Source organism: Bacillus sp. NMTD17 (assembly GCF_002998735.1).
Lineage (GTDB): Bacteria > Bacillota > Bacilli > Bacillales > Bacillaceae > Bacillus.
Genome location: NZ_PVRH01000003.1, coordinates 285753 through 401095 on the forward strand (window position 1 = coordinate 285753; position 115343 = coordinate 401095).

At 41.2% G+C, this 115343-nt stretch carries 130 protein-coding genes, 2 other RNA genes and 1 riboswitch (2 of these 133 cut by a window edge); of the genes, 99 read left to right on the forward strand and 33 right to left on the reverse strand.

All coding sequences use genetic code 11. From position 1 onward, the window contains the following. The 15 genes from mgsA to C6347_RS11220 form a co-directional block, all read left to right on the forward strand. A protein-coding gene (gene mgsA / locus C6347_RS11150) for a methylglyoxal synthase (RefSeq protein ID WP_060596732.1) crosses the window boundary here: on the forward strand, positions 1-402 show its 3' portion. 18 nt of this gene lie to the left of the window's left edge; 402 of the gene's 420 nt are visible here — the last part of the coding sequence; its start codon lies beyond the left edge, outside the window; its stop codon occupies positions 400-402. After that, positions 389-1093: a bacillithiol biosynthesis deacetylase BshB1 gene (gene bshB1 / locus C6347_RS11155; RefSeq protein ID WP_034661049.1), complete on the forward strand. Its 705-nt coding sequence runs from the start codon at positions 389-391 to the stop codon at positions 1091-1093. Before mgsA ends, bshB1 begins: the two co-directional genes overlap by 14 nt. Positions 1094-1095: 2 nt before the next feature. Continuing rightward, positions 1096-2241, forward strand: a complete 1146-nt coding sequence (gene bshA, locus C6347_RS11160; RefSeq protein WP_066030734.1) for an N-acetyl-alpha-D-glucosaminyl L-malate synthase BshA — start codon at positions 1096-1098, stop codon at positions 2239-2241. Beyond that, a complete protein-coding gene (locus tag C6347_RS11165; RefSeq protein WP_066030735.1) occupies positions 2234-3436 on the forward strand; it encodes a CCA tRNA nucleotidyltransferase in 1203 nt (400 codons plus the stop codon). Before bshA ends, C6347_RS11165 begins: the two co-directional genes overlap by 8 nt. Then, positions 3409-4392: a biotin--[acetyl-CoA-carboxylase] ligase gene (locus C6347_RS11170; protein ID WP_060596729.1), complete on the forward strand. Its 984-nt coding sequence runs from the start codon at positions 3409-3411 to the stop codon at positions 4390-4392. The genes C6347_RS11165 and C6347_RS11170 overlap by 28 nt, the downstream gene beginning before the upstream one ends. Before the next feature lie 197 nt (positions 4393-4589). After that, positions 4590-5429 (forward strand): 3-methyl-2-oxobutanoate hydroxymethyltransferase, encoded by an 840-nt coding sequence (gene panB, locus C6347_RS11175; protein WP_060596728.1) that lies wholly within the window; start codon positions 4590-4592, stop codon positions 5427-5429. Further along, positions 5426-6292, forward strand: coding sequence for a pantoate--beta-alanine ligase (gene panC, locus C6347_RS11180; protein WP_060596727.1), 867 nt, complete (start codon positions 5426-5428; stop codon positions 6290-6292). The genes panB and panC overlap by 4 nt, the downstream gene beginning before the upstream one ends. After that, on the forward strand, positions 6285-6668 hold the full coding sequence (gene panD, locus C6347_RS11185; RefSeq protein ID WP_024422780.1) for an aspartate 1-decarboxylase: 384 nt from the start codon (positions 6285-6287) through the stop codon (positions 6666-6668). The genes panC and panD overlap by 8 nt, the downstream gene beginning before the upstream one ends. A gap of 113 nt (positions 6669-6781) precedes the next feature. After that, a complete protein-coding gene (dinG, locus tag C6347_RS11190) occupies positions 6782-9574 on the forward strand; it encodes an ATP-dependent DNA helicase DinG (RefSeq protein WP_106071645.1) in 2793 nt (930 codons plus the stop codon). Positions 9575-9706: 132 nt separating this feature from the next. Next, complete coding sequence (locus tag C6347_RS11195) at positions 9707-9877, forward strand: YpmA family protein (RefSeq protein ID WP_008344594.1); 171 nt, start codon at positions 9707-9709, stop codon at positions 9875-9877. Positions 9878-9889: 12 nt separating this feature from the next. Beyond that, the gene (gene tseB, locus C6347_RS11200; RefSeq protein WP_060596725.1) at positions 9890-10375 is read left to right on the forward strand and encodes a cell wall elongation/penicillin-binding protein regulator TseB; all 486 of its coding nucleotides are present in this window, start codon (positions 9890-9892) and stop codon (positions 10373-10375) included. A 115-nt stretch (positions 10376-10490) separates the two neighbouring features. After that, positions 10491-11783: an asparagine--tRNA ligase gene (asnS, locus tag C6347_RS11205; protein WP_095285348.1), complete on the forward strand. Its 1293-nt coding sequence runs from the start codon at positions 10491-10493 to the stop codon at positions 11781-11783. A gap of 98 nt (positions 11784-11881) precedes the next feature. Continuing rightward, positions 11882-12586 (forward strand): DnaD domain-containing protein, encoded by a 705-nt coding sequence (locus C6347_RS11210; protein WP_106071646.1) that lies wholly within the window; start codon positions 11882-11884, stop codon positions 12584-12586. Positions 12587-12603: 17 nt separating this feature from the next. Further along, positions 12604-13266, forward strand: coding sequence for an endonuclease III (gene nth, locus C6347_RS11215; protein WP_034661035.1), 663 nt, complete (start codon positions 12604-12606; stop codon positions 13264-13266). Next, positions 13263-13772, forward strand: coding sequence for a YpoC family protein (locus C6347_RS11220; protein WP_034661033.1), 510 nt, complete (start codon positions 13263-13265; stop codon positions 13770-13772). The genes nth and C6347_RS11220 overlap by 4 nt, the downstream gene beginning before the upstream one ends. 35 nt (positions 13773-13807) lie before the next feature. Here the strand turns inward: C6347_RS11220 and C6347_RS11225 are convergent, their stop codons facing one another. Together C6347_RS11225 and recU are read right to left on the reverse strand one after the other, a co-directional pair. After that, positions 13808-16522 carry a PBP1A family penicillin-binding protein gene (locus tag C6347_RS11225; protein ID WP_106071647.1) on the reverse strand — a complete coding sequence of 905 codons (2715 nt, stop codon included), beginning with the start codon at positions 16520-16522 and terminating at the stop codon, positions 13808-13810. A 43-nt stretch (positions 16523-16565) separates the two neighbouring features. After that, the gene (gene recU, locus C6347_RS11230; protein ID WP_060596723.1) at positions 16566-17177 is read right to left on the reverse strand and encodes a Holliday junction resolvase RecU; all 612 of its coding nucleotides are present in this window, start codon (positions 17175-17177) and stop codon (positions 16566-16568) included. A gap of 46 nt (positions 17178-17223) precedes the next feature. Here recU and C6347_RS11235 point away from each other — a divergent pair, with 46 nt between their 5' ends. Continuing rightward, entirely contained in the window at positions 17224-18180 is a 957-nt protein-coding gene (locus C6347_RS11235; RefSeq protein WP_060596722.1) for a DUF2515 domain-containing protein, read from the forward strand. A 23-nt stretch (positions 18181-18203) separates the two neighbouring features. Here C6347_RS11235 and sspM read toward each other — a convergent pair whose 3' ends face one another. Then, positions 18204-18308: an acid-soluble spore protein SspM gene (sspM, locus tag C6347_RS11240; RefSeq protein WP_066030739.1), complete on the reverse strand. Its 105-nt coding sequence runs from the start codon at positions 18306-18308 to the stop codon at positions 18204-18206. Between the two features lie 196 nt (positions 18309-18504). Here sspM and C6347_RS11245 point away from each other — a divergent pair, with 196 nt between their 5' ends. The 3 genes from C6347_RS11245 to C6347_RS11255 all read left to right on the forward strand — a co-directional run bounded on the left by C6347_RS11245 (position 18505) and on the right by C6347_RS11255 (position 19728). After that, positions 18505-18738: a DUF5446 family protein gene (locus tag C6347_RS11245; RefSeq protein WP_223250487.1), complete on the forward strand. Its 234-nt coding sequence runs from the start codon at positions 18505-18507 to the stop codon at positions 18736-18738. Positions 18739-18796: 58 nt separating this feature from the next. After that, a complete protein-coding gene (locus tag C6347_RS11250) occupies positions 18797-19168 on the forward strand; it encodes a YppE family protein (RefSeq protein WP_106071648.1) in 372 nt (123 codons plus the stop codon). Positions 19169-19275: 107 nt separating this feature from the next. Next, the gene (locus C6347_RS11255) at positions 19276-19728 is read left to right on the forward strand and encodes a YppG family protein (protein ID WP_060596720.1); all 453 of its coding nucleotides are present in this window, start codon (positions 19276-19278) and stop codon (positions 19726-19728) included. 20 nt (positions 19729-19748) lie between these two features. Here C6347_RS11255 and C6347_RS11260 read toward each other — a convergent pair whose 3' ends face one another. Then, on the reverse strand, positions 19749-20168 hold the full coding sequence (locus tag C6347_RS11260) for an Hsp20/alpha crystallin family protein (protein WP_060596719.1): 420 nt from the start codon (positions 20166-20168) through the stop codon (positions 19749-19751). A 167-nt stretch (positions 20169-20335) separates the two neighbouring features. Between C6347_RS11260 and C6347_RS11265 the strand changes: the two genes are divergently transcribed. Then, on the forward strand, positions 20336-20842 hold the full coding sequence (locus tag C6347_RS11265) for a PTS sugar transporter subunit IIA (protein ID WP_060596718.1): 507 nt from the start codon (positions 20336-20338) through the stop codon (positions 20840-20842). Positions 20843-20896: 54 nt separating this feature from the next. On the opposite strand, the gene C6347_RS11270 is transcribed toward C6347_RS11265, so the two are convergent. After that, entirely contained in the window at positions 20897-22015 is a 1119-nt protein-coding gene (locus tag C6347_RS11270; protein WP_223250492.1) for an NADH-dependent flavin oxidoreductase, read from the reverse strand. Positions 22016-22175: 160 nt separating this feature from the next. Between C6347_RS11270 and C6347_RS11275 the strand changes: the two genes are divergently transcribed. The 18 genes from C6347_RS11275 to C6347_RS11365 all read left to right on the forward strand — a co-directional run bounded on the left by C6347_RS11275 (position 22176) and on the right by C6347_RS11365 (position 42545). Next, positions 22176-24422, forward strand: a complete 2247-nt coding sequence (locus C6347_RS11275) for a DEAD/DEAH box helicase (RefSeq protein ID WP_106071649.1) — start codon at positions 22176-22178, stop codon at positions 24420-24422. Positions 24423-24446: 24 nt separating this feature from the next. Next, positions 24447-25694, forward strand: coding sequence for a ribonuclease H-like domain-containing protein (locus tag C6347_RS11280; protein WP_106071650.1), 1248 nt, complete (start codon positions 24447-24449; stop codon positions 25692-25694). Positions 25695-26009: 315 nt separating this feature from the next. Continuing rightward, the gene (gene cotD / locus C6347_RS11285) at positions 26010-26246 is read left to right on the forward strand and encodes a spore coat protein CotD (protein ID WP_080984739.1); all 237 of its coding nucleotides are present in this window, start codon (positions 26010-26012) and stop codon (positions 26244-26246) included. Between the two features lie 49 nt (positions 26247-26295). After that, positions 26296-26838: an SLOG family protein gene (locus C6347_RS11290; protein WP_060596714.1), complete on the forward strand. Its 543-nt coding sequence runs from the start codon at positions 26296-26298 to the stop codon at positions 26836-26838. A 75-nt stretch (positions 26839-26913) separates the two neighbouring features. Beyond that, positions 26914-27219, forward strand: coding sequence for a cell division regulator GpsB (gpsB, locus tag C6347_RS11295; RefSeq protein ID WP_012010336.1), 306 nt, complete (start codon positions 26914-26916; stop codon positions 27217-27219). Between the two features lie 61 nt (positions 27220-27280). Next, an RNA gene (gene rnpB / locus C6347_RS11300) (RNase P RNA component class B) lies at positions 27281-27664 on the forward strand. A gap of 108 nt (positions 27665-27772) precedes the next feature. Continuing rightward, positions 27773-28927 (forward strand): THUMP domain-containing class I SAM-dependent RNA methyltransferase, encoded by a 1155-nt coding sequence (locus tag C6347_RS11305; protein ID WP_106071651.1) that lies wholly within the window; start codon positions 27773-27775, stop codon positions 28925-28927. A 106-nt stretch (positions 28928-29033) separates the two neighbouring features. Next, positions 29034-29231, forward strand: coding sequence for a hypothetical protein (locus C6347_RS11310; protein ID WP_034661010.1), 198 nt, complete (start codon positions 29034-29036; stop codon positions 29229-29231). A gap of 74 nt (positions 29232-29305) precedes the next feature. Beyond that, a complete protein-coding gene (locus C6347_RS11315; RefSeq protein ID WP_066030744.1) occupies positions 29306-31243 on the forward strand; it encodes an ATP-dependent DNA helicase in 1938 nt (645 codons plus the stop codon). 127 nt (positions 31244-31370) lie between these two features. After that, positions 31371-32876: a carboxypeptidase M32 gene (locus tag C6347_RS11320; protein ID WP_034661008.1), complete on the forward strand. Its 1506-nt coding sequence runs from the start codon at positions 31371-31373 to the stop codon at positions 32874-32876. Between the two features lie 136 nt (positions 32877-33012). Continuing rightward, positions 33013-33112: riboswitch (purine riboswitch) on the forward strand. Between the two features lie 118 nt (positions 33113-33230). Then, on the forward strand, positions 33231-33815 hold the full coding sequence (gene xpt / locus C6347_RS11325; RefSeq protein WP_106071688.1) for a xanthine phosphoribosyltransferase: 585 nt from the start codon (positions 33231-33233) through the stop codon (positions 33813-33815). Further along, the gene (gene pbuX, locus C6347_RS11330; protein WP_066030745.1) at positions 33812-35131 is read left to right on the forward strand and encodes a xanthine permease PbuX; all 1320 of its coding nucleotides are present in this window, start codon (positions 33812-33814) and stop codon (positions 35129-35131) included. Before xpt ends, pbuX begins: the two co-directional genes overlap by 4 nt. Before the next feature lie 434 nt (positions 35132-35565). After that, entirely contained in the window at positions 35566-36666 is a 1101-nt protein-coding gene (locus tag C6347_RS11340; RefSeq protein ID WP_106071652.1) for a type III polyketide synthase, read from the forward strand. Further along, positions 36663-37172, forward strand: a complete 510-nt coding sequence (locus C6347_RS11345) for an isoprenylcysteine carboxyl methyltransferase family protein (protein WP_060596709.1) — start codon at positions 36663-36665, stop codon at positions 37170-37172. The genes C6347_RS11340 and C6347_RS11345 overlap by 4 nt, the downstream gene beginning before the upstream one ends. An 85-nt stretch (positions 37173-37257) precedes the next feature. Next, positions 37258-37344: a Fur-regulated basic protein FbpC gene (locus C6347_RS11350; protein ID WP_223256532.1), complete on the forward strand. Its 87-nt coding sequence runs from the start codon at positions 37258-37260 to the stop codon at positions 37342-37344. Positions 37345-37477: 133 nt separating this feature from the next. Next, positions 37478-41077 (forward strand): dynamin GTPase, encoded by a 3600-nt coding sequence (gene dynA, locus C6347_RS11355; protein WP_106071653.1) that lies wholly within the window; start codon positions 37478-37480, stop codon positions 41075-41077. 41 nt (positions 41078-41118) lie between these two features. Then, the gene (locus C6347_RS11360) at positions 41119-41382 is read left to right on the forward strand and encodes a YpbS family protein (protein WP_034661003.1); all 264 of its coding nucleotides are present in this window, start codon (positions 41119-41121) and stop codon (positions 41380-41382) included. Between the two features lie 275 nt (positions 41383-41657). After that, positions 41658-42545: a 5'-3' exonuclease gene (locus C6347_RS11365; RefSeq protein WP_060596707.1), complete on the forward strand. Its 888-nt coding sequence runs from the start codon at positions 41658-41660 to the stop codon at positions 42543-42545. Between the two features lie 16 nt (positions 42546-42561). On the opposite strand, the gene C6347_RS11370 is transcribed toward C6347_RS11365, so the two are convergent. The 3 genes from C6347_RS11370 to C6347_RS11380 are packed head-to-tail and all read right to left on the reverse strand — an operon-like array spanning position 42562 to position 43818. Beyond that, positions 42562-42687, reverse strand: a complete 126-nt coding sequence (locus C6347_RS11370; protein ID WP_003215584.1) for a hypothetical protein — start codon at positions 42685-42687, stop codon at positions 42562-42564. A gap of 44 nt (positions 42688-42731) precedes the next feature. Further along, on the reverse strand, positions 42732-43127 hold the full coding sequence (locus C6347_RS11375; protein WP_034660999.1) for a reverse transcriptase-like protein: 396 nt from the start codon (positions 43125-43127) through the stop codon (positions 42732-42734). A gap of 1 nt (position 43128) precedes the next feature. Then, positions 43129-43818 (reverse strand): queuosine precursor transporter, encoded by a 690-nt coding sequence (locus C6347_RS11380; RefSeq protein ID WP_060596706.1) that lies wholly within the window; start codon positions 43816-43818, stop codon positions 43129-43131. A 94-nt stretch (positions 43819-43912) separates the two neighbouring features. On the opposite strand from C6347_RS11380, the gene C6347_RS11385 reads away from it, so the two are divergent. From C6347_RS11385 to C6347_RS11395, 3 genes are all read left to right on the forward strand, one after another. Beyond that, positions 43913-44584, forward strand: coding sequence for a ribonuclease H family protein (locus C6347_RS11385; RefSeq protein WP_106048303.1), 672 nt, complete (start codon positions 43913-43915; stop codon positions 44582-44584). Position 44585: 1 nt separating this feature from the next. Next, positions 44586-44768 (forward strand): zinc-finger domain-containing protein, encoded by a 183-nt coding sequence (locus C6347_RS11390; RefSeq protein ID WP_003215998.1) that lies wholly within the window; start codon positions 44586-44588, stop codon positions 44766-44768. A gap of 169 nt (positions 44769-44937) precedes the next feature. After that, the gene (locus tag C6347_RS11395) at positions 44938-45120 is read left to right on the forward strand and encodes a hypothetical protein (protein ID WP_003215507.1); all 183 of its coding nucleotides are present in this window, start codon (positions 44938-44940) and stop codon (positions 45118-45120) included. Positions 45121-45171: 51 nt separating this feature from the next. Here C6347_RS11395 and cspD read toward each other — a convergent pair whose 3' ends face one another. After that, positions 45172-45372 (reverse strand): cold-shock protein CspD, encoded by a 201-nt coding sequence (gene cspD / locus C6347_RS11400; protein ID WP_003215784.1) that lies wholly within the window; start codon positions 45370-45372, stop codon positions 45172-45174. 259 nt (positions 45373-45631) lie between these two features. On the opposite strand from cspD, the gene C6347_RS11405 reads away from it, so the two are divergent. Beyond that, complete coding sequence (locus C6347_RS11405) at positions 45632-46333, forward strand: AIM24 family protein (RefSeq protein WP_034660996.1); 702 nt, start codon at positions 45632-45634, stop codon at positions 46331-46333. Positions 46334-46366: 33 nt separating this feature from the next. On the opposite strand, the gene C6347_RS11410 is transcribed toward C6347_RS11405, so the two are convergent. Further along, a complete protein-coding gene (locus tag C6347_RS11410) occupies positions 46367-47518 on the reverse strand; it encodes a diglucosyl diacylglycerol synthase (protein WP_095285307.1) in 1152 nt (383 codons plus the stop codon). A 228-nt stretch (positions 47519-47746) separates the two neighbouring features. Then, complete coding sequence (gene metA, locus C6347_RS11415) at positions 47747-48655, reverse strand: homoserine O-acetyltransferase MetA (RefSeq protein ID WP_034660994.1); 909 nt, start codon at positions 48653-48655, stop codon at positions 47747-47749. Positions 48656-48793: 138 nt separating this feature from the next. On the opposite strand from metA, the gene C6347_RS11420 reads away from it, so the two are divergent. From C6347_RS11420 to C6347_RS11475, 12 genes are all read left to right on the forward strand, one after another. Beyond that, positions 48794-50476: a formate--tetrahydrofolate ligase gene (locus tag C6347_RS11420; RefSeq protein ID WP_034660993.1), complete on the forward strand. Its 1683-nt coding sequence runs from the start codon at positions 48794-48796 to the stop codon at positions 50474-50476. A gap of 74 nt (positions 50477-50550) precedes the next feature. Further along, positions 50551-51033: a glutathione peroxidase gene (locus C6347_RS11425; protein ID WP_003216059.1), complete on the forward strand. Its 483-nt coding sequence runs from the start codon at positions 50551-50553 to the stop codon at positions 51031-51033. Positions 51034-51046: 13 nt separating this feature from the next. Beyond that, the gene (locus tag C6347_RS11430) at positions 51047-51658 is read left to right on the forward strand and encodes an HD domain-containing protein (RefSeq protein WP_060596589.1); all 612 of its coding nucleotides are present in this window, start codon (positions 51047-51049) and stop codon (positions 51656-51658) included. 30 nt (positions 51659-51688) lie between these two features. After that, complete coding sequence (locus C6347_RS11435) at positions 51689-52825, forward strand: conserved virulence factor C family protein (RefSeq protein ID WP_034660989.1); 1137 nt, start codon at positions 51689-51691, stop codon at positions 52823-52825. A 307-nt stretch (positions 52826-53132) separates the two neighbouring features. Then, the gene (ilvD, locus tag C6347_RS11440; protein ID WP_012010311.1) at positions 53133-54809 is read left to right on the forward strand and encodes a dihydroxy-acid dehydratase; all 1677 of its coding nucleotides are present in this window, start codon (positions 53133-53135) and stop codon (positions 54807-54809) included. An 82-nt stretch (positions 54810-54891) separates the two neighbouring features. Continuing rightward, positions 54892-55326 carry a BrxA/BrxB family bacilliredoxin gene (locus C6347_RS11445; protein WP_034660988.1) on the forward strand — a complete coding sequence of 145 codons (435 nt, stop codon included), beginning with the start codon at positions 54892-54894 and terminating at the stop codon, positions 55324-55326. A 66-nt stretch (positions 55327-55392) separates the two neighbouring features. Next, complete coding sequence (locus C6347_RS11450; protein WP_106037323.1) at positions 55393-56181, forward strand: class I SAM-dependent methyltransferase; 789 nt, start codon at positions 55393-55395, stop codon at positions 56179-56181. A 434-nt stretch (positions 56182-56615) separates the two neighbouring features. Beyond that, positions 56616-57233, forward strand: a complete 618-nt coding sequence (locus C6347_RS11455; protein WP_060596585.1) for a YpjP family protein — start codon at positions 56616-56618, stop codon at positions 57231-57233. 18 nt (positions 57234-57251) lie between these two features. Next, entirely contained in the window at positions 57252-57779 is a 528-nt protein-coding gene (locus tag C6347_RS11460; protein WP_034660983.1) for a phosphatidylglycerophosphatase A family protein, read from the forward strand. Positions 57780-57882: 103 nt separating this feature from the next. Then, a complete protein-coding gene (locus C6347_RS11465; protein ID WP_066030754.1) occupies positions 57883-58677 on the forward strand; it encodes a thymidylate synthase in 795 nt (264 codons plus the stop codon). Continuing rightward, positions 58674-59159, forward strand: coding sequence for a type 3 dihydrofolate reductase (gene folA, locus C6347_RS11470; protein WP_060596580.1), 486 nt, complete (start codon positions 58674-58676; stop codon positions 59157-59159). Before C6347_RS11465 ends, folA begins: the two co-directional genes overlap by 4 nt. Before the next feature lie 19 nt (positions 59160-59178). Further along, positions 59179-59802 carry a lysophospholipid acyltransferase family protein gene (locus C6347_RS11475; protein ID WP_106071654.1) on the forward strand — a complete coding sequence of 208 codons (624 nt, stop codon included), beginning with the start codon at positions 59179-59181 and terminating at the stop codon, positions 59800-59802. 35 nt (positions 59803-59837) lie between these two features. On the opposite strand, the gene trhA is transcribed toward C6347_RS11475, so the two are convergent. Together trhA and C6347_RS11485 are read right to left on the reverse strand one after the other, a co-directional pair. Beyond that, complete coding sequence (gene trhA / locus C6347_RS11480) at positions 59838-60476, reverse strand: PAQR family membrane homeostasis protein TrhA (RefSeq protein ID WP_060596575.1); 639 nt, start codon at positions 60474-60476, stop codon at positions 59838-59840. A 14-nt stretch (positions 60477-60490) separates the two neighbouring features. Next, entirely contained in the window at positions 60491-61459 is a 969-nt protein-coding gene (locus tag C6347_RS11485; protein WP_060596573.1) for a sigma 54-interacting transcriptional regulator, read from the reverse strand. Positions 61460-61640: 181 nt separating this feature from the next. Between C6347_RS11485 and ilvA the strand changes: the two genes are divergently transcribed. The 7 genes from ilvA (at position 61641) to ypmT (ending at position 66468) form a co-directional block, all read left to right on the forward strand. Further along, entirely contained in the window at positions 61641-62909 is a 1269-nt protein-coding gene (gene ilvA, locus C6347_RS11490) for a threonine ammonia-lyase IlvA (protein WP_060596699.1), read from the forward strand. A 36-nt stretch (positions 62910-62945) separates the two neighbouring features. Then, positions 62946-63197 carry a YpmP family protein gene (locus C6347_RS11495; RefSeq protein WP_034660976.1) on the forward strand — a complete coding sequence of 84 codons (252 nt, stop codon included), beginning with the start codon at positions 62946-62948 and terminating at the stop codon, positions 63195-63197. Positions 63198-63384: 187 nt separating this feature from the next. Continuing rightward, positions 63385-64227, forward strand: a complete 843-nt coding sequence (locus tag C6347_RS11500) for a DegV family protein (RefSeq protein WP_034660975.1) — start codon at positions 63385-63387, stop codon at positions 64225-64227. A gap of 23 nt (positions 64228-64250) precedes the next feature. Next, a complete protein-coding gene (locus C6347_RS11505) occupies positions 64251-64841 on the forward strand; it encodes an SCO family protein (protein ID WP_060596571.1) in 591 nt (196 codons plus the stop codon). Between the two features lie 69 nt (positions 64842-64910). After that, entirely contained in the window at positions 64911-65672 is a 762-nt protein-coding gene (locus tag C6347_RS11510; protein ID WP_223250486.1) for an SGNH/GDSL hydrolase family protein, read from the forward strand. A 9-nt stretch (positions 65673-65681) separates the two neighbouring features. After that, the gene (locus C6347_RS11515) at positions 65682-66248 is read left to right on the forward strand and encodes a YpmS family protein (protein WP_034660973.1); all 567 of its coding nucleotides are present in this window, start codon (positions 65682-65684) and stop codon (positions 66246-66248) included. A 22-nt stretch (positions 66249-66270) separates the two neighbouring features. Further along, positions 66271-66468 carry a protein YpmT gene (ypmT, locus tag C6347_RS11520; protein WP_034660972.1) on the forward strand — a complete coding sequence of 66 codons (198 nt, stop codon included), beginning with the start codon at positions 66271-66273 and terminating at the stop codon, positions 66466-66468. Between the two features lie 31 nt (positions 66469-66499). Here ypmT and C6347_RS11525 read toward each other — a convergent pair whose 3' ends face one another. The 3 genes from C6347_RS11525 to C6347_RS11535 all read right to left on the reverse strand — a co-directional run bounded on the left by C6347_RS11525 (position 66500) and on the right by C6347_RS11535 (position 68032). After that, positions 66500-67216, reverse strand: a complete 717-nt coding sequence (locus C6347_RS11525; RefSeq protein WP_223251475.1) for a DUF4397 domain-containing protein — start codon at positions 67214-67216, stop codon at positions 66500-66502. A 69-nt stretch (positions 67217-67285) separates the two neighbouring features. Further along, complete coding sequence (locus tag C6347_RS11530) at positions 67286-67546, reverse strand: hypothetical protein (protein WP_034660970.1); 261 nt, start codon at positions 67544-67546, stop codon at positions 67286-67288. 54 nt (positions 67547-67600) lie between these two features. Then, positions 67601-68032: a MarR family transcriptional regulator gene (locus tag C6347_RS11535; protein WP_034660968.1), complete on the reverse strand. Its 432-nt coding sequence runs from the start codon at positions 68030-68032 to the stop codon at positions 67601-67603. Between the two features lie 137 nt (positions 68033-68169). On the opposite strand from C6347_RS11535, the gene msrA reads away from it, so the two are divergent. Together msrA and msrB are read left to right on the forward strand one after the other, a co-directional pair. After that, on the forward strand, positions 68170-68706 hold the full coding sequence (gene msrA, locus C6347_RS11540) for a peptide-methionine (S)-S-oxide reductase MsrA (protein ID WP_034660967.1): 537 nt from the start codon (positions 68170-68172) through the stop codon (positions 68704-68706). Next, entirely contained in the window at positions 68703-69134 is a 432-nt protein-coding gene (msrB, locus tag C6347_RS11545) for a peptide-methionine (R)-S-oxide reductase MsrB (RefSeq protein ID WP_060596568.1), read from the forward strand. Before msrA ends, msrB begins: the two co-directional genes overlap by 4 nt. Positions 69135-69185: 51 nt before the next feature. Here the strand turns inward: msrB and C6347_RS11550 are convergent, their stop codons facing one another. Further along, positions 69186-70214 (reverse strand): SDR family NAD(P)-dependent oxidoreductase, encoded by a 1029-nt coding sequence (locus C6347_RS11550; protein WP_034660963.1) that lies wholly within the window; start codon positions 70212-70214, stop codon positions 69186-69188. Between the two features lie 242 nt (positions 70215-70456). Between C6347_RS11550 and C6347_RS11555 the strand changes: the two genes are divergently transcribed. Beyond that, the gene (locus C6347_RS11555) at positions 70457-71179 is read left to right on the forward strand and encodes an acylneuraminate cytidylyltransferase family protein (protein WP_066030758.1); all 723 of its coding nucleotides are present in this window, start codon (positions 70457-70459) and stop codon (positions 71177-71179) included. Between the two features lie 28 nt (positions 71180-71207). On the opposite strand, the gene C6347_RS11560 is transcribed toward C6347_RS11555, so the two are convergent. Continuing rightward, positions 71208-72170, reverse strand: coding sequence for a CgeB family protein (locus C6347_RS11560; protein WP_060596564.1), 963 nt, complete (start codon positions 72168-72170; stop codon positions 71208-71210). A 15-nt stretch (positions 72171-72185) separates the two neighbouring features. Then, entirely contained in the window at positions 72186-72587 is a 402-nt protein-coding gene (locus C6347_RS11565) for a hypothetical protein (RefSeq protein ID WP_034660958.1), read from the reverse strand. A 207-nt stretch (positions 72588-72794) separates the two neighbouring features. On the opposite strand from C6347_RS11565, the gene cgeC reads away from it, so the two are divergent. From cgeC to C6347_RS11600, 7 genes are all read left to right on the forward strand, one after another. Then, a complete protein-coding gene (cgeC, locus tag C6347_RS11570) occupies positions 72795-73115 on the forward strand; it encodes a spore maturation protein CgeC (RefSeq protein WP_034660957.1) in 321 nt (106 codons plus the stop codon). A 17-nt stretch (positions 73116-73132) separates the two neighbouring features. Beyond that, positions 73133-74428: a glycosyltransferase family 2 protein gene (locus tag C6347_RS11575; protein ID WP_106071655.1), complete on the forward strand. Its 1296-nt coding sequence runs from the start codon at positions 73133-73135 to the stop codon at positions 74426-74428. Between the two features lie 158 nt (positions 74429-74586). Continuing rightward, a complete protein-coding gene (locus C6347_RS11580) occupies positions 74587-75963 on the forward strand; it encodes a sigma-54 interaction domain-containing protein (RefSeq protein ID WP_106047928.1) in 1377 nt (458 codons plus the stop codon). Positions 75964-76080: 117 nt separating this feature from the next. Then, a complete protein-coding gene (gene kamA, locus C6347_RS11585; protein ID WP_034660953.1) occupies positions 76081-77481 on the forward strand; it encodes a lysine 2,3-aminomutase in 1401 nt (466 codons plus the stop codon). Next, positions 77478-77765 carry a YokU family protein gene (locus C6347_RS11590; protein WP_034660952.1) on the forward strand — a complete coding sequence of 96 codons (288 nt, stop codon included), beginning with the start codon at positions 77478-77480 and terminating at the stop codon, positions 77763-77765. Before kamA ends, C6347_RS11590 begins: the two co-directional genes overlap by 4 nt. Before the next feature lie 79 nt (positions 77766-77844). Next, a complete protein-coding gene (locus C6347_RS11595) occupies positions 77845-78069 on the forward strand; it encodes a YozE family protein (protein WP_003215834.1) in 225 nt (74 codons plus the stop codon). 145 nt (positions 78070-78214) lie between these two features. Then, positions 78215-78895, forward strand: coding sequence for a hypothetical protein (locus C6347_RS11600; RefSeq protein ID WP_012010279.1), 681 nt, complete (start codon positions 78215-78217; stop codon positions 78893-78895). Here the strand turns inward: C6347_RS11600 and C6347_RS19445 are convergent. Beyond that, on the reverse strand, positions 78892-79026 hold the full coding sequence (locus C6347_RS19445; RefSeq protein WP_258182067.1) for a hypothetical protein: 135 nt from the start codon (positions 79024-79026) through the stop codon (positions 78892-78894). The two genes, C6347_RS11600 and C6347_RS19445, sit on opposite strands and share 4 nt — an antisense overlap. 119 nt (positions 79027-79145) lie before the next feature. Here C6347_RS19445 and C6347_RS11605 point away from each other — a divergent pair, with 119 nt between their 5' ends. From C6347_RS11605 to C6347_RS11625, 5 genes are all read left to right on the forward strand, one after another. Continuing rightward, positions 79146-79316, forward strand: a complete 171-nt coding sequence (locus C6347_RS11605; protein ID WP_066030762.1) for a YozD family protein — start codon at positions 79146-79148, stop codon at positions 79314-79316. Positions 79317-79366: 50 nt separating this feature from the next. Then, positions 79367-79975 carry a phosphatase PAP2 family protein gene (locus C6347_RS11610; RefSeq protein WP_034660950.1) on the forward strand — a complete coding sequence of 203 codons (609 nt, stop codon included), beginning with the start codon at positions 79367-79369 and terminating at the stop codon, positions 79973-79975. 54 nt (positions 79976-80029) lie between these two features. After that, on the forward strand, positions 80030-80347 hold the full coding sequence (locus C6347_RS11615; RefSeq protein WP_034660949.1) for a YodL domain-containing protein: 318 nt from the start codon (positions 80030-80032) through the stop codon (positions 80345-80347). Between the two features lie 112 nt (positions 80348-80459). Next, positions 80460-81155, forward strand: a complete 696-nt coding sequence (gene deoD, locus C6347_RS11620) for a purine-nucleoside phosphorylase (RefSeq protein ID WP_060596559.1) — start codon at positions 80460-80462, stop codon at positions 81153-81155. A 68-nt stretch (positions 81156-81223) separates the two neighbouring features. Then, positions 81224-82054 carry a M15 family metallopeptidase gene (locus C6347_RS11625; protein WP_060596558.1) on the forward strand — a complete coding sequence of 277 codons (831 nt, stop codon included), beginning with the start codon at positions 81224-81226 and terminating at the stop codon, positions 82052-82054. 46 nt (positions 82055-82100) lie between these two features. Here C6347_RS11625 and C6347_RS11630 read toward each other — a convergent pair whose 3' ends face one another. Together C6347_RS11630 and C6347_RS11635 are read right to left on the reverse strand one after the other, a co-directional pair. Next, positions 82101-82352, reverse strand: a complete 252-nt coding sequence (locus tag C6347_RS11630) for a hypothetical protein (RefSeq protein ID WP_003216113.1) — start codon at positions 82350-82352, stop codon at positions 82101-82103. 92 nt (positions 82353-82444) lie between these two features. Beyond that, on the reverse strand, positions 82445-83143 hold the full coding sequence (locus C6347_RS11635; RefSeq protein ID WP_034660947.1) for a class I SAM-dependent methyltransferase: 699 nt from the start codon (positions 83141-83143) through the stop codon (positions 82445-82447). 151 nt (positions 83144-83294) lie between these two features. On the opposite strand from C6347_RS11635, the gene C6347_RS11640 reads away from it, so the two are divergent. Beyond that, positions 83295-84680 carry a S41 family peptidase gene (locus tag C6347_RS11640; RefSeq protein ID WP_034660946.1) on the forward strand — a complete coding sequence of 462 codons (1386 nt, stop codon included), beginning with the start codon at positions 83295-83297 and terminating at the stop codon, positions 84678-84680. Positions 84681-84721: 41 nt separating this feature from the next. Here the strand turns inward: C6347_RS11640 and C6347_RS11645 are convergent, their stop codons facing one another. The 3 genes from C6347_RS11645 to C6347_RS11655 form a co-directional block, all read right to left on the reverse strand. After that, positions 84722-86215 (reverse strand): sodium:solute symporter family protein, encoded by a 1494-nt coding sequence (locus C6347_RS11645; protein WP_034660944.1) that lies wholly within the window; start codon positions 86213-86215, stop codon positions 84722-84724. Beyond that, positions 86215-86418, reverse strand: a complete 204-nt coding sequence (locus C6347_RS11650; protein WP_034660942.1) for a DUF3311 domain-containing protein — start codon at positions 86416-86418, stop codon at positions 86215-86217. The genes C6347_RS11645 and C6347_RS11650 overlap by 1 nt, the downstream gene beginning before the upstream one ends. A gap of 236 nt (positions 86419-86654) precedes the next feature. Further along, a complete protein-coding gene (locus tag C6347_RS11655; protein ID WP_034660941.1) occupies positions 86655-87272 on the reverse strand; it encodes a nitroreductase family protein in 618 nt (205 codons plus the stop codon). Positions 87273-87411: 139 nt separating this feature from the next. Here C6347_RS11655 and C6347_RS11660 point away from each other — a divergent pair, with 139 nt between their 5' ends. Further along, positions 87412-87744, forward strand: a complete 333-nt coding sequence (locus C6347_RS11660) for a winged helix-turn-helix transcriptional regulator (RefSeq protein WP_034660940.1) — start codon at positions 87412-87414, stop codon at positions 87742-87744. Positions 87745-87819: 75 nt separating this feature from the next. Next, complete coding sequence (locus C6347_RS11665; RefSeq protein WP_034660939.1) at positions 87820-88035, forward strand: hypothetical protein; 216 nt, start codon at positions 87820-87822, stop codon at positions 88033-88035. A gap of 40 nt (positions 88036-88075) precedes the next feature. Here the strand turns inward: C6347_RS11665 and C6347_RS11670 are convergent, their stop codons facing one another. Beyond that, complete coding sequence (locus C6347_RS11670; RefSeq protein ID WP_060596556.1) at positions 88076-88549, reverse strand: Hsp20/alpha crystallin family protein; 474 nt, start codon at positions 88547-88549, stop codon at positions 88076-88078. A 95-nt stretch (positions 88550-88644) separates the two neighbouring features. Here C6347_RS11670 and rarD point away from each other — a divergent pair, with 95 nt between their 5' ends. From rarD to bshB2, 4 genes are all read left to right on the forward strand, one after another. Beyond that, positions 88645-89550: an EamA family transporter RarD gene (rarD, locus tag C6347_RS11675; protein WP_106071656.1), complete on the forward strand. Its 906-nt coding sequence runs from the start codon at positions 88645-88647 to the stop codon at positions 89548-89550. Positions 89551-89628: 78 nt separating this feature from the next. Beyond that, the gene (locus C6347_RS11680) at positions 89629-89910 is read left to right on the forward strand and encodes a hypothetical protein (protein ID WP_034660935.1); all 282 of its coding nucleotides are present in this window, start codon (positions 89629-89631) and stop codon (positions 89908-89910) included. Next, the gene (locus C6347_RS11685; protein ID WP_034660934.1) at positions 89907-90257 is read left to right on the forward strand and encodes a YojF family protein; all 351 of its coding nucleotides are present in this window, start codon (positions 89907-89909) and stop codon (positions 90255-90257) included. The genes C6347_RS11680 and C6347_RS11685 overlap by 4 nt, the downstream gene beginning before the upstream one ends. Positions 90258-90275: 18 nt before the next feature. After that, positions 90276-90941, forward strand: coding sequence for a bacillithiol biosynthesis deacetylase BshB2 (bshB2, locus tag C6347_RS11690; protein ID WP_034660932.1), 666 nt, complete (start codon positions 90276-90278; stop codon positions 90939-90941). Positions 90942-90987: 46 nt separating this feature from the next. On the opposite strand, the gene C6347_RS11695 is transcribed toward bshB2, so the two are convergent. Together C6347_RS11695 and C6347_RS19450 are read right to left on the reverse strand one after the other, a co-directional pair. Beyond that, a complete protein-coding gene (locus tag C6347_RS11695) occupies positions 90988-92349 on the reverse strand; it encodes an MATE family efflux transporter (protein ID WP_106037314.1) in 1362 nt (453 codons plus the stop codon). A gap of 58 nt (positions 92350-92407) precedes the next feature. Next, positions 92408-92533 (reverse strand): hypothetical protein, encoded by a 126-nt coding sequence (locus C6347_RS19450; RefSeq protein WP_003215647.1) that lies wholly within the window; start codon positions 92531-92533, stop codon positions 92408-92410. A 77-nt stretch (positions 92534-92610) separates the two neighbouring features. On the opposite strand from C6347_RS19450, the gene cdaS reads away from it, so the two are divergent. The 7 genes from cdaS (at position 92611) to odhB (ending at position 102830) form a co-directional block, all read left to right on the forward strand. After that, positions 92611-93237 carry a sporulation-specific diadenylate cyclase CdaS gene (gene cdaS / locus C6347_RS11700; RefSeq protein ID WP_106071657.1) on the forward strand — a complete coding sequence of 209 codons (627 nt, stop codon included), beginning with the start codon at positions 92611-92613 and terminating at the stop codon, positions 93235-93237. 404 nt (positions 93238-93641) lie between these two features. Beyond that, positions 93642-94949 (forward strand): C40 family peptidase, encoded by a 1308-nt coding sequence (locus tag C6347_RS11705; RefSeq protein WP_066030765.1) that lies wholly within the window; start codon positions 93642-93644, stop codon positions 94947-94949. A 76-nt stretch (positions 94950-95025) separates the two neighbouring features. After that, complete coding sequence (locus C6347_RS11710) at positions 95026-95604, forward strand: superoxide dismutase family protein (protein WP_060596552.1); 579 nt, start codon at positions 95026-95028, stop codon at positions 95602-95604. Between the two features lie 89 nt (positions 95605-95693). Further along, positions 95694-96572: an ATP-binding protein gene (locus tag C6347_RS11715; RefSeq protein ID WP_060596551.1), complete on the forward strand. Its 879-nt coding sequence runs from the start codon at positions 95694-95696 to the stop codon at positions 96570-96572. 11 nt (positions 96573-96583) lie between these two features. After that, a complete protein-coding gene (locus C6347_RS11720) occupies positions 96584-98500 on the forward strand; it encodes a vWA domain-containing protein (protein WP_106071658.1) in 1917 nt (638 codons plus the stop codon). 224 nt (positions 98501-98724) lie between these two features. Then, the gene (sucA, locus tag C6347_RS11725; RefSeq protein WP_106037312.1) at positions 98725-101559 is read left to right on the forward strand and encodes a 2-oxoglutarate dehydrogenase E1 component; all 2835 of its coding nucleotides are present in this window, start codon (positions 98725-98727) and stop codon (positions 101557-101559) included. Positions 101560-101573: 14 nt separating this feature from the next. Then, positions 101574-102830, forward strand: a complete 1257-nt coding sequence (odhB, locus tag C6347_RS11730) for a 2-oxoglutarate dehydrogenase complex dihydrolipoyllysine-residue succinyltransferase (protein ID WP_034660924.1) — start codon at positions 101574-101576, stop codon at positions 102828-102830. 26 nt (positions 102831-102856) lie between these two features. Here the strand turns inward: odhB and C6347_RS11735 are convergent, their stop codons facing one another. From C6347_RS11735 to C6347_RS11750, 4 genes are all read right to left on the reverse strand, one after another. Next, the gene (locus C6347_RS11735; protein ID WP_060596548.1) at positions 102857-103816 is read right to left on the reverse strand and encodes a bile acid:sodium symporter family protein; all 960 of its coding nucleotides are present in this window, start codon (positions 103814-103816) and stop codon (positions 102857-102859) included. A gap of 158 nt (positions 103817-103974) precedes the next feature. Next, complete coding sequence (locus C6347_RS11740; protein ID WP_106071659.1) at positions 103975-104796, reverse strand: superoxide dismutase; 822 nt, start codon at positions 104794-104796, stop codon at positions 103975-103977. Continuing rightward, a complete protein-coding gene (locus C6347_RS11745; protein ID WP_106039172.1) occupies positions 104789-106663 on the reverse strand; it encodes a terpene cyclase/mutase family protein in 1875 nt (624 codons plus the stop codon). Before C6347_RS11745 ends, C6347_RS11740 begins: the two co-directional genes overlap by 8 nt. 103 nt (positions 106664-106766) lie before the next feature. Further along, on the reverse strand, positions 106767-108251 hold the full coding sequence (locus C6347_RS11750) for an aldehyde dehydrogenase family protein (protein WP_060596545.1): 1485 nt from the start codon (positions 108249-108251) through the stop codon (positions 106767-106769). Between the two features lie 213 nt (positions 108252-108464). On the opposite strand from C6347_RS11750, the gene C6347_RS11755 reads away from it, so the two are divergent. From C6347_RS11755 to C6347_RS11790, 8 genes are all read left to right on the forward strand, one after another. Beyond that, the gene (locus C6347_RS11755; RefSeq protein WP_012010250.1) at positions 108465-108677 is read left to right on the forward strand and encodes a DUF6501 family protein; all 213 of its coding nucleotides are present in this window, start codon (positions 108465-108467) and stop codon (positions 108675-108677) included. Between the two features lie 49 nt (positions 108678-108726). Further along, positions 108727-108864, forward strand: coding sequence for a DUF4025 domain-containing protein (locus C6347_RS11760; protein WP_223249850.1), 138 nt, complete (start codon positions 108727-108729; stop codon positions 108862-108864). A 448-nt stretch (positions 108865-109312) separates the two neighbouring features. Then, on the forward strand, positions 109313-109651 hold the full coding sequence (locus tag C6347_RS11765; protein ID WP_024422682.1) for a PH domain-containing protein: 339 nt from the start codon (positions 109313-109315) through the stop codon (positions 109649-109651). 172 nt (positions 109652-109823) lie between these two features. After that, positions 109824-110471: an SDR family oxidoreductase gene (locus C6347_RS11770; protein WP_106061629.1), complete on the forward strand. Its 648-nt coding sequence runs from the start codon at positions 109824-109826 to the stop codon at positions 110469-110471. Positions 110472-110562: 91 nt separating this feature from the next. Further along, positions 110563-111063 carry a TraR/DksA family transcriptional regulator gene (locus C6347_RS11775; protein WP_066030771.1) on the forward strand — a complete coding sequence of 167 codons (501 nt, stop codon included), beginning with the start codon at positions 110563-110565 and terminating at the stop codon, positions 111061-111063. A gap of 132 nt (positions 111064-111195) precedes the next feature. Beyond that, a non-coding RNA gene (gene ssrS / locus C6347_RS11780) (6S RNA) lies at positions 111196-111381 on the forward strand. Between the two features lie 133 nt (positions 111382-111514). Then, positions 111515-113296, forward strand: coding sequence for a DNA helicase RecQ (gene recQ, locus C6347_RS11785; RefSeq protein ID WP_106071660.1), 1782 nt, complete (start codon positions 111515-111517; stop codon positions 113294-113296). Positions 113297-113552: 256 nt separating this feature from the next. Beyond that, complete coding sequence (locus tag C6347_RS11790; protein WP_060596542.1) at positions 113553-114344, forward strand: LysM peptidoglycan-binding and 3D domain-containing protein; 792 nt, start codon at positions 113553-113555, stop codon at positions 114342-114344. 153 nt (positions 114345-114497) lie between these two features. On the opposite strand, the gene C6347_RS11795 is transcribed toward C6347_RS11790, so the two are convergent. After that, positions 114498-115010, reverse strand: a complete 513-nt coding sequence (locus C6347_RS11795; RefSeq protein ID WP_060596695.1) for a GNAT family protein — start codon at positions 115008-115010, stop codon at positions 114498-114500. Positions 115011-115208: 198 nt separating this feature from the next. On the opposite strand from C6347_RS11795, the gene C6347_RS11800 reads away from it, so the two are divergent. Beyond that, positions 115209-115343, forward strand: partial view of a DUF420 domain-containing protein gene (locus tag C6347_RS11800; RefSeq protein ID WP_003215636.1) — the start only. Its footprint extends 405 nt past the window's final position; 135 of the gene's 540 nt are visible here — the first part of the coding sequence; the start codon lies at positions 115209-115211; the stop codon falls past the right edge of the window.

The window sequence follows — 115343 nt, forward strand, 5'->3', positions numbered from 1 at the left end:
GCTCACGATAAGAAAAAAAGTGACATGATCCAATTTGCCATTGCGTACCGTGATATATTGGCAGATCATACACTTTACGCAACAGGGACAACAGGTTTGAGAGTGAAAGAAGCGACGGGGCTTCCCATTCATCGTTTCCAGTCAGGACCACTTGGAGGAGATCAGCAGATTGGTGCTTTAATTGCTGATAATGCAATGGATCTTGTGCTCTTTTTTAGAGACCCGCTTACCGCGCAGCCGCATGAACCGGATGTATCTGCACTCATTCGGCTTTGTGATGTGTATACCATTCCACTAGCCACCAATATGGGGACCGCTGAAATTTTAGTCAGGAATTTAAATAAAGGCACGTTTGATTTTCGAGATGTAGTAAAAAACGGAGGAACAAATGAAACGACTTGATATCCTTGCATTCGGTGCCCACAGCGATGATGTTGAGATCGGTATGGGCGGAACGATTGCAAAATACGTAAAAAAAGGGGCGCGTGTCGGGATTTGCGACTTGACCCAGGCCGAATTATCTTCGAATGGAACGGTAGAGAGCCGTAAAGAGGAAGCAAAAGCTGCTGCCGCCATTTTAGGTGTGTCAACGCGAATCCAGCTCACACTGCCAGACAGAGGACTTTATCTAAATGACGAAGCGATGAAGGACATTGCAGGCGTGATTCGAACATACAAGCCAAAACTGATTTTTGCTCCGCATCACCAAGATCGGCATCCAGATCATGGTCATGCGGGCTCACTTGTAGAAGAGGCTGCTTTTTCGGCAGGTATACATAAATTTGAAGATTCATACAAGCAGCCAGCGCATAAAATAAGTCAGATGTATTATTACATGATTAACGGTCATCATCGCCCAGATTTTGTGATTGATATTTCTGAGGAAATGCACCAAAAGATTGATAGCTTGCATGCGTATAAAAGCCAATTTGTTAAATCGGCGAATTCAGTTGAGACACCTCTTGTGAACGGTTATATTGATTTTGTCAAAATGAGAGAGTCTATGTATGGAAGGGAAGTCAATAAAGCTTATGCAGAAGGGTTTATCACAAAGAAACCACTTTTGATAGATGACGACTTACTTGGGGGGTAATTATGAAAAAACTGAAGGTCGGAATCACTTGTTATCCAAGTGTCGGCGGCTCGGGCATTATTGCTACGGAACTTGGAAAACGTTTAGCTGAAAAAGGGCACGATGTTCATTTCATTACCTCAAGTATTCCGTTTAGGCTCAATAAAGTGTATCCGAATATTTATTTTCATGAGGTGGATGTCAATCAATATGCTGTTTTTCAATATCCGCCTTATGACCTTGCATTAGCAAGTAAATTGGCAGAAGTCGCAAAACGAGAGAAGCTTGATATTATTCACGCGCATTATGCGGTTCCGCACGCCGTCTGTGCGTTCTTAGCGAAGCAGATGACGGGACATTCTGTGAAAGTCGTCACGACGCTTCACGGGACGGATATTACGGTATTAGGCTATGATCCATCACTAAAGGAAGTCATTCGATTTGCGATCGAATCATCAGACCGGGTAACGGCGGTGTCGCATTCATTAGCTGCGCAGACGTATGACCTTATCAAACCAAATAAAAAGATCGAGACGATCCATAATTTTGTCGATGAACGGGTGTATTTGCGCGAAGATCACGAAGTGCTAAAGACACATTATGGTCTTTTACCGGACGATAAGGTCGTCATCCATGTATCAAATTTTCGAAAGGTCAAACGGGTGCATGATGTCGTTCATGTGTTTAAAAAGATCTCAGAACAGGTGCAGGCAAAGCTGCTGCTCATCGGTGATGGTCCTGAAAAATCGGTCGTATGCGAACTCGTGAAAAAACTGGGGCTGACAGACCGCGTGTTATTTTTAGGAAAGCAAGAGAAAGTAGAAGAGCTGTATTCCATCAGTGATTTGAAGCTGCTTCTTTCTGAGAAAGAGAGCTTCGGACTTGTGCTTCTTGAGGCGATGGCATGCGGTGTCCCATGTATTGGGACTGATGTTGGCGGGATTCCAGAGGTCATTACACATGGAGAAACAGGTTTCCTTGTCCCGCTCGGCGATATAGACGCGGCAGCTAAACACGCAGTCTCTATACTCAAAGACAAAGCGCTTCATGAACAAGTGTCTGCGTCGGCCCAGTCTAGTGTTCAGGCCCATTTCTCTTCTGAAAAAATTGTGAGTGAATATGAAGAGCTTTACCTAGAATTGATCGAAGGTGATGATGAACATGAATGAACCATTCACACATGCGATCCCTATTTTACATACACTGCACGAACATGGGCATCAGGCTTACTTTGTCGGCGGAGCAGTGAGAGATGTCCTTTTAGGCAGGGAAATCGGCGATATCGATATAGCAACAGATGCAACGCCTGATACGGTCGAATCCTTATTTGAAAAAACAGTTGATGTTGGCAAAGAGCATGGCACTGTCATCGTGTTACATGATGGGGTCAGCTATGAGGTGACGACGTTTCGAACTGAATCAGAATATGAAGATTTTCGCAGACCGAAAGAAGTGGCGTTTATCACATCATTGAAGGAAGATCTTTTAAGAAGAGATTTAACGATCAATGCGATGGCCATGGATATAAATGGGGAGATCATTGACCATGTAGGGGGCAAACAGGATATTGAGCGGAAACGAATTCAAACCGTAGGAGATCCTGCGTGCCGCTTTCAGGAAGACGCGCTTCGTATGATGAGAGCGGTCCGTTTTTTAAGCCAGCTTGGCTTTGAGCTCGCTGCAGAAACGGCTGAAGCGATGAAAAAAGATAAGCACCTGCTTGCCAACATATCAGTTGAACGCAAAAAGATTGAAATGGAGAAGCTTTTAAAAGGCCGTTATTGTGAGCGGGCGATTAAGGTGCTCATTTCTACCAAATTGTATGAAGAATTGCCGGGTCTCAAAAAGGATGGTCTGCAAGAATCCTTTCAATCATTTCCGTATTATTTACTGGATGGACTAGAAGAAGTATGGGGGGCTGTTATCCATTTGCTTGGCTTAGATGAAGCGGAGGCTGTGCTCTTCTTAAAAGAATGGAAGCTGTCAACAAAGCTTTTGAAAGACGCGATGGCTATTAGCCAATACGTCGATTGTGACTGGGATGCGGAGAAGATGTTTGAGGCTGGTGAACACGTGCTCTTATCTAGTTTGAAGATCTCACAGCTAAAACACGAGCGCCGCATTTTCTTTGACGAGCTTGAGGCAGCGAAGCGTTCTTATGATGCCCTTCCGATTAAAACGCTTCAAGACCTCGCTGTTTCAGGAAAAGATTTAATGGCCTTTCGGCAAAAGACATCAGGAAAATGGATCGCAGAAGAGCTCGATTTGGTGAAAAAAGCCGTTCTGCAAAATCATTTGGAAAACCGAAAAAAAGCCATAGAGGAGTGGCTTACAGCATGCGATCAGCAATTAGAAAACGATTAATCGAACTATTTACAGCATCAAGTGAGGACTTTGTCTCAAGTCAGCAAATATGTGATGAGCTTGGCTGTTCTCGAACGGCTGTCTGGAAGCATATAGAGGGCCTCAGAAAAGAGGGCTATGAGGTAGAAGCCGTCAGAAGAAAGGGATATCGCCTGCTTCGTAAACCGGACAAAATTAGTGAGGATGAAATTCTGTTTGGTCTAGAAACAGAGAGCTTTGGCAGGCACATTTATTTTCAGAAAGAAGTCGCCTCCACACAGCTGATTGCCCATGATCTTGTAAATGAAGGTGCGCCCCACGGTACGCTCGTTGTCAGTGATCATCAGACAAACGGGAAAGGCCGCCTTCAAAGAACGTGGCATTCACCAAATGGGACAGGCATCTGGATGAGTCTCGTTCTACGGCCTGAAATTCCGCTGCACAAAGCGCCGCAGATGACGCTTTTAGCATCTGTAGCCATCGCAGAAGCCATTGCAGAGCAAACAGGACTCAGTCCATCCATTAAATGGCCAAACGATATTTTGTTAAACGGGAAAAAGGTCGTTGGCATTCTAACCGAATTAAAAGCAGAGGCGGACCAGGTTCATGCGGTGATAATTGGTCCAGGCATTAATGTGAACCAAACGGCTGATGACTTTCCGGATGAACTAAAGGATGTCGCCACAAGCCTGCGAATGGAACTGAATGAAAAAGTGGACCGTGCTGCGCTCATACAACAGATCATGTCCACCTTTGAAAAAAGGTATGACGATTATATGAAGCATGGATTTACACCGATTAAACAATTATGGGAATCGTATGCGATGACGATCGGTCAGCATATTGTTGCCCGCACCGTCAATGGGCAATACACTGGAAAAGCGCTCGGAATCAATGAAGAAGGTGTTTTATTGCTTGAAACGGAGGAAGGTATTCAAAAAATCTACTCCGCAGACATCGAGATAAAGTCAACTTAAGTGGAACACCCGGCACATTTTTGATATACTTCGTGTGGGCAGTATCTGAAAAAGAGCTGTACCTGTAGAAACAAAAATTTGATAAATTTCTGCCTTGATCCTAAGGGACTTGGACAGAGGGATGATTCGCCGCGCATGAGAAATCAAAACATGTGATGTGAGGCAAGCCATCTCCTCTCCAGAATGAGGAGGAACAAATGAAGACAAAGCTAGATTTTTTCAAAATGAAAGAACAAAACGAACCGATTGTGATGCTGACAGCATACGACTATCCATCTGCAAAGCAAGCAGAAAAAGCGGAAGTCGACATGATCTTAGTTGGTGATTCACTTGGGATGGTTGTACTTGGACTCGATTCGACAGTCCAAGTCACGATGGATGATATGATTCATCACACAAAAGCAGTGAAAAGAGGCGCAAAAGACACATTTATTGTGACGGATATGCCATTTATGTCTTACCATTATTCATTAGCAGAAACATTGAAAAACGCAGCACGCATCATGCAAGAAAGCGGAGCGGATGCCTTAAAGCTAGAAGGCGGAGATGGCGTATTTGAATCCATTCAAGCTCTCACAAGAGGCGGGATTCCTGTCGTCAGTCATTTAGGCCTCACCCCTCAGTCAGTTGGAGTACTTGGCGGATATAAAGTGCAAGGAAAAGACCACGAAAGTGCGCAGAAATTGATTGAAGACAGCTTAAAATGTGAGGAAGCTGGTGCGATTGCACTTGTGCTTGAATGCGTACCTGGTGAACTGACAAAACGAATTACCGACATGCTGAAAATTCCTGTCATCGGGATTGGTGCAGGAGCTGAGGCAGACGGACAAGTTCTCGTTTACCATGATGTGGTAGGATACGGGGTGTCTAGAACACCTAAGTTTGTGAAACAATACGCGCAAATTGATACTGTACTAGAAGAAGCGCTTATTCAATATACGAAAGAAGTAAAAGCACACACATTTCCAGAAGACAAGCATACATTTCATATCAAAGAAGAAGTCCTTGATGGTTTATATGGGGGTATGAAAAAATGAACGTTGTCACCCATATTCACGAGCTGAAGGAATTGATCAAGCAGCATCGAGAAAAACAGCATTCCATTGGCTTTGTCCCAACGATGGGCTTTCTTCATGAAGGACATCTGACGCTCGCGAAAGAAGCAAGGGATCAAAATGACATTGTGGTAATGAGTATTTTTGTCAATCCTTTGCAATTTGGACCGAACGAAGACTTTGAATCCTATCCAAGGGATATGGAAAGAGATCAGCGCCTTGCAGAAGAAGCAGGTGTGGATATTTTATTTACACCTGATGTGAAAGAAATGTATCCAAATGAGCCATCTATCACGATGACGGTTCAAAAGCGGACTGATGTCTTATGCGGGAAAAAACGTCCAGGACATTTCGACGGCGTTGTTACTGTGCTTACAAAGCTATTTCATCTTGTAGCACCAACAAATGTATACTTTGGTCTAAAGGATGCACAGCAAGTCGCTGTGATCGATGCGATGATCAAGGATTTCTTCTTTGATCTTCACCTTGTATCTGTGCCGACAGTTAGAGAAGAAAACGGTTTAGCGAAAAGTTCAAGAAATGTGTACTTATCTGAAAAAGAAAGACAAGAAGCACCTGCTTTGTACCGCGCATTGAAAAAAGGACAGTCAGCGGTTGAAAAAGGTGAACGTGACGTCAGTCGTATTTATCAGTTGGTAGAAGAGGAAATTCTTCAAACGAGCGGGGAAATCGATTATATTGAGATCTACTCCTATCCAGAGCTTGAGCCGCTTCAGCAGTTGGCAGGTCAGGTCATCATTGCGATTGCGGTGAAATTCTCACGGGCAAGACTGATTGATAATGTGATATTCCATGTTCCTGAAAGCGGTGAAAAACATGTATAGAACCTTTATGACCTCTAAACTTCATAAAGCGACGGTAACAGAAGCAAACTTACATTATGTAGGAAGTATCACCATTGACGAAGATTTACTTGATGCGGCAGGCATGATGGCAAATGAGAAAGTACAGATTGTCAATAATCACAATGGCGCGAGACTTGAAACATATATTATTCCTGGTGAAAGAAAGAGCGGTGTCATTTGTCTAAATGGCGCGGCAGCAAGATTGGTTCAGCCGGGGGATGAAGTGATTATTATCGCTTATGGGATGCTCTCAGAAGAAGAAGCAAAGACACATACACCAAAAGTGGTCGTATTAAATAAACAAAATCAAATTGAACAAATGATTGGGCAAGAGCCTGCGAGAACGATTTTATAACGCATGCTGCAAGGAAACAGAACAGTTTTAAGAAAAGAAGCTGTTCTGTTTCAGCTATTTTGCCCAGAGCGTGTTTCACTTCGAGTGAAACGAGGAATTGAGGTGTCCATTTTATGGCCGATCAAAGGTTTGTTGTCGTTGATATTGAAACCACCGGAAATTCACCCAAAAAGGGTGATAAAATCATTCAAATTGCTGCGGTGGTCATTGAAAATGGACAAATTGTCGAACGGTATTCAAAATATGTGAACCCGGGAAAAGCGATCCCTGGATTTATTGAACAGCTGACAGGTATTCAGCAGCACATGGTTAACGATGCAGTGTTTTTTGAGGACATTGCCCAAGAGGTGTATGATCTTATTCAAGGCGCTTATTTTGTTGCGCACAATGTTCATTTTGACTTGAATTTTTTAAATGATGAACTAAAAGCATGCGGGAAAAATGAGCTGGATGTGCTAGCGATTGATACAGTTGAGATTTCTAGAATTCTTTATCCAGAGCTTGAAGGTTATAAGCTCACTGAATTAAGTGAAGAGCTCATGCTTCCACATGACCACCCGCACCGGGCGGATAGTGATGCGGAAGTTACTGCCATGTTATTTTTAACCTTATTACATCAATTAACACATACACCGCCAAATGTGCTAAAGCAGCTGCGCAGATTATCCTCTTATCTCTTAAGCGATATAGGACTTTTAATACAGCAGCTTGAAACGAGTCGTGCTAGCCGTGAAGATTCTTTGGTAGAAGTGGGCTCTTTTGCTGTAAAAGATGTCACCAATCCTGAAACGGATACGACAGATTCAGTAGGGGAAGACGATAAACAGCTGTTTGAGGAGATCAAAAAGAAGCTTCCCCAAACAGTGGAAGGCTATGAAGTAAGAGAAGGTCAGCTCACGATGATGAATAAAGTGAGAGATGTGTTTCATGAAAGGGCCTATGCTTTAATTGAAGCGGCACCAGGTATTGGAAAAACGCTGGCATACCTCATACCAGCTGTACTGGAGGCAAAGAAATCAGGAAAACCTGTCATTATTAGTACATATTCCATTCTTTTGCAGCAGCAAATGCTTCAGCGCGATGTGCCGATTTTAAATCAATTGCTTCCGTTTGAGCCAGCTGCCTGTGTATTCAAAGGACGGGCGCATTATATTTGCTTAGATAAGTTTGAGCATGTGCTGCATGAGGAAGATGATAACTATGATGTGGTCTTAACGAAGGCGCAAATATTAATGTGGCTTCTTGTCACAGAAACGGGTGATTTATCTGAACTGAATTTACCGTCAGGAGCTGCCAATATAAAAGACCGTATTTCGTGTGTGCACATGCCGTTTACATCAAAAAAGCGCCGCTTTAAAGAATACTGCTTTTATGAACGTGCCAAAAAAAGGGCCAAAACAGCCAATTTAATTTTAACAAATCATCGCCTGCTCTTATCACAAACGGAAGCATCGTCTATCTTTCAGCATGCAGACGTATATGTGATTGACGAGGCTCATCAATTTGAGAAAACAGCCAATGAAACACTAGGAGATAGTGCGTCGTATATCCAGCTTCATGCGAAATTAACGCAGCTTGGCTCCTTACAGGGCGGTCTTTTAAACAAGCTGAAAAAGAGATTTCACGGTGCAGGTTTACAGACGGACACCTTTATCGAAATGGATGAGTATCTTCATCAGCTTCAAATGGAAAGTGACGCCTTCTTTAGTACCGTTCATTCTTTTGTCAAAAGGACAAAACCAAAAGCAGACATCAATCGTCTCATTCATAGAGTACGTCATCATTCGAAGCATGCGCAGTGGAAACGGATTAAAGAGACGGCAAGTAAGCTTTGTTCCTTGTTAATTGCTTGTGAAAAGTTGTATGAGCAGCAAAAAAGCGAGCTTCTTCAAAAAAGTGATCAGCTGACAGAACACTTTGCCTTTGAAGCAGAGGAATACGATCAAGTGATGTCGTTTATGCATACATTTTGCAGTACGCTGTACCGGTTTATTTTTGAACCGAAAAATGATGAAACGGTTTGGATTGAGATTGATGCAAAGGGTGCCAAAAATGCTGTCTTTATGCATGCACAGCCGCTAGATACTGGAGAGCTTTTAGCGGACCGATTTTTTATGAACAAAAAAAGTGTTGTTCTCACATCAGGAACACTCACAATCAATGGGCGCTTTGATTATTGCTTAGAACGATTTGGTCTGCAGGATTTTTATCCGCATCTTGTACAGATTGAGTCACCGTTTGAACTTGAAAAACAGCTCAAGGTGATTGTACCAGCTGATATGCCGCCGATTACGAACCGTGATGAGCGCGACTATGTAAAGCAAGCAGCACGGTACATTAAGGTGATGGAAAAGCAGCATCAAGCGAAGATATTGGTGTTGTTTAATTCACATGAGATGTTAAAAGCAGTGTATGAAGAGCTGAAAACAGAAGGGATGCAAGCCGCCCTTTTTGCTCAAGGTCTGACGGGCGGGAGCCCTGTTAAATTAACGAAAATGTTCAAATTAGCAAAACATGCGATTTTACTTGGTACGGGTAGTTTTTGGGAAGGTGTCGATTTTCCTGGATCAGAGCTGACAACAGTCATTATGGCACGTCTCCCGTTCAGGCCGCCTGATTCACCGCTCATTGAAGCAAAATGTGAGGCCGCTAAAAAACAGGGGAAGAACCCGTTTAAAGCCGTTGCTCTCCCAGAAGCTGTGCTAACCTTTAAACAAGGTGCAGGACGCTTGCTGCGCTCTGAAAAAGACATAGGTACATTGCTGATTCTAGACCGCCGAGTGAAAACCGCTTCATATGGAAAGCTATTTTTAGAATCACTCCCTCATGCGCCAGTCCACGAGATGTCAAAAGAATCACTTGAGGCGTATATAGAGAAGCTCAACAACGAAAAGCCGCTGTCATAAGCGGCCTTTAGCTGGTGTGGGTTTGGAGTTAATTTATCGTAACGGCTTTTTGTGTTCCGTTGTAAAAATAGTATCGGTTCCCGCGCCGAAAAGTATGACTAACAATATTTACGTACCGAGGAGGAATTAGAAGTGGAAAGTAAAATAGAGGTACTTTCAACTGTTCAAATTAAGCATTCAGAGGACCTGTATAAAATTGTTGACTTATTGAACAGAACGCTTAAAAGAGAAGATCTCATGTTTGGATTAGCATTAGATCAAGAAGATCAAAATCAAGCGATATTTACGATATATCGCACATAGGGGAAGCTTGACATGAAAAAAATAGTCTGGATCATTTCATCCGTTGTGGCTCTCGTTTTGCTCATTGGCATCATCAGTTTTACGTGGATTTATCAGATTGCCATGGGACAAAAAGAACAAGGTCATGAGGCGGCGATTGAACGAGCAAAAAAACAAGCAAACATCGTACAAGTGGAGCAAGTGGAAACCTTTGTCGGGAAAGAAAAACAATTTATTGTTGAAGGGAAAAACAAACAAAATGAAACAACCTATGTTTGGGTACCTGCCAGCAATAAAGAAAAAGTGATCGCAAAAAAAGCAAAAGAAGGCATTACCTCAAATCAAGCAGTACAAGCCGTTCAAAAGGAGAACACTGTATCTAAGCTAAAGGACGTTCAATTAGCAAGAGAAGGTGACGTACTCCTTTGGGAAGTGACGTACTTAAATGAGAACAATCAATACAGCTTCAGCTATGTCGACTTCTCGACAGGACATGTGGAAAAAAATGTAACGCCGTAGTTTCTCCTGTCTTGCGTTGACCATGCTGATTTAGAACGGTTATAATAAAATGTATGAAAAAAGATTCACACCTGTCGAAAAGGTGAGCTTCTTTCTGGCTTTGGAGGGAATTATGTTGAAAACAACGATTAATCAAGTGTTCAAACATGTCGATGAAGATGTAACCATCGGCGCATGGATTGCCAATAAACGTTCAAGCGGTAAAATTGCATTCTTGCAGCTGCGTGACGGGACAGGCTTTATTCAAGGAGTCGTAGTAAAAGCAGAAGTGGAAGAGGAAGTCTTTAAGCTTGCGAAATCAGTCACTCAAGAAACATCTGTCTATGTGACAGGACAAGTGACAAAAGACGAGCGTTCACCTCTTGGTTTTGAATTGCAAGTGAAATCCATTGAAGTGATTCACGAAGCAACTGACTATCCAATTACACCAAAAGAGCATGGAACAGAATTCTTAATGGATCACCGTCATTTATGGCTTCGTTCTAAAAAGCAGCATGCCATTATGAAAATTCGTAACGAAATTATTCGTGCTACATATGAATTCTTCCATCAAGAAGGTTTCGTGAAAGTAGATCCGCCAATTTTAACTGGAAGTGCACCTGAGGGCACAACGGAGCTGTTTGCGACGAAATATTTTGATGAAGATGCGTACCTTTCTCAAAGTGGACAGCTTTACATGGAAGCTGCGGCAATGGCACTCGGAAAAGTATTCTCATTTGGCCCAACATTTAGAGCTGAAAAATCTAAAACAAAACGTCATTTAATTGAGTTTTGGATGATCGAGCCTGAGATGGCTTTTGTCGAATTTAATGAAAACCTTGAGTATCAAGAACATTATGTGACTCATGTTGTTCAAAGTGTACTTGAAAACTGTAAAGTTGAACTGCATACACTTGGCCGTGATACAGCAAAATTAGAAAACATCAAAGCACCATTCCCGCGCATCACTTACGATGAAGCGATTAAATTCTTGCAGGAAAAAGGCTTTGACGATATTGAATGGGGAGATGACTTCGGTGCGCCTCACGAAACAGCGATCGCTGAAAGCTACGATAAACCAGTGTTTATCACTCATTACCCAACATCATTAAAACCATTTTACATGCAGCCTGCACCGGATCGTGATGATGTCGTCCTTTGTGCAGACTTGATTGCACCAGAAGGTTACGGAGAGATCATTGGCGGTTCTGAGCGTGTGCATGATCTAGAGCTGCTTGAAGCAAGATTGAAAGAACATGGGCTAGATCAAGAAACTTACAAATGGTACACAGAATTAAGACAATATGGTTCTGTACCGCATTCAGGTTTTGGTCTTGGACTTGAACGTACAGTTGCTTGGATTAGTGGAGCGCCGCATGTGCGTGAAACCATTCCTTTCCCAAGATTATTAAACCGTTTATATCCTTAAGACGTGAAAGCCTCCAACATATGGAGGCTTTTTCAAACGTTTTTTGAAGGGGCACGTGAAATAAAACGTGATATACTTAAACTGAAGAGGTGTATCCGATGAATAGGCAGCAATTTATTAATATGCAGCAAATGGGTTCGACCAGTTTGCCTAATTTGCTGATTGCTCATTATGAGCAGTTAGGACTGAATGAATCACAAATGATGGTGATGCTCAAGATTAAAATGAATGAAGAACAAGGTGTTTTCTTTCAAACATTTGAAGAGCTGTCCCATGGCATGACCATTTCAGCTGAAGAGTGTGCGTATATGGTTCAGCATTTAATTCAAAAGGGATTTATTTCGATTCAGCCGTTTGAGGACGGGTCTGGTATTCAGCATGACCGCTACTCAGTTGAGCCTTTATGGGGCGTACTGTATGACTTTTTAGAAGCAAAACAAGCAAAGGAAGGTCAAAAACTTCATGTGCAGGCTGAAAAGTCTTTATATGCTCTATTTGAAGATGAATTTGGCAGACCGCTGTCTCCTCTTGAAGGAGAAACACTCTCGATCTGGTTGGATCAAGACCATCATGATGCTGAAATGATTCGCCTAGCGTTAAGAGAAGCGGTTTTATCAGGAAAATTAAATTTCCGTTATATCGACCGAATTCTGTTTGAGTGGAAAAAGAAAGGGCTGAAAACAGCGGAAGAAGCAAAAGAGCATAGCCAGCATTTCCGTTCTCAGCAAAAAGCGCCACCTTCAAAAGAAGAGACGTCAACATATAAACGACAAGTTCCTTTTTATAATTGGCTGGAACAATAACCAATAAAGGAGAAGTCATGTTATCAAAAAAACAAATCAATGAATGTTTAGATATTATAGGAGATATGTTTCCAGAGGCTGAGTGTGAGCTTGTTCATTCCAATCCATTTGAACTTGTGATCGCTGTGGCACTCTCTGCGCAGTGTACAGACGTGCTTGTCAACAAAGTCACCAAAACGTTATTTCAAAAATATCAAACACCAGAAGACTATTTAAGTGTACCGCTTGAAGAATTGCAGCAAGATATTCGTTCGATTGGCCTTTATCGCAATAAAGCTAAAAACATTCAAAAGTTGAGCAAAATGCTGATTGAAGAATATGGCGGTGAAGTACCAAAGGATCGGGACGAGCTTGTGAAGCTTCCTGGGGTGGGCCGGAAAACAGCAAATGTCGTCGTATCTGTCGCTTTTGGAGTGCCGGCCATTGCTGTAGATACACACGTAGAACGAGTTAGTAAGCGTCTTGGGATTTGCCGGTGGAAGGATTCTGTTCTTGAAGTAGAGCAAACCTTAATGAAAAAGGTGCCAGAAGAAGATTGGTCTGTGACGCATCACCGCCTAATCTTTTTTGGCAGATATCACTGCAAGGCGCAGCGGCCGCAGTGCGAGTCCTGTCCGCTTCTTGATATGTGTAGAGAAGGGCAGAAGAGGCTGAAAAAAGGATTGGTGAAGCTGGCATGAGCGGGGCAGCTGTTTTTACCTCATATGTCGAAAAGCTAAAAGGGAAAAAGGTAGAGATGAAAGGCGATCGAGTAGACATACTTAGAGATAATCCACTCGCATATGATCTATCATCAGAACTTTTAACAGATGAGCTTCCATGGCAGAAAACAGAAGAATTTGTTCCTGTGATGTTCGAACTGTGGAATGAATTAAAAGAAAAAATGCTTCCTCGTTTTCAAACAAGAAAGTCCCGGTGTGAAGAAGATGATATGCTGCAAGGTATTGTCAGTATGATTGCGATGTTTTACTGGATCAAAGGGGAGAGACTTCAAACGCTTGAATGGGAACATATCAAGCAAGAGACTTTTCCTGTAGCTCCAATTAATTGGACAGAACGTTTAGAGTTCATTTTGCTAAAACCAACTCAATATCATTGCTTTATTCAACTGGACGAGCTATACACGGAACTAAAAAAGCAGTATGGAAAACATGAAGCACTTAAAAAGATCAGACAAAACCGTTAAAAAAAGCACTTGCCATATGGGCAAGTGCTTTTTCATTATTCATTTTCTTTTCGACTAGGAGAATTTGATTGCGAATTTGAGCTTTGAGAGTTTGTTTTCGCATCATCTTTCTTTTTATCTTTATTGTCAGTTTGTGAGTTCCCATTTGTACTGTCTGAGCCATCATCGGAAGAACCATTATTTCCATTTTCCGTATTTCCGCCTTGATCCTGATCCTTATCCTTATCTTGATCTTGATCTTTTTTATCATCTGGCTTTTGCTCGTCAGTGCCTGGGGGTTGATTTTTGTTATCGTCAGTCTGGTCTGTCTGCTCGTCGTCAGGCTGCTGCGGTTCTTCTTCTTCTTTATTCTCATCATCTGCTTTTTCTTCCTCATCTTCATCATCCTTGATGGTGAGGAAGGTAGAAGCTGCTTTACTTGTGACATCCTCTACAGTGGCTGTCACTTGGAATTTATAAGTAGAGCCAGGCTTCACATCAGAGATGACCGCTTCTTTAGAAGAACTGTTTTGAATCTCTTTATAGCCGCCATTATCAACTGCTTGTTTCACATTAAATGTAGCATCTGCGTCGTCATCATAGCCCCAAGACAGTGTGATGGATTTTTTCTCTTCATCATACACCGCTTTTAAGTCAGAAGGCTTATCGGCTTCTTTTTTCTCATATGTGTCAGACACTTTTGTCGGAACCGTTCCTTTGACAAAGTATTCTGTTGTCTTCTTATCGCTCGGTGTATTTGGTCCGGCTAATTTCGCTGGATCCGATCCTTTTTCAACCGTAGCTTCAACGACACTGTCTGGTTTTTCAAATGAGCCGCTTCCATCATCAATTTGAGAAATTAATCGCTGGAAGACGAGTTTGGCAACACGCTGTTCATAATTTGTGAGCCATATTTTGCCGTCCGCATCTTTTGAGTTACCAATTCCAGTCCAAACGGCTGCTGTATATTGCGGCGTATAACCAACAAACCACGAATCTTTCGCACCGCCAGAAGGAATATTGTGTTTATTAATATCATCTTGTTCAAAGTTCGTTGTACCTGTTTTACCAGCTACTTGAACGTTTGGTACTTGTGCAAGTGTCCCAGTTCCAGATTGGACAGCAGTTTTTAGCATATCTGTGACCATAAATGCTGTGTAATCACTCATAGCCGCTTTGGAATCTGGCGTAAGGTCAAGTTTTGTACCGTCATTAAATTCAACAGACGTGACAGCATGCGGTTCGTTATAGTATCCGTTATTACCGAATGCACTAAATGCACCTGCCATTTTTAATGAAGACACACCATCTCCAAATCCACCAATTGAATAAGACTCTGGAATATCAGAAGGTAAGTCCATGCCTAAATTATTGGCAAATTGAGCTGCATTAGTTGAACCAGCTTCTTGGAATGCTTTGAGTGCAGGGATGTTACGTGATTGTGCCAAAGCACTTCTCATGGACATTTTCCCTAAATGTCTTCTGTCAAAGTTATTAATCGGTGTACCATCTGAGTACGTATATGGCGCATCATCAATTTGCTGATACGTAGACCATTTTTTGTTTTCAATGACAGGACCGTAATCTAAAATTGGTTTGATTGTTGAACCTGGCTGACGTTTTGCATCTGTCGCATAGTTAAAGCCGCCGGCTGGTACATCACGTCCACCGCCAATAGCTCGGATTTCGCCATTTTTCGTATCAAGCAGGGTGACACCCGCCTGCATACCTTTCGTAAAACCAACTGAATCCCCATTGATAATATCATCTAGGTGATCCTGTGCTTTTCGATCGAGTGCAGTATAGATTTTTAATCCATCTGTTGATACATCCACTTTGGCTTTTTTCTGTACTTCTTCCATGACTTCTTCAATATAAGCAGAGTACTTACTTGAGTTCTGGCTCTTATATTTATCAGCTGAGACGACCGTCTTGCTGACAGGGGTAGCTTTTGCATCCTCATAGTCTTTCTCTGAAATGTAGCCTTGTTTTTTCATGAGGCTTAAAACGATATTACGGCGTTTTTCCGCTGCCTCGGGATGTTTCACTGGGTTATAGGCAGAAGGACTTTGCGGCATACCTGCAAGTGTGGCAGCCTGTGCAACGGTTAGTTTATTTAAATCTGTAACGCCGAAAAATTGTTCTGCCGCTTTCCCAACACCGTAAGCATAAGGTGAGAAGAAAATGCGGTTTAAATACATTTCTAAAATTTCATCTTTAGAGTATTTTTGCTCAAGCTGAATCGAGAGCCATACTTCCTGTACTTTACGTTTTAACGTTTTTTGATTGTTAAGTAGAGAGTTTTTCACAACTTGCTGTGTAATCGTACTTCCACCTTCAGCTCCAAAGCCGTCCTCGACGTTTGCGACAAGGGCACCGCCGATACGGATTGGATCAATCCCGTGGTGTTTATAAAAACGTGCATCTTCAGTTGCAATAAATGCTTCTTTTACCACATCGGGTATATCTTTAATCGAGACATACGTTCTTTTTTCCGCACCTACTTCTGCAAACACTTTCTTGTCTTTGTCATAAAGCTTTGAAGAATACGGTGTTTTGAGCTTACTATCATCAATAGAAGGAGCGCTTGATGCAAAAACGGCAAAAGTTGTGATTCCGGCAACTACACAAAGAAGACCGATCACGAGTAAAGATAAAAATATTTTTTTAAATAGACCTGCTTTCTTTTTGCCTTTTTTGTTCTTTTGCTTCTTATTGTTTTCTTGACTTGCTTTACGTCGCTGTTCACGACTTGTAAATTGATCAGACATCACATCTCAACCTTTCGTGTTAAACCTTTTTCGAACGTCATTGCTACTCACTTTCATCCGAAAAATGAAGTGTCTCCACTACTTTAATATAATCAATTCTTGGCGAATATCCAAGTGTCATTAAGTGGCCAGCTTCCATTAATTCGTCTTTGCTAATGGATTTCCGGCCGTTTTGCTGCTGCCGCTCCCAGAAGAAAAAGAGATCTGAAGCGGACAAATAATAAACGGAGCCAAATGCGGATATAATAACGAAACAAATACCGCCTTGCTTTTCTACCTGTTTCATATGCTCAATTTGATGATCGTGAAAATTTTTGAGTGGAAACGAGGTGGTGCTTTTGGTTTCCTTTGCTTCAAAATCGATATAGCGCCCTTTGTACACTCCATTATAGTCTGTTGTGGATGATTGTTTAAAATAGGCTTCTTTGATAACAGCAGCGCTTCTTTTTGGATAATCCACATTCACAATCTGAACGGGGGTAGGCTTTTTATGAATGACTGCGATCCCGTTGACCAAATAGTACTGGTTGGTTTCATTTAAGTCAGCCTCAAGCGTCATCCCGCGGTTACTATAAGAGGATTCGCCGCTGATTCTTTTTTTTGTCCCAATTTGTTGAATGGGCTGATACGATTTTCCGTTTGGATACCGAATCATCAAGTTTCAGCCTCCTTTTAATGCATTTTGTATTGGAGAGATTACTATGTTGTCACAAGAAGAGCACATCATCACTCAGTATATATTGCGTGAAACGAAAGCAAAAAATAAAGACAACCTGACGAGGACAAATGCTTACAAACGCTTTTATGACCGCCATCCAGAGATGAAATGGTCGCTGCTTGCTTCCTTTGTCTCGAGAAATGCTGGATGGTCTATGACGGATCTTAAGGGTGAGCTCTTCCATCCAGGTTTAACAGATCAGCAGGGGCACCTTTTTTTCACAGCATATGAAAGAGCGAATTGGCTGATCTTTTCGGATGCTTACCCTCAGCTTCTTTTGTATGAATGGTCTAAGCGATGCAGCAAACCCTTGTTCCATCTGCTTCCATATTTTTCTGTTTCTCGTTTTATGAGCACTGAGTGGGAACGTTTTTGGCTAAAGGGTGACACAGAGCGCCTGCTTTATGCACTCATCATAAATGAACAATATACTATACAATCTCCTATTATACAAAATCCTCTTCTGAAAAAGAATGTTTTTCACTCGATTCAATATCTGTTCAGCGAGTGGGGACATTTCCAAACCGTTGTTTTTCCAACGGTGGACGGGCATTTGTACGGGTTAACCATACGGAAGTTTTCCCGCGTAAAGGAGCGTATTACATTAGGAAAAAAACTAGCGAAACTATTATTTCGAGCCGATTTATTTTCGGATTTTTATCATTTTTTGCATACCGTTCCGCATACCGGATCACGGTTTGATTTTGAGCCGTTTTTAGGGATCGCTAGGAGGTCAACACCTTTTCTTCGAACAGTTTATCCGGTGATGACACATTCATTAGACGATCAAAGGGACGATTGGTTTCAAAAGAAATTGAGCCCATCCTTATTTGATGCAGAAACGTTACCAAAACAAATTGAGCTGACCGACTGGTATTTTCATAAAAAAAGACAGCTTCGTTTTCTTTTCTCATTAGAGCACTATTTTTTGCATAAATAAAAAGCAGGGGGTACCTGCTTTTTTTACGTGGATGGTCGATTAGGACCGCCGAGCTTTTTATCAAGCTGATCTGTACTGTTTTCTTTCCCTTTTGGCTTTTGCTCTTTTGGTGTTGGCTGCTTTTTCATGAAATCTACCTCCTTTGTCCTTAGAATTTACACAATCGGACGCAATCATACAAAGAAGGACAAGCATATGTCGAAAAGGAAGAAATAGCGCTCATCTACACTTAGATTGGCGATTTGCTTCTAGTTTTGTCATGTGTGAAGGAGGGTGTGAAAGAAAAGAGAATGTAACGAGAGACGATAAAGGAGGAATCTGATGATGAGCGAATTTGTATCAAAAGAATCCATTATGCAGTTATTAGAGGAAATCGAGCGGAAAATTGATGCGGTGGAAGAAGAACTGTCTCTTGCTGTGAACCAAACAAAACGTGCAGCCATAGAGGAGCAAGAACAAATGATAGACCGGCTTGAATCAGAAGTAAAGGACTGTGAAGTGAAGATTCACGCGGCTGAGTATAAACTGGCGGCAAGACCGGCATATCACGCCGGATAGCTTTTCTATTTGAGCAATAAGTAAACGTTTGATAGGATGGTTCATAGAGGTGAACATTTTGGATAATCAAACATTACTTGAACATACACAAGATCTGAGAATATGGACCGAAGAGGCGTATGAGCAGTACCAAAAGGGAAAGGCTGAAGAGGAATACCCCGTATATGATTTTCACACGGACATTCAGCCGGCCGTTGAGACATTTGATCAGAAAATGGAAGAGTGGCTCACTGCTGCGATCTCGTTTATTCATCTGGTCAAACCTAGATATTTACACCAAGAACAGCTTGAAGCCGTCAAAGAAAATGGAAAAGAGGTTGTCCTGCAATCTTATTTTGGCAAACAGCATGCACCCCGTGTGAAAAATTTAGTTGAGTCAGTGATTTACACACTGAACCTTTTAATAGAAGAAATCAACAAGCGCAGCTGAAGACATATGCTGCGTTTTTCTTATGGCTGCTTTAGGCACATCTTCTGTTCTTGATCATAATATATGAGTGACATCACTATGTGTTGAGAGCGAGAGGAGCGAGATATATGATCCCTTATTCAAACCAGCAGCCTTATGAATTCAATCCATTCAATCGAGGGCCTTTTCCGTATCCAGATATGCAGCAGCAGCCTCCGCAGCCTCCAGAATATTTCATGCCGCCACATCAAGGTGGAATGAGCCAGGCACCATCTGCTGTCTATCAGCCGCCTTATGGATACCAAGAAAATGTGCCGCCTTTTCATCCGCCTGAAGCGATCAATCAACCCCAGATGCCGCCACCAGGCATGATGCCCATGCAGCAGCCTATGAACCCTTATCCTTTGCCAAGACCGCAAAAACAGCAATCATCTCAATTTAAAAGTGTGCTGTCACAATTCAAAAAAACGAATGGACAATACGACTTTAACAAAATGTTTGATACAGCTGGGCAAATGATGAGTACGATGAATCAAGTAGGTTCATTAGCGAAAGGATTTACAAGCATTTTTAAAGCATAGTTAAAACCCAATAGATGGACCTATTGGGTAGTTTGCTTTGGTGCCGTCACACGAAGCGTTTGATCTTTCCACACGCTCTTCATGTTCGTTTCATCTATTTTTGCCGGCATTAAAATGGTTTTGGTAAAGCTCGAATACGAGGAAGTTGTATCCGTTTTGATTGTTTCCTGCACGGATAAGTGTAAATATTGGGCTTTTACTTCTAGCGCGATATCCCCTTCGACAAAATGGTCGGGAAATTGGATCTCGATATACACAAACTGCTCATCCTCTGTCACATCGGTCGTAATCGATGCAAGTGAATGTGATGTGGTCATGAGCGCCTCCGCACTATTTATTATCTCGTGAAACGGGGAGGATGCGAAAAATTGTTCAATCGCTTCATTGAGAATATCTTCATTTGCCAGCAATTCATGTTTCTTTTCGCCTTCATGTTTCATTTGAATCACCTCTCATCTACAGCCTATGCAGAAAGGGCTCAGGCGGTTATCAATTGATGAGAGGAAAAAATTATGATTAAATAGTGTTGAATGAAGCAAGGTGTATGAGCGCAGCGTTTCATACGCGGAATAGAACTAGAAGCAAAGCTTGAAGGGAGCAATTGACATTGCTGAAAAAATTATTCGGTTTCGGAAAAAACCAAGATGATGTAAAGGAAGAAATCATTTATTCTCCAGCTGATGGAGAGTTAATGGATATGACGGATGTACCAGACCCTGTTTTTTCTCAAAAGATGATGGGAGACGGCGTAGCAGTAAAACCAAAAAGTGGCACGATTGTGTCACCAGTAGAGGGTGAAATCATCCAGCTCTTCCATACAAAACATGCAATTGGCATTCGAACACTCTCAGGGCTTGAGCTTCTGATTCATATCGGGCTTGAAACAGTGGGATTAAATGGTGAAGGATTTGAAGCGCACATAAAAGAAGGGGATAAAGTGAAGATCGGTGACCCTCTCATTACGTGTGATTTAGAACTGATTGAAGAGAAAGCGGCAAGTACAGTGACTCCGATTGTCATTATGAATGGTGACTTGATCGAGCATCTTGATAAAGAACCAAAGGGACCTGTGGAAAAACAGACTTCTAAGCTTTTTACCGTTAAACTAAAATAATCAGGACACAAAAAAAAACTACCCAATCGTATGAGGGTAGTTTTTTTGATGACATTAATCTTCCATCGGAACCCAGCCTTGACTCGCTTCCATGACAGACCACAATCCTTCTGGAATCAAATACTTATCTTTTTGGCTGCGTTTAATGACAGTTTCAATCTCGCTTTCTCTGCCTTCTTTAATCTTCTTTGCCCAATCTGGGTCGACGATCAGCTCTCGTGCGACAGCGATAAGCGGAATTCCTTGATTATAAGCACTTAGTGCATCTTCGGCTGTAATGACGCTGCCCACACCGATGAGCGGAAGGGTATCGCCGCAGCGTTCTTTTAGCAGCTCCATACGTGTTTTATGAGTATCTGCACCACGTCTTGCTTTAGAGTCAATCTCCATTAAAGAGATATGCAAATAATCGAGGTTTTTTGTTTTGAGAACATCCACTAAGGTAAACGTCTCTGTCATTGTTAAACCAGGTGTTTCTGGTTCTTCTGGGGATAATCGATATCCAAAGATAAACGGTTTTGTTGCATGCTTTTCGATTGCCTCTTTGACTGCATCCACAATAGCGATAGGGAAGGCTAGACGCTTTTCTTCATTTCCTCCCCACTGATCTGTCCGCTGATTGCTATGCGGAGAGTAAAATTGCTGTAATAGATAACCATTTGCACCGTGGATTTCCACGCCGTCAAACCCTGCTTGAACCGCTCGTCTTGCCGCTTCTTTAAAAGAGTCAATGATATGGACAATTTCCTCTTCTTTTAAAGCGCGTGCAATCTGCTTTCCATCTTTAAACACATCACTTGGCGCAACCACATCACCGTTTGGAACTAAGTGAGGGAGAGCCTGAGAACCGCCGTGATGAATTTGAATGATGGCTTTTGTTCCCTTTGCCTGAATCGCAGAAGCAAGTTTTTTCAGGCCAGGTATATCTTCATCTCTTGCAATAGAAGGCTGTCCTTCAAATGCCTTACCATCTGGAGTCACGTTTGCACATGCTGTGATCACCATGCCCATATCACTTGATCTAGCTGTAATGAAATCAATTTCCTCTTTAGAAATGGTGCCATCCTCGTGAGAACCGAAGTGTGTCATTGGCGCAACGACTAACCGGCCATCAATAGACGCACCTCCTGGAAACGTAAATGGTTCAAATAAAGGCTTAAATTCGTTTTTCACTCTCATCATCTTCTTCCTTGATAAAATCATTTCACTATAGAAGTGTAATAGATACTGTTACAACACTTCAAAGTATTTGCTCATAGGCTGCGCATCAAAAAATTGCCGCCTAGTCATGCAAACAAATATTCGGTACACTATGTAAGAGAGGTGATGCGATATGAAAAAGAAAACAATGAACGAACTCATAGAAGAATTAAAGAAAGACGAACAGGTAGAACATTGGCATGAAATTGATGCGAAGCCTGCACAGACCTCTCCGATTCCTGAAAGAGTGAACGACAGGCTGAAAAAGGCGCTTGAGAAACGAGGCGTGAGCGAACTCTACATTCATCAAAAGGAAGCCTTTGAACGTGTGATGGATGGAGATCATGTGGTAACTGTCACACCAACAGCTTCAGGTAAAACGCTTTGCTACAATTTGCCTGTCCTTCAGTCGATCGCAGAAGATCAGACAAGCCGCTCCCTTTATTTATTCCCAACAAAAGCGCTCGCACAAGATCAAAAAAGTGAACTTAACGAGATCATCCACGAGATGGATGTTCCGATTCATAGTGAAACATATGACGGAGACACCTCTCCGGCCATTCGGCAGCGAGTCAGACAAGCAGGACATATTGTCATCACAAACCCGGATATGCTGCATTCAGCCATTTTGCCTCATCATACGAAATGGGTCAGCTTGTTTGAGAATTTGAAGTATATTGTCATTGATGAGCTTCATACATATCGAGGTGTATTTGGCAGTCATGTGGCCAATGTGATTCGCAGGTTAAAACGAATTTGTGCATTTTATGGAAGTGAACCGGTTTTTATTTGTACTTCCGCAACGATTGCGAATCCAAAAGAGCTAGCGCAGCAGCTAACGGGGAGCAAGGTGCATCTGATTGAACGAAACGGGGCACCTAGCGGTAAAAAGAATTTTGTGTTTTACAACCCGCCAGTTGTGAATAAACCATTAAATATTAGACAAAGTGCCGCCACTGTTGTCAATCAATTGGCAAAAACTTTTTTGAAAGAAAAAATCCAAACGATTGTTTTTGCTAGAAGCAGAGTAAGAGTTGAAGTGATTTTAAGCCATATTCAAGAGCTAGTGAAAAAAGAGATCGGCCCAAAATCGATTCGTGGATATCGCGGAGGCTATTTACCAAAAGAGCGGCGCGTGATTGAAAAAGGATTGAGAGAAGGAGACATTCTAGGTGTCGTCAGCACAAACGCACTAGAATTAGGAGTGGATATAGGTCAGCTAAAGGTCTGTATCATGACAGGGTATCCTGGCAGTGTAGCGAGTACATGGCAGCAGGCAGGACGAGCTGGAAGGCGTCATGAGGAAGCACTCATAATTATGGTGGCAAGCTCCTCACCTCTTGATCAATATATTGTCAGACACCCTGAATATTTCTTTAACAGGCCGCCTGAAGCTGCCAGAATCAACCCTGAAAACCTCATTATCTTAGTGGATCATCTAAAATGTGCATCCTACGAGCTTCCGTTTCGGGAGGATGAACAGTTTGGCGGCATGGAGGTAGAAGAGATTTTGCAATACTTACATGAGGAAGGTGTTCTTCATTTTAGCGGGAACCGGTATTATTGGTCAGATCAATCGTTCCCAGCGCATGGCATCAGCCTCCGGTCTGCAAGCCAGGAAAATGTGGTGATTGTGGATCAATCAGATGTGGCGAATGTTCGGATTATTGGAGAGATGGATCGATTCAGTGCGATGACGCTGCTTCATGATGAAGCCATTTATTTACACGAAGGGGTTCAGTATCAAGTGGAAAAGCTAGATTACGAGCATCTGAAGGCTTATGTGAAACAAGTAGATGTAGAATATTATACGGATGCGAATTTAGCTGTTCAACTTAAGGTGCTTGAAATCGATCAGACGACAGAGAAGGAAGCCGTATCTGTTCACTACGGTGATGTGACTGTCAACGCAATGCCGACGATTTTTAAAAAAATCCGGCTAAGTACCGGTGAAAATATCGGCTCTGGACCGATTCACTTGCCGGAAGAAGAAATTCATACGAGTGCTGCTTGGTTTGAATTACATGAAGCAGAGCGGAGATTTGAAGAGAAAACACTTGAACAGCTGCTGCTTGGCATCGCAAATGTTCTTCAGCACATTGTACCTGCTTTTGTGATGTGTGACCGTTCTGATATTCATGTTGTTTCACAAATTAAAGCGGCACATACCGGAAAACCGACGGTCTTTTTATATGACCACTACCCTGGCGGAATCGGCTTAAGCAAGGAAGTACAAGCTCGTTTCGATGAAATAGCAGGCGCAGCCATTCAGCTGATTGAGCGGTGCCGCTGTGAAAATGGCTGTCCATCCTGCATTGGCATGGAAATGAAAGAGGTGAGCGGAAAAAGCAGCATCGTTGAATTGATGTCCGTATTTTAAGGGAAAGGAGGGGGACACCTGCTCATGTCTTTAAAAGGGAAATTAAACAGAATGAAGAAGCACCTATCGCACAATCAGTCACATGAAAACCGGCAGAAAACTTTAGAAGGACAACCACAGCCTGTGACTTCAGAAAATATCCCATTTTTAAAAGAATGGGAAACATTAGGTGTATCTCCTTATCACTTTGAGGGTTCCTTTTGTCTGATTCGGGAAGTCACCTATTCATTAGAAGATCAGCATGGGCGCTATTCGTTTGCGGAACTGCCGAAGATCATCGAGGCATGGAACGAAAGCGGCATCCAGCATTCGCTATCGGCTAAAGGGTACGAGCCGCACGAGCTGTTTTTCTTTGATACAGAAACAACAGGATTATCTGGCGGTACGGGAAATATGATTTTCTTGCTTGGACATGCACGTGTCTTTTCCGACAAAGTGGTGGTGAAACAGCACCTGCTCACCAATCCAGGAAATGAAGCGGCTCTGTACAAAAGCTTTCTCGATGAAGTAAACGTAGAATCATTGGTTACATATAATGGTAAATCGTTCGACTGGCCGCAAGTGAAAACGAGACATACGCTCTTACGAGATCAAATCCCTGCACTTCCTGAATTCGGACATTTTGATCTTCTGCACGGATCTAGACGATTGTGGAAGCATAAATATGAACGAATGGCGCTATCCGTTGTGGAAAAAGAAGAGCTGCACGTGCAGCGTGAAAACGACACGCCGGGGTTTTTGGCACCGATGATTTATTTTCATTTTTTAAAGGAACAAAATCCGAAGTTGATTGAAGGGATCTTGACTCATAATGAACTAGACGTCTTATCGTTAATCAGCCTCTACATTCATCTATCCAAAAAAATACTATCTGAGGATGCGGTAAAGGAACACAATGAGAAGTATGCGCTCGCCAGGTGGCATCTTGCTCATCGTGATGTACAGGAAGCAACGAAGCATTTGCAAAAATTAACGGATGCTGATTTTGAGCATGCGAATCAGGCGTCTTATGATCTTTCCTTACAATATAAACGACAAAACGAGTGGGATGAAGCGGTTCAAATATGGGAAAAATTATTTAAATCAAGCGATGTCCATTTAGCATTAAAAGCGGGTATAGAGCTTGCGAAGTGTAAAGAGCATCGTCAAAAAAATGCAAGGTCAGCTCTATCCATCACTGAATCGTTATTATCTTTCTCATCGTTAAGTCAGCGAGACACGGAAGAACTTGAGAAGCGAAAAAAACGGCTCTTGAGAAAAGCTGGGCAATGAACATTATTGCCCGGGAAAGCGCAAAACATGACAACGTTCGGCTCTCGGCCGAAAATAAAAATTGTTTAGCACTTTTATTGTAGAAAAGTCACGAATCCTGTAAAATAACGTTAGATATTGAATGAGGAGCGTAGAGCATGTATAAAGGTCTTTTCTACTTGTTTTTTCTTGTTGTCATTTTGGTCGCTTTTGTGTTTTCAAACTATAAGGATGTTTTTCTTGCAAACTTTTAAAATAGGTTAATGCATTAGTACATGTACACCTCTTAATTCATACATTGTTAATGTAAGAAAATTAAGGAGAGGGGAATGCTACATGTACCATCATCATCATTGCCAGCCGAATGTTACACAGCCAATTGTTCATCCGACGAATCATTGCTGTACACACAGCGATTCAACAACAATTGTGCCGCATATCCATCCGCAGCATGTGACAAATGTTCACCATCAAAATTTCAAACATGTTCACTACTTCCCACATACGTTTTCTCAGGTGGACCCGGCAACACATCAACACTTTAACTGCGGTGGACCTTGCTGTAACAGATAAAGTGAAATGGGACTTTTAGAAGTCCCTTTTTTTAAAAGCAGGTGAAAAAATGAAAATTATTGCTGTCACAGGGTACAAGCCATTTGAGCTTGGGATATTCAAACAAGACGAGCCTGCACTTCAATACATAAAAGCGGAGCTTCAAAAAAGGCTGACAGCCCTGATTGAAGAAGGTCTGGAATGGGTTCTCATATCAGGCCAGCTTGGGGCAGAAATCTGGACTGCCGAAGTGGTATTTGAGCTTCAAGAGGAGTATCCAGCGTTAAAACTGGCCGTCATTACACCATTTTATGAACAGGAAGAGCGCTGGAATGAACAAAACAAAGAGTTGTATGAAGGGATTCTTGCACAGGCCGATTTTGTAGAAAGTGTCACGCATAGACCATATGAAAGTCCGGCACAATTTAAACAAAAGAACCGTTTTTTTATTGAAAAAACAGATGGCCTTCTCGCCCTTTATGATCCTGAGCATGATGGCTCGCCAAAGTACATGATCAAAGAAGCGGAAACCTATACCGATTACCCCATTATGTACATCACAATGGATGATTTGAGAGCGCAAGTTGAGGCAGAAGATCCGTTTTTTGACTAAAAGCAAGAGAAAATTTGACAACGTCACGTATTTCTGAAAAAATATACTATGAATTCACGATATGAGGTGAAAAAGATGCTTGCTGATAAAGTAAAGCTTTCTGCGAAAGAAATTTTAGAAAAAGAATTTAAAACAGGTGTCAGAGGATACAAACAAGAAGAAGTCGATAAATTTTTAGATATGGTCATTAAAGACTATGAGACATTCAACCAAGAAATCGAAAAGCTTCAACAAGAAAACCTCCATTTGTCTAAACAGCTTGAAGAAGCCGTTGAGCAAGGAAAAAGACAGCCTGCACAGTCTAATACAACAAACTTTGATATTTTAAAAAGACTATCTAACCTTGAGAAACACGTTTTCGGCAGCAAACTTTATGATTGAGCCTTGCTGAAAAAAGCTTGTGCCTGATGTCATTGTCGTTTATAATAACGATTATTGATTAACGTTCGGGTAATCGCTGCAATGCTTTTAGACATTGCAGAGGAAAGTCCATGCTCGCACGGTGCTGAGATGCCCGTAGTGTTCGTGCCTGGCGAAAAAATAAGCCAGGGCAGCCTGGGAAAGGCTGACGGCAGGAAAAATGCCTACGTCCTTTTAGGATATGGCAAAGTATCCTTGAAAGTGCCACAGTGACGAAGTCTCACTAGAAATGGTGAGAGTGGAACGCGGTAAACCCCTCGAGCGAGAAACCCAAACTTGGTAGGGGAACTTTCTCAAAGGAACCAAACGGAGAGAAGGACAGAGTATTCTGTAGATAGATGATTACCACCTGAGTACGAGGCATTTGCCGTTTGCAGTACGATGGAACAAAACATGGCTTACAGAACGTTATATCCGTTATTATAAACATGATGAAAACAAAGCTCTCCTATTCAACATATGGAGAGCTTTTATCTTGAATACATAAAAGGACGAGAAAACAGGTGATAAAACAATGAAAACCTATACACTCATCGCAACAGCTCCAATGGGAATTGAAGCGATTGTTGCAAAAGAAGTAAGAGACCTTGGCTATGCCTGCACAGTAGACAATGGAAAAGTGATTTTCGAGGGGGATGCTCTTGCGATTTGCCGTGCGAACCTTTGGCTGCGTACAGCAGACCGGATTAAGGTACAAGTAGCTGAATTTTCGGCAAAAACATTCGATGAGCTGTTTGAAAGGACGAAGGCGATTGACTGGTCCGCTTTTTTACCGAAAAACAGCACGTTCCCTGTCATCGGTAAATCTGTGAAATCACAGCTTGCCAGTGTGCCGGATTGTCAGCGTATCGTCAAAAAGGCGATCGCGCAAAAACTCATATCCTCTTACAACATACAGTCTGAATGGCTTGAAGAAACAGGACCTGAGTATAAAATTGAGGTTGCCCTTTTAAAAGATAAAGCTGTGCTCACGCTTGATACATCTGGTGTGGGTCTTCATAAACGAGGGTACCGCATGGATCAAGGCGGAGCACCTATTAAAGAAACCCTTGCGGCTGCACTCGTGCTATTAACAAACTGGACACCTGACCGTCCGTTTGTTGACCCTTTCTGCGGGTCAGGAACAATCGCTATTGAAGCGGCCATGATAGGACAAAACATTGCCCCAGGATTTAACCGGGAATTTGCGTCCGAGTCATGGGAATGGATTGGTGAAGACGTTTGGAACAAAGCGCGTCACGAAGTGGAAGAAAAAGCAAACTATGATCAGCCGCTCCACATTATTGCAAGTGATATCGACCATCGGATGGTAGACATTGCACAAATGAATGCTGAAGAAGCTGGTCTAAGTGAATTGATTCAATTTAAACAAATGCAAGTGAAAGACTTTCAAACGAAAGAAGAGTATGGTGTGATTGTCGGAAATCCGCCTTACGGAGAACGACTCAGTGATAAACCAGCTGTTGAAAAAATGTATCAAGGAATGGGCGAAGCATTTAAGAGCCTAGATACTTGGTCCATTTACATCTTAACGTCACACGAAAAGTTCGAAGAGTGCTTCGGCAGAAAAGCAACGAAAAAGAGAAAACTGTTTAATGGTTTTATTAAAACAGACTATTACCAATATTGGGGAAAACGCCCGCCTAGAAAACAGACAACTGAATCATAAAAAATGGTCACACCTACAGAAGGTGTGGCTTTTTTTATCGCAGAAAGGTATAAACCTTCACGGGACGGAATAAACTGAACTTGATTTTAAAAAAAGAGGTGTCTCCATGATACAATATGATCAATTTCAGTTAATCCAAAAAGCACTCGCTTCGACTGCTCAAAAAATTGAAGGGCAAGAAGGTGGACAATCTGCTCAGCTGACAGCAGCCATCGAAGATTTAGCGCTTGCTCAGGCTTACATAGAGCGTTCAGAGCATGCATTTTTAATGAAAGAAACCTATCAACATCGTTTGCGGTCGTAAAAAAGATTGTCATTCCCCAGCATAAATGTTACTATTGAATGTCTGAATGATTCAAAAGTTGGGGGTTGAAGCAGGTGACAGCATCTCGTTTGCCTTTTTCATTATCAAAAGAACATAATTTTTACGAAGAACTGGGCAACTGGATTGGTGATGTGTTCTATGACATTTTGCCAGAAAAGGGCTTTGATCTTCGAGATGAACAAATATTTATGGCCTTTCAACTAGAAAGAGCCTTTAAAGAAAAAAGTGTGATGTTTGCCGAAGCTGGGGTAGGCACAGGCAAAACCATCGTCTATCTATTATTTGCGGTCACATATGCAAGGTATACAGGGAAACCTGCGATTATTGCATGTGCAGACGAAACGTTAATTGAACAGCTGGTGAAACAAGAGGGTGATATCTATAAAATTGCCAATCACCTTGATATTCAAATAGATGCGAGATTAAGTAAATCGCATGACCAATATTTATGCTTAAAGAAACTAGAGAAAACCATGCAGCGTGAAGATGATGAGAAGTGGCTCGATATTTATGAATCGCTTCCTTCATTTGTTCATGAATCACATGGCATGCAAAACTTTTATCCGTATGGTGATCGAAAAGAGTATCCAGAACTATCAAATGATGAATGGTCACGCATTGGCTATGACTCGTTTCAAGACTGCTTGACGTGCGATATGCGTCATCGCTGCGGTCTGAATTTATCAAGAGATCATTACCGGAAAGCAACCGATCTCATCATCTGTTCTCATGATTTTTACATGGAGCATGTGTGGACGAAGGAATCCCGCAAACGCGAGGGCCAGCTTCCGCTGCTTCCAGAACATAGCTCCGTCGTATTTGATGAAGGGCACCTTCTTGAATTTGCCGCACAAAAAGCACTGACGTACCGAGTGAAGCAATCAATGCTCGAAACATTTTTAGAGCGCCTGTTGCAAAACGATATACGTGAAGAGTTTGCCGAGCTCGTTGAAGATGCACTTGCCACAAACGATGAGTTCTTCTATCTCTTAAAAACACATGCCAAAGAAATCAAGGGCTCGCATCGACTTGAAATTGGACGTGTGGATGAAGTGAAGCGGTCTGCAAGTGAATTGTGTGATTTGCTTGAAAAAATCGGAGAAGCACTCGTGTTTGAATCAGAGATGTATACAATCGATCAATACGAATTGTCTGTTGTGGAAGAGTACATTGAACAAATGGCGTATTCTCTGTCGCTATATCAAAAAAATGCGATTAGCTGGCTTGAAAAGCAGGAGTTAGATACGACATTTGTTGTGATGCCAAAGACAGTCGCAGAGGTGCTTGGTGAAAAAGTATTCTCGCAAAAAAGACCATACATTTTCTCTTCTGCTACATTGTCTGAAAATCAATCCTTTGATTATTTAGCTGAAAGTCTTGGGATCAAAGATTACTTATCAATGAGTGTCGCTTCTCCGTATGATTACGATGAGCAAATGAAGATTTATTTCCACGGGATTCAGCAGCTTCAAGAGCAAGAGGCAAAAGGACAGCAAGTGATCACTCAGCTGAAAGAAAACGGAGGACGATCTCTGATTTTGTTCCCTTCATTTGATGAACTTCATTTCTTTAGAAAGCAGCTTGAGGCATCGGATGAATCACTGCCTTTCGACGTGTATTTTGAGGGAGACGAGGAAATCAGCACGATTGTTCAAAAGTTCCAAGCAGATGAGACATCCGTGTTATGCTCTGTTCACCTTTGGGAAGGGCTGGATATTCCAGGACAATCACTAACAAATGTGATCATCTGGGGACTTCCTTACCCGCCTCATGATCCGGTATTTGAGGCAAAACGGAATGAAGCAAAGGATGCTCGTGCTGAAGTTGACCTTCCGTATATGCTGCTGCGCTTGCGACAAGGTATTGGAAGGCTGATTCGGACAAGCCAAGATGCAGGAACCATTCATATTTATTTTGACCGTAAGGAAGATACAGAGCTTCAAAGTAAAATTGAATCCGTTCTGCCAGTCAAGCCAATCATCATATCTTAAATAACGCCCGAACGAGGAAAAGAGGAGGATACCATCTGAGTATCCTCCTTTTTCATTGACAAAAGAACATTCCTTGAAGTAGCCTTGAAACGTACATACATATTTTATTGATTGGGGGAACAAACGTATGAGTCTTGAAGCAAAAGAGAAAGCGTTTTATCAATTACTAGGAAAAATCGCCCATTATACGGAGGCGCTCCATTTACTTTATTGGGACTCTAGAACACAGGCGCCTAAAAAAAGCGCCGATTTCAGAGCTGAAACGATCGGTCAATTATCAAGTGATATTTTTAATATGAAGACTTCTGATGAAATGAGAGATCTTCTTCACGCATTAAACAAACATCGAGATGAGCTGTCAAAAGATACACAAAAGGCGCTCGAATTATCACAAAAAGAGTATGATGAAAACAGCAAAATTCCGAAAGAAGAATTTAAAGAATACTCGATTTTGCAATCAAAAGCAGAGCATGTCTGGGTAGAAGCAAGGGAGAAATCAGACTTTTCACTCTTTGCACCATACTTAAAACAGCTCATTGATTTTAACAAGCGCTTTATTCAATATTGGGGCGTGAAACAAACGCCATACGATGTGCTGCTCAATAACTATGAGCCAGATATGACGGTTGAACAGCTCGATCAAAAGTTTGGTGCACTTCGTGATGCCATTGTTCCTCTCGTGAAAAAAATCGAAGCCTCTCCTCATAAGCCGGATACTTCATTTTTATCGAAAAGCTTTCCGATCGACAAACAAAAGGAACTGAGTCTCTTCTTCTTAAAAGAATTGGGGTATGACTTTGACGCAGGACGTCTGGATACAACGGTTCATCCGTTTGCTGTGACATTGAGCAGAGGGGATGTTCGTGTGACGACCCGTTATGATGAGCATGATTTTCGGATGGCGATCTTTGGCACGATTCATGAGTGTGGTCATGCCATCTACGAGCAAAACATTGATGAGGCACTGAGCGGAACGCTATTATGTGATGGCACATCAATGGGGATCCATGAATCACAGTCTCTTTTCTTTGAGAATTTTATCGGCAGACATGAAGATTTCTGGAAAACGTATTATCATAAGCTGCAAGAAGCGTCTCCTGAGCAATTTAAAGATGTCTCTTTAGAAGACTTTGTGCATGCAGTGAATGAATCGAAGCCGACTTACATTCGAATTGAGGCAGATGAACTGACGTATCCGCTTCACATTATCATCCGCTATGAAATTGAAAAAGCGATTTTTAATGAAGAAGTAGCAGTTGAAGACCTGCCTGCACTGTGGAATGAAAAATATAAAGCGTATCTTGGCATTACGCCTCCTAATGATGCACTCGGTATTTTGCAGGATGTTCACTGGTCTGATGGAAGCTTTGGATATTTCCCTTCATATGCGCTTGGTTATATGTATGCGGCGCAACTAAAGCACCAAATGATCAAAGATTTACCGAATTTTGATGAGCTGATTCAAAACGGGTCTTTTGCACCGATAAAAGAATGGCTCACAGAACATGTTCACCAGCATGGAAAACGCAAAAAACCATCTGAAATCATTCAAGATGCGACTGGTGAGGAATTAAATGTGCAATATTTAATCGATTATTTAACAGATAAATATACGAAATTGTATTTATCTTAAATAAAAGGCACCCTTTGCTCAGAAGGGTGCTTTTTTGATGCTTGAATATTCTAAAAACGAACGTTTTGATCTGATCTATTATTTAAGTTCGGTATTTTTCTGGAAAAGTGCTTTCCAAGCGTCTGAAATCTTGTTATAATTTGAACACTATAACACTCATATAATCGCGTGATGATGGCACGCAAGTTTCTACCGGACACCGATACAGTCCGACTATGAGTGAGCAAAATGAAACAGCTCTTGTTTGAGCTGAAGATCCGTGGATCGTTTTCGCATTGCTTGCTCCTCATGGACAGCAATGCTTTTTTTATGCAAAAAATGAAAATGTTTGCCAATATGCTGGGAGGAAGAATGATGGAATTGTTACGTCAAAAAATTGAGAACGAAGGAATCGTTCTGTCAAATCAAGTGTTAAAGGTAGATGCCTTTTTAAATCATCAAATTGATCCTGTGTTAATGCATGAGATCGGGCAAGAGTTTGCTAGATTATTCAAGCATGATGGCATTACAAAAATTGTCACAATCGAATCTTCTGGCATTGCACCTGCTGTGATGGCTGGACTAGCTCTTCAAGTACCAGTTGTCTTTGCTCGAAAACGTCAATCACTAACACTAACAGATAACCTATTAACAGCGAGTGTGTACTCTTTTACGAAAAAAGTAGAAAGCACGATCGCTGTTTCAAATACGCATCTCAGTGAAAAAGATTGTGTATTAATCATTGATGACTTTTTAGCGAACGGTGAAGCCGCTAAAGGGCTTGCTGCAATCGCAAAGCAGGCGAAGGCGAAAGTAGCCGGATTTGGCATTGTCATTGAAAAGTCATTTCAGCCCGGAAGGAATGCGCTTGTTCAAATGGGCTACCGCGTCGAGTCCCTTGCACGTATTGAATCACTTAAGGAAGGGAAAGTCACGTTTGTACGGGAGGTACAATCATGAGTGCCGCTAAAAAAGCCAAAACGCTCTCGCTAGGGATTCAGCATGTGCTGGCGATGTATGCAGGTGCCGTTCTTGTGCCGCTCATTGTGGGAGATGCGCTCGGCCTCACCCCTGCACAGCTGACTTACTTAATCTCGGCAGATATTTTCATGTGCGGGGCTGCCACACTTCTTCAAGTATGGAAAAACCGTTTCTTTGGTATCGGTCTGCCTGTTGTATTAGGCTGTACATTTACTGCGGTTTCTCCTATGATTGCGATTGGCTCTAAATATGGAATTTCGTCTATCTATGGAAGTATTATCGCTTCTGGGTGTATCATCATTCTTCTTTCCTTTTTCTTTGGGAAGCTTGTGAAATTTTTCCCGCCTGTCGTGACAGGGTCTGTCGTTACCATTATTGGCATTACCCTTATTCCAGTAGCGATGAACAATATGGCAGGAGGAGAAGGAAGTGCAGATTATGGTTCTTTTGAAAATCTAGGCCTCGCTTTCCTTGTGCTGTTTATCATTGTGCTGCTCTATCGATTCACAAAAGGTTTTATGAAGGCGATCGCTATTTTAATCGGTATTCTCCTTGGGACAGCAGTCGCTGCATTTATGGGGAAAGTGGAAACAGCTGAGGTGGCGAACGCTCAAGTTTTCCGTATGATTGAACCATTTTATTTCGGCATGCCTACCTTTGAGTTTGCACCCATTATGACGATGACGTTAGTTGCGATTGTGTCATTAGTCGAATCAACAGGTGTTTATTTCGCATTAGGTGATTTAACAAACCGGTCATTAAAAGAGAAGGATTTAGCGAAAGGCTATCGCGCAGAGGGGATTGCTGTTTTATTAGGTGGTATTTTCAATGCATTTCCTTACACAGCCTACTCGCAAAACGTTGGGTTGATCCAGTTGACAGGAGTCAAGAAAAATCAAGTCATCGTTGTGACAGGAGCATTGCTCATGTTATTTGGACTTTTTCCTAAAATTGCTGCATTTACGACGATTATTCCAAAATCAGTTCTTGGCGGCGCAATGGTCGCCATGTTTGGGATGGTCATTGCCTACGGTATTAAAATGCTCTCGCGCGTGGATTTTGCCAAACAGGAAAACCTACTAATTGTTGCTTGCTCAGTTGGGATCGGCTTAGGTGTCACCGTCGTGCCGCAAATGTTTGAGCATTTGCCAGAATCAATGAAATTATTAACAAGTAACGGAATTGTGGCCGGTAGCTTTACCGCTATTTTGCTTCATATTATTTATCACATGATTCCATTTAAAAAAGAAACAGGGCAGGATCTGATAGAAGAACCTAAGCAATCTGTTATGTAAACACCTCTCATTAAGAGGTGTTTCAGCGTGTAGACAAACCCTCGCATTCGGTGTCAGTCCTGTGCGCCGATGCTCACGAATGTTAAATTCGCTCCGCTTCGGTGCTCGTCCTTCCTAGACTTCAAAGGTTTTCTATCACGCTGAAAAGAAGACAAAGGGCTAAAATAAAGATCATTTTAGCCCTTTGTCAACAATCTGAAACACCTCTCATTAAGAGGTGTTTTTTTGCATAAAAAAAGCAGGTTCGCTTGGCTTGGAACGAACCTGTGAAGGAGGAAAACTACATCATGTTTTCAACTATATTATCCAATATTTATCAATTGTCGTCAAGACAAAAAGTTAGACGGAGGAAAATGTTTTGACTGAATTGTGACGATTTGGCATGTATATCCTTTTTTCGATAGGGGATATTAACGAAAAAAGAGGTGAAGCCGATGGCGTACATTCTTTCAATTGGAACGAGTCACCCGAAGCATCACGTGGATCAGAAAACAGCTGCTCAATTTGCTAGGTCTCAATTTAAACGATCGTTTAAAGATATTGATCGGCTGCTGAGAGCTTTTCAAAATGGAGAAATTCAGAGCAGGCAGTTTGTGCAGCCCATTGAATGGTATCAGACGCACCACTCTTTTGAAGAGAAAAACAATATCTATTTGGAGAAGGCACTGGCTCATGCAAAAGAAGCGATCTTACATTGTCTTCAAGAGCAGGCGTTTCTGAAAAAGCCGATTCCGGTTGAAGAGATCGATGCACTGTTTTTTATTTCAAGTACCGGCTTATCGACCCCAAGTCTTGATGCAAAGCTGATGAACGTACTTCCTTTTTCTCCTTATACGAAACGAGTACCGATCTGGGGGCTAGGGTGCGGGGGTGGTGCGGCAGGGCTGTCTCGGGCTTATGAATACATAAGGGCATATCCAGAAGCAAAGGTGCTCGTCGTTGCCTGTGAGCTGTGCAGTTTAACCTTTCAGCCGCAAGATCAATCAAAAAGCAATTTAATCGGCACCTCCTTATTTGGAGACGGGACGGCTGCGGCTCTTTTAGCTGGAGAAACGGCTGCACTAGAATATGCCCATTTAAAAACAGTCCCTAAAGTACTAAGTACACAATCCGTCACGATGAAGGATTCTGAGGATGTGATGGGCTGGGAATTTACAAGTGACGGCTTTCGGGTTATTTTCTCCCGTGACATTCCGTCTATGATTTCAGGCTGGTTAAAAGAGCAGGTGGATCAATTTTTAGAGGAGCTTGGATGTTCAACTAAAGACTTATCCGTTTTTCTTGCCCATCCTGGAGGAAAAAAAGTGATTGATGCCTATGTTGAAAGTCTATCTTTACGAGAGAATCAGCTATTTTCTTCAAAAGAAGTACTCAAACAACACGGAAATATGTCCTCTGCCACAGTTTTGTATGTCATCAAGCATTTCCTTGAACATCAATCAATTGAAGCGGGGGATATTGGCCTTTGCGGGGCGCTTGGTCCAGGCTTTTCCTCAGAACTGCTGCTTATGAAATGGGAGGATGTCTTGTCATGATCATTTGGCTTGTTATCGGGTTCTTCGTTTGTCAGCGGCTCATTGAAATGCTTGTGGCCAAAAGAAATGAAAGAAAAGTAAAAGCGATGGGTGCCATTGAATTTGGTGCTAGTCATTATCCCTATATGGTCGCTATGCATACGGCCTTTTTTCTCTCACTCATAGTTGAGATAGGGCTTTTACATAAGGGGTCGTCCCGGTATTTTCTTGTGCTGCTCCTTTTCCTGATGGCTACACAGGTCATTCGATACTGGGCATTATGCTCCCTTGGGACGTACTGGAATACAAAGATTTTAGTCGTGCCAAACGCAATGATTGTAAAAAAAGGGCCGTATCGTTGGTTGAAACACCCTAACTATGTAGTCGTGGCGATTGAGCTTTTGCTGATCCCGCTATTGTTTGAGGCGTATGTCACTGCCATTTTGTTTACGTGTTTAAATGCATGGATGATGGCTGTAAGAATTCAAACAGAGGAGAAAGCGTTAAATCAGTATTTGCTAAATTAATATTGAAAATCATTATCAATTGTGCTACACTTTCATTAATGATAAACATTCTCAATCATGAAGGATGGACGGTGATCACATGACAATGATTTTCTTACTCGGTACGGTGTGTATATACAGCCTATTAATTGGCTTCGTATTAAAAGGTGTCTCCAAAAAATCTGCTTCCTGATCTCAGTCAATTGCGACTGATCGGGCAGCAGATTTTTTTTATTTCCTCAGATCAGAAGAAAAATCTCTTTATTTTGTGTAAAATGGTATCACATACATAACTGACTTTTCTAAAAACAAAGGGGTTTATCGTCATGAAAGACTTGTCTATTCGAGATTCGCTCGTTCAAACTACAGGAGCTTTATATCAAAGCTTTCTCAAAAGGGATGATCATGAGCGCGCAGCCAAACTTGCATCGATTATCAAAAAGGAAGCAGAAGAAGAAGTGTATATCGCATTTACCGGCCACTATTCTGCTGGAAAGTCATCACTTGTGAATCATCTGCTTCATGATCACATTTTGCCAACGAGCCCAATCCCAACAAGTGCAAACTTGGTCGTCGTGAGGAAAGGGGAAAGTGAAGTGCAGCTTCACACCTCTGATGACCGTTTTGCAAAAATGAGCGGTTCTTATGATAAAGAAGCAGTACAGCGTTTTTGTAAGGATGGAGAACAGATTGAGATGGTGGAAATTAGCGGTGACTATAGAGGACTGGGAGAAAAGGTGGCACTGATTGATACGCCAGGAATTGATTCAACGGATCATGCACACTTTTTGTCTGCTGCCTCTATTCTTCATCAAGCAGATGCTCTTTTTTATGTCGTTCACTACAACCATGTTCATTCTGAAGAAAACATTCGTTTCATTCGTTCCATTAAAGAAAAAGTGCCAAATCTTTATTTCATCGTGAATCAAGTGGACCGGCATGATGAGCATGAGACTGCATTTGAAGACTACAAAAATCAAGTGATTGACATGCTCCTTAAAGAGGGCATTGAAGAAGATCATCTATACTTTACATCTGTAACCGATGAGACGCATCCAAGAAATGAAATGATTCGTTTAATCGAAAAACTACAAGAATTACAGACGTTGCCGAAAGCATCACTTCGTGCTTATACTGAGCAAAAAATTGAGCATGTTTTAAAAGAACACATTGACTCGTTAAAAGAAGAGCTGCAAGGTGAAGAGCTTGATTCACAGCTTCAAGAAAAAAGAAAAGAAGTAAAGGAGTTTGAAGCGAAAAACTACTTCATTGAAAATGGAGCCAAACAGTTAGAAGATGAAGTATCTTCTGAAGTCGAGAGCATTTTAAAGAATGCCAACCTCACTCCATTTAAAATGAGGGAACTCGCAAGCGACTATATTGAATCAAAAGCACCTGGCTTTAAAGTGGGACTGCTTTTTGCTAAAAATAAAACTGAGCAAGAAAAAGAAAAACGGGCAACCGACTTCTTAACAGATGTCAAAGCGAGGATGAAAGCTGAAGTGGACTGGCATATTGCTGAGCTGCTTAAAAAAGAAGTCAAGAAGCATCAGCTTGGTGAAGAGTTATTAAATCAAGTGATGGCATTTGAAACACCTGTGCAAGAAGCACTCCTTGAAAGTGTGATTCATCATGGTGCGACGTTCTCCAATGAATACGTACTACAATATGCAAAAGATGCTGGCGAAGCCTTGAGAAGACAGGCAAAACAGAAAGCGATGACACTGATTGAACAAATGTCTGAGTCGCTGAAAGCCCAGCTTATGAAAGATAAAGCAAAACATCAAGAAAAATGGGACCAGTCTGCAAAAGAACTCCAAACGCTTGAGCAGTGCATCGGAAAAAATGAACAAATGAAGCGTGATATTCAACATGTATGGGATATATGGCAAAACGGAACGGATGAACAGATCGAAGAAGATTGGTTTTATGCGAAAAAGAGGCGGATGCAGCATGACCAGCTAAAGCAGGATCACGCGCCCATTCATCCCGAAGAGAGCGAGCAAGAAAAACCGCAGAAGCAGACAGAGCAACATCAAATGCGTCAGTCACAGCATGTCACGACGGCACAGTCAATTGACCAGTTTGAACAGCTTTCTCAGATTTTATTGCCATTAGACGCTCTCAAATCTCAAAGAAAGTCCTTTGAAAAACGAACAAAGCGGCTGCAAGCGAAAGAATTCACACTCGCTTTATTTGGGGCTTTTAGTTCGGGGAAATCTTCCTTTGCAAATGCCCTTGTTGGGAGAAAGGTACTGCCATCCTCTCCCACGCCAACAACGGCAACGATTAATAAGCTGACGCGGCCGACGGAAGATCACCCGCATGAAAGTGTAAAAGTGGTGTTCAAAACAGAACAGGATATATTAGAGGAGCTCAATCAGATCCTCGGATTTTCGATCTCAGAAGAAAAGGGAGAGACGTTTACATCCAAGCTCGAACGAACGCTGAAAAAAAGACAGCTTGAACAAGATCACCGCATCATTGTTGAACATTTTTTACAAGCGCATACACGTTTCCTTCATCACATTACGAAGCAAACGCCGCTTCATGTCACTCTTCAAGAACTGAGGCCATATGTGGCGGAAGAAGCTGTTTCTTGTGTGGTGAAGGAAGTGACGGTGTATTTGAGTACACCTTTAACAGATAAAGGGCTGACTATTGTTGATACGCCAGGCGCCAGCAGTATGAATAAGCGCCATACAGAGATTGCCTTTCAATATATGAAGGACGCAGATGCTCTTCTTTATTTAACTTACTACCAGCACTCTTTCTCGAAGGCAGATCGGTCATTTTTACGTAAGCTTGGGCTTGTAAAAGATTCATTTAGCATGGATAAAATGTTCTTTATTATCAATGCAGCTGACCTCGCAAAGGATCAAGCAGAGCTTGACACCGTCTTTGACTATGTGAATAATGAGCTCACAAAAGAAGGCATCCGAAACCCAAACCTTCATCATGTGTCCAGTAAGGAAGAAATCGAAGGAAAGGGAGAGACAGCTTATAATCAATATGCAAAGCTTAGAAAACAGCTCGACTATTTTATTGAGGAAGAATTAACGAAAGATGCGATCGAGCTTTTGTATTTTGAAGCCGGCATGTTATGTAGCACAGTCGACAAGCTGCATGCGACACTGCATCAGTCAGAAGATGAGAAGCAAGCGGAAAAGAAAAAGATAGACACATCCTATGAAGCGATTCTTGATCAAATGAGTCATATCAAACAATCTAAGCTAGTGACAGAAAGTGTGAAAAAGGACTTACATGAACAGCTCTATCATATTGTCCAGCGCCTATCACTATTTGCGAATGATCTGTTAAAGACAGCCTTTTACCCTGGAATATCTCAAGGAGACTTCAGGCAGCAGTTGAAAAAAGCGCTTGAACAGGCACTGAAGGATTATGAATTTGAATTTGTACAGGAGTTAAAGGCGCTTGATATCCGAATGGAATCGTTTATTCATCAATACTTCCAAGAGGAATGGGAAAAAGGATTGCAGGCGGCATGTGCAGAAGACCCTTACTTTTCTCTCTCACTGTCGCCGCCAGAAGAGAAAAATGCTGAGCTGAAACAAATTGAAGTCGAATCTGAACTGACACCATTCGAACCGCTCTTAAAGAAGCAAAAATCAGCGAAAGTTTTCTTTGAACAGAATGGAAAGGCTGCGTTCATTGAAGCGATTCGAGATATTCTTCATCAGTTAACCACGAAATGGGCAGATAAAGAAAAAGAAGAATTACTGAGCAGGTACGACACAATGGTGAAGACCTTTACTGAAAGATATGAAACAGAAGCGCTCGAGCAGCTAAGTGAACAAAAACAAACATTTATCACGAGCCTAACGACAGATGCCAAAGAACAGGCGGTAATTGAACAAGTATATGAACAAACAAACGAATGGAAGAACCAGTTGAAAACCATTTGATTCATGGTAGACTAAATAAAAAAGAAAGCAGTTGATAGAAAATGACGAGCGTACACGAAGAGATTTCCGCTCACTCACAAAAGCAGCATGCTCATATTCAGTCCTTTCTTGAGCTTGAACAGAAAAGAGAACAAGCAATAGAGACTGCTGTATTCAAATGTGAGCAAAACGAGCCATTTACAACAGACGACATCAATGCCATTACGTCGAAGATGAATGAGCTTGCACGAGGCGGTATTGTTCCGCTGCGTAAGCATGTGACGAATGATATGGTCAGGGAGTATGTCAAGCGGAAACAGAAGTAAAGAGTAACTTTCTCTTTTTTGGTCATCTTAATGAATGTACCGAGAAAGGGGAATGATCATGAAAAAAAAGCAACAGACAAAGCAGCAGGATGAGCGTGACCCTAAACAAAAAGACATGCCGTCCTATGCAGAAGCAGAGTCGAAAAAAATGCAATACGGTCAAAAGTAAACAGGGTGCCTCTTCTTTTCTAAAAGAAGAAGGCGCCTTTTTTATGTCGAGTTTTGTGTTCTGTGATAGAATAGGAGTATTGTTTTGAAAAAGGGAGTTTATAAGAATGAATAAACACGTACTGCTTGTAGATGGAATGGCGCTTTTGTTCAGATCGTTTTATGCAACGGCTGTACATCGCAATTTTATGATAAATGATCACGGTGTGCCGACAAATGGAGTCAATGGCTATTTAAAGCACTTATTAACGGCTGTACAGACATTTGAGCCAACTCATATTGTTTGCTGCTGGGATATGGGAAGCCAAACATACCGAAACGAATTGTTTCAAGATTATAAAGCAAATCGAGGAGAGGCGCCTGTCGAGCTCATTCCGCAATTCGATTTAGCAAAAGAAGCTACAGAAGAACTGGGAATTGTAAACATTGGTTTAAAGGGCTTTGAAGCAGATGATTGTATCGGTACTCTTGCTGCGCTCTACCAAAAAGAAGCACGGGTGACTGTCCTAACTGGAGACAAAGATTTGCTGCAAATTTTGAATGAACAAGTCACTGTTGCCTTGATGCAAAAAGGAATTGGCAATTATAAACATTATACAAAAGCCTTATTCGAAGAGGAAATGGGAATCTCTCCAAAGGCGCTGATCGATATGAAAGCACTCATGGGTGATGCAAGTGATAATTATCCAGGTGTCAAAGGAATCGGAGAAAAAACCGCATTAAAATTTATCCAAACATATGAAACGATTGACGGTTTGCTAGAAAATGTCCATGAACTAACGGCTGCACAGCAAAAGAAAATGCAAGCAGGATTAGAAGATCTGAAGCTTTCTCGTCTATTGGCAGAGATCAAATGTGATGTCCCGCTCAGCTGTCCAATTGATGAGACGAAAATGAACATCAATCAAGAACGTGCTGCTGCTATGCTGAGGTACCATCAAATCAAAGGAATCGAACCGATGATGAATCGTTTAAGTAAAATAGAGATCAGCTAAAGCCGATCTCTCAGGTTTATCTTTTTGTATTGCTTTTCTTCGCTCTATTTTCCAGCTGAGATAGTGGCTGTTTATCTTTTGTTTGCGCATCACCTTGTGGGGTTGTCCCATTTGTGACACGACCTTTATTTTCTTTATCCAATCAGTATCACCTCACACACATTAGCATAACCGAAAAAAAGCGATTCATCCTTTAGAAAGGTGAATCGCTTTTCTAGCGAGCTGATCCGCTATTTGATTTTCCTTACTCGGAATCCATTTAATGAAAAATAAATCAAACTGGCTTTGAAGTTCGATCATCTCTTTGATAAAATGCTGAAAGGCTGGATTTTTAGCAAATCCTGCATTGGCTGCGCGGTCAACTACTTGTGAATCTGTTCGAAATGAAACGGTACGCAATCCTTTTTCCGCGCATATTTTCATCCCCTCGATCAGAGCGGAAAATTCTGCTTCGTGATTGCTCATTGATCTAAGAGGAATGGAGAAGGATTCAGCCTTTCCATCATATTTAATGAAAATGCCGATGCCAGAGGGACCTGGATTACCTGCACTTGCACCATCAATGTATATTTCAGCTGGCACATTATTTCACCCTTTCATCAAGCGGAACCATTTTTTTCGCTGCATACGCGTAAGGTGTCGCAATCGCAGCTACGATAAATTTAATGACATATGTCGTGATGAAGATTTCAATCCATACATGAAATGGATACGTGCCAAGAAAGGCAATGGTCGTGAAAATCAGTGTATCAAGAAGCTGGCTAATCATCGTACTTCCCGCGTTGCGCACCCAGAGCGCACCATCGGAAGGAAATATCCGGCGAATAAACGAATATACATAAACATCTAGCATTTGACTGATCATATAAGCAGCGAGACTGCCAAGTGCAACCCTTGGCATAAAGCCAAATATCGTTTCCAGCGATGATTGTGAGATATCAGATGGAGCGGGATGGAAAAGCAAAGCCTCCTGCATGACAACAGTTAGTGTTAAAAGGGTGGCAAAGCCAATCCAGACAGCTTTTCTCGCTTCATTTTGTCCATATTTTTCATTTAATACGTCCGTTGCAAAGAACACACTGCCGTACAAAATATTTCCAAGTGTTGCCGTTAAGCCAAATAATTCAACGGTTTTGACAACTTGTAAATTTGCGGCAGCCGTCGCAAAGCCAATCCAGACAAAAAGGCCCATCTTGCCAAATCCTTTATAAAATAGAAGAACAATGATAAAATTAATGATCGCAAATAAGATCCAAATACCTTCATTAAACAAGTGACATGAACTTCCTTTCTCATTGTAAAATGTAACTTTTTGATTATAGCATAACGTATGTTTACCTTAAAAGCACGGGAAGGCGATGTGATCAATGAAATTAAGAGCACACTACACAATGAAAGTGAAATCAATTGGGTCCATTGCTTTTTTCCAAGAAGATTGGATGGAGCTAAATGAGGCCTTGATTTTAGCAAAACATATCGACAAAAAAGAACCACAGTCACTCCTGTCATTTGAAGATGAAAAAGGGGCCATGTGGTCCATAAAAGAGCTTGAAAAGCTAAATGAAGAACTAAAGCTTGAACCTGATCAGCTTCAAGTCTATTTTGATGCAAGTTTTCATAAAGAAACAGGCGACTCTGGTCTTGGAGTTGTCGTCTACTATAAGCTGGGAAAAGACGCTTATCGATTGAGAAAAAATCAGCCTTTCCAAGGGAGCACCAATAATGAAGCAGAGTATGCGGCTTTATTTGAGGCAGTAAAAGCTTTAAAAGACCTAGGGGCAAGCAGAAATTCTGTCACGATTAGAGGAGATTCACTTGTTGTCATGAATCAGTTAAAAGGAGAATGGCCTTGTTATGATGATGTACATAACAAATGGCTTGACCGAATTGAAGCGGCTTTAAAAGAGCTGAAGCTGACACCAACCTATGAAGTCATCGATCGGAAACAAAATGCAGAAGCGGATCAGCTTGCAAGACAGATTCTTGCAGACGTCCCAATCGAAAGTACATTGAAATTAGAAGCAGACGGAGCTGAATAATGTGGATAAAAAAACAGCAGTACAAGAATTGACCGATCTTCAAGACACGTATTGTTCAGATTGTTTGATTAAGAAGCATTTTCGGAAAGAATTTGGCAAAAAATATGCCCATTCCTTTTGTATACAGCAATGCACCGTTGGAGAGAAAATAAAAGAATATGGACAGACGCTGCTCAAAAAGTAAGCGGACGCACCGGTTTTCCCTGCTCAAACATCCGTTCATGAAAAAAAACGGATAGAATGTGTAAAAAAAGAACATATTCTGAAAAATGAGCCGATATAACTATAGAAAGTTTTGGTTGAGTTACTTTTTGACTAAGTGACGGATATTAGAGGAAAAGGGGAAGGCCGGTATGAATAATAAGGAGTTCGAAACGGTATTACATCGAACATTTCAAGAGGTGTACAGCGATCTAGAGCAACTAGTAGATGTAGCAAAGAAGGGAAGACCTTTTCTCGAAAAAGATATCTCTGAAATTGAACAACGACTGAAGCAAAATATTTTAGCGATTGAAATTCAGCTGAAAATCAAATAAGAGAGGCATAGGCCTCTCTTTATTTTGTCTTTACATCATTGATTTAGTTGATTAGATTTTTGTTACGTTTGCAGCTTGAGGTCCACGATTACCTTCAACGATTTCAAAAGAAACTTCTTGTCCTTCTTCTAAAGACTTGTAGCCGTCACCTTCGATAGCTGTGAAGTGAACGAATACATCGTCTCCGCCTTCAACTTCAATGAAGCCGAAACCTTTTTCATTATTGAACCATTTTACTTTACCGTTTTGCATATTGCTTTTTCCTCCTAGTACTGTAGCATACCTTTTGGCATACTAAAAAAAATTTTCATCACCTAACGACTTTGCAGTTGTTAAATGATGGTTCCACTATACACCATCAAAAGTAAAGCGTCAAGCGTGAGAGCCAAATTTTGAGCAGAATGTTTGATTTTTTTTGGCGAATAATAATAAAAGATAAACCGTCCCCATTTTCTGAAACTTTATGCACACCTTGTCCGTATATAAAAAAAATACAGGAAGAGGTGCTATCATGAATCGTTATACACTTGAAGAATTTGTTCAGAATACGCAGCAGGAAGATAAAGGAGAAGGGGTCTTCGAACTTGAAACATCAAGACTTTTAGAAATTAATTTGACTGATACCATTTGGGCAAAAACAGGTTCCATGGTTTCGTACCGAGGCAAAATCAAGTTTGAACGCGAGGGCGTTTTTGAACATGGCGTCTCAAAGATGTTCAAAAAAATGCTGTCAGGAGAAGGCACTTCACTCATGAAGGCAACAGGTGATGGGAAATTATATGTGGCAGATCAAGGCAAAAAAATCTCAATTCTTCGTTTGGCTCAAGGGGATTCCATTTTTGTGAATGGGAATGATCTGCTCGCATTTGAACCGTCAGTGCGCTGGGATATCAAATTGATGAAAAAAGTGTCGGGCATGCTTGCAGGCGGTTTATTTAATGTCAAATTAGAAGGACCAGGCCTTGTTGCGATTACGAGTCATTATGAGCCGCTCACATTGATTGTTCAGCCGGGTGACTCTGTCTATACAGATCCGAACGCGACAGTTGCATGGTCAGGGGATTTAAAAACTGAATTTGTGACAGATGTTTCATTCAAAACCTTTATTGGCAGAGGAAGCGGAGAGTCTATTCAAATGAAATTTAGCGGAAGCGGTTTTGTTGTCGTGCAGCCGTTTGAAGAAGTGTACACAACAAATGGAAATCAAGGATAAAGAAAAAGGTGTCCGTCAATGACGGACACCTTTTTATGATAATGCACGAGCATACGTTTTGTTATTCGTGATGAGATCTGATTGCTCAACGATATCTTCCAAAATGGTTTGAGAAGAATGCTTTAAGTGCAGTTTTTTAATGTTTTGTTTCATGACTTCTAACTTTTCTTCATCTTGCAGCAAGTTGGTCACAGATTCTAAAATGTCTTCATGTCTGTTGATGACGATGGCCGCACCATAATCTTCAAAGAAATGAGCATTTTCCTTTTCTTGTCCAGGGACAGGCTTGTAAAGAATGACCGGGACACCGATTGCTGTTGCTTCTGTTAAAGTAATACCGCCTGGTTTTGTGATCATACAATCTGTTACTCTGAACAATTCATCAATTTGTTCCACATATCCAAGCGCCTTCAATTGATCTGGATGTGCTTGTTCAAGATCGCTCAGTGATTGTTTCAGCGCTGCGTTCTTTCCGCATACAACAACAATTTGTACTTCACTGTCGAGAAGCAGCGCTTCACATAATTCCTTGACATTTTTCAGTACACCATGAGCACCAGCCATAATCAGAAGAACTTTTTTGTTTGATGATAATCCATATTTTTTATAAATCTTCGATTTTGGCACGTCTGCTTCAAATTGTGGTCTAATAGGAATGCCTGTCACTTTGACATCGCTTGGATGTGTGCCGATTTCCACTAATTTTTGTTTCACATAATCGGTTGCAACATAGTATCGGTCGATGTTTTCATGTACCCAAATCTTATGAAGACAGAAATCTGTCATGACATTAAATGTCGGGATGACTTTGCCTGTTTTGTTCCGGTATTCTGGAACAACAATCATCGGGAATGTAATAATAATGATATCCGGATTGTGTAATTGAATGAGTTCATCAAGACGCTTATTTCCCATTTTTAAATAAATGTTAAATTTGCGTTTATTGTAAATTTTATCTACACCGTAATAAAACAAGCGATAAAATTGTTTCCCAATGGAAAAGCTCTTCAAGTATAAATATTGAGTCACTTCTGACACAATGGGATTTGATTCTTGATACAAATTAGAAACTACAACATGTTCAAACCCTTGGGATTTGCATTCATCATACAGTGTTTTAGCCACCTGCATATGTCCATTTCCATAATTTGCGGTCAAGATTAATATTTTTTTATTGGTATTCAAGAATATTCACCTCAAATGTAATCAACAACAACAAAACTTCGTACGAAAACTATTAATCTCATAGGTCTACATATACATAAAGATAACATATAAACAGCCAGAGCATATCATTCGTTACGAAAGAATTAAACTAATTTTAAAAAACAACGAGACTAAATTGATAATGGAAGACAGAGCCATTTGTATTTTAACACATTTTGATCATTTATCATCAGACCACAGTCTATTTTATTCCCAAACGTATGGTGTTTCTTGATAAACATAATAATTGAGCCAATTCATAAACAGTAAAGTGGCATGGGCTTTCCAGCGATTCACTGGGACTAATGTGTCACCATCTTCTATAAAATAGTGGACAGGTTTTTGGACTGTATCATGCTTCAACAAATCTCTTTCATATTCCTGCTTCAATGTGTCCGTATCATATTCAGGATGTCCAGTTAAAAATACTTGTTTATCATCATCTGAAACAATTAAACAAACACCCGCTTCTTCAGAGATACTCAATACTTTCAAATTCGGCGTGTTTTTTAATTGTTCTGTATTAATATCTGTATGCCTCGAATGTGGGACATAGTATACTTCATCGAAACCTCTGACTAATCTTTCTTTTTTCTCTTTCACAAGATGCTCAAATACGCCAAACTTTTTCTCGGGAAGCTTGATTTTTTCAATCCCATAATGGTGATATAGGCCTGCCTGTGCACCCCAGCAAATATGAAGGGTAGACGTCACATTGGTTTTACTCCAGTCCAAGATGTCCTGAAGCTCTTTCCAATAGGACACTTCTTCAAAAGCTAAATGTTCAATTGGTGCGCCGGTGATGATCATTCCATCAAATTTCTTATGGCGAATCGATTCAAAGGTCGTATAAAATTCATCTAGATGCTCTCTCGACGTATTCTTCGGTGTATGCGTACTTGGAATCAAAAACGTAAAGTACACTTGCAAAGGAGAATTTCCGAGCATTCTTAGCAGCTGCGTTTCAGTTTGTATTTTTTTTGGCATTAAATTTAAGATCACGATATTCAAAGGACGGATATCTTGCTTGAATGCCCTTGTCTCATCCATGACGAAAATGTTTTCGCTCTCTAGTATTTGTTTTGCCGGCAGATGAACTGGTATGTTAATAGGCAACTCGCCACCCCCTGAACCAAAGCTAATTTCACTTCATTATAGGAACTTTCTGGCGATATTTCAATGTTTCAATTATGTTACAATGAAAAACAGAGCAAAAACAAAGCTGTTTCTGGAAAAAAAGGAGGCCGTTTATTTATGATCACAAAGCATTTATCAGATATTGACATCGCCCAAAAGGCAAAGCTGAGACCTATTCAAGACATCGCAGCAAAGCTGCAAATACATGACGAAGAATTAGAATGCTATGGTTTCACAAAAGCGAAAATATCTTTGACTATTTTTGACCGTTTAAAAGAACAAAAAGAAGGACATGTGATTCTTGTCACATCGATCAATCCAACGCCAGCAGGTGAGGGGAAGTCTACCGTAACAGTCGGCCTCGGTCAAGCCTTCGAAAAAATTGGGAAAAAAGCAATCATTGCGATGCGCGAGCCTTCATTAGGTCCTACAATGGGCATAAAAGGCGGTGCAGCGGGTGGAGGATATTCACAAGTGCTGCCAATGGAAGAAATCAATCTTCATTTTACAGGAGATTTTCATGCCATTACTTCTGCACATAATGCCTTATCTGCGTTCATTGATAACCATATCCATCACGGAAATGAACTCGGCATCGACTCGCGCCGCATTGTATGGAAGCGAGTGCTTGATTTAAACGATCGTGCATTAAGACAGGTCGTTGTCGGACTTGGCGGTCAGTTAAATGGGTATCCTAGAGAAGACGGATTTGACATCACAGTTGCCTCCGAAATGATGGCCATCCTTTGTTTAGCAGAAGACTTAACCGATTTAAAAAAACGTCTTTCTTCTATTGTTGTTGCCTATAATCAAGATGGCGAGCCAGTCACAGTTGGAGCACTTGGATATGAAGGTGTTCTTACGTTACTTTTAAAAGACGCGCTCAAACCGAATCTTGTTCAAACGATTGAAGGAACTCCGGCCCTAGTACATGGTGGTCCTTTTGCCAATATTGCGCATGGATGTAATAGTTTGATTGCAACCAAAATGGCGGCGAAATTAGCCGATTATGTGGTAACAGAAGCTGGATTCGGAGCAGATCTTGGAGCAGAAAAGTTCCTGCACATTAAAACAAGAGCTGGTGATTTCAAGCCTGGTGCAGTGGTCATTGTGGCGACTGTCAGAGCATTAAAGATGCATGGCGGAATGAAGAAAACTGAACTCAAAGAAGAGAATGCACATGCCGTATTAGAAGGTATACATAATTTAGAAAAGCATATTGAAACTGTGCAAGCCTTCGGTCTTCCATACATCGTCGCAGTAAACAGGTTTATCACTGATACAAAAGAAGAGATTCAATCGATAGAAGATTGGTGCCACGCACATGGCCATCCAGTCAAAGCTGTGAATGTATGGGAAGAAGGAGGCGAAGGCGGGACTGCACTTGCCGAGGAACTCGCGACACTTATTGAAAAGAAGAAGAACCACTTTTCCTATTTGTATGAAGAAAATGATTCCATCGAAGAAAAGTTATCTAAAGTTGCCCAAGTGGTTTATGGAGCAGACGGGGTCACACTCACTTCAAAAGCAAGAAAGCAGCTGGCAGCCATCGAGAAAAACGACTGGGGTCATTTACCGGTTTGTATGGCAAAAACGCAATATTCACTTTCGGATGATCCAGCTTTAATTGGGAGACCTAAGGGCTTTACCATTACGATTCGTGAGTTAAAACCATCTGTAGGAGCAGGATTTATTGTTGCTTTAACCGGAAGCATTCTGACAATGCCTGGATTACCTAAAAAACCTGCGGCGCTCGAGATGGATTTATTAGAAGACGGCAGTGTGACAGGGCTCTTTTAACAGGAGGCATAAAAAGCGATTTTATAAAAGAAGCATGTTACGATAGGAAAAAGTGAATCCTAGGAGGCTATGAGATGTCAATTTATGATATTCAGGTCAAGACCATTAACGGTCAGGAAAAATCAATGGCAGATTACAAAGGAAAAGTACTCATTATTGTCAACACAGCAAGCAAATGTGGACTGACTCCTCAATTCAAACAATTGCAAGAGCTATATGATCAATATCATGAAAAGGGCCTTGAAATTTTAGGATTTCCGTGCAACCAATTTATGAATCAGGAGCCAGAAGGGGAAGAAGCGATTCAGGAATTCTGTTCTTTGAATTATGGCGTAACCTTCCCTATGTTTGCGAAAGTAGATGTCAATGGTGACAATGCGCATCCGCTTTTCAAACATTTAACAAGTCATGCAAAAGGTGTACTTGGAACGAAAACAGTGAAATGGAATTTCACAAAATTTATCGTGGATCAAAACGGAGAAGTCACTGAGCGGTTCTCTCCGAAAACATCACCAAAAGAATTAGAAAGCTCCATCATCGCTCTTTTGGACAAATAAGGTGCTCACAGTCATGCAGAAAAAACAATTGGAGGCAGCTGCCTCCTTTGTTTCAGATCAGCTGAAATATGAACCGACTGGACACGATGCGGCTCATATTGATCGTGTGCGCCAGCTTGCCCGCCAGATTGCTAATCAGGAAGGCGGCTCTCTTTTTATGATCGAAATGGCAGCGATTGTTCATGATGTCATTGATGAAAAGCTGTCGAGTGAATGGAAGCTTTCACCGCAACAACTTGAGCTTCAGCTCCTTTCTTGGGAAGTTAATACGCGGGATATTCGTTATATCATTGATATCATTACCACGATGTCTTTTCGTCATCGACATAAGCAGAATAGGCCTATGACGTTAGAAGGGGCCATTGTTCAAGACGCAGATAGACTCGATGCGATAGGGGCAAGCGGTATTGCAAGAGTGTTTACTTATGCAGGCGCAAGAGGGGAGCCCCACTATACAAATAACACGCAGCAGGGTTCCGTGCTAAAGCATATGGAAGAAAAATTGCTCAAATTAAAAGACTTGATGAACACCTCTGCAGGAAAGCAGCTTGCTGAGGAGCGGCATGAATTGATGAGCTTATTTATCAAGACGTGGAAAGAAGAATGCGGCCTTACAGATGAGTAGGGTCTTTATGTGTGTAAGGAGGATGTATAGATGAAAATAACAGCGATAGAACCGACGCCAAGTCCAAATACCATGAAGGTCATTTTGACAGAAGCACTTGCCGGCGGTAAAAGCAACAACTACAAAAAGGATCAAAAAGACGAAGCGCCAGAAATGATCAAGCGCATTTTGAACATTGAAGGTGTAAAAGGTGTTTATCATGTCGCAGATTTCTTAGCGGTCGAGCGTAATGCAAAGTTTGACTGGCAGGGCATTTTACAACAGGTGAGAGAAGCCTTTGGTCAAGAAACAGAAGGCCTTCAGGAAGGACCGCAGTCAGGCGGTGACACATTTGGCGAAGTCAAAGTGTTTGTCCAAATGTTTAATGGGATTCCGATGCAAGTCAAATTAACTGACGGCGAAAGAGAAGAGCGGTTCGGAATGCCTGAACGCTTCCAAGCAGCCATTTTAAAGCTCAGAAGCAGTTCAGACAATGTCGTATTTGAACGTGTGTGGAAAGAACATGGCGTTCGTTTTGGTGACTTTGCTGATATCGGCCAGGAAGTCACAGAAGAGCTGCAAGCAGCCTATGATGACGAGCGTTTAGCCCGCTTAACAGAGGCGGTCAAAGAAGGGCAAGAAGCCGTAGATAGACAGGTGAACCGAAAAGCATATGATGTAACAGAAGACATGCTGCGCGAGGAAGATTGGAAAAAGCGTTTTGCCCATTTAGAGCAAATGCAGCCAGAGCAAAAGGATATACCTGTTTTAATGAAAGCGATGGAGGACCCAAAAACATCCATTCGCAGACAAGCCGTTGTGAATGCTGGAATGATTGAAGATCCTGCTATACTGCCTATATTATATAAGGGACTTAAAGACAAAACTGTGACGGTCCGCAGAACCGCTGGAGACTGTATTTCAGACCTTGGTGATCCTAGCGCTATGGAAGCAATGATCGAAGCATTAAAGGATCCGAGTAAACTTGTCCGCTGGCGAGCAGCTATGTTCCTCTATGAAGAAGGTGACGAAACAGCACTTGACGCATTAAAAGAAGCTGAGCAAGACCCTGAATTTGAAGTCAGCCTTCAAGTGAAAATGGCGATTGAGCGCATTGAGCACGGAGAAGAAGCGAAAGGCTCTGTATGGAAGCAAATGACAGAAAGTAGAAAAAATGCATCAGAATGATGAGAAATATGAGCAAGCTGCCAATGAAAGGCAGCTTGTTTTTCTTAAAGTGATAGACAGAAAAATTTTTTTAGAAAAATTATTTTGAATATTGTTGAAATATGCGAAAAAACTCTATATAGTAGTACCAATATAGAATATTGGAGGTCAGATTTTATGACACGAACCTTGCTGAGCGCTAGTTTCAGCAGACATGTTGGTCATCAGTCATTCATCGGTGGCTAAATAAACAGAAAATTTGTAAAATAAAATCAACTCAAAATCATGCAGTCAACAAGACTTGTAGTATAGGAGGCTTTTTAAACAGATGGCAGAACTACGCAGTAATATGATTAAACAAGGAATTGACAGAGCACCTCACCGAAGCTTACTAAGAGCGGCGGGGGTAAAGGATGAGGACTTCGGCAAGCCATTTATTGCCGTATGTAATTCCTATATTGATATTGTCCCAGGACATGTCCATCTTCAGGAATTCGGGAAAATTGTGAAAGAAGCCATTCGTGAAGCTGGCGGGGTCCCATTTGAATTCAATACGATTGGGGTCGATGATGGAATTGCGATGGGTCATATCGGGATGAGATATTCATTACCAAGCCGTGAAATCATTGCTGACTCTGTAGAAACCGTTGTATCTGCTCACTGGTTTGATGGAATGGTTTGTATTCCTAACTGCGATAAAATTACACCAGGGATGATGATGGCAGCGATGCGTGTCAATATTCCGACTGTCTTTGTCAGCGGTGGACCGATGGAAGCGGGTAGAACAAGTGATGGCAGAAAGATTTCTCTTTCTTCTGTATTTGAAGGCGTTGGTGCATACCAGTCAGGTAAAATTAACGAAGAGGAATTAAATGAATTAGAACAGTTTGGCTGTCCAACCTGCGGTTCTTGTTCAGGTATGTTTACAGCAAACTCAATGAACTGTTTAGCAGAGGCGCTTGGAATTGCTCTTCCTGGAAATGGAACGATTTTGGCGACGTCACCAGAGCGAAGAGAATTTGCGAAAAAGTCAGCAAAACAACTGATGGAGCTCATTAAAAAGGATATTAAACCACGTGATATTGTGACTGAAAAAGCAATCGATAACGCATTTGCATTAGATATGGCACTTGGTGGTTCAACCAATACCGTTCTTCACACACTGGCGATCGCAAATGAAGCAGGTGTTGAATATTCACTTGAACGTATCAATGAAGTAGCAGAGCGTGTGCCTCATTTATCAAAACTTGCTCCAGCTTCGGATGTTTATATTGAGGATTTACATGAAGCAGGCGGCGTCACAGCTGCGCTAAATGAATTGTCCAAAAAAGAAGGCGCACTTCATTTAGATACAATGACCGTCACAGCGAAAACGCTTGGTGAGAACATTGCAGGACATGAGGTAAAAGACTATAACGTCATTTATCCAATCGATAAGCCATTTACTGAAAAGGGCGGCTTAGCCGTTTTATTTGGAAACCTTGCGCCAGATGGAGCCATCATTAAAACGGGCGGGGTACAAGATGGGATCACACGTCACGAAGGACCTGCGATCGTATTTGAATCCCAAGAAGAAGCTCTTGAAGGCATCATTAATAGAAAAGTAGAAGCAGGACATGTTGTCATTATTCGCTATGAAGGACCTAAAGGCGGACCTGGTATGCCAGAAATGCTTGCACCAACTTCACAAATTGTCGGTATGGGACTTGGGCCAAAGGTTGCTTTAATTACTGACGGACGTTTTTCCGGCGCTTCTCGTGGTTTGTCCATTGGACACGTCTCTCCAGAGGCAGCTGAAGGCGGCCCGCTCGCCTTTGTTGAAAATGGTGACCATGTCGTGGTTGATATTGAACAACGCATTTTAAGCGTCGATGTTCCAGAGGAAGAATGGGAAAAAAGAAAAGCAAACTGGAAAGGCTTTGAGCCAAAAGTGAAAACTGGCTATCTTGCTAGATATTCAAAACTTGTGACATCAGCCAATACAGGCGGAATCATGAAAATTTAATCTGATATGGAACATTTGAAAATTGGCTCTCTCTATAGTATCCTTTATTCACAACATAAGGATTTTTAGAGGGGGCTTTTTTATGTCAATGGCATATGAAGAATATATGCGCCAGCTCGTTGTGCCAATGCGCCAAGAGCTGACAAGTGCAGGATTTCAAGAACTTAAGACGGAAGAAGAAGTAGAACAAACCATGCAAGAAGCTGAAGGAACAACATTTGTTGTCATTAATTCTGTATGCGGATGTGCTGCCGGATTAGCACGTCCAGCAGCGACTCAAGCTGTGATGAAGGCAGAAAAAGCTCCAGACAGAATCGTCACAGTATTTGCTGGGCAGGATCGGGAAGCAACGGCAAAAATGAGAGAATACTTCACGGGTGAAGAGCCATCATCTCCTTCTATGGCCCTTTTAAAAGGAAATGAACTCGTTCATTTTATCCCGCGTGACGAAATTGAAGGTCATGAAATGGAAGATATCATGAAAAATGTCTTAACTGCATTCGAAAAACATTGCTAATACAAGTGTTGAAATGCCCTGTGATCAGATCAGGGCATTTTTTCTTGATCATGATGGAGGAACAATATGCTCATTACAACAAGCTTTAGAGCAAATGAACAAACGATTGAAACAGCGAAGGCTCTTGCAGAGGATTTACATGGTGAGTATGTAGAAAGACGCAAACAATCCGTCAAGCAGCTTGCGATGAAACGAGGAGATGTACTTGTTGTCGGGAAAGAAAGATTCGAATGGTATCAGCCTAATGGTGAAAAGTTCTTTTTTCATCCAAGCTCAGCGATGTTCAGGGTGAAGCGGCTCTTGCGCGGAGAAAAGGATCCTTTAATCGAAGCAGCACAGCTAAAGCCGGGAGATTCCTTTTTAGATTGCACACTTGGCTTAGGGTCAGATGCTATTACTGCAAGCTGTGCGATAGGCAGGAATGGAAGGGCCATCGGTATAGAAAAGAATCCCATTACGGCGTTACTAGTGCGAGAAGGACTGAACACATGGGAGACAGGGATAGAAGAAGCAGATGAAGCGATGAAACGGATATCTGTGATCAGTGGAGACAGTATCGAGCAGCTAAAGCAGTGTCCTGACCGTTCATTTGATATTGTCTATTTTGATCCGATGTTTGAGGAAACGATTCAAGAATCTACAAGTATAGCGCCGCTGCGTCATGCGGCAGAGCATCACTTTGATCACGAAATAGCCGTGAAAGAGGCGTTAAGAGTGGCAAGAAAAAGAGTGGTTTTAAAAGATCATTGGAAAAGTACACGATTTACAGCGGAATCCTATCAATTTCACGTCATAAAACGAAAAACAGCCCAATTTCATTATGGTTATATTGAGAAAGAAAAAAGCCCTCACTAAGGGCTTTTACAGCGTGTAGACAAACCCTTGCATTCGTTGTCAGTCCCGCGCTCCGGTACTCACGAATATCAAATTCGCTCCATTCCAGTGCTCGTCCTTCCTAGACTTCAAAGGTTTTCTATCACGCTGAATAGAAGACAAAGGACTAAAATCAAGATTATTTTAGCCCTTTGTCAACAATCTGAAAAAGCCCTTTCTAAGGGCTTTTAATCCGTAATCTCCATATAGACAAAATAAAACAGTGTCAGCAAGGAAGCTGTGATGAAAAACCCTTCAAGCATACCCATTCCTCCCAAATTTTAGTCGTCATTACTGTCATTGTAAACGTTTTATTATGAAAAAGAAAGTCTCAAATCAGTGACCAAATTGAATGACTGAAAATTCATTATATGCTAGAATAGCAGTATGATAACTTATGGAAGGAATTAGATATCATGAAGATGTGGATGAGAAAAACGCTTGTTGCGCTCTTTACAATTGCAACTTTTGGTTTAATCTCTCCTCCGTCGGCTTTGATGACAGACAAGCCATCTGAACTTTCTTCATCTGATAAAACGCCTTATACAGCGGTTTATGATACATCAGATGAATTGCGCAGCTGGGAACTATCGCAAGAGGACAACAAAGAGCAGGTAGACCCCTTTGAGCAATATAAGGAGGAGGTTCTATCAAGTGCAGAAAATCAATCCTTTCTCAAATTCGGCCGTAAAATCACACCTGTCATTGAAGACGAGTACAGAGAAGAGATTCAACCGAAAATTGAACAAGTGTTAACCGATGTTTTAACAAATTTCAAAGATGACGAAAAATTTCAAGATGTTGTGTTAACTGATCAGCCTTCAAGCGGAAATGGCGAAAAAATCTTCCACATCTACAACCGAAAGACTGGAGAAGATTTGCTCCGTTTTCATGTGAGAAGAGATCAGCCGCCACACAGCGGATATTGGTTTAACTTTCACTACCATACAGCAGAAGATGGATTCCAGACGCATCATGAACTCGGTAATATTTACTGGGACAAAAACACCCCACCGAGCTGGATGAGCCACTAGAAGGAGATGTCATGCCAATTGAAAAAGTATACAATGAACGAAATGGTGCAGATTACAAAACAAATGTTAAACGAACGTGGAGTGAAAATTGAAGATATTGCACATATTGTGCTAAAGCTTCAAGAAAAATATCATCCAAACCTTCCACTTAGTGTCTGTATTGAAAATGTTGAAAAAGTGTTGAATAAAAGGGAAATTGTCCATGCGGTTTTAACAGGACTTGCCCTTGATCAGCTGGCTGAAAAAAAGCTATTGCCAGAACCATTGCAGCACTTAGTTGAAACAGACGAGCCGCTATATGGTATTGATGAAATTATTCCGCTTTCCATTGTCAATGTATATGGATCAATCGGTTTGACCAACTTCGGTTATTTAGATAAAGAGAAATTTGGTATTATTCGAGAATTAGATGAAGGTCGTCCAGGTGAAGTGCATACCTTCCTTGATGACCTTGTCGCCGCGCTTGCCGCAGCAGCAGCTAGCCGTATTGCTCACTCACACCAAGATATTAAGGACGAAGAGCAGGATCGAGTGAATCAAGTATAAAAAGAAAAACATGTCTGCTCATCATGCAGGCATGTTTTTTTGGTTTAAACAAAAGCAGAAATAAGGTAAACTACAACAAGAACATAAATAAAGGATGAAAAAAATGAAACAATACAAAGAGTTATGCCGTCATGTATTACAGCACGGGGATGAAAAAGGTGACAGAACGGGAACAGGTACAATCAGCACGTTCGGTTACCAGATGAGATTTGATTTGCAGGAAGGATTTCCGCTTTTAACAACAAAGAAATTGCACCTGAAATCAATTATTCATGAGTTACTGTGGTTTTTAAAAGGTGATACAAATGTCAAATATCTTCAGGAAAATGGCGTCCGGATTTGGAACGAATGGGCAGATGAAAATGGCGAACTGGGCCGTGTGTACGGAGCGCAGTGGCGATCTTGGGCTAGTGGGGACGGTGAGACTGTGGATCAGATCACAAAGCTGATCCACGATATCGAGCATAATCCGAATTCAAGAAGACTGATCGTCAGTGCTTGGAACCCGGGTGAAATTGATCAAATGGCGCTGCCTCCATGTCATTGTCTGTTTCAATTTTACGTATCAAACGGGAAGCTTTCCTGCCAGCTTTATCAAAGATCGGCAGATATCTTTTTAGGCGTGCCATTTAATATTGCTTCATATGCCCTTCTCACGATGATGATTGCCAAAGTTACACATCTTGAGCCAGGAGAGTTTGTTCATACGCTAGGAGATGCTCATATTTATCAGAATCATCTTCCGCAGGTGAAAATGCAGCTAGAGCGCGAGGAACGCACGCTTCCGCAGCTTCGCATTACAAGAGATGTGAAGAGCATTTTTGATTTCACGTTCGATGATTTTGTGCTTGAGAACTATGACCCGCATCCGCATATCAAAGGAGAAGTCAGTGTATGATTTCGATGATTGTGGCGACAGGAAAAGACAGAGTCATTGGTCAAGATAATCAAATGCCTTGGCATTTACCAGCTGATTTAGCATATTTTAAGAAAGTCACAGGCGGGCATACGATTGTCATGGGCAGAAAAACGTTTGAATCAATTGGAAGAGCGCTGCCTAACCGCCGAAATATCGTTTTGACGACAAGTTCTTCTTTTGAAGCAGAAGGATGCGAGGTTGTCCATTCCATTGCTGATATTTTGGCAATCGGGGAGAACGAGACAGAGTTATTTATCATCGGCGGGTCTAAGCTGTATGAAGAAATGATGCCATATGCGGATCGTCTATATATCACGCATATTCACCATGCGTTTGAAGGAGACCGCTACTTTCCTGATTACAATGAAAACGAATGGACGGTTGTATCACGCGAAAAAGGCCATCGTGACGAAAAGAACCCCTACAATTATGAATTTGTCGTATATGACAAAAAAGGATAAATGAGTAGGAGGAGTACGGTTGTTTCGTTATTGGTTTTTAACGATTTATGTTGCCCTATCCATTTTTAAAAGTATGAGGCATTTGCATGCTCATGAATTAACTGATCCGCGCATTTCCTATACGAAACGAATGCATCTCATTCATGAGCATGCAAAAAGGTTTGCCCGGGGCTGTATTGATCAGTCAGGATCAGTCATGACCATTCACCAGCAAAAGAAGCTGCCAGATGGACCCGTTATTTATATCACACAGGCACTGAATCCAGTCACGACGACATTATTGATTGGTCACCTTGAGAAGCCATTTGCTTTCATGGCAAAGCCGAATCTTTTTCGATATCCCATTTTAAAACAATGGCTGAAGAAGATGGCGGTTATTCATCAGAATCAATCTGATGATGCCTTATTAGAAGAAGCAAAGGAAAGAATCTTATCTGGGCAGAGTGTATTGCTTCCAGAAGCAAAGCGTCACATGGCAGAGGCACTTGCTGAAGATTGTGATTGTCCGCTTGTACCGATTGAAACAAGTGGAACGGATCGTCTATTAACTGGGAAGATCGTCAAAAGGCTTCGCCCTGTTAATGTTGATATTCATATTAAAGCACCTGTCATGATGAGTGATTACGCCCAAAAGCGCGCATAGAAAAACCAGCATCCGAAAGTGGATGCTGGTTTTTTTCATGCAGCAGGAATGTTCACACAATAGAAGAGAATGCAGAAGAACATCGATGCACTGCCGCCGAGTACAAAGCTGTGCCAAATGGCATGATGATAGGGAATTTTCCGCCAAATATAAAAGATGGTTCCGACTGAATACAATAGACCGCCTAACAGTAAGAGGCCAAATCCTGCGCCCGTTAACCCAATGTAAAGTGGTTTGATGGCAATGATAATCATCCAGCCCATTAATAAATAAACGAGCGTGGACACAATGATAAACCGTTTGACGAAAAAGATTTTAAAGACAATTCCGCCAGCAGCAAGCGCCCATACAATCGCAAGAAGCGTATAGCCTAGTGCGCCTTTTAATGGTCCTAGTAAAAAGGGCGTATATGTACCAGCAATCAATACATAAATAGCCGAGTGGTCGAGGATTTCAAATACATCTTTTGTTTTTTTGTGCCGAATGCTATGAAGCAAGGTCGAGCTTAAATAGAGCAGCAGCATGGATAAGCCAAATATCGAAAAGCTGATGATGTCTGTGACAGTGCCGTATTGAACAGCGAATAAAACGAGAAAAACAATGGCTGGTATGGATAAAATAACGCCAATGCCATGTGTAATGGCGTTTGCAATTTCTTCTTTTACAGTAAACAATGGATAGCCTCCTTTTATTGAACCGGTATATAACCATCAAGTGACTTCAGGAATGAAAGACCTTCAAGTGTAATCTTCGTGCCGGCCCTGCCTTTTCCTTTCGTCACGTAAGCTTTTTTCTCAAGATCATCTAATCGGCTCCTCACCTGCTGAGGGGTCAGCGGAATGTCGCCTTGTTTGCTTAATTCAGACAAGATGCGTCTGCTGGCTGCTTCTCCTTTCTCATTGAGAGATTTAATGGCTTCCAGCAGGAAAACAAACTCTTGTTTTTCCATTAGTGTGAGCTGGTGTTCTTCCTTTTTTCCTTTTACGTCCGGCGAAAGAGGTGTTAACACAAAAGGCGGTAAGTGGTGTAAAAATACCGTTTGCCCCTCGAGAATGACTGCAGCATAATGAACGATATTTTTGAGTTCCTGTACGTTTCCTTCAAACGGATACTCCTGCAACGTTTCCCAAACACTTGGATCAATATCAGGCGTCATGCTCAGCTCCTGAAAGAAAGCAGTTGTTAACACAGGAATGTCTGTTTTTCGATCTGCTAATGACGGGAGGGGCAAATGGAAAACATTTAAGCGATAAAACAGCTCAGGTAAAAAGGTAGATGACACCCTCAATGCCTCTATTGATAAAGACGAAGTGGCAATGACTTTTGTTGCAGGAGAGGTTTCTAGAAAACGAATGACCTGATGCTGCATAGGAATATTTAATGCGGCGATTTCGTCTAAATAAAGAATTTGACTGGTCTTTTCCGTGAAGGCTTTCTGTAAGGTATCTTCATCTAAGATGGGGCAATATAGATGTGTCAGTGAAGCGTTTATAGCAGCTGCATTTGCAATTTCCTGGGCAAATAGTGTTTTGCCTGTGCCAATTTCTCCTGTTATCAAGACCGGCTGCTCGTGTTTTGTGAATTGCTTTGCCAGATGAATGGCACGCTTGATATATTGATGCTCTCCATATATAGACGTAAACGAATGTGTGGTCATCGGGTGATTCCTTTCTTTGTGGTTCTAATTGGTTCAATTGTAACACCCAATAAAACCAAATGTACAGAAAAACGAAAAAGTTTATGAAATTTATGCTTGATCCATGATCTATTGGTTTATTTTTTGAATATTCATGTTATAATGACAAATTAAATAAGGTTAAAGAGAAAGGATCTTGTACATGAAACCGTTGCTCAAAGAAAACACGCTAATTCAAGTGAAAGACATTTTAAAGGCCCATCAAAATTTGAAGGATGTAGTGATTCATACACCTCTTCAAAAAAATGAGCGACTTTCTGAAAGATATGAATGTAATGTCTACTTAAAAAGAGAGGATCTTCAAGTAGTTCGTTCCTTTAAATTAAGAGGCGCTTTTAATAAAATGAGCCAGCTTCCAAAAGATAAACTAGAAAACGGCATTGTCTGTGCAAGTGCAGGAAATCACGCGCAGGGTGTTGCATATTCTTGTAAATATTTAGGGATCCACGGGAAAATCTTTATGCCTGCCACGACACCAAGACAAAAAGTATCTCAAGTCGAGCTTTTCGGAAAAGAATATGTTGAAATTATCTTAACCGGAGATACGTTTGATGATTCATATCATGAAGCAGTAAAATGCGGGGATGAAGAGAAGCGCGAGTTTATCCATCCGTTTGATGATTTGGATGTGATGGCAGGACAAGGAACGACTGCTGTAGAAATATTAAATGATATCGAAGTGGAGCCTCACTTTTTATTTGCAAGTGTTGGAGGTGGAGGTCTGTTATCTGGAGTTGGTACATATATCAAAAATATCGCCCCAGAAACTGAAATCATTGCAGTCGAACCGCTGGGCGCAGCTTCACTCCATGCTTCCCATGAAAAGGGCGAGGTTGTGACACTTGATTCAATTGATAAGTTTGTAGACGGAGCAGCGGTTCAGCGGATTGGCGAAAAGACGTTTACATCGCTTCAGTCCGTTGTCGATAAAATCAGTCTTGTACCTGAAGGAAAAGTATGTACAACCATTTTAGAGCTGTATAATCAATGTGCGATTGTAGCAGAGCCGGCAGGCGCACTGTCGATCGCAGCGCTGGATGCCCATCGCGAGGAGATTAAAGGGAAAAATGTTGTCTGTATTGTCAGTGGAGGAAATAATGACATTGGCAGAATGCAGGAAATCAAAGAACGGTCGATGATCTATGAAGGTCTTCAACATTATTTCATTGTCAATTTTCCGCAAAGAGCAGGAGCGCTTCGGGAATTTTTAGATGAAGTATTAGGGCCAAATGATGATATTTCACGCTTTGAATATACGAAAAAGAATAACCGAAGCAAAGGCCCCGCGCTTGTTGGCATCGAATTGAAAGAAAGAGATGACTATGCGGCGCTGATTGAACGGATGAATAAAAAAGGATTCCATTATGTTGAAGTGAATAAAGATCAAGATTTATTCCACCTATTTATTTAGGCGTAACAGAACATTGGAAAAGAGGATTGATCGTTTGTGCTGCTCAAAACAATATGTTTTAGACGGATGGATGGAGCTCAGATCAAGGTAACAGAAGTCCCTGTACTAAAGGGAGATGAGACGTATGGTTTCATGCTCACCTTTAGACTTGAAGCTTTCTTGAAAAAAGTCTATGTATCTAAAGGAAAGAGAGCTGTGTACTCTTTCAGAGAGGATGTGAAACGTAACGTCAAGTGGAGCACATATGAGCAGATCTATCAGGAGCCTACACTGAAACACAATGCGTAAATAGAAATCTTTGTCAAGTGGAGTGAGCGGCCGTTTTGAAATGACAGCTGCTCAGCTTGGCAAGGATTTTTTTCATGAAAAGAAGAAAATGTGACAATTTCAAAAACGTCATGACAGTTGTTTTCAAGTATGCACGAAATAAGGTAATATCATAAGTAAAGACTAAGACAGCAAGGATGAGACGATAGTGAAACAAATTAAAATTGTAACAGATTCAACTGTGGACCTTCCGCAAGAAAAAATCAATGATCTTTCCATTCACGTGATTCCGCTCAATATCTCCATTTCTGGGGTTGATTATATTGACCGAGTGAATATACAGCCAGATGAATTTATTGAAAAAATGGAGGCCGCTGAGGAATTGCCGAAAACGTCTCAACCTGCGATCGGTCAATTCGTCGAATTATATGAAAAGCTCACGGCAGATGGAAGCGAAGTCATTAGTATCCATTTAACGGGTGGGATGAGTGGAACTGTTCAAACTGCTGAAAGCGCTTCGAAAATGGTAGACGGAAACATCACGGTGATTGATTCAAATTTTATTTCCTATGGATTAGGGTTTCAAGTCAGCAAAGCAGCAGAGCTTGCAAAAAATGGTGCAAGCCGTGAAGACATCATCAAAGAAATGGATAAAATCCGCCTTAAAACAAAGCTATTTGTCACAATCGATACATTAGAAAATCTCGTGAAAGGTGGAAGAATTGGAAGAGGAAAGGCGCTGATCGGCTCACTTCTTCACATCAAACCAATTGCCAGCTTAACAGACGGGGTATACACGCCGGAAGCGAATGTGAGAAGCTATTCTGCGCTTGTCCGCTATTTGACCAAACAGTATGTACAGGCCGTGAAAGGAAAAACAGTTCAAGCCATTGGGATAGCGCATGCAGATGCATTAGAACTCGCTGAAAAGCTCAAATCAGCACTGCTTGATCACACACCTGAAGCACTTGTTGACATCGCCTACACAACACCGATTATTTCGTGTCACACTGGAAAAGGCGCAATAGGCTTTACTTTTTATACCGATTGATTGAAAAAGGGGATGGACGTACCATGCTTAAAAAAAGGGGAGCCTCACTTGGTACGCTTATGATCATAAGCGTGCTTCTTTTAGTCTCATGTTCAAATGGACAAATCAAAGATGCGTTAAATTATCAAATACAGCCGTTTGAGTATGAAAATCAGGATGGTCAAAAGGTGTCATTGGATGATTTGAAGGGGAAAATATGGGTTGCAGATTTTATTTTCACAAGCTGTGAAACGATCTGTCCGCCGATGACTGCTCATATGACAGAGCTGCAAAAACGGTTAAAAGAAGAAAAGTTGGATGCGCATATCATTTCCTTTAGCGTGGACCCGGAGGTAGACTCACCGAACAAGCTAAAAGAATTTGCAAAAGCATATCCATTGTCCTTTAAAAATTGGGATTTTCTCACTGGCTATTCACAGTCTGCAATCGAAAAATTCGCAATGAAGAGCTTTAAAACCATTGTGAAGAAACCTGAAGATGAAGACCAAGTGATTCATCAGTCATTGTTTTTCCTAGTTGATCAAGAAGGGAAAGTGATGAAAAATTATGATGGTGTACAAAATACACCTTATGATGAAATTATCAAGGACATCAAAACGCTGAATCGAAGCTAGCATAAGGATGTTCAAATGAGCGAAAACATGATACACTTTTTTAATCAGAAAAAGGAGGGACATCATCGTTTGAAGGCTCGTTTGATTTTGATTGTGATGTCTCTAGCTTTTGTTCTTTCTGCATGTTCCGCGCAAGAGGCTGGCATAAAGGATAAACTAGAAGACACACAAGACGTAAAAGAACATATTACGATCGCAGCGGTTGGAGATTCCTTAACAGAAGGAATCGGAGATCAACATAAAAAAGGATATGCAGGCATGACCCGTGACAAGTTAGAAGCGGTGGACGGCGTGCAATCTGTCACATTAAAAAATTATGCCATTAAAGGCAGTAGAACGGTAGATTTATTAAAAAGATTAAAAGAAAAAAAGGTGCAAGACGGACTGAAAGACGCTGACTATATTTTCTTTACGATCGGCGGCAATGACTTAATGCATGTTGTCCATCAAAATGTGCTCAATTTGACGTTTGCTCCTTTTCAAAAAGAGCAGGGTCCTTTTGAGGAGCGCTTTAAAACCATTCTTGCTCAATTGAGAAAGCACAATGATCATGCGAAGATCATGTATGTCAGCATGTACAATCCCTTTAAGTTCAGTTTGTCTGAGCTGCGAGATATTGATGAAGTCGTCAAAGATTGGAATGCCGCTGCCAAAAAGGAACTGAAAAAAGACGGCAACGCTGATATGATCAATGTAGCAGATTTATTTGAGGAAGATTCTGATGAAAAATTACTGGCAGATGATGATTTCCACCCAAACCAAAAGGGGTACTCTCTTATGGCAAATCGTTTATTCTCCAAAGTGAAAAAAGAAGGACTGCCGAAGGAATAGGGTGAACGTATGAAAAAGTGGAAAAGCTTATTTTTTATTTTACTTGCAATCAATCTATTGATTGTTCTTGCCTGCGGTATTTTGATGATGCTGCCAGGCGGTCAATCCGCTTCAACTAAAGAATTAAAAAGCGAGTATTCTTTTAATATATCTAGCTCAAAGGAATCGCTCACCAGCTTTATCAATGATTACTTGAAAAATCAAGGATCAAGTGATATGCCAGACTTTCATGTGGCGATCGATCAAGATGTGAAAGTAACAGGCGCAATTAAAGCTTTCTCTTCGACTATTGATGCAAACGTCTCATTTACGCCAACTGTCGAAGATAATGGTGATGTGCTGTTGAAAGTGGATGGCCTTTCAATTGGACAATTGAGCATTCCGATTAGTTTTGTTTTAAGTTACATGGGCCAGTTCTATGAACTGCCAGAATTCGTTCATGTGAAACCGGATCAAAAAACGGTTGAAGTACGCCTTTCAGAAATGCCACTGACGAATGATATGTATGTGAAAGCAAACAAAATTGATCTAGAGAACGATGAAATTGAGTTCTCATATTATCATCCAAAGCAATAGAAAGTGAGTCAGGAGTGAAATCATGAAGCGAGTCTATCAATATTTTAGTTTACTGTCGCTTTTATTTGCTGCGTACTTTGGCATTACAGCTGCCACTGATTTAAGAGCAGAAAATATCGATCAGTTTTACTTAAATATTGCCTATTGTGCATTATTTCTAGGTATCATGATTCTTGCTTTTGATTTTCAAAAGCAAGAAAAAGCTGAAGATGTCTCGTAAAGAGCCTTTTCCATTGAGGAAAGGCTCTTTTTTATATTTGCTGAGACAAGACCACCTTCGCCATAAGCTCTGGCTCTCCGTTAGCAAAGCCATGAAGCAGAATGAGGTATGCGCGATTTGCTTGCAGATGAACTTTTGGGATATCAAGCAGTACACTTTGAGTACCGGCGGCTTTTAATTCAAAATGATATTTATTCGGGGAGAAATGATGAATGTGAGTGCTGTTTACATAATGAAGCTCCTTTGATAACACCCCTTGATCACGTTCATATATATCAATGGAAGGAAGGTCTGGAGACAGATGGACAAATGTAAGGGCTGACAGGTCCTCGTGTTGAATCACAGGGTCTTGCCGCTCTGTCAGCAGCGCAAAACCTGCATGAGCACCTGTGATACATAGGGTGTAAATCTCGCTACGTTTAATCATCATGCAAGAATGAAGAACTCTTTCTTTTGTGGCCAGCTTGAACACTTCTATCTCATAAATTCCCTCATCCCACTCCATATAAGCTGTCAAATGACTGTAAGGCATTTTTTTCAAGACCTCATTCCGATTCACATATACAGCGAGCTCACTAAGATCTGGTGCAGCGTGAAAGAGCCGAATAAAGGCTTTGGATGAAGGGCTGCTTTGAGGGTGCTCGAAGCCCGCAGCGAGTGGACGGTATGGAAAGTCATGATAAGAGAGCTGCTGCATGTCATCAATCCCTACTTTCTTATGCGATGGTGTTTTTTGTAGCGTATGCATGAAAAAGGCGATCTGTATAGGCAAAAGAAGCATAGAAAAAAGCCTGACGTTTTCCGTCAGGCCCGCAAGTTAAGAAGGAGAAGAATATTGATGATATTCAGCTAGCTTAATGAACGTTTTTTCATCCTCAATTAAACCACAAACGCCGCACTGGACTTTTATTTGAGGACCTTGATAGCTCACGTGAAAAGGAGAAAGCTGCTCTCCTTCGTATCTTTCGACAACTGCTCCGGTCGCAGGATCCAGCTTCACAGGTTCTGAAAGCTGCTCAATCAGATTAAAGCGCGTTCTGTTTGTTTTACAGTTTGGACAAAGATAAGGGCTTGTCATGGTTCATTCCACCTCTTTTTATCCGTAGCATGTCCAGAGCGCTAAAATCTATGCTTAATCCTTTTGACTTTTATCCAGCTTTTTAAATAATTTGATCATTGTTTTCAGTTCTTCGTCGTCGAATGACTCAAATCGCTCCATAAAGTATTCTGTTTTCTTTTTCTCAAAATGCTCAGTAATTTCCTTACCCTTATCGGTTAAGTGGATTTTGATGATGCGGCGATCCTCTTTAGAACGGATACGGGTAATCCAGCCCTTTTCTACGAGTGTGTCGGTCACAGCTGTGATATGGCTTGCTGACACCCCTAGAATGGACGCAAATTCCGTTACTTTTTTTGCACCTTGCTCACGAAGCAGATTTAAAATGAGAAATTCATTCCGAGATAATTCGTTTTCGAGCAGGCTGTTAATCTCATAACGGATCTGCTTAAATACGGTTCTCAGTAAAGAATCCATTTCATACATCATTTGTTTTCTTTGTTCCAATCATTAAACCCCCATTATATTTTAAGATACGACAGAATGCTTTCTTTTATTTTAGGTATACAAGTCGTATCATTTTCATTATTTTTCATCATGTTATAATATGATGATACCATTTTTTAAATGAAGGGGGCACTAATATGTCTGAAAAACAAGAATTAGCCACATTTGCAGGAGGCTGCTTCTGGTGTATGGTTAAACCTTTTGATGAACAGCCGGGCATTATCAAAGTTGAATCAGGGTATACTGGCGGACATACAGTGAATCCGACCTATGAGGAAGTATGTACAAATACAACGGGACATAGAGAAGCGGTTCAAATCACGTTTGATCCAGACGTTTTCCCGTATGAAAAGCTATTAGAACTGTATTGGCAGCAAATAGACCCAACAGATGATGGAGGGCAATTTGGTGATAGAGGAGAGTCCTACCGCACAGGTATTTATGTTCATCATGACGAGCAGAGAAAGCTTGCAGAAGCATCGAAAGAGAAGCTGAACGAAAGCGGCACTTTCCAAAAGCCAATTGTGACAGAAATTTTAGATGCTGGTCCTTTTTATCCCGCAGAGGAATATCATCAGCATTATTATAAAAAGAACAAAATGCACTACGAACGATATCATGTCGGTTCGGGCAGAGCGGGTTTTATTGAGTCCCATTGGAGTGATAAATCATGACAAACGAAAAAGAAAAGCGTCTGAAAGAATTAAACCGAATGCAGTACGAAGTCACGCAAAATAATGGCACTGAGCCGCCATTTCAAAATGAATTCTGGGATCACAAAGAAGAAGGCATTTATGTGGATATCATTTCAGGCAAGCCGCTTTTTTCATCTTTAGATAAGTTTGATGCCCATTGCGGCTGGCCGAGTTTCACAAAGCCGCTTGAAGATGAGGAAGTAGCGGAGAAGGTGGATACGAGCCATGGGATGGTGCGGACAGAGGTGCGCAGCAAAACAGCTGATTCTCATCTAGGTCATGTCTTTCCTGATGGTCCAGGACCAAATGGTCTTCGGTATTGTATTAACTCAGCCGCTTTGAAGTTTATCCCAAAAGATGATCTTGAAAAAGAAGGCTATGGGGATTTGAAACATCTATTTGATTGATCTATTTAAAAATCGTCACATGGAAGGCATCTGCTTCCGTGTGACGATTTTTTATTTTTTATGATGCGTGTGATGTAATTGTTCAATGATGTGGAATAGCTTTTCTTTTGTAATGAGAGGCGCTTCATTTGATGTGTAATTGGTTAAGTCGACTTTTTGAAAGTCAGCGTGCAGTTGTGGTCTTGGTAAAATGGCATAAAATTGTTCATGCTCAAATAGTGCATCTGCTTCGTGCTGAAATGTGAGCTCTTCGTGAAGCTTTTCTCCAGGTCTTTTCCCAACAACGAGAATATCCGGGGGTGCGACATTGATTTGAGTGGCATATTCATGAAACGCTTTTAAGAGATCAGCAAGCTGTAATGACTCCATCTTGAGAATGAATGTTTCGCCGCCTTTCATCATGATGGCTGCTTGAAGTGTGAGGGAGACAGCTTCTTCGATGGACATAAAAAAACGTGTCATATTAGGGTCAGTTACGGTCAAAGGTTTTTCATTTAACAGCTGCTGGAGCATGATGGGAATGACTGAACCTCTTGATCCAAGCACATTGCCAAAACGCACAGAGCAAAACATCGTTTTTTGATTCGGAATACTTTCGTTTGCTTGGAAAAATAGTTTTTCTGAAATCAATTTTGTTGCACCCATGGCATTGGTCGGAGAAACTGCTTTGTCAGTTGAGATGTTGACAACATGACTGACTTCATGTTCGATTGCAGCCTCAATGACGTGCTGTCCGCCGATAATATTTGTTTGTACGGCTTCAAACGGATTGTCTTCACAAGTGGGTACTTGTTTTAAGGCGGCTGCATGAAAGATGATATCAACGCCTTTGACGAGCTGTCTCACGCGGCTTGCATCTCGTACATCTCCTAAAGCGAATGCAACTTCTGGATGATCTGCATACTCATTTTTCATCATGTATTGTTTGCTGTCATCTTTGCTGAAGACGATAATCTTCTTTGGAGAGCATGATGTTAATTTTTTCACAATTTGACGGCCGATCGAACCCGTACCGCCTGTGACTAATATCGTTTTGTCACGAAAAAAAGCCTTCAAACTCGTTTCTATCTTTTTGGACATATCTAATCCCCCAACTCTCATTTCTCTACTTTGCATCATATGTGAAAGAGCGGTATCCGTTTGAGGAAAAGAACCACTTTCTATATAAATTAGGTGAACAAATTATAACCATCTGCTTGACGTCTTAATAGAATATGGAGAGATAAGAGAACAAGTAGAAAAACGAGAGACCTGAACACTTCAGTACTGCGATCAGCTCGGTGAAAATGAAGAGAGCTTTGCGCGAGGGGAGAAGGGAATACATGTATAGGGGAAATCGTATTTTAGCCTTGATACCAGCTTTTAGAAGCAGGCGCGATCAGCATGATGAACACATTCGCGTATTGGCGGAGCGGCCGCTCATCTATTGGACCATTCAGCCGTTACTGCAAATGATTGAATTAGATGAAGTCATCGTCTCTACAGAGGATGTCAATACTCAAATCATTTCTTCTCACTACGGAGCCCATGTGATTGAACTGCCAGACACGCATGTAACGGAACAAACACCGTCACTCATAGCTGTGAAGCATGCGCTTGCTTATTTAGAGCGTGAGGGGAAGACCTTTGATATTGTTCTATATTTACATCCATCGTCTCCTTTAAGAGAGCCGGAAGATATTGAGAAGTGCTTGCAGCTTTTAGTAGAAGGGGGTTATGACTGCATGGCATCTTTTACAGAGGCGCTAGAAAACCCAAATGAAACATGGACACTGCATGAGAATAATGAAGCAACTTTATATAAGGACAATCATTACTTTTTCATGCCAAAGCATGAGCAGCCATATACGTATGGCCGTTTAAATGGAGCAGTGTATGCTTTTCATGTTCCATATGCAAAAGAATGCATTCATTCCTTTTTAGAAGGATCTGTTGGAGCGTATATCATGGATCGCCAAAAATCACTCGTGGTGAAACAGGAGGAAGACCTTGAGAAAGCGGAGAAAGTCTTATTGGCTCGCCGAGATGCGGAGGGTTATGCATAAGATGAATTTCAACGAGAAAAGCGCCCGGTCATAGGGCGCTTTTTACGATCTCATAAAGCCTGTGTGGAAATGTCTCAAATGTATTCCAGGAAACGACTTGTTCGTAATTGTTTCGTGCGATCGCTTTTCTTTTCTCGGGATTTGATCCATAATATTCAACCTGTTCCAGCAAATCGTCCTCATCTTTATAAAAAACGAAGCTTGAAAAAGCTTGCGGCGGTTGTAGATCCGTCAATTGAAAGCTTCCAGCTGCAGCGATATCAAACGCTCTGTTGTTCAGGCTTACATTTTGAATCATGGCTTTGTTTTTATTATAGGCAAACTGAGCCGGCCTGTGCGGGTTCAGAACAATCGCTGATTGCTGATAGATGTCCGCCATTTGCTGAGGGCTCAGCCAATTGGTCACTAGTGTGAGATCTCGATAATGTCTTCGTGATTTATTTAAATGACGATGCCATTCCTTACCTGCAACGAGAATCCGCCATTTGTTCTGTTGTAAGAGTGTATCAATGGCGATGATGCGATTGGGGTAAGGGTAGCCGGCGAGTGCAATGTCATAGTTGCACATCTCTTCAGGCGATTGTTTTTTTTGAAAAACACGTGTATTTGCCGGAATGGGAAAGTAGTGGGTGTGACCTATGCCCAATTGTTTGTAAAATGGCAAAGCTCCTTCATCAATCGTTAATATGAGCCGCGCATCACGCGTGCAAGCAGCTGACACATCTGTATAAAAGGGATCTTCTGTCATCCACAAAACGATCGGGATCTTTTCTTGTTTGAATTGATGAAGCACTTCGCTCGGAACATGATCACCGATCATCATCAAAACAAAATCCGGAGAAAATGTCCGGATTTTGTGCATGTGAGCGGGTAGAGATTCTCGATCAATTTTCACACATGAAAAGGGGGAATCAATGAAGCTCTCTTCTACCCATTGATCAAACATGTGATAGATTCCGCCGTAGCCAGAGCTGATATAAAGAAGCTTCATGATGACCCTCTCACATTAAGATGTGAACGTAACACTTTCAACTTTATCTACATCTAATAAAGTCGTTGCAGAGCCTGTTGGTGTGACTGAGCTTTCTTGTGTAACAAATACAACACCCGTTAAAGCATTGAATGCTACGAATTGAACTGGCCCGATTAAGTCTCCTGAGTCAGTGACAATGCTGATGACGGTTCCTGGTGCAAGTCTTGCAAAAATCCATCTTGCTGGCTGAGATACATCGAGTGTTGTAGCAGAATCTGAAGGTGATGCCTCAGCTGCCACTTCACTTAATAAATCGTTCAATTTTTCTTCCATTTGAACTCCTCCTTCTTCAAGATTAACTGTTAATGCACGAGTAAGTGGTTTGAAAAACACTTTCAATAGTTCTTTTTTTAATTCGGCTCGCTTGTCGCTCATTTTTTCCCCATCCTTTCTTCATCAATTCAAACTCACCCCTATGTATATGCCGTTCACTTTTTTTGGTATAAGCAGAACGCTGATTCCTTGTTCTTTTTTTCATTTAATTACTTCACACATTTTTAAAAATGTTTTCAAATGCTGAGGCTAAATGAAGTGATTCTCATACTCTAGTAAAGATTAAATGTGAAGAGAGAGGGATTATGAATGGAATTTGAACAATTATTAAATGGTTGGAACGAAGAGTTACTAGAAGCAGAAGGAGTACTTGAAGTCATCTTGATTTTACTTCTTCTTCGTCTTTTAGAAGAAAGTGAGGAAGAGAGTGTGTCAGACATCAAAGAATTACTTCGTCCATGGCTTGAGCTTGGCATTCCGCTGCCACGTGTTCATTTAGTCAATGGAGAGGTCCTTCAAAACGTAGTTGTTGTGCAGCTCTTTGATACAGTAGCGGTCTTTAAAAACGTGACAAATCAGCTAAGAGTGAATGTTCCTTACGTGAACATTGTCAGCTGGGGGGCTTTTTAATCTAATTAAAAAGGATAATGATCATGAAAGTATCGGTAATTTTAACAAGCTACAATAAACCTGATTTCATTGATCGTGTGCTAAAGAGTATGGTGGAACAAACGTATTCAAATTGGGAGCTTCTGATTATGGATGATGGCTCAGAACAAGGCACCCTCCAAAAGATCCAGCCCTATTTAGACGATGAACGCATTCATCTGTATTCACGCACGGTTCATCCTGCAAAACGGCTGTTAACCGTTCGGTATGCGACGCTTATTAATGAAGCGCTAACCCGTATAACAGGTCAGCTCATTTGTTATTTAACAGATGATACTGTGTATCATCAAGATCGTTTGCAGAAAATGGTGGATGTTTTTCAGTCGAATCCTCATATCGATATTGTGTATTCCTCGCAGCGGGTCGTGCATGTTGATAAGCATTTAGTTGAGACCATGAGCTTTGTCCGTGAAGCAGACCAAATCTTGGAGCATGCGTCCTTTCAAGTGGATCATTGTTCGGTCATGCACAGAAGGCGTTTGCTTCCGCTAATTCATGAAAAATACGGGCAATATTGGGATGATGAGCCGAAACACTGGCATCATGCAGATTCTGTTTTTTGGATGAGGCTGAATCAATTTGCCGCGTTTTTTCCATTAAGAGATGTACTTGATACAACGTATAAAACCCCTCATTCCTTTCATCATCTGTTTTCGAGTATGCCGTATGATCTCATTGACGGAACGGTGATTGAAAAGGAAGGGGATTACTACCAAATCGCAGGCGGCAATCTTCATGAAATTGAAAGGTGCTGGGTGAACGAAAAAAACAGGCGCGCGATTCGGGTGCCATCGTTATGTGCGATGAAATATGAGATGAAAGACATGCTGGCAGTACCAAATTATACAGTTGTCACGGCAGATCATGGGAAAACGTTCTATTATATTGAAGATCAGAAAAAAAGGCGATTTGCTGCAAAACGTGACGTGCAATATTTTCAGTTTCACCCTAAGGAGATCTATACGATTTCAAATGAACGGCTTCAGATGTTTGAAGATGGCGGCATGATTCAAGTTTCTCCAGTATTTAGTCCGCCAAACAGGCGGCTGTTTAAATGGAAACAAGATGTCTATTTACTGATGCACCATACCTTTTACCGTATTGATCCTGATGTCGTGAAGCGATTTGCTTTTTATCATCAGCCAATTAATTTATACCCTTCCCAATTTACGTTATTTCAAGAAGGAAAGCCGATAGTGCCGCTGTATATGGAATCGCTGCAAGAATTCGATATGTCTCTTTATCAAACATCAGGGCGAAAGCACTCCTCATAAGAGGGGTGCTTTTTTGGCGCTATAGACAAAAAAAGCAGGAAGTTGCAAGGAAAAAGCGAAACATGAAAGGACAGGAGAAGGTGTGATGAAGATGATCAAGCCGCTGAAAATCCGGCAATAGACGCCGGTTTTTTGGCACTGAAAGTGAGGGGGAAAGAATGGGGAAAGTTGTCGAAAGAGCGGATTGGTTTGAATTAATTTTAGAAGCCATTGATGAAGCCATTCATGTTGTAGATGATCAAGGCATGACGATCTTTTACAATCATAATGCCGCTAAGTTTGACTGTTTACAAAAAGAAGAGGTGATTGGCAAGTACATCCTTGAGGTGTATCCCTCTTTAACAGAAAAAACAAGTACGCTTATGCATGTTTTGAGAACTGGGAAGCCCATTTATCATTCGCTGCAAACCTATTTGAATAAAAACGGAGAAAGAATTGAAACCGTCAACACGACATTGCCCATTATTGAAGAAAGCAAGTTAATAGGCGCGGTCGAAGTCGCAAAAGATGTATCGAAGCTGTCAGCCCTTTCAAATCGTTTAGATCAGAAAAAACGGATACACGATGTGGCTGGGGCAGAACAAATGCATGATTTTGCTTCATTTTTAACAAATGATCCGTTCTTAAAAGAAATGCTTGAAAAGGCAAAAAAAGCAGCTGCTTATCCGTCATCAGTTGTTGTCTACGGGGAAACAGGGACAGGGAAAGAAGTGCTCGTTCAAGCCATTGTTCATGAATCTGACCGGAAAAACCAAGTGTTCATTCCGCAAAACTGTGCAGCACTTCCAGAATCGCTACTTGAGAGCCTATTATTCGGATCTGTCAAAGGGAGCTATACGGGCGCAATTGATCGCAAGGGGCTCTTTGAATTGGCTGATGGAGGCACGCTTTTTCTTGATGAACTGCAAGCGATGCCGCTCACGCTGCAGACGAAATTATTACGCGTGTTAGAGGATGGTGTTGTGCGCCGCATTGGGGATGCAAAAGCGATTCAAGTGGATGTAAGACTCATTACTGCACTCAATATGGACCCATTTGAAGCAGTGAAAAAGCAAATTTTAAGAGAAGACTTATTTTATAGACTGCATGTGTCATCTTTTCATATCCCGCCGCTTCGTGAGAGAAAGCAAGACATCCCGCTGCTTTCCCGCCATTTCATTCAAACCTATCATCAGCAGTTTTCAAAAAACGTCAAACGCCTTTCTGAAGAAACGGAACAATTGTTTATGGCTCACCACTGGCCGGGAAACGTTCGAGAATTAAAACATACCATTGAGCATGCCGTATTGATGATGCCAAAGGAAGCGGAAGACATCACACCTTCATACCTTCCTGCTCATTTACGTACGCAGAAGCTCGAGGAAGAAACACCCGACGCCTCCTTAAAAAGTCAGGTTTCTTCATTTGAACAAACTTTGATTCAAGAAGCTTTAAATCAGCATCATGGCAATATTAAAAAAACCGCCGCAGCCTTAAAAATCCCTCGACAAACGCTGCAGTATAAACTGAAGAAATATGCAGATGCCGAAAAATAGGCACCACCATCCATTGAATATCACGGGTAAAGCTCCTTTTGTAAAGAATAGGGGCATTTTCCCATGTTGGCACATAACTTGCATAGTATAAGGTGAATGCTGATAGGGGGAATGGATATGAATCAGAAACTGTATGAACCGGCGCGTCATTGGAAGGACATTGAGCTTTGGAAGGATGTACCTGAGGAAAAGTGGAACGACTGGATTTGGCAGCTGACGCATACCGTGAAAACGCTTGAAGATTTAGAGAAAATCGTGAACTTAACAGAAGAGGAAAGAGAAGGGGTGAAGATTTCCACCAAAACCATTCCACTCAACATTACACCCTACTATGCCTCACTGATGAATCCAGACGATCCAAGATGCCCAGTACGTATGCAATCTGTGCCAATCGCTGAGGAGCTGCATAAAACAAAATATGACTTGGAAGACCCGCTGCATGAAGATGAAGACTCACCTGTCCCGGGGTTAACGCATCGGTACCCAGATCGTGTGCTCTTTCTTGTAACAAATCAGTGCTCCATGTACTGCCGCTATTGTACGAGAAGACGTTTTTCCGGCCAGATCGGTATGGGCGTGCCAAAAAAGCAGTTAGATGCTGCCATTGGATATATTAGAGAAACACCTGAGGTGCGGGATGTGTTAATTTCCGGCGGAGATGGGCTCTTAATCAATGATCAAGTGCTTGAATACATTTTGAAAAACTTACGAGACATTCCGCACGTTGAGATCATTCGGATAGGAACCCGCGCGCCGGTCGTCTTTCCGCAGCGCATTACAGATGAGCTGTGCGAGATTTTGAAAAAATATCATCCGGTTTGGCTGAATACCCATTTCAATACAAGCATTGAAATTACGAAAGAAGCGAAAGAAGCGTGCGAACGTCTTGTGAATGCCGGCGTCCCTGTTGGTAATCAGGCTGTCATCCTTGCAGGTATTAACGACAGTGTGCCGATTATGAAGAAGCTGATGCACGATCTCGTGAAGATACGGGTCAGACCTTATTATATCTATCAATGTGATTTATCTGAGGGGATTGGCCACTTTAGAACACCAGTATCAAAAGGTCTTGAAATCATTGAAGGCTTAAGAGGGCATACGAGCGGGTATGCCGTGCCAAGCTTTGTTGTAGATGCACCAGGAGGCGGAGGAAAGATCGCCTTACAGCCAAATTATTTATTATCGCAAAGCCCTGACAAAGTCGTCCTTCGTAACTTTGAAGGTGTGATCACCTCTTACCCTGAACCAGAGCATTACGTGGCAGGCCAGGCAGATGCGTATTTTAATGAAATTTATGAAGAGAAACAAGAACCGGCAATTGGTGTTACCGCACTATTTCAGGATGAAGCGAAATCGTTTACGCCTGAGAATTTAAGCCGGATGAAACGAAGAGAAGCATATGAGACAAATCCTGAGCATGACACACTCAAAAACAAACGTGAAAAACGAGATGAATTAAAAGAGAAAAAATATCAAGCACAGCTCAAAAAAGATCAAACTGTAAAGGAGGAGAAATGACCTTGCTGACATGTGATTGGTGTGAGGAAAACAAAGCAAACGCAGAGCAGACAACAGTCTATTGGGAACTGATCACTGGCACACAATCAATTGAAATCATCGAAACACCGTCCATTTCCTGCACGCACTGCGGCATGTTATATCAAAAGGATGAGACGGTCAAAGAGATAGAAGATCAATTAATTTTAGTGGATCAGACAAAACTTCCAGAAAAAATTTCATACGAAGAATTAATGAGCATGGAGCGGTTATTAAAGCGAAATTACTTTGACTTTTCATCATAAGTTGTACCTCCGCCTATACAAGTCATCAAATTGCTGTATAATATAACAACAAAATAGAGTGTCGCGGAGGGAAAAACAGGTGAAGTCGTTTTACCATTATTTAATGAAGTACAGACATCCAAAACCGAAAGATGAAATCAGCCATTTTGCAAATGCTGCTTATGAGGATCACAGCTTCCCGAAAGCGTCCACTGATTATCATGAGCTGTGTGCCTATTTAGAATTAAATGGCGATTATTTGAGCTCAATGACAACATTTGACGAAGCGTTTGAGCAATATGAAGTAGAAGTCAAAAAAAAATAACAAACAACCGCTTGTTCCAGATGGGAGAAGCGGTTTTTTTTATGAGAAATAAAATGGCGTTTTGCATGGTGTGGTTGCCCATGCAGAATTCCTTGCGCCGGCATACGATACGTTAAGACCAAAAGTCGGGCAAGGGGGAGACAGAATGAAGGCGAAAGCACCAAAATATCAAGTAGGGGATATTGTCGTCGTTGTCATGTACGGCACAGTCGGAACGATTACAAAAGTCCATCAAATTGACCAGCACTATTTGTATGAGGTCAATCATAATGAGGTGCTTTATTTTGAAACATCACTTCAGCTTTACGATGAGTACGACGGGGTGATTGTGGATACAGAAAAGCTGGACATTGAATATGAGTTCCTCATTGGCGATGTTGTATATGTAAAAGATTACGGAAAAGAGCTATTTAAAATTATTGGCCATCGGACTGAAATATGGCGATACCTTGATGACGGCTGGGAAGATGTCATTTACGAACTCACGAGGCTAAAGGACGGAGAGTGGCTGGAAACAGAAGAGGAAGACTTAACGCTTGTCCTGAGGAAGTATGAGATGGACCAGTTCGTTCATCAGCTTCTTTTTGTGCATTACGTCGGTGAAACCTCAAAAGAAATGGAAGAAGATATGGTTCAAACGGCTCTATTACAATTAGAAGAGAAACAAGAAAGCGAAGCTTCACTAGAATTCCTCGCTGTATCTATAGTGGATGAGCTTCTTGATATATATAATGACTATAAAATTCTCTACGAATTTTTCGAAGATCCAGAATACAAAGATATGATGGATTTTATATTGGAAAGTTTACACGAGCATTTTGGTTAAAGAAAGACTTGTCCTAACACGAATAAAAAATAAGGCACACAGAAAAAAACAATCACATAAAACCATCCCCTCAAGATACGGCCCATCACCTGATCAAACGTTTCTCCATCTAATATGCTTAACCATTTCATTGCCTCAAACCCCTTTTCTTTTTGTTTACTGCATTTATATGTATGGAATGAGCCATTATGACAAACTGTAATAAAAAACAGGCGTCGTTCATACATCATAAAAAAGGAGGCGGAATGTAATGAAAGAAGCAGATTTGGTGATTGATACAGAGGAAATTGCGGAATTCTTCTACATGGAGCTGGTCAAAAGAGGGTACATACCTGCTGAGCTGGAAACGTTTGAGCTGGCTGACATTACGTTTGAATATATGCTGAAAAAAGCAATGATAGTTGAAGAAGAGGCGTGGTAGGCACTATACTTTGAAGAGATTCTGAAGAGAGAGGGAGGAGAATCTTTCGCGTGTATATCCTATTTCTTTTGATTTTATTTGGCGCCATTGCTGCGCTCATGGTATCTGGTGCGGGTCAAGAATTGGACAACCAGATCATCTTATGGTTTGAGAGCATCAGACTCCCTTTTTTAAATGATGTCATGCTGACTTTGACGGACTTTGGCATTAGTGCGCTGCTCGTCCCAATCATGCTCATTTTTAGTGTCGTACTATTCATGTATAAGCGCTATTACTCTATCATGATGCTTTTTCTATTATATCTCACAGAAAAAACCATCAATCATGAACTAAAGGGACTGTTTGCTAGAGAGCGACCGGCCTTTGATCATCTTGTCAATGAAACGTATTACAGCTTTCCGAGCGGACATTCGATGAATGCAGCCACAATCTATCCTTTTATAGCTTATCTATTAGTTGAAATGATTCCATGGCTGAAAGAAAGACAAAAAATCGTCTACTTGATCACGGGGTTCTGTGTTCTTTTGATTGGGATCAGCCGAATGTATATCGGTGTTCATTATTTGACAGATGTTGCAGGCGGTTTTGCGATAGGACTTGCTTTATTTCTCATTTGTAAAAAGATTGACGAAAAATTGTCTGTCATTCGACAAAAATAGAAGAAGGAAATTGACAGACCCCAGCCAATTTTATATAAAAGGGGAGGGATTTGAATGCAATTGACGTTGAGATTTTTTCAAAAGAAACCTTCAGCATTTCACTTAACCATTTATCAGACACCTGAATATGGCGCTGCAAGCGGGCATCAGCCTGTGTACCGGACAAAGATTGGCGGCAGAACACACCTGGATGTTCTGGAAAAAGCATTCTCGACATTTAATGTACATGATACAGTCCCTAATGATTACAATGCACGGTTTATGACAACAGGTGATATTGTTGTGATTGATGATAAGAAGAAAGGAAAGTGCTATTATCAGCTTTTTCCGGCAGGATGGAAACGCAGTGAACGACTGATAACGATGAGTTAAATAGATGATTGACGATGCCAGCTTGAGCTTCAGCTGGTATTTTCTTTTTTAGGCTCAATCGTTTATACTAAATAGGATAAATCACATAGTAAACGTAAGTGGAGGCTAAAAAATGAGTGTACATATTGGAGCAGAAAAAGGACAAATTGCAGAAACGGTATTGCTGCCAGGCGACCCGCTTCGTGCGAAATATATTGCAGATACATATTTAGAAGATGTCGAATGCTATAACGAAGTGCGCGGAATGTATGGTTATACTGGAACCTACAAAGGAAAGCGCGTTTCTGTACAAGGTACCGGAATGGGCGTACCTTCTATTTCGATTTATGTGAATGAACTCATTCAAAGCTATGATGTTCAAAACTTAATCCGCGTCGGATCTTGCGGGGCTATCAAAAGGGATGTCAACGTGCGTGATGTCATTTTAGCTCAAACATCTTCAACAGACTCACAAATGAATCGTGTGGCGTTTGGACCGATTGATTACGCACCTTGCGCTGATTTTGGACTGCTTAAGAAAGCCTACGATACAGCAGAAGCAAAAAATGTCGCTGTACGTGTCGGTAATGTATTTACAGCAGACCAATTTTACAATGAAAAACCACTTGAACTCATGGCTCAATACGGTATCCTAGCGATTGAAATGGAGACAACAGCTCTTTATTCGCTTGCAGCAAAATTTGATCGAAAAGCGTTATCCATTCTGACAGTGAGTGATCATGTTCTCACAGGAGAAGAAACGACGGCTGAAGAGCGTCAAACGACATTTGACGAAATGATCTTAATTGCACTAGACTCTCTTTTATAATAGTATAAAGGGTGTGCTACGATGTAGCGCATCTTTATTTTTTTAGAAGAGCAAAAGGAAGGTATGTCATGAAGAAAAGCTATAAAATACTCTCAATCGCATCGATTCTTGGTTTGACAGCCGCACTATCGGGCTGCCAGTTGCTGGATCAAAAAAGCGGTACATCTGAATCGAACAAAACAAACGAACAAAAGAGCGCAGCAAATTCATCTACCCAGCAAAACTCAAACAATACAGCAGATTCATCGGATCAAGAGCTGACATTAAAGAGTGAATATTTCAATGACATCAAGGTGGTAAGTGGGTTGAAAACCATTCAAAATCCTGCAAACGTGCTAGCTCTTGTCAACAAAGAATACGCATTACCAGGAACCTATAAACCTTCTGATCTCGTTGTACCAAAAGTAGAATTCTCTTTTTCAGAGGATATTGAAAAACGATATATTCGTAAAGAAGCAGCGGAAGCACTTGAGAAGTTATTCAAAGATGCGAAAAAGAAAAACTTCGAGCTGGCTGCAGTATCTGGCTATCGCTCCTATGACCGTCAAAAAGTCATTTTTGATAGTGAAGTCAAATTAAAAGGCAAAGACAAAGCGCAGGAAGCAGTAGCTTTACCAGGCGAAAGTGAACATCAAACAGGTCTTGCCATGGACATTTCCTCAAAAAGTGCCGGCTTTGACATCTCTGAAAAGTTTGGTGAAACACCTGATGGCAAATGGGTGGCTAAAAACGCCTATAAATATGGTTTTATCATTCGTTATCCAAAAGGAAAAGAAGATATTACAAAATATGAATATGAACCGTGGCATCTGCGCTATGTTGGAAAAGAAGCAGCAAAAGCGATGCATGATCACGATTTAACATTTGAAGAGTACATGAACAAAGTGAAGAAAATCTAATCAAATAAAAAGGCCTCCCAGCTATTCGGGGGGCCTTCTTTATTCTTTAAAAAAAGAACAATCCTGCTAATGCGAAACCTGTAATGAAACCAAGCCCGATGCCATAAGCGGCACCCCAGCCGTAGTACCCTCCGTAATAACCAAAGCCAAAGCCGCCGCGAGAACCGCCGACTGGACGAATATACACTTTACGGTTTGTCACCCGCTCAATGCGTCCGACATGTACTCTGCCATTACGATCTGTGATTCTAGCGACTTTTCCCATGTGCTGCTGACAAAGCTTTTGATAGCGCTCCATATTTTTCCTCCTTATGACAAACTCTTTTCACTCTTATCCTATGCGAGAGACCTCATAGAGTTTGGACAAAACATATAGGAGATTCGCTCATTTTATACGGTACATTCAAATAGAATGTGGCTTAGCTGCTTCCGGTGCGCTTGAATCAGATCGTAGTGTGTTTGCAGCGTTTCGTAAAGAGAAGGCGGGATGTGTTCAGATAATTCCATTTCTGTCGGCTCCTCCTGTACCATGTGTTCATCAAATGAGAGAATGCGAAAGTCATGGAATCCTGCTGCTTTTAGCTGCTCCTTCCATTCTTCAAGTGAAAAGAGTGAGTGGAACCCGTAAAAATCTCGTACGGTGGCGAGCTCCTCTGGTGTAAGGGGTGCTTTTAACACAGCTTCATTTGCGATCATTTGACTTCCAGGGGCAAGCACTCGTTGGATCTCAGCAAGTGCAGCAGGAAGGTTTGTGAAGCTTAAAACAGATTCACTGATGAGAAGAGTGAACGCTTCATCTGGAAATGGCAGCTGTTCAATCGATGCTTGCAATGCGCGGATCGGCAGTTCTTCTCGCTCAAATCGCAGGTTGGCCTTTTCAATCATCAAAGGATGTGTATCAATCGCCTCTACCTGATAACCGATATTTCCTAAATATGCCGCCGTTTGTCCTGTCCCGCATCCCGCATCCAGTATACGTGCATCCGGCGTCAATTTTATATGCTCAAGCATCGTTTTTGTTAACTCAATTCCGCCAGGATGGGCACTGGATACGCCAAAATAGGCAAGCATTTCTACATAATCACTCATAAAATCCCTTCTTTCCTTATCAAGTTCCTCTTTAAAGATTATGCAATGCAAGGTCAAATGGCTTATCTTTTCAAAGAGAACTTCGATCCTTTGGTTGACGGATGAAGCATCGTCCTTGATAATAATGAAAGGAGATAAAGGTGGTGTTTTTTTGAAAAAACAATTTAAGTTCGTGATCGCCATTCTGGTGACAGCGGCCCTGTCCTCTGCGATTACATTTGTGATCACAAAACAAGGGGCTGTCAGTGTCTCAGGAGACGAGAAGTTTAGTAAACTCATGGCGGCGTATACGAAGGTAAAAGATGAGTATTACGAAAAAACGGATGATCAAAAACTAGTAGATGGTGCGATTCAAGGAATGATTGCATCACTTGATGATCCATACTCTACATATATGGATCAGGAGGAAGCCGAAGGATTTAACAACACCATTTCATCATCATTTGAAGGAATTGGTGCACAAGTAGAAGAGAAGGATGGGCAAATTTTAATTGTCGCACCGATTAAAGGCTCTCCTGCTGAAAAAGCCGGGTTGAAACCTCATGATCGTATTTTAAAGGTGGATGGGAAAAGCACAAAAGGCATGTCGGTCAATAAAGCAGTTTCTCTTATTAGAGGGAAAAAAGGAACGGATGTCAAGCTGCACCTTAACCGCCAAGGAGTGGGCAATGTTGATGTGACGATCACAAGAGACACCATTCCGCTTGAAACGGTGTATGCAAAACTCACAAAAGACAAAATAGGAGAAATCCAAATTACGTCCTTTGCTGAAACAACATCGAAAGAGCTAGATAAAGCCATTGATGACCTCGAGAAAAAAGGGGCAAAAGGCTTTGTCATCGACCTGAGAGATAATCCAGGCGGCATTATGACAGAAGCGATTGAAATGAGTAATGACTTTATCGATAAAGGGAAAGTCATCATGCAAGTTGAAGAAAAAGGGAAGAAAGAAGAGTACAAGGCTGAAAAAGAACGTAAAGTTCATCAGCCGGCAGTTGTTCTTGTAAATGGCGGCTCAGCAAGCGCTGCTGAAATCATGGCGGCGGCTCTGCACCAATCTTCAGGTATCAAAATTATTGGTGAAAAGACATTTGGTAAAGGAACTGTTCAAAATGCACAAAGCTATAATGATGGTTCTAGCGTCAAGTTAACCATTGCCAAGTGGCTGACGCCGGATGGTTCTTGGATTCACAAAAAAGGAATTGAACCACAGGTCAAAGCATCGCTCCCAAGTTATGCAAAGCTGCCATACTTAAGTCCGAAAAAATCGTATCAGCTGAATGACAATGGAGATGAAGTCAAAGCGGCTCAAAAAATGTTCCAAGCGCTTGGCTACAAAGCAAAAGCAAATGGTGAGTACGATCAAGCTTTCCAGTCTATCGTCAAACGCTTCCAAACAGACAACGATCTGAAAACAGACGGTATTCTGACAGGAGATACAACGACAGTATTGATGACAAAGATCCAAGATAAGCTAAAGAACAATGATACACAAATGAAAAAAGCCATTGAAGTTTTGAAAAAAGAAATGAAATAAAGAAAGAGCAGTCCTCATAAGGGGGACTGCTCTTTTTATGTTTACGCGTTGTTTACAGTCGCTTCTGTTTTTTCGTTATCTTTTTCAAAAAGATCATTTATGACAGAATTGTCTGTGACATGCTTTTGGAAGAATGGATTCAAGATCAAGATGACCACAACGTTTGCTAGTAAACCGAGAAAACCTTCATAAAGACCGAACGTGACTTGTGAGATATTGGCTGTAAAGGTGACGATGATGCCAACAACTAACCCCGCAATCGTTGCTTCTCTCGATTGTTTTTTCCAGAACAAGCTGATCGCAATGGCTGGGAAAATTTGAACCATTCCTGAAACGCCAATGAGCTGAAGCGTCACAAGTGCTGTTGGGAAGAGCATCCCGAATAAAAGGGCCAGTCCGATGACGATAAACACCATTGAACGTGTAATGATGGTCAATCTTTTTGGTGATACATTCGGATGAATTAAGTCACGGTATAAATTATTGGCAAATAAATTCGATGCGCCAATGGCCATGATCGAGCATGGAATGAGGGAAGCCAGTGCAATTGTTGAATAAGCGAGGCCCTGCATCACACCACCATATGACGTTTGAATTAAATGAAGAAGAGCAAATCTTGGATTTGTATCTTCAGGTAAGACTAAAAAGGCAATAAATCCAAGGAAGATGACCAAAATCAATACGATGTTATAAAGAGGCAAAAACATACTGTTTTTACGGATGGCATCTGCACTTTTGGCTGTAAAAACCCCAGTTGCCGCATGTGCCCACATAAACAAAGCAAGGGCAGAAACGCCTGAAGCGGTAATGAACCATAAAATGCCTTTAGGACCGCCGTCAGGAATTGTCAGAAGCTGTGGCGCTTCCTTAGCTAACGTATTCATCATCGGGGTCCAGCCGTTAAAATGAATGATTGGCAGTGAAACCACCATAAACAGCATGATGACCCAAACGAGAATATCCTTAATAATGGCTGTATATGTAGGACCTTTAATACCACTGAAAAATGTATAAAGTGCGACTAAAATAAATGAAATAATAACAACTGCATTCACATTAATATAACTAGTACCAGCGACAGTTAACGTATCTTGAATCCCGCTCAGCTGAAGACAAATATAAGGAATCAGCATAAGTACTCCAATAATCGCAATCAAACTGGATAACAGCTTGCTGTCAAACCGCTCACGTGCATAATCAGCGAGCGTTGTGAGGTTGTGATTTTTCGCAACCGTCCATAGCTTTGGTAAGAAGAAATAAGCAATAAAATACGCTAGAACTGAATAGGGGATAGCGAAAAAAGCGACACTTCCAGCTGTATAGGCTGTACTAGTGAGCCCTAAAAAGGTATAAGCGGTATATAAATCTGCGCCTACGAGGAACCAGACGAGCAGACCGCCAAATTTTCTCCCGCCGACAGACCATTCCTCTACTGACTGTCTCGATGATTTATCCCGGCCAGCGGCAAATCCGATGACCACGACGATGAAAATAATACTTGCAGTAATCAATAAAGCTGTTAAATTTCCTTGCATTAGTCAGTTCCTCCATTTGAATGTTGCATCCGGTAAATGATGAATGTGCAGATTGGTGTGAGAACAATCCATAGTAAGAGCCAGAAGTGGAAAAAGGGCAGCCCTATCACAAATGGATGAATACGATTTGCAAAGGGCAGCAGTGCGAGCTGTCCGATGAATGGAATCGCTATAAGTAGTGCCAGTATCAATTTTTTATTCATGATTCCCTCCTGAATTTTTTGTAATTTCATAATAATAGCAGTTGTCAGATTAGATCACAAGACCATTTTCAGAAAAAACAATCATTTTGGCGAATATCATACTAATATAACGCTTTCATTCTTAAAAAGGAGAAAGGGTGAAGGTGAAAAGGGGTAAAGTGAAAAGAAAGTATGTAGGAATAATATTTAAACCAAATAAAAAAAGCCTCAGCATGAAAGCTGAGGCCTTGCCAATTTTAAAGGAAATCAGATACTTGTTCGATGTCGAAACGATTGCTTTTATGAGCTTCTTTCGCTGCTTTACCAACTGAAATCAACATGACTGGCTCATAACGTCCGCTTACATTGAATTCTTTGATGAAGGCGTCTTTACTGAAACCACCCATTGCGCATGTATCATAGCCCATTGCTTTTGCAGCAATCATTAATTGCATAGCAGCTAATGAAGCATTTGAATACGCAGCTTCACGTGCATACTGCTCGCTTTGGTATGCGCCATTGATTTGAGTCATCAATGTTTCTTTGATGTCTTCAGTAATGAAGCCTTGTTCTGCCAGCTCACTGTAAATTTTTTCACCATTTTGATTGGCTTCAAGATCACCTAGTACAGCAATAACAGCTGATGCTTGTGAGATTTGCTTTTGGTTGTAAGCGATTGGAAGTAACTTCGCTTTAGATTCAGCACTATGGAAAACAGTGAAATGCCAATGCTGAAGGTTCCACGCAGATGGTGCTTTAGTTGTGATATCAAGAAGCTCTGTTAACTCTTCTTTTGTCATTTCATGAGTTGTATCATACTCTTTTACTGAAGCTCTTTGTTTTAAAATGTCAATTGTTTTTTGATCAGTCGCCATATGGATATTTCCTCCCGTTTTTGCAAATAGTATGGTACAATAACTAAAAAAGTGAGAAACTTACTTATTGTAACTAGAGCTATTTTAAATTGTATACCGTTAGTTTGTCAAACAATCATGAAAAGAAAGGCTGAAATTTATGGAATTTCAATTATGTCCACACATTCAGCAAGCTTTTTTACTGCTAGGCAAAAGGTGGAATGGTCTCATTATTCATGTATTGCTTGATGGTCCAAAGCGCTTTAAAGACATGACGGACATTATCCCATCTATCAGTCAAAAAATGCTCGCAGAGCGTTTAAAAGAACTTGAGCAAGAAAGGATTATAGAGCGAACTGTTCTGCCTGAGACGCCTGTTAAAGTCATTTATTGTTTAACTGAAAAAGGAAATGCGCTAAATAATGTGTTTCATGAGGTATCTAGGTGGGCAGGGGAGTATACAGAATCTCATGAAAAAAAGGAGCAAGCCTAGTTTCAGGTTTGCCCAAACGTTTTGACTCCTGATGAATATGCTGATGTTAGGCACATGACAAAGGAGGAGAAATGCATGTACCCTCATACTCCGTATTTCCGAGGCGGCGCCCCTGGCATTCCGCCATATGAATCCAGAGTCCCTTTGTTTTTTGGTTTTGGCGCTCCTTTAGTCGGCGGACTGCTTGGCGGATTTTTAGGAAGTGCGATTTTTAATTATCCCCGTCCATATTACCCGCCACCACCGCCTGCTCCACCACCTTATGGCGGCGGATATCCACCATACTATTAAGAAAAAAGAGTAAGCCTGCTTCTATATGAAAGCAGGCTTTTTATAATGGAATATCGATTTCAGAGATCCCCGGATCATCATGCTTTAAAAACATAATCTCCAAAATACCGTCCTGATACGAAGCCTTCGTTCCTTTTCTTTTTACAGCAGCAGGAAGGACAACTTTCTTCTGCGTGCCTTCCTCAGGAAAATGATCAATAAACAGCAGGTTGGCTGTATGTTTGATTTTTACTTTTTCTGTGTTCGGCCGAGCAAGCTCAATTTTAACGAACACGTGATCAGTGGTTTCGAATACTTCCACTTCGGGTTCTTTTTCTTTTTTGACGTCTGTTTCTTTCGTTTTTTGATGTTGAGAGAGTGGGTCCTGAAAAGGGAATTGAGCAGGATAATTGGAGCCGAATACACTTTCCATCACTTGATTGACGTACTGCTCAACGTCTTTAGGGTCTGAATTCTTTAAGGCTTCTTTTGAAAATTGCTTTTGAAAAGGGAATAATCGGTTCCAGTCAAACATGCAAATCATCCTTTCTAAATGCCCTGAATTAGTATATGCCCATTCACCTGAGTGCGTGCTATAATATACGATAGGTTTAGAAAGGAATGGTTAGATTGAACGATCAGCAACAATCAAAAGGTGTTCTCTATACGGCAGCATCTTTTACATTATGGGGACTATTCCCTTTATATTGGAAACTGATGGAGCATATTTCGTCAGGCGAAATTTTAGCGCACAGAATTTTATGGTCATTTGTTTTTATGTGCGGTATTCTTCTGTATTTAAAACAAGTCCGGCCGGCGATGCAGACAGTGAAGGGTCTCATGCTGGATGGTAAAGCACTTTTTTCACTACTTTTATCTGCTATTTTAATTTCGGTTAACTGGTATGTGTACATTTGGGCAGTCAATCACCATCTCGTGCTAGAAGCTAGTTTAGGGTATTATATTAATCCGCTTGTCTCTGTTTTACTAGGCATCATTTTCTTGAAAGAGCGGCTCAATAAATTACAAACCATTGCGATACTAATTGCCGCCACTGGGGTGATTCTTTCCACGATTCAGTACGGTTCATTTCCTGTCGTTGCGATATTACTTGCCTTTAGCTTCGGTTTTTATGGATTGATTAAAAAAAGAATGAGCTTCACGAGTGCAATTGGATTGACAATTGAAACGCTGCTTTTAGCCCCGGCGGCCCTTGTGTACTTATTGTTCTTCTTAAAAGAACCTGTGGTGACAATGAATCCTAACAGCTTCGGATCGCTTGGTCTCTTATTCTTTGCAGGGGTCTTTACAGCGGTGCCACTTCTTTTATTCTCTGAAGGCGCAAAAAGAATTCCTCTTTATCAAGTGGGCATTTTACAATACATTGCACCGACGATTACGCTGTTTTTGGGGTTATTTGTGTATCACGAGCATTTATCTTCAGCTAAAATCGTGACGTTTCTTTGTATCTGGGTGGCGATTTTATTATTTACTACCTCTCAATTACGCATGAAAAAAACAGCGAATTCTCATTAAGTGGAACAAGCAGTTTGCTTTTTTTTGAATGCGGATCATGTCATAATAAGTTGTTACCAAAACTGTAGAGGTGATTACATGTCATCTGCCAATGAGCTTGCAGCCGCTTATCAATCTTTATGGAAAAATCGTCAGCTTGATGTCGATGATATGTCTTCTTTACTCGAGGCGATATGTGATGATTTAAGCGATGCGCGCACTCATCCGCGGGCGAGAAAATCATTCCATCAAAAATATGTGCTCGCTGTAGAGAGAATATTAGAAAGTGAGCTTGAGCATGATCATCAGCTGCAGCTGATCAGCTTACATACAAAAAAGCTGCGAGAATTAATTCAAAATGAAGGAAGGAACCACTCATGAAACCAATTCAAACGGAAGATGTCACAACACATCTTGAATCGTTTTTAAATCGTCCAGTTTTCGTTCATCTTGAAACGACAACTGGTTCTTATTCAGCTCATGTAAATGAACAAAATATGACGGTCGTGGCATATATCCGAAATGCGAAAGTCGTCTATTCACAGGCGAAAATAAAAGGACAAGGTCCGTACCGTGTTGGAATGAAAACAGAAGATGGCTGGATTTACGCAGAAGGATTAACGGATTATGTGTTTGATGACCATGGCCGCCTGCTGTTAGCAGGGCACTTGCCAGACGGAAAACTAGCGATCTCATTACAAATTAGTGAAACACCATTTCAGGTGTAGAAGAAAGGGTGACGAGTCATGAACGAACATGTACTAGTGATGTTGCCTCACCCAGATGATGAATCCTTTGGGGTTGCAGGTCTCATTGCACAAAGCAGAAAACGCGGAATCCCAGTCACGTATGCATGCGGGACACTTGGGGAAATGGGCAGAAATATGGGCAGCCCAACATATGCCAATCGTGAAACACTTCCTGAATTAAGAAAACAGGAATTAATCAATGCCTGCAAAGAAATGGATATCACAGACTTACGTATGCTTGGACTTCGTGATAAAACATTGGAATTTGAAGACGACGAGTATTTAGCTGATGTGATGGAAAACATCATTGATGAAGTCAAACCGACACTCATTGTGACGTTTTATCCAGGACACGGTGTACACCCTGATCATGATGCGACAGGCGAAGCGGTTATTCGCGCTCTTTACCGTAAGAAAAAAGAAGACCGTCCTGTCACATACTGCATGGCCATTACGAGAAATAGAGAAGAAGTGCTGGGAAATGCAGATATTATGATCGACATTACAGATGTAGCAGATATCAAATTAAATGCACTGAGAGCGCATAGAACGCAAACAGAAGGCATGCTGAGAGAGCTTGAACAGAAGCTGAAAAACAAAGAACCTGTCGTCCAAAAATGGTTCGATGAAGAAATTTTCTGGACGTACCAATGGAATGACTAAATAAAAAAGCAGCTGACATCGATCAGCTGCTTTTTTTGTGTCGTCTTTAGTGATTGGGCGCTTGCTGAAGCAAGCGTTTTTCAATCAATCTGAGACGAATAAAGAGGACGACGGCACCAGCGGCAAGTCCTGCAATGAGACCAATCCAATAGCCAAATGCCCCAAATGAGGTATAGGTGCCAATCAAATAGCCGGAAGGAAGACCGATCACCCAGTAAGAAACAAAAGCGGCAATGAGCGTATAGTTCACATCTTTATAGCCGCGCAGAGCCCCTTGAATGGGTGCAGCAATTGCATCTGACAGCTGGAAAAAGATCGCATAAATCAAAAAGTGCTGTGTCAACTGTAAAACAGCCGATTCAGCTGTGTATAAACCAGCAATCTCTGGTCTAAATAACAAAATGAGTGCCGCCGTACACAATGAGAATAATACCGCCGTTCCAATTCCGATATAGCTGTAGTTTTGCGCGTCTTTATACCGCTTGGCACCGGATTCAAACCCAACGACAATTGTTAAAGCCATTGAGATACTGAGCGGTAAAATATATAAGATAGAAGCAAAGTTCATCGCAGCCTGGTGACTTGCAATCGTCACAGTATCAAAGTGACCCATTAACAGCGTGACAGCTGCAAAGATACTCGTTTCAAAAAAGATCGCAAACCCAATAGGAAGACCGATTTTTAGTATTTGCCCCATACGGGAGATATTGATTCGAGGCAGTTTTTGAAACAAACGAAATGAGGCAAATGGTTCTGCTTTCATGACAATACAAATACTCATGATGAAAATGGCCCAATACGTCATCGCAGATGCAAGGCCAGCTCCCGCACCGCCAAGCCTTGGAAAGCCAAAATTCCCAAAAATAAATACATAGTTTAAAGCAAAGTTAATAGGAAGTGCTGTTAACGTGATGAACATCGTCACACGTGTTTTCCCTAATGCATCAATAAATGACCTGAGTACCGAATAACCAAACAGCGGGATGATCCCAAAAGCAAGAAAACTGAGAAAATGCCGCGCAATATCCTCTACGGATTGCTCAAGTCCAAGTCCACCTAATACGTAAGGGATGCTGATTGTACCAATCGCAATCACACCGATACTTAAAAGAAAGGATAAATAAATCGCCTGAAAGACAGCCTTGGGAACATCTTTTTTATGCCCAGCGCCCATCAGCTGAGCGACAATCGGCGTAACGGCCATTAATATACCGGCAAGTCCTGTATAAACGGGTGTCCAAATACTAGAACCGATCGCAACACCCGCAAGGTCTTCTGCACTCACTTTTCCAGACATTACGGTGTCTAAAAACGTAATAAGCGAAAGACCCGCTTGAGTGATTAAAATCGGAATCAAAATGGTTAAAAATAGTGTCACCTTAGCTCGAATGCTATTTGTTTCTCTCATCATAAGTTCCTCTCTGAACAGAAATAACGAGAGGATTATATCATGCTATGTAAAAAAATCAATTCTCCGTCGGATTATTTTTCTTAGATGGCTTCGTTTTTTTAAACATTTGGGCATAAATAAAGGAAAGACTGACAACACCTAAAATGCTGCAAGCATATTGAATCACTTTCTGAATGGTCATATTAAGTCACCTCCATATCAATAGAATGCGCATAATTTGTTATTTTATGACAACAAAAGGAGGAGGGAAAAGGTCAAATGATCAATCGTACGAATGAAGAAGCGCTATTTAAAGTGGACATGAGAACACACTTGATGAAAATCATGAAGGATGTAAGTGACATTATCGATTCTCTTGATGAGATCGAGCAATGTCTACTTTGTGATCTCGAGTCATTACATGATGAGTTTAATGAAATGCACGCAGAGGCTTCCTCGTTTTATTTGCAATCGTATATGGAAGAATTCACACCTGGATTTGCTCAATTTTCGTTAGCCATTGAGAACTTATCAAAACAAAAACACGGGGCACTTATTGTGATTCAAAGGCGTGATGAGGTTGAGGATTTTATTCAAAAAGGGACAAATCTTCATGCGAAAATTAGTGCTTCATTAATAGAAAGCATTTTCTACCCAGGAAATCCACTTCATGATGGTGCTCTTTTAGTCAAAGAGAATACACTCGTATCTGCTGCAAATGTGCTCCCGCTTACTTCAAAAAAAGTTAATCCTTCTCTCGGGACAAGACACAGGGCTGCGATCGGACTCTCTGGTATGACCGATGCACTTGTTCTCGTCGTATCAGAAGAAACGGGAAAAATGTCGTTTGCGAAAGAAGGAGTCCTTTATCCGCTCACTGTAAAAGAACCTGAAATAAGGAAATAAAAATGAATCGCTGCATTCTTCATTCGGAAGGATGCTTTTTTTCATTTGAGGAGAAAAAACAGCCAATTGAGTAAAAAGTCATTTGATACAGAAAAATTTGTCATGTAGAATAGAACTATGAAACTAGCACCGTGCTTGTTTTGACAAATTTCTAAACGTCAACTTAAAAATTCCTTAAAAAATGTTTATAAATACAGCAAACTGCCGATAGAAACGATATGGCTTTGTTTTAGCATTTTGAGTTGGCTGCTTTAGCCTATTTGTTATTGCCCAAAGTCTACATGTCGAGTAATATAATAGAAATAAAGATAAAATAGTGCAAGAGAAGCAGAACCATTAAATGCTAAACTCAAAACTAGTACATAAGTCTTATTGAATGAAATATGAAAGGCGGAGATTCATCTATGAAGAAAAAAGTAGTAACCGGCCTCACAGTTTCAGCGATCGCTGGCTCAGCTGTGTTTGCTGCACCGGCAGAAGCACAGACGATCAAAGTGAAAAGCGGTGACTCACTTTGGAAGATTGCCGAACAGTACAATACAAGTATTTCGGAACTTCAATCTCTTAATCAACTAAAAACGACGATGATTTTTGCAGGACAAAGCTTGAAAATTCCTGGCGCAAAAAGCAAAAAATCCAGCTCGTCAACTGGATCAAAAGCAACGAAATCAAATGCTTCAACGACATCAAGCTACACTGTAAAGCTTGGAGATTCTTTATGGCTCATTGCAAAAAATCATAAAATGTCAGTCGCAAGCTTAAAAAGTCTAAACAGCTTAAACAGTGACTTAATTCGTCCTGGACAAAAGCTAAAGGTATCTGGAAGTACGAAGACAAGCGGGGGCCAGTCATCAAACTCCTCTTCAAATTCCAGCTCAAACAATAAGACAACGAACTCAAATAGTTCATCCTCATCAAGTACATACAAGGTTAAATTAGGGGATTCTCTCTGGAAAATTGCGAATTCGCTCAATATGTCGATTGGTGAAATCAAAACATTAAATGGGATAAAATCTGATATGATTTATCCGAATCAAGTATTGAAAGTAAAAGGAACGGCTGCATCAAAACCAAGTCAGCCGAAAGCACCTGCTAAACCAAGCAACCCGCCTTCAAGCGGGAAAGCGACATCTTATACTGTAAAATCAGGCGATTCCTTATGGAAAATTGCGAATCAATTTAAAGTGCAGGTTCAATCCATCCGCACAGCCAACAGCTTAAAAAGCGATGTGCTTAGAATTGGACAAGTTCTAAAAATTAATGGTGCAGCTTCAGGCTCAACTGGGTCGAATGGTTCTACGTCTAACGGTTCAACAACTCCGGTCAATAATAACAAAAATGATGTGCCGATGAATGCAAAAATCACGACGATGATCCAAGAAGGGAAAAAGCTGACAGGCATTCCTTACAGATGGGGCGGCAATACACCATCTGGTTTTGACTGCAGCGGCTTTGTTTATTACCTCATTAATAAAGTTTCGTCTGTATCCAGATTAAGCACAGCAGGCTACTGGAGTATGATGAAACCTGTGAGCACACCTCAGGTTGGCGATTTTGTTTATTTCACAACATACAAAGCGGGTCCATCTCATATGGGACTATACCTTGGCGGAGGAGATTTCCTTCATGCAAGTGACAGCGGAGTTGGGATCTCGAACTTAAGCAACCCATATTGGAAAAAAGCCTATTTAGGTGCAAAACGTTTCTTCTAAAAAAAGCCGATTTTCGGCTTTTTTTGTTTGCCTATTGATCAGATTGTCCATACTGATATCAAAAGGGGGCAGTCATATGAAAAAGTCAGTGTGGATGATCATGATGTGTCTGGTCTTTGTCGCAACAGCATGTCATGCACCGCCGAAAAAAGAAACGACAGAAGAAACCAGCGAGGTTGCAGCACCTAAACAAGCACCGGTTATCACGACACTCATCAATGAAAACGGGCAAAAAATAGGCAGCATCGAAGTAAGAGATTCCTCGGAAAATGGGCTGGATTTACATGTGAAAGCGAAAGATCTGCCGCCAGGTCCTCATGGCTTCCATATTCACGAAACAGGAGTATGTGAAGCGCCAGATTTTGAAACGGCAGGGGCTCACTTTAATCCAACACACCGGGAGCATGGATTTGATAACCCAAAAGGCCACCACGCTGGAGATATGCCTAATTTAGAAGTTGGGGCAGATGGAAAAATTGATGTTGTCGTGAATGTACCAGATGTGACGTTAAAGGGAGGTCCAAACCAATTAATCGATCATAATGGGCGGAGCTTTATCATTCATGCAGAAGCAGATGATTACTTAAGCAACCCTTCTGGAAACTCAGGGAAACGCATCGCTTGCGGAGCGATTACAAAAGAAATGGTAAAATAACAGATGTCTAGCCTTTATGTATTGAGTGCATAAAGGTTTTTTTAGTATACTTGGTGAGGAAAATGATCGAAGAGAGGAATTAATCATATATGTTTAACGAACAATCACTCCCAGAAGAAATTCAAGCAATGATTGAAGCAAAAGCAAAAGGACTAGAAGAAGAATTCCGTCCGCTTATTGGAACAGGCGGCTATGAATCACAGGATACGTTTATCATACAAGATGCTATGATTGCACTAGCACTCGGCAAAAACGTTCTTTTAAAGGGGCCCACTGGGTCAGGTAAAACAAAACTAGCAGAAACTTTATCTGCTTTCTTTCAGCAGCCGATGCATAGTGTGAACTGCTCGGTTGATCTTGATGCAGAAAGTTTGATTGGCTATAAAACCATTCACAATGATGGTCAAGTTGCTTCTATTGAATTTATTGAAGGACCCGTAACGAAAGCGATGAAAAAAGGCCATCTTTTATATATTGATGAAATCAACATGGCGAAGCCGGAAACACTGCCTATTTTAAACGGCGTACTCGACTACAGAAAAATGATGACAAACCCATTTACAGGCGAGGTCGTTAGAGCAGATGAAGGCTTTGGCGTGATTGCGGCAATCAATGAAGGCTATGTCGGCACAGTGCCTCTAAATGAAGCGTTAAAAAACCGTTTTGTTGTGATTGACGTTCCATATATTGGCGGCGGTATCCTAAAGGATGTACTGCAATCTCAATCTGTATTAAAGGATGAACGGTTAATCGATCAATTCGTGCAGCTCTCATCAGACCTCATTACACAGGCGCACAACGGGCAGGTAAGTGAAGAAGCTGCATCTATTCGCGCACTCCTAGACACATGTGATCTTGCGCAATACATCCCGCCGCTTCGTGCAGTTGAACGAGGGATTGTTGAAAAGCTAGAAGATGACCGGGAAAAAGCAGCGGTAAGAAATATTGCCCAAACATTATTCGAGTGAGGTTCTGACTTTTGAAATTCATCAAATTTAATGACAGCAGAATCGATTCATTTTTATTTATGGAATTAACGGATTTAGCTAAAACGTTAGCAGAAAGTGATGATGTCGAGCTTGAATACGGAGTGCATTCTTACTATGAGCCTTTTGAAAAGAAAATTTTCATCAGCCATTTTTGGGATGATCGTAAACAAGAAGACATGACAGCCGGGCTAAAAAGTGATGTGTTCCTCCGTGCAGTAGGAACCGTTTATAGTGATCTGACTGTCTTTCAGGAAATTATTCGCTATGCCCATACAATTTCCATTCCTGATCTATGTAAACAATTGTTTATGCTGTTTGAAGATATCCGGATTGAAGAGCGAATTAAACGCGATCGCCCAGGAACAAAAAAGGTATTTAAACGAAGAAGAGAGCTGTACCGGCGACACTTTAAGACGCAATTAACAATTAACCAAGAGCGAAGCATTCTAACGGATGCACTCTATTGTGCAATGTATGTGAAGCTGACAGCTGATTCGCCGCTGGAAGAGATTCCGCCTCTTCACGAGCGGATCAACCCAATGATTCCGTTTGTTGAATCAAGTCTTGAGCGTGTATATGAAGCGGGTTCAACCGGAGATATCGCAGTCATTGTCAAAGAATTAATGGAAGGCTTTGATGAGCTTCTTGATAAGGATATGCTGAATACGTACTTTTTCTTCCCGGAATTGGACTATGAAAAAGCGGCAAAAGAACCGCTGTTTCATGACTTGAAAAGAAAACCTAAATTAAGTGAGGACATCAAAGTCGACCGGGAAAAAGAGGGCGATGAAGATATCCACCAGGAGTATATGGAAGTGTGGCATCGAGAAACAGAAGCGCCGTCAAAAAGCTTCCTTCAATTTGATTTAGAGCACGGCGGTAAAAGTGATCTCGGGAAGGATGCAGCAAGAGAAGGCGATGACGGAGATCAAGCACTCGGCACTGTCCAAGGCTCTGCCAAGCAAACATACCGAAAAGATTATTCAAAGCTTGAGGCGCTGGAAGAGGCTGAAGGGGAAGAAAGCGGGGCGGATGCTCATGAGAATGGAAAAGAGAACAAATATGCGTTTCCAGTCATGATTTCACCTGATCCTCCCGCGCCAGAACAAATCAATGTATACAAGCAGCACGCTAAGGAGATTGAGCCTTATCAGAAACGCTTAAAACAGATGATTCAAAAAACGCTCGAACACAAAAAATCATGGCCAAAAACGGACCTTCATTCAGGGCGTCTGAGTAAAAAGCTGATTCGTTATTTTACAGAGTCTAACCCGCGTCTTTTCTATAAAAAACAGGCACCTTCTTCGGAGATTGATGCTGTTTTCACTTTATTAGTAGACTGTTCTGCCAGCATGTTTGACAAGATGGACGAGACGAAAAAAGGAATTGTTCTATTTCATGAAGCGTTAAAATCCGTTCAAGTCCCACATCAAATTGTAGGATTTTGGGAAGATACAAACGACGCAACCGAAACCAGTCAGCCGAACTATTTCAACACGGTCGTGTCGTTCAAAGATTCTTTATTTGATGCAGGTCCTTCCATTATGTCCCTTGAACCAGAAGAGGATAACCGGGATGGCTATGCGATTCGCCAAATGACAAAAATGATTTTAAAACGAAGAGAAGAGCAAAAGTTTCTCATTGTCTTTTCAGACGGAGAGCCAGCTGCCTTCAGCTACGAACAAAATGGGATCGTCGATACACATGAAGCAGTTCTTGAGGCGAGGAAAAAGGGCATTGAGGTGATCAATGTGTTTTTATCCAATTCGCCGATCGAAGAAGCACAGATAAAAACCATTCAAGATATGTATGGCAAGTTCAGCATTTTTGTACCAGATGTCGATACATTGCCGGATGTCTTATATCCATTACTGAAAAAATTACTGCATAAAAGCATTGGGGCATAAGGTTTTGCCCCTTTCTTCAAAATATTTTTCGGAATGATTTAAATTTTTTGTTTTTCTGTGAATTTTTTATCTTTAATTGAACAAAGAATGTAGAAAGTAATCCGAAACAGTGGTAGAATATTATTGGAAGCGTTTTATTACATAAATTTGGTCATTGTGTTCTGGAAGTTATATCGAGATAGTGTTCAATCACTTGATGATCAAAGTTGGGGGTAGTGTTCAAAATGTTTCAAAATGATGTGAAACAACCGTTGAGTTGGGAAGAATTTCATGGTCCGAACCTCGGCTATGTGCTCGAGCTCTACGATCAGTATGTCCAGGATCCTACTAGTGTTGATGAAGATCTAAGAGGCATATTTGATGAACTTGGTGCACCACCGAGTGAAATGAAGGAGGAAATTGGGAAAAAAGAAAATAGCGTAGTTACTTCTGAACAAATCCAAAAGATAGCATCAGTCGTTAAACTGGCAGAAGACATCAGAACGTATGGCCATTTAAATGCTTCCGTCAATCCTCTTCGCAAAGAAAAGGAATTACAAGAGCTGTTTCCTTTAAAGGAGTACGGTTTAACAGAAGAAGACGTCAAGAATATTCCAATATCTATTATTAGTCCTGACGCACCAAAACACATTTCAAACGGCATAGAAGCCATTAACCATTTGAGAAATACGTATAAGCGTACCATTTCATTTGAGTTTGATCACGTGCATGATTTCGAAGAACGAAACTGGCTCTCAAAATCGATTGAGTCTGGTGAACTATTTAAGAAAAAACCAGCGGATAAACTAGTTTCTGTTTTCAAGAGATTAACAGAAGTTGAGCAGTTCGAACAGTTTCTTCATAAAACATTTGTTGGGCAAAAGCGCTTCTCAATAGAAGGATTAGACGCACTTGTCCCAGTACTTGATGAAATTATTTCAGAGTCTGTTACACAAGGGACTTCAAATATTAACATTGGAATGGCACACAGAGGCCGTTTAAATGTATTAGCACATGTGTTAGGAAAACCATATGAGATTATTTTCTCAGAATTCCAGCATGCGCCAAATAAAGAGCTTGTTCCATCAGAAGGCTCTATCGGCATCAGCTACGGGTGGACAGGTGATGTAAAGTACCACCTTGGAGCAGATCGCCAAATTAAAGACGAAGATACAAAGAGTGCAAGAGTCACGCTTGCCAATAACCCAAGTCACTTGGAATTCATTGATCCAATCATTGAAGGAAGCACACGTGCCGCTCAGGAAACACGTACTCAAAAAGGTTATCCAGCCCAAGACGTTGAAAAGGCATTAGCCATCTTAATTCATGGTGATGCGGCATTTCCTGGAGAAGGAATTGTGGCAGAAACATTAAATTTAAGTCAACTTGTAGGCTATCAGGTGGGCGGAACAATCCATATCATTGCAAACAATATGATCGGATTTACAACAGAAAGCAATGAATCTCGCTCAACAAAATATGCAAGTGACCTTGCAAAAGGATTTGAGATTCCAATTGTTCACGTCAATGCAGATGATCCAGAAGCATGTTTAGCGGCTGTTCAGCTAGCTGTAGAATACCGCAAACGCTTTAAGAAGGATTTCTTAATTGACTTGATCGGTTACCGCAGATTCGGTCATAACGAAATGGATGAGCCTTCTACGACTCAGCCGATGCTGTACGATGCAGTCAGAAAGCACAAAACGGTCAAGAATATCTTTGCAGATAAACTTGTTACAGAAGGTCTTCTAACGAAAGAGCAGCGTGAAGAAATCGAGCAGGCTGTAGCGACGAAAATAGAAGAAGCCTATCAAAAGGTGCCTTCAAAGAAAGAGCATACGATTCAAGAAATTGAACTGCCAGAACCAGTATCAAATGGCTTCCCAGCAGTAGATACATCAGTAGAATTTGATGTATTACGAAAGCTGAATGAAGAATTGATCAGCTGGCCGGAGGATTTCCAAGTATTTGGTAAGCTCAAGCGGATCCTTGAAAAACGTGCAAAAGTGTTTACAGATGACCGTAAAGTAGAATGGTCGCTTGGGGAAGCACTTGCATTTGCATCTATATTAAAAGACGGTACGCCAATTCGAATGACCGGACAGGATTCAGAGCGCGGTACTTTTGCTCAAAGAAACCTTGTTCTTCACGACAGTCAAACTGGAGATGAATTTATTGCTCTTCATGAGCTGAGTGATGCAAACGCATCATTTACTGTTCATAATAGTCCACTGTCAGAGGGCTCAGTGATCGGATTTGAATATGGTTATAATGTCTATTCTCCTGAAACGTTAGTCATTTGGGAGGCTCAATTTGGAGACTTCGCAAATGCGGCTCAAGTGTATTTCGATCAATTTATTTCAGCTGGCCGCGCAAAATGGGGGCAAAAATCAGGTCTAGTGATGCTCTTGCCGCATGGATATGAAGGACAAGGACCTGAACATTCAAGTGGTAGAACAGAGCGTTTCCTGCAATCAGCTGCTGAGAATAACTGGACAGTGGCGAACTTGACAAGTGCAGCACAATACTTCCATATCCTTAGAAGACAGGCGAAAATGCTGCTTCGTGAAGAGATTCGTCCGCTTGTCATCATGACACCGAAGAGTCTGCTTCGTAACCCGAACACATTGTCTGAAGTCCAGGAATTAACGGATGGGCAGTTCCGTCCAGTTCTTGAACAGCCAGGCCTTGTGCATGATCACGAAAAAGTATCGCGCCTCGTGCTATCTAGCGGGAAGGTATCAATCGATATTAGTGATCGTTTTACCCAAATGGAAGAGCCGAAAGATTGGCTTCACATTGCGAGAGTGGAACAACTATATCCATTCCCAGCCAAAGATATTAAAGCGATTTTATCGAAACTAAAAAACTTAGAAGAAATCGTATGGGTGCAAGAAGAGCCACAAAATATGGGGGCTTGGGGATACATTGAGCCATATTTACGTGAAATTGCGCCTGAAAAAGTAAAAGTACGTTATATCGGCCGAAGAAGACGTTCAAGTACGGCTGAGGGTGATCCAACTGTGCATAAAAAAGAACAAGAACGAATTGTATCTGATAGCTTGACTCGCAAAAACTAAGGGGGAAATGAAAAATGGCGGAAATTAAAGTACCTGAATTAGCGGAATCGATCTCGGAAGGAACGATTGCCCAATGGCTAAAGCAGCCGGGCGATTATGTGGAGCAGGGAGAATACCTGTTAGAACTTGAAACAGATAAAGTCAATGTCGAACTGACAGCCGAAGAATCTGGTGTACTGAAAGAAGTGCTGAAGGATTCTGGTGACACTGTACAAGTTGGAGAAGTCATCGGAACAATTGCAGCAGGTGAAGCTGGCGGAAGCGAGTCCGCAGCTCCAGCACCTGAGCAAGAGTCTGCACCAGCTTCGAAAGAAGAACCGGCAGCTGCTCAAAAAGAAGAAGCAGTGAAAGAAGAGCCGAAATCTGGTAATGGCAGAACCATCGCTTCTCCTGCAGCTAGAAAACTAGCGAGAGAGAAGGGACTAGACTTATCTGAGATTCCAACCGTAGATCCGCTGGGCAGGGTACGAAAGCAGGATGTCGCTTCTTATCAAAAGAATGAAGCACCTGCAAGTGCACCGAAAGCCGCGCCAAAAGCAAATGCTGCGGTGCAAAATGAGCAACCAGGAAAGCCTGTTGAACGTGAGAGAATGTCACGCCGCAGACAAACGATTGCAAAACGTTTAGTTGAGGTTCAGCAAACGGCTGCGATGCTGACGACATTTAATGAAGTAGATATGACGGCTGTGATGGACTTAAGAAAGCGCCGTAAAGATGCGTTCCTTGAACAAAATGATGTAAAGCTTGGCTTCATGTCCTTCTTCACAAAAGCAGTTGTAGCAGCACTGAAGAAATATCCGCTACTTAACGCAGAAATTCAAGGTGATGAGCTTGTCTTGAAGAAATTCTATGACATCGGCATCGCTGTTGCTGCAAACGAAGGACTTGTCGTACCGGTTGTCCGTGATGCAGACAGATTGTCGTTTGCAGGGATTGAAAAGGAAATTGGTCATCTTGCGAAAAAAGCAAGAGATAACAAATTGTCTCTGAATGAGCTACAAGGTGGATCATTCACGATCACTAACGGTGGAACATTCGGTTCACTGCTTTCAACACCAATTTTAAACAGCCCTCAAGTTGGAATTTTAGGTATGCATAAAATTCAGCTTCGTCCTGTGGCAATTGATGAAGAACGTTTTGAAAACCGTCCGATGATGTATTTAGCTCTTTCTTACGACCACCGAATTGTCGATGGTAAAGAAGCAGTTGGATTCCTTGTCACGATTAAAAACTTGCTTGAAGATCCGGAGCAGCTATTGCTTGAAGGATAATCTCCAATTTGAAAAGCTAGCACCCGTTAAGGTGCTAGCTTTTTTTCTTTTTCATTTTCAGGATTTCCTTTTTTTGACCAATATGTTGCAAGCCAGGAACCAGATAAATTATGCCACACACTAAAAATGGCACTTGGAACGGCTGCAAGTGGCGAGAAGTGCGCTGTTGCTAGAGCTGCACCGAGTCCAGAGTTTTGCATGCCAACTTCGATCGAGATCGCTCTACGAGAAGGGATATCCATTTTGCACCACTTTGCGATCAGGTAACCAAATAAAAGACCAAGTCCATTATGTAATATAACAACCGCCAATATCAGCAGTCCAGATTGAAGAATCTGCTCTTTATTTGCACTGACAACCGCAGCAATGATCACCACGATTCCGGCAACAGATACAAGCGGCAGTGCTTGAACCGCATACGATACTTGTTTTTTAAAAAACAATTTCACAAGAATACCTAAAATAATAGGGATTAAGACAACTTGTACAATGGATAAAAACAGAGCCTCTGGTGATACAGGTAACCAAGATCTTGCAAAAATTAAAATGAAAACAGGGGTTAAAAACGGCGCAAGCAATGTTGATATGGTGGTTACAGCTACAGATAAAGCTGTATTTCCTTTCGCCAAAAAGGTCATGACGTTCGATGCTGTACCGCCTGGGCAGCAGCCTACGAGAACAACTCCTACTGCGATTTCAGACGGAAGCCGCAGTCCGTAAGCTAACAAAAAGGCAAGAAGCGGCATGAGTGTGTACTGCGTCAGCACCCCGATCAGAACATAAAGAGGTTTTCGAAACAGTTCTTTAAAATCTTCAGCGGACAAGGTAAGCCCCATTCCAAACATAATAATACCGAGTAAAAAAGGAATATACGGTCCAATCTTAGAGAATTCGGCAGGAAAGGCAAATCCAAGAAGTGCAAAGACAATGACCCAAATCGCAAAGGTCCTTCCTGCAAAGTGACTAATAGTTAAAAGAATCTTCATTTATTGTTTCAACTCTCTTTCCTTACATATCTTTTTTATTTTAAACGAATTTTCTGAAAAAACAACCCATTCTTTATAGTGATGATCATAATAAAATTATGTAAACTAAATTGAATTAAAAACCCCCATATAAGCATTTGCCTATATGGAGTATTGTCTTAAAAAGGGGTCCATTTCACTTGCTGAGCTTGCTTTAGTCGTGCTTCTGGCTCACGCCAGTCAACGACATTCCACCAACGGTCTACATATTGTGCTTTTTCATTCAGATATTGCAGATAGTAGGCATGTTCCCATACGTCAAGAGCTAGAAGAGGGATCACATCCCATTGTGATAGTAATTGATGGCGTTCGGCTTGTAAAATCTCTAATCGTTGAGATCTTGGTGCCCATACAAGAATGGCCCAGCCAACACCTTCTACTTGTTTGGCTGCAGCTGAAAATTGGGATTTGAATGCATCATAGCTTTCAAACGATTGTTCAATGAGACGCAGCATTTGTCCAGTGGGCTTTCGTTTTCCTGAAGGACTCATAGAAAACCAAAAAATGCAATGTAAATAGTGTCCCGCACCATTGAAGGCAAGCTCCCGTTCCCAATGCTTGATCATTTTAAAATCATTGGTTCTTCTCGCTCTTTTTAAGGCAAGCTCAGCTTGGTTCAGACCATCAACATATGATTGATGATGTTTCTGGTGATGCAAATACATAATCTCTTTTGAAATAAACGGTTCTAGTGCATCATACCGGTAAGGGAGCGGAGGTAATTTATGGTCGCCAGCTGCCACATCTCGCATTGCTTCTAGTGGTTTCATATCCTCTGCAATACTTTCAGCCAATTCGTACCACTCTTCTTCACTGGAATATTCATCATTCATGATGAACGATAAATGTTCTGTTTTCTGACGGATGTTGTCATCTTGAACTGCACCTTGAATGGAGCTAAGCCAATCTTTAAGCTGCATGCGATATTCTTCCTTATTCATTTTTACGCCTCATTTCTTCTAAAAATGTGGAACAAGCCATCATTGGAAAGACAAATGGATAGCTATGATAGGTGATGTAAAATTGCTTTGGAAGACCAATGCCTACTGGATAGTGCAAGGCTTCACTCGAGTGCTGATGATGAATCAAAAATGAGATGGCTTTTAAAATTGTTGTGTGATCCGGCTTCTCATATTGTAAAAGTGCCTCAGCAGCCCAAGCCGTTTGAACCACTGTTCCAAATGGGAGCGGGACATATCTTTTTACCTCTGCACTTTTACACGATTCTCCGAAGCTGCCATCTTCCAATTGAATTGTTTTTAAAAATCGACACGCTTTTTGAACAGCAGGATGCGATGAGGGGATGCCAGCAGCCTTTAGTCCTGTTAATGCAGCCCAGGTTCCATAAATATAGCAAACGCCCCATCTGCCAAACCATGATCCGTTGTTCTCTTGATGATCAAGAAGCCATTTTACGCAATGATCTTTTTGTCTTTGCATGAGTGGTGACATGTTGTTCTCTTCAAGACCGATGAGATGAAGCACACGACCTGTAATATCAGGAGTAGATGGGTCAATGGCCGCATCCTCAGCAGATTCGAGCGGAAGATGACGAAGCAAGAAGTGATCTTGATTTTTTTCAAAAGCAGAAAAGCCGCCATCACGGTTTTGCATGGAAAGAAGCCAATCAAACCCTCGTTTCCACTGAACCGGTGCGTAGGTGTGAGGAATGGCTTTTAACACAATTTGCGTATCATCACAATCAGGGTTATTTGTGTTCAAATCTGAAAAACCAAAGCCTCCCGGAGCCGCATGCCGGTTATGAATCGCCCAATCTGCTTTCTTCATTTGCTGCCGGTTCAATAAGTACGTAAAAGACTTTTCGATAACTGGATCTTCTTGTGTTCTGCCTGCTCGCTGAGAAGCATAACTGACAAGCGCTGTATCCCAAACTGTGGATGTAGAATTCTCAGCATATTTCCTGCCCCCACAGTCAGTGACTATCTTTTTCATCCCTTTAACTGCTTTTAAAATGAGATGATGTCCTGGAGAGTATCCAAGACTCATGAGTGCATAGACCATAAAAATACTGGCACTTAAATAGCTGTACAGCGTGCCATCTTTTTCAAGGCGGTCAAACATATACCGCTTCGCTGCCTCATACCCGAAAAAGTCGAGGCGGCTGTCGAGTGCTGTATACGACCGCATGTACGCTAGAAAGTGGTGAGTGGAACGTTCTTCTCTTGCCATAAACCAGTCAAAAGGATTTTTAGACATGTTCGCATCAAGATGTGCTAAGCTTGGAAACTGTTCATGAGAGGTATATCGTTTGTTGAGTGCAATCATCATTGGGACAAAATGAATTCTTGCATATGCACTAAGATGATAGAAGTGCAGCGGAAAGTATGTAGGGATGAGTAAAAATGAAAGTGGCGCATAGAAGTATGGCCAAGGGTGCATGCCATTGACGGCAAGCATCCACTTTGTCATAAAATGAACGTCTTTTAATCCGCCTTTTGATCGAATAAAGTGTGCTGCTTTTTCCATATGCGGCTCATCTTGTTGAAACCTCCCTGAAACGAGCATTCCACAATAGCCTTGCACAGTCGCTGTTACATGTCCCGATTGATCATGATACAAAGAAAAAGAACCATCTTCATTTTGCTTTTCGCGAATTGCTTCTGCCAATTGATGAACGAGTGCCTGGTCCGAATCACCGACAGCTTTTAACAGCATAATCAAAAAAGCATTTGTCATCATTGGGCCTTCAAAGCAGAAGACAAAAGCGCCATCTTCTCGTTGTCTGCGTAGCATTTGCATGTGCAATTCATCAATAAATTCGTTTACTTTCGTTTTGAAATCTTGCATATGCGGCCATGCTCCTTTCCTTTATTACTATATTCAGGAGACTGCCTGTCACATGCAATCACAAAAAAAGCCGATGACATGGTCACCGGCTTTATAGGCGTCATTAGTCTTGGAGATTAATCCACACACTTTTGACTTCTGTATAGTTGTTAAGGGCGTATGATCCCATTTCTCTGCCAAGACCTGATTGCTTGTATCCTCCAAACGGGGCTGCAGCATCAAAGACATTATAGCAGTTGACCCAAATCGTGCCTGCTTCAAGACGTGCAGCAATGTCATGGGCATGTTTTAAGTTTTCTGTCCAAAGTCCTGCTGCTAATCCATAGTCAGACTGGTTGGCTCTTTCGACCACTTCATCAATGGAATCGTATGGAATCGCAGATAGGACAGGCCCGAAGATTTCTTCTTTTGCGATGGTCATGTCATCTTCTACATCTTTAAAAACAGTAGGGGAGACAAAATAGCCAGCCTCATAAGGGCAATCGCCACCGACAACGGCTGTTGCACCTTCAGATTTACCTTTTTCAATATATCCTAACACGCGCTCATGCTGTTCTTTACTTACAAGAGGTCCGATTTGCGTATCTTGATGAAGACCGGCGCCTTGCTTGAGGGATGTCGCATACTTAGCCATTTGATCGACAACCTCATCATATTGACTCCGGTGAACAAAGACTCTAGAACCTGCAGAGCACACTTGGCCTTGGTTAAACATGACCCCATTTAAAGCACCTGGAATGGCTTTCTTTAAATCGGCATCTGGCAATATAATATTTGGTGATTTTCCGCCAAGTTCTAATGTGACCCTCTTAATGGATTTGGCTGCTTTCTCCATGATGAGTTTCCCAACGCTTGTTGACCCCGTGAAGGCAAGCTTATTTACATCAGGGTGATCGGTTAATGCGTTTCCAGCTGTTTCACCAAATCCAGGAACGATGTTAATCACACCTTCTGGGAAGCCGGCTTTATCCACTAATTCAGCTAAATAAAGAGCAGAGAGGGGTGTTTGTTCTGCTGGCTTTAAAACGATGGTGCAGCCAGTTGCAAGTGCAGCACCCATTTTCCACATGGCCATGAGCAGCGGGAAGTTCCAAGGAATGATTTGTCCTACAACACCAACAGGCTCATGACGGGTATAATTAAAATAACCTTGACTGACAGGAATGGTTTGTCCGCTTATTTTGGTCGTCCAGCCCGCATAATAGCGCATATGCTCAATGGCGAGAGGGATATCTGCATTTGTTGTTTCATTAATTGGTTTTCCGTTATCTAAAGTTTCAAGCTGCGCGAGCTCTTCTTGGTTTTCTTCCATTAAATCAGCAAGCTTGAACATGAGGCGGGCGCGTTCAGCGGCAGACATTGAGCGCCATGGGCCTTGAAAGGCTTTTTTGGCAGCCTTTACTGCTTCATCAATGTCTTTTGCACCTGCTTCATATACATCAATAAGGGTTTCACCTGTGGCTGGGTTAGGAGTCGAAAAGGTTTTGTTATCGTGACTTGTGACAAACTGACCGTTAATGTAGAGTTTTTTCGTCCCTTGGAGAAAAGAATCGAGTTTTGAACTAATTTGAAGTGTTGTAGAGCTCATAAATAAACAAACCTCCTTAAAGATATGGGTTGTTCTGCGAGTTCTAGGTGGAAAAGCGGACCTGAAGCAAATGAACCAGTATACGCACATGTGTGTAAACGTATACATTCATCATATTACACGACATGTTTAAAAGCAATCCATAACACTCATTGCATTTCACGAAAAATTGGCTACAATAAATGTATAGATGAAAAAAGGAGTTTTTAAATCATGATCCATCAAAACTGGCAAACGGCTCAAACGTTAAAGCAAGTAAAATGTATACATACGAATGCGAAAAAATATATGGTCGACCGTGCACTAACGGTTGGAAGCACATATGAAGTGAAAAATGAGACAGAAGAATTCCTCTTTGTCGTTGATAATACAGGTAAAGTAGGCGGGTATTATAAAGAGTATTTCGAAGACATTTCTGCTGAATGATTTTAGTGATCATCACTCATACTAAGAAAAACAGTAAAGGGTGATGATGATGAAAAAGAAGCAAACAGACGAGCAGAATAATCAAAATGCTTGGCATGATCACGAAGATGCTGATATGGCGATTACGCTTGAGCAGATTTCCGATGTATATGCCGAGGGAACCATTGATACACCAAAAGACGAATAGTCCAGATTGTTGACAAAGTGCTAAAATGATCTTTATTTTAGCACTTTGTCTTCATTTTTCAGCGTGACATGAAAACCTTTGCAGTCTAGGAAGAATGAGTACCGGAGCGGAGCGAATTTGACATTCGTGAGCACCGGCGCGCAGGACTGACAAAGAATGCGAGGTTTTGTATACACGCTGACAGTGATTTGAAAAAATCACTGTTTTTTTATTGGTAACATTCAGCAATTTTTCTCAAAAAGAACTGAAACTTTTTTCCTGCTTTAACTGTCTAAATAAGTAGAGGAAAGAGCATCGAATCAAAAAGAAAAAGTTAAATGAAATTTAATCTATTCGTAATGGAATAACGACCATTTATAGCGTATTCTATAAGTGAGAATAAAACGTACCCACAGAGCGTGCGTCCGTTTTTTCATAAAGGAATTTGATGGAGGAAGAGGGGGGTTACGTGGGTATTTTTTCTGTCAGTAAACAAAATGATAAGAAATTCGAATCCTTACTAATTGAAGGGGAAAGAATTGAGGCTGTTTACAGACTGCGTCACGACCAAATTTGTTTCACCAATAAACGACTGATCTTTGGCGATAACCGCGTATTTTCTAAGAAGAAAGTCAGGGTCTCCTTGCCGTATCGATCAATTGAAAGTTTTGCCATTCAAGAAGCTGGCGTGTTTGATCAGGACACAGGTATGCTGCTTGTCACAAGCTCAAAAGTATTTGAACTCGATTTTTCGAAAGAGACGGATTTGAGTGATGTGCAAGCCATTTTGACAAAACATCTTTGCTGATCAACCTTGCGATTACATAGATCATGCACTTTTCTCATTCTACTTATTTTAATAGATCGCACATTTCCTGAGCCCTTACCCATATTTTCTGGGAAGGGCTTTTTTTGTTTAGGTGTTTGAATGATAGCAAAAAAGGATAAAGATGAAACAGATACAGAAAGGAGAATGAACAATGAAAGTATTAGTTGCTGGAGCAAATGGACATACAGGCAGGCTCGTCATTCGTTATTTAAAAGAAAAAGGACATGAGCCGCTTGCTCTCATTCGAGATGAAAAACAAGCGGATGCGCTAAAGGAACTTGGTGCAGCGCCTGTCATCGGTGATCTTGAAAAGGATGTGACAGATGCTGTGAAACAAGCAGATGCTGTCATCTTTGCAGCTGGTTCAGGCTCAAAAACAGGTGCAGATAAGACGATTGCAGTGGATCAAGAAGGTGCAAAACGCCTTGTCGACACAGCGAAAAAAGAAAACATTCAGCATTTTGTTATGCTGAGTTCCTATAATGCCGATGACCCAAACCAGGGAAAAGGGCAAGGAAGTATGGAAATTTATTATGAGGCGAAAAGAAAAGCAGATGAACACTTAAAACAGTCTGGGCTTTCCTATACCATCGTCCGTCCAGGCGCCTTGCTGCATGATGAAAAGACAGGAAAGATTGAAGCTGCGGAGCATATTCCAGATGATCAAAACATTGAGATTTCAAGAGAGGACGTAGCCGCTGTACTTGTGGAAAGCTTAACGGAATCCAATGTGAAAAATAAATCCTTTGACTTGATTAAAGGGGATAAACCAGTAGAAGAAGCACTTCGCACCATGTAAGAGAAGAAAGCTGCTGCCAAAAAGGCGGCGGCTTTTTTGATGTTTTCAATTCCCTTGCAGCGGGAAGTTAATGAGAAAGGAGTGATTGACCGTGGGCTTAACGAAAGAACAAAAAGCTGATTTATACGAAAGATTGAATCAATTAAAAGAAGATGTGAAAGGGTCAAAAAAGAAAGAAGAATCTATGCTAAGTGAATCCAGCGAGATTTCAAATGGTGTTGGGAACCATATCGCTGATCATGGGAGCATCTATTTAGACCGCATGACAGAACAAACGCTGGATCAAGTTGATGGCCAGCTTGAAGACGAAATTGATGCAGCACTAAAACGAATGGAAGACGGAACATATGGGATATGTGAGAAAACAGGGAAAGACATTCCATATGAACGTTTAAAAGCAGTCCCCTATACACGTTATTCAATCGATGCGAAGAAAAACGAAGAAACGACTCAAGACCCAAACGAGTTTGACCGTAATTTCTCTGATCAAATGCGTGATTTAACAAATAGAGAAACAATGGATCAGATGCATTCAGATACGTATGAACGATTAGAGGAAGAGCAGGATGTTGACATAGACGAAGAAAAATAGGATAATAAGTGGAAGTTACATTTTTTCAGAATAATGTTTTCTTATGTGTGCAAGGACAAATATCTTGTATACATAAGTATTTCTTAGAAAAAAGATCTCTTGAAATTTAATAAACTTTCGTGTAATATAGTTTAAAGGCTGCGATGCGCGTAATGTTAATTAAGTTTTAACCTTTAAGCTGTAATAGGGAGTTTTATATTGAAGCCGGAATGTCATGCCTCCTTAGAGAGGAAGACAGGAACGTTTCTGCAAACACCCACTTTGAGGAGTGGTGGTTTAAAACTTTCTTACTTAGATTACGGCATCCGCAGCTTTTCCTAGGATGATTCAAGCCATTTTCCATTTCGGAAAATGGCTTTTTATTTTGTGAAAATGCGAAATTGGACAGATCGCCTGTAGAGGCAAGAATATATGTTAAAATGGACAAAACTAATGACGGAGAGGGAATTGGATGTTAGAACAAGCAGAAGCACTCCTGAAACAATACTATGGCTTTGATGTCTTTAGAAAAGGACAGAAACAAGCCATTGAAGCGATTGTAAATAAACAAAAGGATACTGTCTGCATTATGCCGACAGGCGGAGGGAAGTCAGTTTGCTATCAGATCCCTGCCCTCATGATGGAAGGTACAACGATCGTTGTATCTCCGCTTATTTCTTTAATGAAGGATCAGGTCGATGCGTTAAATGAGATGGGAATACGTTCTTCCTTTTTAAACAGCACACTTTCCGCAGCTGAAATGAATGAAAGGCTGAAAAAATGCGAAAATGGGGAATATGAGCTGCTTTATATCACACCTGAACGCTTACAAAATGAACGTTTTTTTCAGCTGCTGGATCGGTTAACGATCCCTTTAATCGCGATTGATGAAGCGCACTGTATATCTGAGTGGGGGCATGATTTTAGGCCAAGTTATCGCTTCATTCAAGAATGCTTGAACAAGCTGTCAAAAAGGCCGGTGATTGTCGCATTAACAGCTACAGCGACGAAAAAGGTTCACCAAGATATATGTGAACAGCTTGGCATGAACGCAGAAGAAACCATCTTTACTGGGTTTGCTAGAGAAAATTTGTCCTTTCAAGTGATCAAAGGGGAAAATAGTGACCGTTTTATCACACAATATATGAAGAAAAACAGTCTTGAGTCTGGCATTATTTATACAGCAACTCGTAAAGAAGCGGATAACATTTATAATCGACTAAAAAAACAAAAGATCAAAGCTGGCGTTTATCATGGCGGATTGGATGACCATACGAGAGAAGAGCAGCAAAACCTGTTTTTAAATGATGACATCCAGGTTATGGTCGCTACATCAGCATTTGGCATGGGAATCAATAAGTCGAATGTACGTTTTGTGATCCATCATCAAATTCCAAGGGATATTGAAAGCTACTATCAAGAAGCTGGGCGTGCCGGCAGAGACGGGCTTGAAAGTGAATGCATTTTACTGTTTTCACCACAAGGCGTAAGAGTGCAGCGCTTTCTCATTGAGCAGTCAACAGAAGATGAGGTGCGCTATCAGCATGAACTGCTTAAATTAAGGCAAATGGTGGATTACTGTCATACTGAGCAATGTCTGCAGCAATTTGTGATGGACTATTTTGATCAAACAGCTAGTTCGCCTTGCGGTAAATGCAGCAACTGCCTTGATGAAAGAGAGCGTGAAGAGGTCACAAGAGAAGCACAGATGGTGTTATCTTGTACAGTGAGGATGAATGAGCGATTCGGTAAAATGATGATAGCCCAAGTACTGGCAGGCTCTAAAAACAAAAAAGTGCTTGAGCTAGGTTTCGACCGTCTCCCTACATATGCTTTAATGAAACAACATTCGGCTCAGCAAATCAGTGACTTCATTGAATTTTTAATTACAGAAGAGTATTTGCACATGTCTGAAGGTGCTTACCCAACACTTAAGGTGACCCATAAAGGGAAGAAAGTGTTAGTTGGACAAGAGACAGTGTATAAAAAGCAGGCGATCAAAGCAGAGGCCATTCAAGAAAATGATGCATTATTTGAGCGATTGAGAATGCTGAGAATGAAGCTAGCTAGAGAGCAAGGCGTCCCGCCATTTGTTGTATTTTCTGATCAAACATTGAAGGAAATGTCAGCTGTAGAGCCTAAAACAGATGATGAATTACTCCAAATTAAGGGGATTGGCGCTCAAAAAAGAGAGAAATACGGAGATGTTTTTTTAGAAGAAATTCGTTTATTTATAGAAAAAGAGAAAAAATAAAGTGTTTAAAGAAGAAAAATAAATTTTTTTCGCTGCACTTGGACACGTTTTCATCAGGTCGTTTTCGATCCTTTTAAAACCTTGATATGGCGGGGAATCAAGCCGTTTTGTGGTCTGATTTACCAATGGAGAGAGATGTTTCATGTAAAGGAACTGTAATCTAAAACATATCGTTTTGTTATTGAAATGACATTTACATATGTTACGATAGCACTCGTTAGCCGCCATAAAAAGCTAACAAGGGAGGATTTACTTTATGAAGAAGACTATTATGTCCTTGGTTGCTGTTGCAGCAATCTCAACAACAGCATTTGGAGCGCAGCAAGCTTCTGCAAAGGAAATCACTGTACAGAAAGGTGATACACTTTGGGGAATCTCACAAAAAAATGATGTGTCTCTAAAGGACCTAAAGGGTTGGAACAATTTATCTACTGATATGATCTATGTAGGTGATAAATTGACAATCTCTTCAAAAGAGAAAACTCAGGAGCAGTATAAAGTCCAGAAGGGGGACAGCCTCTGGAAAATCGCTCAAAAATTTAATGTGTCAATTAGCGATATTAAGTCTTGGAATAACTTAAACTCAGATATAATTATGATTGGTTCAACACTAAGTGTTGCTGGTCAAAGCTCGGCTCCGGTAAGCTCAGAACCTGTTCAAAAACAGGAACCTGTCCAAAAAGAGCAAACAACGAAAAAAGCTGCTCCTAAAAAGGAAACAGCTAAAGCAGAATCATCTTCTGCTAGTCAAAGTGTACAAAAAGAAATGACTGTTACGGCTACGGCTTATACAGCAAATGATGGTGGCATCTCAGGTATCACTGCAACAGGGGTAAACTTAAACAAAAACCCAAACGCAAAAGTTATTGCAGTAGATCCTAGTGTCATTCCATTAGGAAGTAAGGTTTATGTTGAAGGCTACGGTGAAGCCATCGCAGCAGATACTGGCGGCGCAATTAAAGGTAACAAAATTGATGTACATGTACCAAGCAAATCCCAAGCGCAAAATTGGGGCGTAAAATCAGTCAAAGTAAAAGTACTTAACTAGTAAACAATTGTTTTTTTGGAAGAAAGCATCAGGTGGCGGCCTGATGCTTTTATTATACCCTTTTTTTGGTCAAAAATACACATATTTTTCTGAAAAGTTTGCATTTTCGACAAAAAGCAGCGCATATCTTATGATACACGCTGGTTTTTGTCGTTAGCTGTCCACCCAATAAATTTCTCCGCTTTGTTCTTTCCAATTGATTTGGACATCAAATTGATGCTTTTCATAAAAATGAATCAAGCGATCCACGTGATTCCAGTCCCTTTTGACGAGGTCGCCAGTAATCACTGGTATGTTCTGCTCTCTTGCGATTTCTTTTAAATGCTTCATACAGATGGAGCCGTACCCATTATCTGGCGGGCCTTTAATATCGGCAATATGAATCTTTCCTTCTTCAGGATATTCCGCAATTAAGGAAAAATCAGATTGTCCGCGAAAAGCTTTTTCACAATCGCTCAACATAATTTTACATGTATCTGCACTTTCAATGGCAGAGACGATCATCCACTCATCTTCTTTCGCTTGATCGATGCCAATGATTTTTGCTTTTTTCGAAATATCTTTCATATTTTCTTGCATTCGATACATTTGGAACTGCAATTGCTGTAATTCTTGCTCTAACGTCTTCACATCTTTGGCTGTTTCCTGTAAGATTGACAAGTCCATTACTCCTTTCATATCAGAAATGATAAAAATCACATAAATTCCAATTCTAAAGGAAGTGGATGGATCTTTCAAGCCGTTAGAACGCCTGCAACCCTTAAGTTTGTCTAAAATTCGACGAAGACAGCGAATTCATTGACTTTATAGAGAAAGTTAAATAACATACTCTTAGTCGGAACTAATAAAGAGAGGTTTTCAAACATGAACGAACAGAATCAAAAACCGAAAAATTTCACTGGTATTGTGATCATTTTAACAATTGCCATAAACGGATTAATCGCTTTATTATTTTTAATGCCAAAATCAGATAAATTTAGCCATCTGGATATTACATTT

Excerpts from the sequence above, each read along its gene's own strand:
- C6347_RS11550 (WP_034660963.1), bottom strand. The coding sequence starts at position 70,214 with ATGTCCAAAAAGATAGAAACGAGTTTGAAGGCTTTTTTTCGTGACAAA.
- C6347_RS11530 (WP_034660970.1), bottom strand. The coding sequence starts at position 67,546 with ATGACAAGCCCTTATCTTTGTCCAAACTGTAAAACAAACAGAACGCGC.
- cotD (WP_080984739.1), top strand. The coding sequence starts at position 26,010 with ATGTACCATCATCATCATTGCCAGCCGAATGTTACACAGCCAATTGTT.
- C6347_RS11385 (WP_106048303.1), top strand. The coding sequence starts at position 43,913 with ATGAAATTAAGAGCACACTACACAATGAAAGTGAAATCAATTGGGTCC.
- C6347_RS11555 (WP_066030758.1), top strand. The coding sequence starts at position 70,457 with ATGTATAGGGGAAATCGTATTTTAGCCTTGATACCAGCTTTTAGAAGC.
- deoD (WP_060596559.1), top strand. The coding sequence starts at position 80,460 with ATGAGTGTACATATTGGAGCAGAAAAAGGACAAATTGCAGAAACGGTA.
- C6347_RS11345 (WP_060596709.1), top strand. The coding sequence starts at position 36,663 with ATGATCATTTGGCTTGTTATCGGGTTCTTCGTTTGTCAGCGGCTCATT.
- panD (WP_024422780.1), top strand. The coding sequence starts at position 6,285 with ATGTATAGAACCTTTATGACCTCTAAACTTCATAAAGCGACGGTAACA.
- C6347_RS11505 (WP_060596571.1), top strand. The coding sequence starts at position 64,251 with ATGCTTAAAAAAAGGGGAGCCTCACTTGGTACGCTTATGATCATAAGC.
- sucA (WP_106037312.1), top strand. The coding sequence starts at position 98,725 with ATGTTTCAAAATGATGTGAAACAACCGTTGAGTTGGGAAGAATTTCAT.
- bshB1 (WP_034661049.1), top strand. The coding sequence starts at position 389 with ATGAAACGACTTGATATCCTTGCATTCGGTGCCCACAGCGATGATGTT.
- C6347_RS11450 (WP_106037323.1), top strand. The coding sequence starts at position 55,393 with ATGCTCATTACAACAAGCTTTAGAGCAAATGAACAAACGATTGAAACA.
- C6347_RS11515 (WP_034660973.1), top strand. The coding sequence starts at position 65,682 with ATGAAAAAGTGGAAAAGCTTATTTTTTATTTTACTTGCAATCAATCTA.
- C6347_RS11170 (WP_060596729.1), top strand. The coding sequence starts at position 3,409 with ATGCGATCAGCAATTAGAAAACGATTAATCGAACTATTTACAGCATCA.
- msrB (WP_060596568.1), top strand. The coding sequence starts at position 68,703 with ATGACAAACGAAAAAGAAAAGCGTCTGAAAGAATTAAACCGAATGCAG.
- ypmT (WP_034660972.1), top strand. The coding sequence starts at position 66,271 with ATGAAGCGAGTCTATCAATATTTTAGTTTACTGTCGCTTTTATTTGCT.
- C6347_RS11465 (WP_066030754.1), top strand. The coding sequence starts at position 57,883 with ATGAAACAATACAAAGAGTTATGCCGTCATGTATTACAGCACGGGGAT.
- tseB (WP_060596725.1), top strand. The coding sequence starts at position 9,890 with ATGAAAAAAATAGTCTGGATCATTTCATCCGTTGTGGCTCTCGTTTTG.
- odhB (WP_034660924.1), top strand. The coding sequence starts at position 101,574 with ATGGCGGAAATTAAAGTACCTGAATTAGCGGAATCGATCTCGGAAGGA.
- C6347_RS11290 (WP_060596714.1), top strand. The coding sequence starts at position 26,296 with ATGAAAATTATTGCTGTCACAGGGTACAAGCCATTTGAGCTTGGGATA.
- C6347_RS11445 (WP_034660988.1), top strand. The coding sequence starts at position 54,892 with ATGTCAATGGCATATGAAGAATATATGCGCCAGCTCGTTGTGCCAATG.
- recQ (WP_106071660.1), top strand. The coding sequence starts at position 111,515 with ATGTTAGAACAAGCAGAAGCACTCCTGAAACAATACTATGGCTTTGAT.
- C6347_RS11745 (WP_106039172.1), bottom strand. The coding sequence starts at position 106,663 with ATGCAAGATTTCAAAACGAAAGTAAACGAATTTATTGATGAATTGCAC.
- C6347_RS11685 (WP_034660934.1), top strand. The coding sequence starts at position 89,907 with ATGAAACCAATTCAAACGGAAGATGTCACAACACATCTTGAATCGTTT.
- C6347_RS11715 (WP_060596551.1), top strand. The coding sequence starts at position 95,694 with ATGTTTAACGAACAATCACTCCCAGAAGAAATTCAAGCAATGATTGAA.
- dynA (WP_106071653.1), top strand. The coding sequence starts at position 37,478 with ATGAAAGACTTGTCTATTCGAGATTCGCTCGTTCAAACTACAGGAGCT.
- C6347_RS19450 (WP_003215647.1), bottom strand. The coding sequence starts at position 92,533 with ATGACCATTCAGAAAGTGATTCAATATGCTTGCAGCATTTTAGGTGTT.
- pbuX (WP_066030745.1), top strand. The coding sequence starts at position 33,812 with ATGAGTGCCGCTAAAAAAGCCAAAACGCTCTCGCTAGGGATTCAGCAT.
- C6347_RS11485 (WP_060596573.1), bottom strand. The coding sequence starts at position 61,459 with ATGACCACACATTCGTTTACGTCTATATATGGAGAGCATCAATATATC.
- C6347_RS11660 (WP_034660940.1), top strand. The coding sequence starts at position 87,412 with ATGGAATTTCAATTATGTCCACACATTCAGCAAGCTTTTTTACTGCTA.
- C6347_RS11645 (WP_034660944.1), bottom strand. The coding sequence starts at position 86,215 with ATGCAAGGAAATTTAACAGCTTTATTGATTACTGCAAGTATTATTTTC.
- C6347_RS11220 (WP_034661033.1), top strand. The coding sequence starts at position 13,263 with ATGAGCGGGGCAGCTGTTTTTACCTCATATGTCGAAAAGCTAAAAGGG.
- C6347_RS11605 (WP_066030762.1), top strand. The coding sequence starts at position 79,146 with ATGAAAGAAGCAGATTTGGTGATTGATACAGAGGAAATTGCGGAATTC.
- C6347_RS11225 (WP_106071647.1), bottom strand. The coding sequence starts at position 16,522 with ATGTCTGATCAATTTACAAGTCGTGAACAGCGACGTAAAGCAAGTCAA.
- C6347_RS11210 (WP_106071646.1), top strand. The coding sequence starts at position 11,882 with ATGAATAGGCAGCAATTTATTAATATGCAGCAAATGGGTTCGACCAGT.
- xpt (WP_106071688.1), top strand. The coding sequence starts at position 33,231 with ATGGAATTGTTACGTCAAAAAATTGAGAACGAAGGAATCGTTCTGTCA.
- C6347_RS11305 (WP_106071651.1), top strand. The coding sequence starts at position 27,773 with ATGAAAACCTATACACTCATCGCAACAGCTCCAATGGGAATTGAAGCG.
- C6347_RS11320 (WP_034661008.1), top strand. The coding sequence starts at position 31,371 with ATGAGTCTTGAAGCAAAAGAGAAAGCGTTTTATCAATTACTAGGAAAA.
- C6347_RS11340 (WP_106071652.1), top strand. The coding sequence starts at position 35,566 with ATGGCGTACATTCTTTCAATTGGAACGAGTCACCCGAAGCATCACGTG.
- C6347_RS11680 (WP_034660935.1), top strand. The coding sequence starts at position 89,629 with ATGTCATCTGCCAATGAGCTTGCAGCCGCTTATCAATCTTTATGGAAA.
- C6347_RS11575 (WP_106071655.1), top strand. The coding sequence starts at position 73,133 with ATGATCATGAAAGTATCGGTAATTTTAACAAGCTACAATAAACCTGAT.
- sspM (WP_066030739.1), bottom strand. The coding sequence starts at position 18,308 with ATGAAAAAGCAGCCAACACCAAAAGAGCAAAAGCCAAAAGGGAAAGAA.
- gpsB (WP_012010336.1), top strand. The coding sequence starts at position 26,914 with ATGCTTGCTGATAAAGTAAAGCTTTCTGCGAAAGAAATTTTAGAAAAA.
- C6347_RS11600 (WP_012010279.1), top strand. The coding sequence starts at position 78,215 with ATGAAGGCGAAAGCACCAAAATATCAAGTAGGGGATATTGTCGTCGTT.
- C6347_RS11710 (WP_060596552.1), top strand. The coding sequence starts at position 95,026 with ATGAAAAAGTCAGTGTGGATGATCATGATGTGTCTGGTCTTTGTCGCA.
- panB (WP_060596728.1), top strand. The coding sequence starts at position 4,590 with ATGAAGACAAAGCTAGATTTTTTCAAAATGAAAGAACAAAACGAACCG.
- C6347_RS11245 (WP_223250487.1), top strand. The coding sequence starts at position 18,505 with ATGAGCGAATTTGTATCAAAAGAATCCATTATGCAGTTATTAGAGGAA.
- cspD (WP_003215784.1), bottom strand. The coding sequence starts at position 45,372 with ATGCAAAACGGTAAAGTAAAATGGTTCAATAATGAAAAAGGTTTCGGC.
- C6347_RS11655 (WP_034660941.1), bottom strand. The coding sequence starts at position 87,272 with ATGGCGACTGATCAAAAAACAATTGACATTTTAAAACAAAGAGCTTCA.
- C6347_RS11420 (WP_034660993.1), top strand. The coding sequence starts at position 48,794 with ATGATCACAAAGCATTTATCAGATATTGACATCGCCCAAAAGGCAAAG.
- C6347_RS11525 (WP_223251475.1), bottom strand. The coding sequence starts at position 67,216 with ATGCATACGCTACAAAAAACACCATCGCATAAGAAAGTAGGGATTGAT.
- C6347_RS11425 (WP_003216059.1), top strand. The coding sequence starts at position 50,551 with ATGTCAATTTATGATATTCAGGTCAAGACCATTAACGGTCAGGAAAAA.
- nth (WP_034661035.1), top strand. The coding sequence starts at position 12,604 with ATGTTATCAAAAAAACAAATCAATGAATGTTTAGATATTATAGGAGAT.
- C6347_RS11260 (WP_060596719.1), bottom strand. The coding sequence starts at position 20,168 with ATGAAACATGAAGGCGAAAAGAAACATGAATTGCTGGCAAATGAAGAT.
- bshA (WP_066030734.1), top strand. The coding sequence starts at position 1,096 with ATGAAAAAACTGAAGGTCGGAATCACTTGTTATCCAAGTGTCGGCGGC.
- msrA (WP_034660967.1), top strand. The coding sequence starts at position 68,170 with ATGTCTGAAAAACAAGAATTAGCCACATTTGCAGGAGGCTGCTTCTGG.
- C6347_RS11165 (WP_066030735.1), top strand. The coding sequence starts at position 2,234 with ATGAATGAACCATTCACACATGCGATCCCTATTTTACATACACTGCAC.
- C6347_RS11395 (WP_003215507.1), top strand. The coding sequence starts at position 44,938 with ATGAATAATAAGGAGTTCGAAACGGTATTACATCGAACATTTCAAGAG.
- C6347_RS11795 (WP_060596695.1), bottom strand. The coding sequence starts at position 115,010 with ATGGACTTGTCAATCTTACAGGAAACAGCCAAAGATGTGAAGACGTTA.
- C6347_RS11435 (WP_034660989.1), top strand. The coding sequence starts at position 51,689 with ATGAAAATAACAGCGATAGAACCGACGCCAAGTCCAAATACCATGAAG.
- C6347_RS11760 (WP_223249850.1), top strand. The coding sequence starts at position 108,727 with ATGAAAAAGAAGCAAACAGACGAGCAGAATAATCAAAATGCTTGGCAT.
- panC (WP_060596727.1), top strand. The coding sequence starts at position 5,426 with ATGAACGTTGTCACCCATATTCACGAGCTGAAGGAATTGATCAAGCAG.
- C6347_RS11735 (WP_060596548.1), bottom strand. The coding sequence starts at position 103,816 with ATGAAGATTCTTTTAACTATTAGTCACTTTGCAGGAAGGACCTTTGCG.
- C6347_RS11650 (WP_034660942.1), bottom strand. The coding sequence starts at position 86,418 with ATGAATAAAAAATTGATACTGGCACTACTTATAGCGATTCCATTCATC.
- C6347_RS11750 (WP_060596545.1), bottom strand. The coding sequence starts at position 108,251 with ATGAGCTCTACAACACTTCAAATTAGTTCAAAACTCGATTCTTTTCTC.
- C6347_RS11665 (WP_034660939.1), top strand. The coding sequence starts at position 87,820 with ATGTACCCTCATACTCCGTATTTCCGAGGCGGCGCCCCTGGCATTCCG.
- C6347_RS11580 (WP_106047928.1), top strand. The coding sequence starts at position 74,587 with ATGGGGAAAGTTGTCGAAAGAGCGGATTGGTTTGAATTAATTTTAGAA.
- kamA (WP_034660953.1), top strand. The coding sequence starts at position 76,081 with ATGAATCAGAAACTGTATGAACCGGCGCGTCATTGGAAGGACATTGAG.
- cgeC (WP_034660957.1), top strand. The coding sequence starts at position 72,795 with ATGGAATTTGAACAATTATTAAATGGTTGGAACGAAGAGTTACTAGAA.
- ilvA (WP_060596699.1), top strand. The coding sequence starts at position 61,641 with ATGAAACCGTTGCTCAAAGAAAACACGCTAATTCAAGTGAAAGACATT.
- C6347_RS11365 (WP_060596707.1), top strand. The coding sequence starts at position 41,658 with ATGAATAAACACGTACTGCTTGTAGATGGAATGGCGCTTTTGTTCAGA.
- C6347_RS11360 (WP_034661003.1), top strand. The coding sequence starts at position 41,119 with ATGACGAGCGTACACGAAGAGATTTCCGCTCACTCACAAAAGCAGCAT.
- C6347_RS11560 (WP_060596564.1), bottom strand. The coding sequence starts at position 72,170 with ATGAAGCTTCTTTATATCAGCTCTGGCTACGGCGGAATCTATCACATG.
- C6347_RS11630 (WP_003216113.1), bottom strand. The coding sequence starts at position 82,352 with ATGGAGCGCTATCAAAAGCTTTGTCAGCAGCACATGGGAAAAGTCGCT.
- C6347_RS11280 (WP_106071650.1), top strand. The coding sequence starts at position 24,447 with ATGTCTTTAAAAGGGAAATTAAACAGAATGAAGAAGCACCTATCGCAC.
- C6347_RS11455 (WP_060596585.1), top strand. The coding sequence starts at position 56,616 with ATGAAGATGTGGATGAGAAAAACGCTTGTTGCGCTCTTTACAATTGCA.
- recU (WP_060596723.1), bottom strand. The coding sequence starts at position 17,177 with ATGATTCGGTATCCAAACGGAAAATCGTATCAGCCCATTCAACAAATT.
- C6347_RS11670 (WP_060596556.1), bottom strand. The coding sequence starts at position 88,549 with ATGTTTGACTGGAACCGATTATTCCCTTTTCAAAAGCAATTTTCAAAA.
- C6347_RS11740 (WP_106071659.1), bottom strand. The coding sequence starts at position 104,796 with ATGAATAAGGAAGAATATCGCATGCAGCTTAAAGATTGGCTTAGCTCC.
- C6347_RS11635 (WP_034660947.1), bottom strand. The coding sequence starts at position 83,143 with ATGAGTGATTATGTAGAAATGCTTGCCTATTTTGGCGTATCCAGTGCC.
- C6347_RS11255 (WP_060596720.1), top strand. The coding sequence starts at position 19,276 with ATGATCCCTTATTCAAACCAGCAGCCTTATGAATTCAATCCATTCAAT.
- C6347_RS11565 (WP_034660958.1), bottom strand. The coding sequence starts at position 72,587 with ATGAGCGACAAGCGAGCCGAATTAAAAAAAGAACTATTGAAAGTGTTT.
- folA (WP_060596580.1), top strand. The coding sequence starts at position 58,674 with ATGATTTCGATGATTGTGGCGACAGGAAAAGACAGAGTCATTGGTCAA.
- C6347_RS11625 (WP_060596558.1), top strand. The coding sequence starts at position 81,224 with ATGAAGAAAAGCTATAAAATACTCTCAATCGCATCGATTCTTGGTTTG.
- C6347_RS11755 (WP_012010250.1), top strand. The coding sequence starts at position 108,465 with ATGATCCATCAAAACTGGCAAACGGCTCAAACGTTAAAGCAAGTAAAA.
- C6347_RS11770 (WP_106061629.1), top strand. The coding sequence starts at position 109,824 with ATGAAAGTATTAGTTGCTGGAGCAAATGGACATACAGGCAGGCTCGTC.
- ilvD (WP_012010311.1), top strand. The coding sequence starts at position 53,133 with ATGGCAGAACTACGCAGTAATATGATTAAACAAGGAATTGACAGAGCA.
- cdaS (WP_106071657.1), top strand. The coding sequence starts at position 92,611 with ATGATCAATCGTACGAATGAAGAAGCGCTATTTAAAGTGGACATGAGA.
- C6347_RS11430 (WP_060596589.1), top strand. The coding sequence starts at position 51,047 with ATGCAGAAAAAACAATTGGAGGCAGCTGCCTCCTTTGTTTCAGATCAG.
- bshB2 (WP_034660932.1), top strand. The coding sequence starts at position 90,276 with ATGAACGAACATGTACTAGTGATGTTGCCTCACCCAGATGATGAATCC.
- C6347_RS11235 (WP_060596722.1), top strand. The coding sequence starts at position 17,224 with ATGTTGTCACAAGAAGAGCACATCATCACTCAGTATATATTGCGTGAA.
- C6347_RS11310 (WP_034661010.1), top strand. The coding sequence starts at position 29,034 with ATGATACAATATGATCAATTTCAGTTAATCCAAAAAGCACTCGCTTCG.
- C6347_RS11695 (WP_106037314.1), bottom strand. The coding sequence starts at position 92,349 with ATGAGAGAAACAAATAGCATTCGAGCTAAGGTGACACTATTTTTAACC.
- C6347_RS11275 (WP_106071649.1), top strand. The coding sequence starts at position 22,176 with ATGAAAAAGAAAACAATGAACGAACTCATAGAAGAATTAAAGAAAGAC.
- C6347_RS11405 (WP_034660996.1), top strand. The coding sequence starts at position 45,632 with ATGAATCGTTATACACTTGAAGAATTTGTTCAGAATACGCAGCAGGAA.
- C6347_RS11705 (WP_066030765.1), top strand. The coding sequence starts at position 93,642 with ATGAAGAAAAAAGTAGTAACCGGCCTCACAGTTTCAGCGATCGCTGGC.
- C6347_RS11790 (WP_060596542.1), top strand. The coding sequence starts at position 113,553 with ATGAAGAAGACTATTATGTCCTTGGTTGCTGTTGCAGCAATCTCAACA.
- C6347_RS19445 (WP_258182067.1), bottom strand. The coding sequence starts at position 79,026 with ATGAAATGGTTAAGCATATTAGATGGAGAAACGTTTGATCAGGTGATG.
- C6347_RS11590 (WP_034660952.1), top strand. The coding sequence starts at position 77,478 with ATGACCTTGCTGACATGTGATTGGTGTGAGGAAAACAAAGCAAACGCA.
- C6347_RS11615 (WP_034660949.1), top strand. The coding sequence starts at position 80,030 with ATGCAATTGACGTTGAGATTTTTTCAAAAGAAACCTTCAGCATTTCAC.
- dinG (WP_106071645.1), top strand. The coding sequence starts at position 6,782 with ATGGCCGATCAAAGGTTTGTTGTCGTTGATATTGAAACCACCGGAAAT.
- C6347_RS11350 (WP_223256532.1), top strand. The coding sequence starts at position 37,258 with ATGATTTTCTTACTCGGTACGGTGTGTATATACAGCCTATTAATTGGC.